The organism is Mesorhizobium sp. KR1-2, assembly GCF_040045035.1.
In the GTDB taxonomy this organism is placed as follows: domain Bacteria; phylum Pseudomonadota; class Alphaproteobacteria; order Rhizobiales; family Rhizobiaceae; genus Pseudaminobacter.
The window spans coordinates 1-111,365 of sequence record NZ_JBDZDS010000003.1; the positions used below are offsets into that span (position 1 = coordinate 1).

Here is a 111,365-nt window from a genome sequence, read left to right on the forward strand (position 1 = left end):
GACGCCCTCGCCGACCTGCGTCGTCGAGGCCGAGATCAGCCCCTTGATCTCGCGCGCGGCCTCGGCCGAGCGCTGCGCCAGCGCCCGCACCTCCGAGGCGACCACGGCAAAGCCGCGGCCGGCGTCGCCGGCGCGCGCCGCCTCGACGCCGGCGTTGAGCGCCAGCAAATTGGTCTGGAAGGCGATCTCGTCGATCACCCCGATGATGCGGCCGATCTGTTCCGACGACTTCTCGATCGTGCCCATCGCCGCGATCGCCTGGCGCACCACCGTGCCCGAGGTCTCGGCGTCGCCCTTGGCCGCCGACACCACCGCGCGGGCGTGCACCGCCCCGTCCGCCGTCTTCTTCACCGTCGCCGTGATCTCGTCGAGCGCCGCCGCCGTCTCCTCCAGGCTCGCCGCCTGCTGCTCGGTGCGCCGCGACAAATCGTCGGCCGCGCTCGAGATCTCGCCGGTGCCGGCATGGATCGCCCGCACGCTGGTCGAGATCGACGCCAGCGTCTGCTGCAGCTTCTCCACCGCGTCGTTGAAGTCGGCGCGCAGCTTGCTCAGCTTGTCCGGGAACGGCGCGTCGATGCGGTGCAGCAGGTCGCCATGCGCCAGCTTGTCGAGGCCCTCGCCGAGCGCCGCGATCGCGACCTGGTCCTGACGGTCTTCCTCGGCCTTGGCCGCGGCCACCGCCGCCCGCTCGGCTTCGGCCGCCGCCCGGCTCGCCTCGGCTTCCGCCTCCAGCCTCAGCTTGGCGATCGCCGCCTCCTTGAACGTCGCCACCGCCGCCGCCATCTGCCCGACCTCGTCGCGCCGCCCCACAGCCGGGATCGCCACCGTATGGTCGCCAGAAGCCAGCGCCCGCATCGCCCCCGTCATCCGGCTCACCGGACGCGCAATCTGATGCGAAAGCCACCAGCCAATCAGAACCAAGATCAAAAGCGTCGCCGCCGCACCGCCAAGCTGGAGACGTTCTGCGGTATATACCGCGTCGTCCTTCATCTCGCCAATGTCGTTCAGCCAGTCGGTGATCTCGTTACGCACATCTCCGACCGTCGTGCGAACCGCCGCCTGGGTCTCGGTAGCGCGCGTGGATGAGGCCATCTCCCGTGCCCGCAGCAACATCTCGGGCCTGCTCGCCAGCTCGACCATGGAATCGCCGACCTCCTGGCGCCACGTCCCGGCAGCGACATGGAACTTCTCGATCGCCTCGATAATGTCGCTGTTGCCTTCCGCCTTGCTCTTGGCCTCGCCAATCTGCTCCTCGAACTGCCGCGTTGTGTCGCGATAGCGAGCCTCCACCTCGTCCCGCTGCGACAGCACGTAGAGGCGGGCGAGATTGAGCCGGTCAAGATGTAGCGCCTCGGCCTGGCCGACACTGATGAGCAGGCGGCTCGCCGCCTCGTAGTCCTTGCTCGCGACCTCGACGGTGGTGAGCGCGCGCATCACCAAGGCCGCTATGACGACGCTGACGAAGACGATCGCCGAGAAGCTCAGCATCAGCTTGCGCGTCATGGTGAAGCTTGAAGACCGTGGGCGCGAATCCTCGGGTGGCGTTGCGTCGAGCACGGTGGAGCTCATGGGTCGTTTCCTTGCCGTAGGGATGGGATTGGGTTGCTGCCTGCAGGCCGTAACAGCTGACGGTGTCCAGTCGCGAGACGGGAAGCCTTCAGCTTCGCGCCATGCGATGCAGGGTGGAAATTCGACGTCGCCGCCCGCAAATCCGGGCAGGCCGTGTCAATCGAAGGATTTTAGGGGAGCCTGGTTCGATTACGAGAGATTTTGACGCTACTCACGCAAGGCTTGTAATTGATGCTTGTCATATCTCTTGATCCGCGAGGCAACCCTCGTCGCAGAACCATTCCGAACCCATTTCCGATCAAACGATCGCCACCTTGGACCGTAGCCCTTAGGTATTACGCAATTGTAAACTTCGGAGGCGTTGCCCGCAGGGCGGGTTTTGCGGCGCGGTCATTCGGTTCCGCGCCAATCGAGCCTAAAACCCGGACACGGCCAACGCATTGCCTGCGAGGCACCCGCATGCCGGCGGAACTTGCGGGCACCGTCCGGCCGCGCCTCCTCGATCGCCACCGCCCGGCCTCCACCCGAGGTCCGATTGACTCAGGACGCGCTTCCCGTTAAGCAAAGTTGTACACCTAACCATACAATCAAATGGGAACGTTACCGATGGCTTCAGAGGCGGCTTCAAGCCCGCAGCGCGTCGAGGTGGAGGCCCTCCGGCAGCGCAGCTACAAGATCGTCCGGCTGCGGCACCCGGGCCGGTGGGCAGCGGGCGTTGTGGTCCTCGTGCTGCTGGGGCTTCTGGTCCGGGCCTTCGCCAACGGCCAGATCCGCTGGGGAATGGTCGGCCAGTTCCTGACTGCCGACGTGATCGTTCGCGGCTTCGGCACCACCTTGCTGATCTCGGCGCTGGCCATGCTGATCGGCCTGACGCTCGGCACGATCTTCGCGGTGATGCGCCTGTCGGCCAATCCGGTCACCCGCTTCGTGGCCTGGCTGTATGTCTGGGTCTTTCGCGGCACGCCGGTGCTGCTGCAGCTTCTCATCTGGTTCAACATCGCGCTGGTCTTTCCCCGGCTCGTCATCCCCGGGATCTACACAGGCAGGGTGGTCGACGTGGTCACCCCGTTCGTCGCCGCGCTTCTGGGCCTAGGCATCAATGAGGGCGCCTATATGACGGAGGTCGTGCGCGGCGGCATCAACTCCGTCGACCAAGGCCAGACCGAGGCCGCCAACACGCTCGGCATGTCGCGTTTCCAGACGCTGCGGCGCATCATCCTGCCCCAGGCCATGCGCCTGATCGTACCCGTCCTGGGCAACTCGGCGATCGGCATGCTGAAATTCTCGTCGCTTGCCGCCGCGATCTCCTGCACCGAAATGCTCAACGCCGCGCAGCAGGTCTATTTCGTCAACGGCGCGGTGATCGAGCTCCTGTTCGTGTGTGCCATCTGGTACCTGGGGGGAACCACCGTCCTCAGCGTCGTCCAGTACTTCATCGAAAAGCGCTACGGCAAAGGCGCGTCCCAGACCCGCTCCCGGTCGTTGTTCAAGCTACCTTTCGGCCTTGGCTCCGCCAACACGCCCGCACTGGAGAAGGCGCAATGACGAACACCATCGTCAAGGCAATCAACATCCATAAGAAGTTCGCCGGCAGCGAGGTTCTGCGAGGGGTCGACCTGGAGGTCCGCAACGGCGAGGTGCTGTGCATCCTCGGCCCTTCCGGCAGCGGCAAGAGCACCCTGCTGCGCTGCCTCAATCATCTGGAGACGGTCGACGACGGCGTGGTCTGGATCGACGGCCAGATCATCGGCTACGAGATGCGCAACGGCATCCTGAAGGAGCTGCCGCCCCGGAAGGTGCGGCGGCAGCAGCGCGAGATCGGGATGGTGTTCCAGCACTTCAACCTGTTCCCGCACATGACAGCTCTGGAAAACGTGATCGAAGGCCCGGTCATCGTGCGCAAGGAGCCGCGAGCCTCGGCTATCGCCCGGGCCGAGAAGCTGCTCGCCTCGGTCGGGCTCGGCGACCGCGGCAATGCCTATCCCGCGCAGCTCTCCGGTGGCCAGAAGCAACGTGTCGCCATTGCGCGCGCGCTGGCCATGAACCCGAAGGTGATGCTGTTCGACGAGCCGACCTCCGCGCTCGACCCGGAGCTGGTGGGCGAAGTGCTCGACGTGATGCGCGAGCTGGCCGCCTCCGGCACCACCATGATCGTCGTCACCCATGAGATCGGCTTTGCCCGCGAGGTCGCGGACCGGGTCGCGATCATGGTCGACGGCGAAATCCGCGAGATGGGGCCGCCGGCCGAAGTGCTGGCCAACCCGACCGACCCGCGCGTGCGCAGCTTCCTGGCCCGCGTGCTGGCCTAGCACCCCGATGAATTTCAACCCGCTCTCAATGTGCATGAAAGAGGAGCATGTAATGAAGTCCAACCAAACCAACCGCCGTTCGGGCCATCTCGGTTCGATCACCCGTCTGGCGGTGGCCACCGCGCTAGCGCTCGGCGTTCCCGGCAGCATCGTCGCCGCCTCCGCCGACACCGCGCCAAGTGAAGAACTGCGGCAGATGCTGCCCGAGAGCGTGCGCGACGCCGGTACGCTGAACGTCGCCATCAGCCTGGCCTACCCGCCGATGGAATATTCGGACGCCGGTTCGACCGACCTCAAGGGCGCGGACATCGACCTCGCCAAGGAAGTGGCAGCGCGCCTCGGCCTCAAGATCAATTTCCAGAACGTCGATTTCTCGCAGCTGATCACCTCGGTGACCACCGGCCGCTCGGACATGATCTGGACCGCCTTCTCGGATCTGACCACGCGCCAGGAACAGCTCGACTTCATCGACTACTTCAAGACCGGCAACAAGATCTTCGCACCCGTGGCGTACCAGGACAGCATCAAGACCGTCCAGGATCTGTGCGGCAAGACCGTCTCGGTCGCCACCGGCACCAGCTGGGTGGGCTTCATGGAGAGCCTGAGCAAGGAGACCTGCGACGCCTCCGCCCAGATGAACCTGCTGCAGATCGGCACGCTGGGCGAGCAGCTCATGCAGCTCAAGCAGGATCGTGCCCAGGCGGTGATGATGGGCTTCGAGGGCGTGCTCGACCTGCAGAAGCAGCAGCCCGACCAGTTCTACACCATCGGCGACCTGTACGATCCGGGCAACTACGGCATTGCATTCGCCAAGGAATCCACTCAGTTGCGTGAAGCGGTCAAGGCGACCCTGGATGCCATGAAGGCCGACGGCGCCTACACGGACATCCTGGATCGCTACGGCCTCAAGGGCGCAGCTGTGGAATCCTTCACTGTGAACGCAGGGAAGTGATCCCGAAGGGGGAACTTCGGTCCGATGACTGGTGAATTTGCTCTCAACCCGCACGATCCGACGCCGCTCTACGCGCAGCTCTACCGGATCTTGCGGTCGCGCATCCTCGACGGCGAATATGCCGAAGGGGATGCCATCCCGTCGGAAACGGTATTGAAGGACCAGCATCGCATCACGCGAAGCACCGTCCGCAATGCCGTGGCCCTGCTGGTCAAGGAAGGCCTTGTCCAGCAGATCCGGGGAAAGGGCACGCTGGTCACGTACACCCCCATCAATCACAGCATCTGGAACTTCGGTGGCTTCACCGACTTCTCCCGCGCGCGCGGCCAGCGACCGATCACCACGGTGCTGGCCCGTACCATCGAAGACGGCCCGAACGGGCCGATCCTGAAGCTGGTACGCGCGCGCGGGGTGGCCACCGAGGAAACCCAGACCTTCCTCAATCTGGACACGTCCTGGCTCGATCTGAAGCGGTTTCCCGGCCTGGAGAAATTCGACTTCGAGCAGCTGTCCCTCTACCAGGTCATGCGCGAGCATTACAGCGTGGTGCCGACGCGCTCCGAGCTCACTTTGTCGATCGCCCCGCAGTCGGATCTCACCAGGCAGGTGTTCGGCCCCTCCCCCGACGTGCCCGGCTTCATCTGCGCGAGCGGCGATGTCTACGACAGCAACGACGAGCTCGTGGAACGAACCTCGGTGATCTATTCGCCAACACTCGAAATGAAGGTCGGAACATCGTGGAACGGCGTCAACCCGCGCGCCACGCCACGGCCGCCCTCGGTCTAGCCCTTTTTCGCCGGCCCTCCCACCGGCATGATTTCAGCAGATAGGACAATCACTTGAATAACCGGTTCAGCGAGATCTTCGTCACTCCCAAGCCCATCCTGGGCATGTTGCACCTGACGGGCGCATCCGCTGAGGAGCGCCTCGACATCGCCCGCAAGGAGACCGAGACGCTGATCGCCAACGGCGTCGACGGCGTCATCGTGGAAAACTATTTCGGCGACAAGGACGACGTCCGCAACGTGCTGGAATGGCTGGAGACGCGCAATCCCGACGTGCTCGTGGGGCTGAACGTGCTGCGCGACCACCATCTGGCCTTCGAACTGGCGAAGCAGTTCAGGGTCGACTTCATCCAGATGGATTCGGTTGCCGGCCACCTGCCGCCCGAGGAGGACAAGGACTTCGCCGCCGAGCTGGCCGAGCTGCGCGGCCAGGTCTCGTCCGTCCTGTTCGGCGGCGTGCGGTTCAAGTACCAGCCGGTGAAATCCGGCCGCTCGGAACCGGAGGACCTGGTGATCGGCAAGTCGCGCTGCGACGCCATCGTAGTGACCAGTGACGCCACCGGCCAGGTGACCGACCTCGACAAGGTGCGCCGTTTCCGCGCCACGACCGGCAGCGACTTTCCGCTTTTGATCGGCGCCGGCCTGACCGCCGGAAACGCCCGCGAGCAGCTTCTCGAGGCAGACGGGGCGATTGTCGGCAGCTATTTCAAGGATACCTACACCGACACCGGCATCGTCGAGGGATCGCATGTCGCGGAACTGATCAAGGCGGTCGAGAGCCTGCGCGCCGAAAACGCAGCTGTCGCGCTGCGGATGGGAGCTTGAGCCATGCAGATCCAGGCAGCCAACGTGCTCGAAAGCGATTTCTCGCCCTTCGGCCGCGTCTACGACATGAAGTCGTCTCAAGCCTCGGCTGACCCGGCCACGCGCACCATCCATTCCGAGGGGCCGGGCTGGTCCGACACCTACACCGCCAACCCGCTCATCAGCTCGAACGGCAGCCTCGGCTTCACGTTGGGCAGCGCCTGCCCGTTCAGCACGGCAAAGATGGAGCGCCATCTTCTCACCGAAGAGGCGCTGTTCTGTGCCGCCGACCCGATTGTTCTGGCGGTAGCCGCACCGACCGAGGAAGACTATCCGAGCGCCGAGAACATTCGCGCCTTCGTCATCGAGCCGGGCACGGCCGTCGTCCTCAACAAGGGTACCTGGCACGACGCCTGCCATGGCGTGGACAGGGAAGCCCGCTATTATTGGATGGCGACCTGCGGCCTTGGCGCTTCCCCCTGGGTCGAGGTCAAGAACGGTCCCGTGCTCGTGACCGCACCGGAGGCGGCGAATGGCTGACGCGGAACGGAGCCTGACGGCGTTCTTCATCGGCGACGTTGCGCTCGATGACTATTACACGGCCGAGCGCTGGCCCGGCCTCGCCGACAAGGCCTATATCCGCGAGAACAAGAGCTATGTCGGCGGCATGATCGCCAACGCAGCGAGCGTGCATGCAGGCCTGGGCGGGCCGACCGAGTTCATCTCGCTGCTCAACCACAGCCCGCTGTCGCGCCGGCTCTGCGACGAGCTCAACCGGGTCGGCGTGGCCACCACCCACATGCTGCACGACGCCGACGTACCCAACTCGCACAACATGATCTTCCTCGTCGGCGGCGAGCATGTCGTGCTGATCGGCGATACCGGCGAGCCGCCGATGGTACTGCCCGCGCCGGCACTCGAGGCGCTGCGCAAGCCCGGCTATCTCTACATCACCACCGCTCGCGCCAAGCGCCTGCGCGGCGACGGCCTTGCCGGCGCGGAGCTGCTCGCCGACCTGCGCGCCCATGGCCGGAAGCTGGTGTTCGACCTCGATGTCCACGGCTTCCAGCCTGTCGACCTCGAATATCTGGAGGGCGCGGACATCCTCATCATGAACGAGATCGGCTTCGGCCTCTCCTTCGGTACGCCGGATCTTGCCGCGATCAATGCCTGGATGCGCGAGCACGGGGTCCGCATCGTCATCCGCACCCTCGCCGCCTCCGGGGCCGAGGCCTATGACGGCACCGGCATGATCAAGGTGCCCGGCTACGAGGTGCCGGTGGTGGACGTGACCGGCGCCGGCGATACGTTCGGCGGCGCCCTCGTCTACGCGATCGGCCGCAGCCAGGACCTCCAATCGGCGATGGAATTCGCGATCGCCGCAGCCTCGCGGGCCGTCACCATCGAAGGCCCGCAGGGCGGCGTCGCCACTGCCGAGGTCGTCGAGCAGTTCCGCAAAGACCACGCCGCATCCCGGCGCGGCTAGAGTTTTTCGGCAGCAGGACCGTTCGCGGAACGGTTCGGCTGCCTGCTTCTGCAGTCCGAAACAGCCCGGATTGCGATCTAGCCCCGATGCTGGCAAGCTTGCTGCACACGTTGCCGACACCGCACCTTCATGGGGCTGGGCGATCATGTCCGGGACAGTGCAGGACCATCACGTGGTGATCGTGGGCGCCGGATTCGGCGGCCTCGAGACCGTTCGGGGGTTGAAGGGTGCGCCGGTGCGCATCACCCTGATCGACCGCCGCAACCACCACCTCTTCCAGCCCCTGCTCTACCAGGTCGCGACGGCCTCGCTCGCCACGTCGGAAATCGCCTGGCCGATCCGGCATCTGGTCAGCGACCGCCCCGAGGTCACGACGCTTCTGGCCGAGGTGGTCGCGGTCGACACCGCCCGGCGCCGCGTGCTGCTCGGCGACGGCAGCGAGGTCGACTACGACACGCTCGTGCTGGCAACCGGCGCGCGCCACGCCTATTTCGGCCACGACGAGTGGGAGCCCTTCGCGCCCGGGCTGAAATCGCTGGAGGACGCCACGCGGCTGCGCCGGCACATCCTGCTGGCCTTCGAGCGGGCCGAACGCGAGCCGGATCCGCTCCGCCGCGCCGCGCTGCTGACATTCGTCATCATCGGCGGTGGCCCGACCGGCGTGGAGTTGGCCGGCACCATCGCCGAACTGGCGCGTGTGACGCTCTGGCGCGACTACCGCAACATCGACACCCGCATGGCCCGGACCATCCTGATCGAGGCGGGCCCGCGCATCCTGCCCAGCTTTCCGCCGGATCTATCGGCCTATGCGGATCAGGCGCTGCAGTCGCTCGGGGTCGAGGTGCATCTCGGGCATGCGGTGAGCGCCTGCAACGGGAAAGGCGTCGTCTACGGCGACCGTTATCTGCCGGCCGCCACCGTGATCTGGGCGGCCGGGGTCGCCGCCTCGCCGGCCGCGGAATGGCTCGGCGCGCCCGCCGACCGCGCCGGCCGCGTTGAGGTTGAGCCTGACCTCACAGTGCCGAACCATCCGGAAATCTTCGTCATCGGCGACACCGCCGCGGTTACCGCTCCCGACGGCCTGCCGGTCCCGGGCATCGCGCCGGCGGCAAAGCAGCAGGGCCGTTACGTCGCGGAGGTCATCAAGGCCCGGCTCAAGGGCGAACCGGCCCCCCGGCCCTTCCGCTACAGCCACGCCGGCAGCCTGGCTACGATCGGCAAGCGGCTCGCCGTCATCGATTTCGGCTGGATCAAGCTGCGCGGCGCGCTTGCCTGGTGGATCTGGGGCATCGCCCACATCTTCTTCCTGATCGGCGTCAGGAACCGCCTCAGCGTGGCGCTTAGCTGGCTGTGGATCCACACCACCGGGCAGCGCAGCGCGCTGCTGATCACGCAAGGCCGCCAGCCGGGCTCATCCGAGGCTGAAGCGCGCGACCGCCCTGACCGCGCTGCGTGAGCGGCCGAAAGCGGTCAGAGCATCGGCAGGCTTCCCGGCCAGCGCCGGCGCGGAAACGCGCTGTCGATGCGGGCAATCTCGTCGTCGCTCAGGCGCAAATCCCCGGCGGCGGCGTTCTCGACCGCATGATCGACGCTCGAAGCCTTCGGAATGACGAATATCCATGGCTCCCGTGCCAGGAAGGCGAGCACCACCTGCTTGGACGTGGCGCCATGCGCGGCGCCGATTTCGGCAAGCAGTCGGCCCCCGGCCGATGCTTCATGGGGAAACGCCCCCTGGCCGAAGGGGCTGTAGGCGACAACGGCCACGCCATGCGTTTGGCACCATTGCAGCACGCCGTGCTCGATGGCGCGTTCCTGGAGGTAGTAGAACACCTGGTTGCAGGCGATCTTGCCGGGCCCGGCCACGCTCAACGCCTCCTCCAGATCCTCCACGTCGAAATTGCTCACCCCCCAGGAGAGGATCTTTCCCGCCTGCCGCAGGTCCTCGAAGGCTCCGAACGTCTCGTCGAGCGGATAGATGCCGCGCCAGTGCAGCAGATAGCAGTCGAGCCGGTCCGTCCCGAGACGCTTCAGCGACTTCTCGCAGGCCGCGATGGTGCCCGCGCGCGATGCATTGCTTGGCAGCACCTTGGAAACGATGAAGGCCTCGTCGCGCCGTCCCGCGACCGCCTCGGCGACGACAAGCTCGGCATCGCCGTACAATTCGGCAGTGTCGATATGCGTCATGCCCAGCTCCAGCCCCCGGCGCAACGTATTCACCGCCGAGGCCCGATTCGCCTCGTCGAGGCGCCATGTTCCCTGCCCGATCCTGGAAACCTCGCGGCCGGTCGGCCCGAACTGATGTCGTTGCATGGCGCTGCTCCGGTCCCTTGCCTGCGCGGCGGCACATGGAAAGTCCGCGCCCGGCCCTTTGTTTCACCGATCGCGCTTCCATGTACAAGCCGGGACCTTCCGCAAGGTGACAATCATATTCCTGCGCTGGCCCATTCCCAACGCCGCAATGCGCGTAGAAAAGACACGGCCCGCCTCCGGCAGCCGTCGAAACGACCGAAAATTTCGCAAAAGAGCCGCGTGGAGTGCAAAAATGCTTCGCGAGAGGCGCTTTGTACCTTCTGCGGCTTGGCTTTGGGCAGTCACCTATGGCAAATGCAGGGCGCGCGCTCTGCGCGCCCGAACCTTTGGATCTCAAAAGAAGGAACTATGATGTCCGCAGACAGTCTTCTCGATAACGCACTGGTCCGTCTCGACGAGGCCGCCGCACACCTGAACATCGACGCCGATGTCATCGAGAAACTGAAATTCCCGCGAGAGACTACCAAAGTTCGCCTGATGATCCGCATGGACGACGGATCTCGAAAATCGTTCCTGGCATGGCGATGCCGATATGACGACACTCGCGGGCCGACCAAGGGCGGCATCCGCTTCCATCCGGACTCTACGGCCGACGAGGTCGAAACCCTCGCATTCTGGATGACCTTCAAATGCGCCGTGATGAACCTGCCCTATGGCGGCGGCAAGGGCGCCGTGCAGGTCGATCCGCGCAAGCTCTCCAAGGCCGAGCTGGAGCGCCTGTCGCGCGCCTACATCCAGGCCTTCTCCCGCATCATCGGCCCCGACCGCGACATCCCCGCGCCGGACGTCTACACCAACTCCATGATCATGGGCTGGATGGCCGACGAGTATTCGCAGATCGTCGGCTCGGCCGAACCGGCCGTCATCACCGGCAAGCCGATCGCGCTCGGCGGCTCGCTGGGTCGCGGCGACGCCACGGCCCGCGGCGGCTACTATCTGGTGCGCCACCTGGCCAAGGACCTCGGCCTGGCCGCCAGCTTGCGCGTCGCCGTCCAGGGCTTCGGCAATGCCGGCCAGCACATCGCCCGCCTGCTCGCCTCCGACGGCCACAAGATCGTTGCCGTGTCGGACTCCGAGGGCGCGGTCTTCGCGGCTGACGGTCTGAACCTCGACGCGCTGTTCGCGGCCAAGAACGAAGGTCGCTCCGTCGTCTCGACGGCCGGCAAGAACGGCCACCAGGCGATCTCGGCGGAAGATCTCGTGGGCGTCGACTGTGAATTGATGGTTCCGGCCGCGCTGGAAAACATGATCCACGAAGGCAATGCCGCCAACGTCAAGGCCAAGCTCGTGCTGGAGCTCGCCAACGGCCCGGTGACGCCGGAAGCCGACGAGGTCCTGGCCAAGAACGGCGTGATCGTGCTGCCCGACATCCTGGCCAATGCCGGCGGCGTCACCGTGTCCTACTTCGAGTGGGTGCAGAACCGTCAGGGCTACTACTGGACGGTCGAGGAAATCCACGTCCGCCTGCGCACCATCATGGAGCGCGAAGGCCAGGCGATCTGGGACATTTCCCGCTCGAAGGACGTCACCATGCGCACGGCGGCCTATGTGCATGCGCTGAGCCGTCTGGCCGAGGCCATCGAGGCCCATGGCACGCAAAACTTCTTCATCAGCTGATCTGTACTTACAACAAGTCCCTCCCCGTCTCGCGACGGGGAGGGACGCTGCGTTCAAGCCCGCGCCGCTTCGCCGCTTTCCTTCATCAGCCTGTCCAGGTGCATGCGGATATGCGCCGCCTCCGCCGGCGTATTCGCCAACGCGATCGCGTGGTCGAAGGCGCAGCGTGCATCGGCCGAGCGCCCAAGCTGCATGAGCAGATAGCCCTTCAGCCCGAAGAAATAGAAATAGCCCGACAGGCGTTCCTCCAGCGGCTCGACCATGGCGAGCGCCGCCTCGGGTCCGCGCACCTTGGCGACCGCGACCGCGCGGTTCAGCGTCACCACCGGCGACGGCTCCTGCCGCTCCAGCATGGCATAGAGCAGCTCTATCTCGGCCCAGTCCGTGTCTTCCGGCTTGCCCACACGCGCATGGAGAGCCGCGATCGCCGCCTGAATGAGATACGGCCCCGGCTGGCGATGGCGCATGGCCTTGTCGATCAGCGCCAGCCCCTCGGCGATCATGGCGCCGTTCCACAGGCCGCGGTCCTGGTCCTCCAGCAGGATGATCGAACCGTCGGCGGCAAAGCGCGCGGCGGTGCGTGAATGCTGCAGCAGAAGCAGCGCCGTCAGTCCCATGATCTCCGGCTCGGTCGGGAAAAGCCTGAGCAGCAGACGCGCGAGCCGGATCGCCTCGTCGCAAAGCGGCGCGCGGCGGTCCGCCTCCTCCACACCGGCCGAGTAGCCCTCGTTGAAGATCAGGTAGATCATGGCCGCGACGGCCGCCAGCCGCTCGGAGCGCTCCACCGCACCCGGCGCCTCGTAAGGCACGTCGGCGCGCGCGATGCGCGCCTTGGCCCGCGTGATGCGCTGCTCCATCGCCGCCTCGCTGACGAGGAAAGCGCGCGCGATCTGCTTGACGCTCAGTCCCGAGACGATGCGCAGCGCCAGCGCCACCTGCTGCGTGGCCGGCAGATCCGGGTGGCAGCAGATGAACATCAGCCGCAAGATATCGTCGCGATAGTGGGCCCCGTCGAGCCGCTCCACCATCGGCGTCTCGACATCGTCGAGGTCGGACACCGTCTCTTCGGGCGGCATCGGCGTCTGCTTGGCCCGCCGCCGCACCGCGTCGATGCCGCTGTTGCGGCCGACGAAGATCAGCCAGGCGGCCGGATTTCGCGGCGGGCCGTTCACCGGCCAGTTCTTCAGCGCCCGCAGGCACGCCTCCTGGAACGCTTCCTCCGCCGCGTCGAGATCGCGGAAATAGCGGAGAAGCGCGCCGACCACTTGCGGCCGGGCGGCCGTCAGTGCGTCGTCTATCCAGGAGGGATCGGCAGTCATGTGGTCAATGCTCCGGGTCTGAATATGCTGACGGGCCGGATTTCATAGGCGCCCGGGCCGCGATTGGCGGCCTGCAATTCCTTGGCGATGTCCAGCGCCTCGTCGAGCGTTTCGCAGTCGACGACGTAGAAGCCCAGGAACTGCTCCTTGGTTTCGGCGAAGGGTCCGTCGATCACCAGCGGCCCGTCGCGGCCCTTGCGCAGCGTGGTGGCGGCGGTGGTGGGCAGAAGGCGTACCACCGGGCCGAGCTTGCCGGCCTCGGCGATCTTTTCCTGCACCGCGCCCAGCCGTGCCATCACCTCGTCGTCCTCCTGCTTGGTCCAGGAACCGACCACGTCTTCGGAATTGTAGCAAAGGATTGCGTAGAGCACCGTGTCCTCCGTCTCATGTGAATGACGAATGAGTAACGCAATTGCCGACAGGGTGCAGGACAAATCTTGGCGCCGGGGTCGACAGGCCCGAGGCGTGGCAGGCAAAGAAAAACGCCGGCGGGATCCCTCCCACCGGCGTCGATCTTTTGTCCCTTGGAGTAGAGCCGACTATTTGCGCTTCATGGCCTCCAAGAGCGCAGCGCCGAAAGCGCCCTGCGACGTCCCGCCGCCCTTCTGCTGCGGGGCCGACTTGAACGTCTTGCCGCCACCGCCGCGGCTCTGCGAGCGGTCGTCACGCGAGCCGCCGCCCGGGCGCGCGCCCGCGCCATCATCGTGCTTGCGCATGGTCAGGCTGATGCGCTTGCGCTTGATGTCGACCTCGACCACGCGCACCTTCACCACGTCGCCTGCCTTCACCACCTCATGCGCGTCCTTCACGAAGCGGTCGGCCAGTTGCGACAGGTGCACGAGCCCGTCCTGATGCACGCCGATGTCGACGAAGGCGCCGAAGGCGGCAACGTTGGTCACCGTGCCCTCCAGCATCATGCCGGGTTTCAGGTCCTTGATGTCGTCGATGCCGTCGGCGAAGGTCGCGGTCTTGAATTCCGGGCGCGGGTCGCGGCCGGGCTTTTCCAGCTCCGCGATGATGTCGCGCACCGTGGGCAGGCCGAAGCGCTCGTCCACGAAAGCGCGCGGGTCGACCGCCTTGAGCACTGCGCTGTCCCCCATCAGCGCGCGCAGGTCGCGGCCGCAGGCGGCAACGATTTTCTTGGCCACGCCATAGGCTTCCGGGTGCACGGCCGAAGCGTCCAGCGGCTCGGCGCCGTTCGGAATGCGCAGGAAGCCCGCGCATTGCTCGAAAGTGCGCTGGCCAAGCCGGCTAACCTTCAATAGGTCCTTGCGGCTGGCAAACGGACCATTGGCGTCGCGATGCGCGACGACGGCTTCCGCAAGCGAGGTGCCAAGGCCGGACACACGCGCCAAAAGTGCTGCGGACGCCGTGTTGAGATCCACACCCACCGCGTTCACCGCATCTTCGACCACAGCATCCAGCGAACGCGCCAGACGATACTGATCGACATCGTGCTGGTACTGGCCGACGCCGATCGACTTCGGCTCGATCTTGACCAGCTCGGCCAGCGGGTCCTGCAGGCGCCGCCCGATCGACACCGCACCACGCAGCGACACGTCGAGATTGGGGAACTCGGCCGCCGCCGTCTCCGACGCCGAATAGACCGAAGCACCCGCCTCGCTGACGATGACCTTCAGCGGCTTGGGTGCAGGCATGGCGGCCAGCATGTCGGCCACGAGCTTTTCGGTTTCGCGGCTGCCGGTGCCGTTGCCGATGGCGACCAGCTCGACCTTGTGCTTGCGGATGAGGCTCGCCAGCTCCGCTTGCGTGCCGCGCACGTCGTTCTTCGGCGGGAAGGGATAGACGGTGGTCGTGTCGAGCAGCTTGCCGGTCTGGTCGACCACGGCCACCTTGACGCCGGTGCGGATGCCCGGATCGAGGCCCATGGTGGCGCGCGAGCCGGCGGGTGCTGCCAGCAATAGGTCTTTCAGGTTGCGGGCGAAGACGCGGATCGCCTCTTCCTCGGACTTTTCGCGCAGTTCGCGCATCAGGTCGAGCGACAGAGACAGCGAGAGCTTTACGCGCCAGGTCCAGCCGGCGACCTCGGCCAGCCACTGGTCGCCCGCGCCCTGCCGTCCGATGGCGTAGGCCTCGGCAATCATGCGCTCCACTGGCTTCACCGGCGAGGTGTCGTCGGCATCCACCTCGATGTCGAGCGACAGCACCTCCTCGTTGCGGCCGCGCAGCATGGCCAGCGCGCGGTGGCTCGGCACATTGGCCCAGCGTTCGGTGTGGTCGAAATAGTCCGAGAACTTTGCGCCGGCCTCCTGCTTGCCGTCCACCACCTTGGCCCGCAGGAAGGCGCGCTCCTTCATGTGGTTGCGCAGGCGGCCGACCAGATCGGCGTTTTCGGCGAACTGTTCGGAGATGATGTCGCGCGCGCCGTCCAGCGCGGTCTTCACGTCCGGCACATCGTCGGTGAGGTAGGCTTGAGCGAGTTCCGCCGGCACAGCCGCGCGGTCGGCCAGGATCGCCTCGGCCAGCGGCCCCAGCCCGCGCTCGCGGGCGATCTCGGCGCGGGTGCGGCGCTTGGGCTTGTAGGGCAGATAAAGGTCTTCCAACTCGGCCTTGGTGGTGACAGCGACAATCGCCGTTTCCAATTCCTCGGTCAGCTTGCCCTGGCTGCGGATCGATTCGAGGATCGTCGCCCGGCGCGCATCCATCTCGCGCACATAGATCAGCCGCTCAGCCAGATTGCGCAGCTGCGTGTCGTCGAGGCCGCCGGTGACTTCCTTGCGGTAGCGGGCGATGAAGGGAACGGTCGCGCCCTTATCCAAAAGCCCGATGGCCGCGGCGGCCTGGTCGGGTCTGGCGTTGATGTCGACCGCTATGAGCGCGGCAATGCGTTGAATGTCTGCGGCCATGTCGTTTCCAGTGTCGATAGGGCAGCGACCATAGGTCCGATCGCGCCACCATGCCAATCGCCGAAGATGGCGGCGAAAACTGGGTCCACAGGAAAGCCATCCACAGCTTACGGCCGGTTGCGCCGGGCCGAGCCGGCGCCGGGGAACTGCAACGCGGCGCTCCTCAGGTGTACGTCCGCAGACCTCGGCCGAATTGTCGCTGGCAGATGCGATTCAATCTGGCCGCGAAAGGTTCTATAGTTTGCAGCAACCAGTCGAGGAACAATCGAGGAGGCCGCCATGCATAGCGACCGTTTTCTTCTAGGCGCAGGCGGGCTCGCCGGCGCGGCCGGCGTGGTCGTGGCGGCCATGGCCGCGCATGCAGGCGGCGCACATATGCAAACCGCTTCGTCCTTCCTGCTGATGCACGCGCCCGCCCTTCTGGCCATCGGCCTGATGGCGGCCACCAGGCTGCTGCGCTTTTCCGGCTTCGTGCTGCTGGCCGGCCTGATCCTGTTCGTCGGCGACCTTCTGGCCCGCGACTATCTGGGCGACCGGCTGTTTCCCTATGCCGCGCCGATCGGCGGAACACTACTGATCATCGGCTGGCTGCTGGTCTTCATCTCGGCCTTTGTCCGGCCGGCACAGAACTAGGCAAAGACTCTGCCTCACGCCACGCGGCGGGCCATGCCCACCATACCTGCCGGCCGCAAGCCTATTGTCAGCCTGACGGAGCCCCGACTATCATTCCTTCCGCAATGAACTGTCGTCCTGAGCAGCGCCAGGCTCAGGAGACGTGGGGGGACAAGAAATGATCGCAAGGCTGCTTGCCCTGGACGGCGGGAGCAGGCCGGGGTGTCCGCCTTGGATCGGATAGGTGCGGTCGACGACGAACTGGTCGAACTCATCTACGCCTCGCTTCTGGGCGAAGTTTCGTGGCAGCAATTTCTGGACAGGCTGAGCGACACGCTGCCGAACGGCGCCTCGACGCTGTTCTTCCATGACGCCCACCGGAATGTCGGCGGCATATCGCTGAGCACGGGTTTCAGCGAGCAGGCTCTCGCCGACTATGGCAGCCACTATGCCAGCGTCAATCCGATGATGAAGGGGGCAACCACCCGGCCGCTAGGGCTCGGCGTGCTGGCCGAGCAGATGTATGCCCGCGACAATCTCGTGAAGTCCGAATACTACAGCGACTTCATGCGCGCCAACGGCCTGGAGAGCGCGGTGGGCGTGACCATCTACCGCGAAAGCGGCTGCTCCTTCGTGCTCAGCACGCTGACGAGCAGCGCCAACCTCGAGTTCAATCGCCTAGCGGCAGACCGGCTGACGCGGCTTGCGCCGCATCTTCAGCGCGCCTTCCGGCATTATCGCGCCGGGCCGTTCCAGAGGGCGGTGACCGAGATCGGCGGCTCGCTGTTCGATGCCGTCGATGTCGGGCTGGTCATCGTCGGCGACGGAATGCAGGTCAAGACCGTGTCCGCCACCGGCGAACGGATGCTGGCCGAAGGCAGCACCATCGGCACATCTCCGCTCTGCAAGCTGACGCTGCGCTCGTCCGAGGCCACGTCGCTGCTGCGCACCATGCTGGAGCAAGGCTTTGCGGGCCAGACCGTGCAGAGCCTCTTCATCGACTCGTTCAAGCTGACCTTCATCCTCGTCCAGAAGGACCGCATATCGACCTTCTTCGAAGGGCCGACCGTCATCGTTCTGGCGGAGCCGCCGCATGCCGGCAGCCGGGCTGTCGATTTCGAGCATCTGGCCCGCGCGTTCAACCTGACGGCAGCGGAAACGCGCGCAATGACCGGCATCGTCATTGGACGGACGATCGAGGAAATCGCCGCCGCCGCGGGTCTGGCGCGCGAGACGATCCGCTCCCAGCTCAAGAGCGTCTACGGCAAGACCGGCGCATCCGGGCAGGCCGACCTGGTGCGTCTCGCCATGCGTGCGGGCAACGTTTCGCCCATGCGGCAGTGAGGCATCACTGGCCGCTCAGAGCGTTTCGAGGCTCGATCGGATCTACAGCGTCGCGATCGTCTTCAGCGCGCCGTCGAGCATGGTGCCCTTCTCGTCCTTCAACGCGGCTTCGCGCAGGCGGCGCAGCCAGTCGGCGGCGTCCGGGCGCCCCTCGAGCAGCGGCAGGCCGGAAAGCACGCGGTCGAATTTCGACTGCGCCCGCACATGTGTGTCGCTGTAGCCCTTGATCAGGCGGCGGCAGTTGAGGATCTCCACCGCCAGCGCATAGTCGCTCGCCACGCAGTCCAGCGCCTGCTTGTACCAGCGCTCCAGATGCTCGGCCTCGACCTTGTGGCGCAACAACTTGCGCCGCCAGCGCCTCAATCCGCCGATGAACCAGAGCGCCGCAAAGCCGGCAAAGCTGTCAGTGCGGACGCGCCTTCCATGGTTGATGCGGCGGTCGAGCCAGCCGGCAAGCTTCGGCCGGCTCTCGATATAGGTGCCCAGCGCCGCCGGCATGGTGCCGCAGAATTCCTCGATGCGCGGGTGGAAATACTCCGTCACCTGCAGGATGTTGCCGTCCTTGACGCCGACCTCCTTGCGCACGCGCCGGTCGCGGCTGGAGCGGGTCTTGAGGTCGGCCACGCGGATCATGTCGTCGTAGCACATGGCGTTGGCGACATGTTTTGCCGCAGCGATCGACAGCGCATAGTCATGGCCTGCATCGTCCAGCTTCAGCGCCTGGTCGACGCGGTCGAGATATTCGGCGCCATAGGTCAGGTCCTGATAATCGACCACTTTTTGCAACCCGCGCCCGGCCATGTCGCGCACAGCCTCGGGATAGGCATCGACACGCGTTCGCAGCGCCTGCCAGCCCATTATCAATCTATCGGGACCCGTCACGCCGTGCGAAGAAATCTTCACCGACTGGGCGGGAGCGGCGTCGGGCTCGATGCCCTCCTCGACAAGGCGCCGCGTGCGCTCATAGGCGCCGGCAAAGGCGGCAAGGCTCGCCTTCACGCCTCGGCCGGAAGCGCGGATCGTCTCCTCATAGCTTTCGCGCGGGAATGGCAGAGCGCCGGAGCCCGCCAGCGCACCGAACAGGCTCGACGAGATCACCGAGCCGGCATCGACCGCCACCTTTTCCATGTCGAATGCGACAAGACGTTTTGCAGCCTGTTCGGCCGCCGCGCGTACCTTTTCCGACGAGGCGCGCCCGTCGCCCGGCTCGATCTTTTCCGACACCGCGGCAATGCGGTGCGAGGAGGCGATCAGCGTCGTGCGATCCGGCGTCACGAAACCGCGCATGACCGCGCGGCCGGCTTCCATCAGCTCGGCTGCGATCAGGATATCGACGTCGCCCTGTGCCGGCGAAAGCGCGAAGATCGGCCGGCGGCCGGTGTCCCGGCACATCTCGACGTAATAGATCGTAGCACCCGTGCGCTGGGCCACGCCCGCAACCGAGGTCGACTGCGCCAGATAGCCGTTGCGCTCGGCAACGTCGGTGATCCAGTCGGTCAGCACGCCGCCGCCCTGCCCGCCCACGGCGAGCGCGGCCAGCTTGATGATGCCGCCATCGGCGGCGAGCTTCGGGGTCTTCGGAGCCAGAACTGTCATGTCACGCATCCGCGAAAGTCAGGCGGCGGCTTTCGCGACGCCGCTGCATGAAACCGATGAACTTGCGGCGCATCTTTTCCAAAAACTGGTCCCACTTGCCGGGATTGTGCACCACATCGGCGCGGTAGAAGGAGGGGCACAGCACCGCCGCATCAGCCACTTCGCCGCAATTGCCGCAGCCCACGCAGGTCTGGTCGATATGCGCGACGGGATCGTCGCGCAGCGGATCGTCCAGCGACTTCACCGACAGCGACGGACAGCCGGACAGCCGCATGCAGGCGTGGTCGCCGGTGCAGATATCCTCGTCCACGCCGAATTTCGGCTTCACCACGCGCTCGCCGCCCTTGATGGCATTGGCCACCAGCGGCTTTTCGCGGCGCTGGCGGTTGAGCATGCATTCGGACGAAGCGACGATGACTTTTGGTCCGCTCTCCTCGGTCGTCAGCGCCTCGCGCAGCGTGTCGCGCATCTTGCCCACGTCATAGGTACGCTCGAGGTGGCGCACCCATTTCACGCCCATGCCCTTCACCGCCTCGGTGATGGGATGCTTCGTGGACTTGGTCTTGTTGCTGGCGCGCGAGGATAAGATATCCTGCCCGCCGGTGGCTGCGGAGTAAAAATTGTCGACGATGACGATAACGCCGTCGTTCTTGTTGAACACGGCATTGCCGATCGAAGACGTCAGGCCGTTGTGCCAGAAGCCGCCGTCGCCGACGAAGGAGATCGAGCGGCGCTTTGCGTCCGGCGAGTTGAAGGCCGAGGCCGAAGCCGGCCCGAGGCCATAGCCCATCGTCGTCGCGCCCAGTTCGAAGGGCGGCATGATCGAGAACAGATGGCAGCCTATGTCGGAGGCGATGTGGTGCTGCCCCAGTTCCTGCTCCACCAGTTTGGTGGCGGCAAAGATCGGGCGCTCCGGGCAGCCCGTGCAGAAACCGGGCGGACGGCCCGGCACGATGGCCGCGAGGTTGGAAAGCTCGTTGCCGTCGTCCTGCTTGTTGGGCGCGCGGACCTGCACCGGCAGCATGTGCGGGGCGGTCTCGCGCAGGAAGGCAGTGAGGCCGTCCAGCATCACCTGTCCGGTATATTCGCCGGCAACCGGCAGGTATTCCTTGCCGACCACGCGCGTGTCGCGGCCGGCCTTGTGCAGCATGTTGCCAAAAGCCTGCTCGATATAGTTGGGCTGGCCTTCCTCGACGACGAGCACGGCATCCTTGCCCTCGCAGAAGCCCAAAAACTCGTCGTCGATCAGCGGGTAGACGGCATTGAGCACATAGATCGGCACTTCCGTCTCGCCATAGATGTCGGCGAGGCCGATACGCTCCAGCGCGCGCATCACCGAATTGTACATGCCGCCCTGGCAGACGATGCCGACCCGAGCCATGTCCGGGCCGAAGAACTCGTTGATCTTGCGCGAGCGGATGAAGTCGACCGCCGCCGGCCAGCGCTTGGCAACCTTCTCTTTCTCGTGGATGAAGGAGGCGGGCGGCAGCACGATACGGCCGGTGTCGCGGCGCGGGTTTTCGAGCGCGTCGGCCACCGTCATGGCCGGACGCTTGTTGTCCCTGGCGGTGAAGCTGCCATGCACGTGGCAGCAGCGAATGCGCACCTGCAGCATGACCGGCGTGTTCGACGCCTCCGACAGCTCGAAGCCGTCTTCGACCGCCTTGACGATGGAGGGCAGGTTCGGGCGCGGGTCGAGCAGCCACACCTGGCTCTTCATCGCAAAAGCATGGCTGCGCTCCTGCATGATCGAGGAGCCTTCGCCATAGTCCTCGCCGACGATGATCAGCGCACCGCCGGTGACGCCGCCGGAAGCGAGGTTGGCCAGCGCGTCGGAGGCGACGTTGGTGCCGACGGTGGACTTGAAGGTGGCGGCACCGCGGATCGGATAATGCACCGAAGCGGCCAGCATGGCGGTGGCGGTGGCTTCCGAGGCGCTCGCCTCGAAATGCACGCCGAGCTCACCCAGTATGTCCTGCGCATCGGCCAGCACGTCCATCAGATGGCTGATCGGCGCGCCCTGATAGCCGCCGACATAGCCGACGCCGCATTCCAGCAGCGCCTTGGTGATGGCCAAAATGCCTTCGCCGGAAAATTCCTCGCCTTCGCCCAGGCGCAGCTTTTCGACTTCCTTCACAAAGGACCGTTCAGCCATTGGAAGCCTCCTTCACATCGGATGCGGCGCCTCTGGCGCACGCATGGGTAATTTCGGTTCAGATGTCGTGCTTGCGTATGTTGCGCAGCATCTTCTGCAGGGTCGCAACGAAGGCGGCGTATTCGCCATCGTCGATATCCGCGAACATCGCCTCGAACGCATCGTGCATGGCCGGCCAGGCGCGGTTGAACTCGGCCCTGCCCTCGTCGGTCAGGAAGATCTTGCGCACCCGGCTGTCGTCGTCGCAGGCCTCGCGCCGCACCAGCCCCTGCGCCTCCAGCGCGTCGAGCGTGCGGCTCATGGTGGACTGCTCGATGACGCTGTAGACCGACAGGTCGTTGATGGTGACACCATCGGCCACCGACAGCACGGCAAGCGCCCGCACCTGCGGTACGGTCAGCCCCTGCTTGCGCAGGTCTTCGCGCAGCGTGACGTTGTAGCGCCCCATGATGCGGTTCATCAGGTAGGGCGCGAACTGCTGCAGGCCGATCTCGCCAAGGGTCGAGATGCGCTGCTGCTTTTCCGAGCCGGTCTGGTCCATCACATTCTCCCTGCGGGCGCATGGCCAGAGGCCACCGCCCTGCCCGGACGGGAACGGCGCGCACCGACGCGCGCCAAGCCCTGTCAGGAAGAGTGCGGCCTGCCGCACCCTTCGTCCCGAGCCACTAGGCCGTCGGAACCAGCGCCATCGCGCGGATCGGGCTGCCCGTGCCGCTCTTGATCTTGAGCGGCGCGGCAATCAGGATAGCACCCTTCGCCGGCAGGCGGTCGAGATTGCAGAGGCTCGCGAGGCCATAGCGGTTGGCCTTGTGCATCAGGTTGTGTGCCGGGAACGGCGGGTTCATGCCGCCGGCCTGGCCGGCATCGGTGCCGATCGCTTCCGTGCCCCAGCCGATAGCGCCGGTCGAGATGATGTATTCGATCGCTTCGGCCGTCGGTCCAGGCGTGTGCGGGCCGGTCTCGTCGGCATTGAGGAAGTCGGCTTCCGAGCCATTGCGCTTGTACCAGTCGGTGCGCATCACCACCCACTCGCCGGCCTTGATGGCGCCGTGCTTGGCTTCCCAGGCCTTGATGTGGTCGACGGTGAGCAGGAAGTCGTGGTTCTCGGCCGCTTCCTTCGAGCAGTCGATGACATTGACCGGCGCGACGAAATTCTTGACCGAGATGGTGTCGGTCGCACCGTCGGCATAGTCCTTGCCGGTGATCCAGTGCTTGGGCGCATCGAAATGCGTGCCCGAGTGCTCGCCGACCTTCAGCCAGTTCCAGGCCCAGAACGGGCCGTTCTTGTCATAGGCGGAGATTTCGTGGATCTCGATCTTGGGCGTATCGACTGCCAGTTCCGGCGGCAGCTTCAAAAGCGGCGTATCCGGGCCGAGCACGCCGGACAGGTCCACAACCTCGACGCCCCCCGACAGGAGCAGTTCGGCCAGCTGGCCGAGCACTTCATTCGTCTTCATGAAAAGTTTCCTCTTCCCTTGTCCGCAAAACAGATCGCGGCCTCCGCCGATATCATTAGGGGCAAATCTATGCATTTGCAAATATCCCCCCTCAACAAATCTGGTGGACGACACCTGCTGGAATGCCCCTCCATGCCCTTTGTGCACTGCACAAGCAAAACGGGCGCAGCCCAGGATGTGGCCGCGCTCCTCTCATAGAATATGCAAATGGATATGAATTCTAGGCGGTGCTCAATAGGCCGCCGACGATGGCCAGGTTGCGGCCGCCGTTCTTGGCCTCATAGAGGCGGCGGTCGGCGGCGCGCATGAGCTCGGAAACAGTGGCACCGAGTGCGCAGACCGTGCCGCCGATGCTCACGGTCAGCGGAATCTGCTCCGCGTCGGCCGGCTGGAAGCACACCTGTTCGACCTCGCGCCGGATGCGCTCGGCGACGGCCGCTGCCTCCGTCTCGGTCGCGCCGATCAGGAAGGCGCCGAACTCCTCACCGCCAATGCGGCCCAGCACATCGCCGCTGCGCACGCCGCGTGAAATCGCAGCGGCGATCTCCAGAAGCGCGTCGTCGCCGGTCAGGTGACCGAAATTGTCGTTGATCTTCTTGAAGTGGTCGGCATCAATGATGAGCAGCGCGCCGCGGTCGCTGCGCCGGCGCGAACCGTCGAGCGCGGCAAAGAAGCTTTCCCGGTTCAGCATGCCGGTCATGTCGTCGCGAGAGGCCTTTTCGGCGAGCGCGCGGTGGGTGGCGGCAAGTTGTGCGTGCGCGCGGGCCAGTTCACGATGGGCCTGCTTCAGCCGGTCGCTCTGCCAGAAGGTGTAGGCGCTCGCCGGAAAGGCCGTGAGCAGCGGACACAGGATCAGCATCAGCCACGCATTGCCGTCCACCGTGCCGCCCAGCAAGGGCACGACCGTCACCGCGACCAGCAGGGAGCCCACGGTGGCAAGGACGGCAACGATCGTCGCTCTCAGGATTATGCTTTTCATCGGGCCCCCAACTCCAAGCCGCCTGCATGGCAGACGACGCTGAACGTCCCGTTTCACGCATCAGTAAATTTTGAACGAATATCCGGCCGCCGCCGGCGTCGAATTTTTTACAACCCTGTGGATACAAGCGTTACGAACCGTGCCATAAGGACGGCATGACTGAATTGCCTGACTCTGCCCGCTTCGCCCGCGTTACCGACTGGGTGTTCGACCTCGACAACACGCTCTATCCGCACCACACCAATCTGTTTTCGCAGATCGATGTGCGGATGACGGCTTATGTGTCCGAGCTGCTGCAGCTGCCGCGCGAGGACGCGCGCAAGTTGCAGAAGGAGCTGTACCAGCAATACGGCACCACGCTGGCAGGCCTGATGGCGCGCCACAACATCGATCCGGACGACTTCCTCAACAAGGTCCACGACATCGACTATTCCTGGCTGGCGCCCGACCCGGCGCTGGGCGAGGCGATCAAGGCGCTTCCCGGCCGCAAGTTCATCTTCACCAATGGCAATCGCGACCATGCCGAGCGCGCGGCGCGCCAGCTCGGCATCCTCGACCATTTCGATGACATCTTCGACATCGTCGCCGCCGAACTGATGCCGAAGCCGGCGCAGCAGACCTACGACAAGTTCCTGGCGCTACACCGCATCGCCGGCCCCAACGCCGCCATGTTCGAGGACCTTGCGCGCAACCTCATCGTGCCCAAGGCGCTCGGCATGCAGACGGTGCTGATCGTGCCGCACAATTTCGAGCCGACCTTCTCGGAGATCTGGGAACGCGACCCGGCCTATGACGACGCCGTCGACTTCGTCACCGACGATCTCGCCGGCTTCCTGCGCACCATCGCGCCGGCGCAGTCCTGAGCCGAAGGCCGGAGCGCCGGCCGCCTTATCAGTTGGTTTACCATACTACGCTACGTCACACGCGTGGGCCGGCGAAAACGCATATGTGCTTCTGACATTGCACTCCAGGCGTAGCCGCCGCCGGGCCACGCCTCTTCGGAAAAAATGGTTTTCGATCGTGAAGTTCGTGGCCCCGGTACTCATGTTGCTGTTTTCGCTGAGCTTCCTCGGCGCATGGCTGCTGGAGCGGACGCGAAGCCACCTGTTGCTCTTCGCGTTCTCCTATCTCTGCGTCGGTCTTGCGGCGCTCGGGCAGGTCACCTTCTGGCCACACGACATCGGGCTCAACACCGTCGCTTCGATCACCCTGTATTGTCTCGGCGTGCTGCTCCTCGGCGAGGGCGTTCTGCGCCGCTCGGGGCGCAAGCTGGCGCGGGCGCTGCCGGTGCTCATCGCGGCGCTGGTTCTCGTCGGCATCGTCTATTTCTTCTACGTCGACCGCAGCCTGGTCGCGCGAGCCTACATCCTCAATTTCGGCCTCGGCACGATTCTCCTGATCATCGCCTGGCAGGCCAGGTTCCTCCGGTTCGGCGAGGGCACCGACCGTGCGATGTTCTGGCTGGTCGTGGCGGTGGGGCTGCACTTCTTCCCGCGCACGATGCTGACGATCAGCGCCTTTTCGGGCGGGAATCTCGATGCTTTCGGCGCCTCGACCTTCTGGACCTGGGTACAGATCACGCTGTCGCTGCTTGGCGCCGGCACCGCACTCGGCCTGCTTGGCGTCACAAGCGTGGACGTCGTCACCGCGCTACGCGGCGAGCGCGACAACGACCCGCTGACCGGGCTGCTCAACCGGCGCGGTCTGGAATGGCGCAGTCGCAGCCTGCATGGCGAAAGCGCCAGGAAGACGTCCTCCCTGGTCGTTTGTGACATCGACAACTTCAAGGCGGTAAACGACACATACGGCCACGCTGCCGGCGACGCGGTTCTGGTCGGCTTCGCCGGCGTTATCCGCAAGGTCGCACGCAGCGAGGACATAATCGCTCGCATCGGCGGCGAGGAGTTCGTGGTCGTGCTGAAGGGAAAGCCGCTGGCGAGCGCCTACCGGTTCGCCGAAAGGCTGCGCCTCGAAATCCAGCAAACCCGCTTGGACGGCCTGCCGGCCGAAACGTCGATCACCTGCAGCATCGGCGTGGTGGAACTCCGCCAGGGAGCCGACCTGTGGGCGGCGGTAGAGCGCGCGGACGAATACCTCTATGCCGCCAAGAAGGCGGGACGCAACCGCACCTTCATGGAAGGCCAGGCACTGCCGGCACCAGCCTGAGACGCGTTGCGCCCCTGCGCGCGACCTCGCATCGCACGTCAGTGGCTGGAATGGTCCTGGCCGCCCGCCGCGGACTTCACCGGCAGCGACAGCTCGACTTTGCCGGCATGCTCAAACTCCAGCGTGACCGGCACAGTGGTGCCTTCCTTGAAGGCCTCCTTCACGCCCATGAACATCACGTGGTAGCCGCCCGGCTTCAGCTCGACAGTCTCGCCGGCCGGGATCTCCAGCCCGCCCTGGACCGGTCGCATGACCATGACGTGGTCATCCATCTTCATCATGTGGATCTCCGCCTTGCCGGCCACAGGCGATGACACCCCAAGCAGCTTGTCCGCCGCCTTGCCCTTGTTGGTTATGGTCAGATAGGCGCCGCCGGTCGGCTGGGCGGGCAGCATGGCGCGCGCCCAGGCATCGCTGATCTCCAGATCGCCGGCGGCGACAGCCGCGTCGTGCCCGGCCTGTTCGTGGCCGCCGCCATTCTCGGCAACGATGGTCAGGGCCGGCGGGCCACCGCTCTTCTGGACGGACCCGACCTCTTCACGGGAAGCATGGGCGGTCACGATCGATATGCCCGTCAGCACGCAGGCCGCGGTGAGCGGCAATAGAACTCGGCGCATGGTCTTCTCCTCTTGCATCCAGGGCAGCAACCGCGAGAGCGGGACGGTCGACGCACCGAAGCGCGGCAACCATCACGACCGTCCGCGTAATCTTACCACGCCGGAGGTCAGGCCGGCCCGTGCTCCGGTGCCGGCTCCTGCCATTTTGACAGGCCCCGCCCCAGCGCGGCCGGCACTACCCCCGTGCGTGCACCCGAAGCTTGTAGAAGCGGCTGATGATGTCCCACGCCTCGTCGGCGGTCTCGACGAAGTCGATGATGTCCTGGTCGCCCGGCGTGATCGTGCCCTGCTCGGCCAGATAGTTGAGGTCGATCGCCCGCTCCCAGAACTCCTTGCCGAAGAGAATCACCGGCACCCTCTCCATGCGCCCGGTCTGGATCAGCGTCAGCGTCTCGAACAGCTCGTCCATGGTGCCGAAGCCGCCCGGAAACACCGCCACGGCCTTGGCGCGCATGACGAAATGCATCTTGCGCACGGCAAAATAGTGGAAGTTGAAGCACAGCTCGGGGGTGATGTAGGCGTTGGGAGCCTGCTCGTGCGGCAGCACGATGTTGAGCCCGATCGAGGGCGCGCCGACATCGGCCGCGCCGCGGTTTCCTGCCTCCATCACGCCGGGGCCGCCACCGGTCACCACCACGAACTCGCGGTAGTAGGAGGCGGCGGAATGAAGCGAGCAGATCTGCGCGAACTTGCGCGCCTCCTCATAATATTTGCTGTTCTTCTCGAGGTTGCGCTTCTGGGTCTCGTCCTTGGCCGCCCAGGCCTCGCCGCCGGGCTCGGGGATGCGCGCGCCGCCGAACAGGATCACCGTCGAGCGGATGCCGCGCTCGGCCAGGATCATCTCCGGCTTGAGGAGTTCGAGCTGCAGCCGAACGGCGCGCAACTCACGACGCGTCATGAAGTCCTCGTCGTCCCAGGCCAGCCGATAGGTGTCGGCGCGCGTCTGCGGCGTGTCCGGTACGGCCTTGGCCCTTGCCAGGTCCTCGGTCGAGTGCGGCAGCGGCGTCCAGCCCGCCTTTTCCATCGGATTCATTTGCTTGTCCTGTCCAAATTTTCTGCTGTAGCGCCGTCCCACGGCGCTCCTGTGATTGACCCCTCGTAAGCCCTGACATAGGGTCCCCGCGATTTAAAAAACAGCCTAAGGCTCGGGCCTTAACAGCACGTGTAATGGAGCAACTTCATGACGAAAGCCGATCTCGCCAGCCTCGAAGCCACAATCGAAAAGGCGTTCGACGAACGCGAGGCGATCACCACCGCGACGCGCGGCGAGGTGCGCGAGGCGATCGAGACCGCGCTTGACCTGCTCGACCGTGGCGTCGCCCGCGTCGCCCAGCGCCAGGAGGACGGCGCCTGGAAGGTCAACCAGTGGCTGAAGAAGGCCGTGCTGCTGTCGTTCCGCATCAACCCGATGGAGATCGTCAAGGGCGGCCCCGGCGACTCGACCTGGTGGGACAAGGTGCCGTCGAAATTCGCCGGCTGGAGCGCGGTCGACTTCGACAAGGCCGGCTTCCGTGCCGTGCCGTCCTGCGTCGTGCGCCGCTCGGCCTATGTCGCGCCCGGCGCGATCCTGATGCCGTCCTTCGTCAATCTCGGCGCCTATGTCGATTCCGGCACCATGGTGGACACCTGGGCCTCGGTCGGCTCCTGCGCCCAGATCGGCAAGAACGTGCATCTGTCCGGCGGCGTCGGCATCGGCGGCGTGCTGGAGCCGATGCAGGCCGGCCCCACCATCATCGAGGACAACTGCTTCATCGGCGCCCGTTCCGAGGTCGTCGAGGGCTGCATCGTGCGTGAAGGCTCGGTGCTGGGCATGGGCGTGTTCATCGGAAAGTCGACCAAGATCGTCGACCGGGCAACCGGCGAGATCACCTATGGCGAGGTGCCGGCCAACTCCGTCGTCGTCGCCGGCTCGCTACCGGGCAAGCCGCTGCCGAACGGCGAGCCGGGCCCCAGCCTCTACTGCGCCGTGATCGTCAAGCGCGTCGACGCCCAGACCCGCTCCAAGACCTCCATCAACGAACTGCTGAGAGATTGATCTTTCACGGAATTCGAAGCACCTTCCGCAGGCGCGCCGGTGGCGCGCCTCAACAAGGGAGGGGAAAATGAACTGGAAATATCTGTTCACGAGTTGGGAAGGCCGCATCAACCGCGCCAAGTTCTGGGCGGGCATAGGTGTGCTGGTCGTCGTTGCGATCGTTGCGCGCATACTCGATTCCATCTTCGGAACCGGCATCGGCGAAGAATCCGTCGGCGTGATCGGCCTTATCGTGTTCATTATCTCGATCTATTTGGGGCTGGCGCTCTATGCCAAGCGCTGGCATGACCGGGGCAAGTCGGGCTGGTGGAGCCTGATCGGACTTGTGCCGTTCATCGGCGCGGTGTGGATTCTGGTCGAACTCGGCATTCTCGAAGGGGCCAGAAGCCCCAACCAATACGGACCGGACCCTCTTGCCTGACAAAAACGAGCTTATCTGGTTGTTCTTCCGCTTCACCGGCCGGCTCGGCCGGGCGGCCTTCGTGCTGGCATTCCTGTTCATGCTGGTGGTGGTTTCGTTTCCGCTCTACCAGTTCATGCGGGTGCCAGCCGAAAGCACGGCCGCCCAGGCCTGGTCGGCCGTGTTCGGCATGACCTTCATCGTCTTCCTCTGGTCCCATGTCGCGGCGGCGGTGAAACGCCTGCACGACATGGGCAAGCCCGGCATCATGGCGGTGGCGCTGTTCATCCCGGTGGTGTCGCTCGTCGCCTTCGTGGCGCTGTGCCTGTTTCCGGGCGACCCCGGGCGCAACCGGTACGGAAGAGACACAAACTCGGCACAGTAGGGCCGCAACCCGCCGATCACAATTCCTGGACCAGGCCGAACATGGCTTGCGCGCGTCGGCTGATCAGCCTTCGCGGCCCAGCCGCTCGATCAGGGCGGAAAGCTCGCCCAAATGCTCAAGCCGCCGGAAGCGCGGCGCCGCCGTCGGCTCGTCGGCGTGCTCCAGCACCCAGGTCAGGTCGTGCGGGACATAGACGCCCCAGCCCCCGGCTTGAATCGCCGGCACAACGTCTGACTTGAGCGAATTGCCCACCATCATGCTGCGGCCCGGCCCGTCGCCGTGGCAGGTGAAGATGCGCTGATAGGTGGCCGCGGTCTTGTCGCTGACGATTTCCACCGCGTCGAACAGTTCGCCCAGCCCTGATTGCGCCAGCTTGCGCTCCTGGTCGAACAGGTCGCCCTTGGTGATGAGAACCAGACGATAGGCGCCGGCCAATTCCTCCAGCGTCTCGCGCACATGCGGCAGCGTCTCGACCGGATGGCTGAGCATTTCGCGGCCGACATCGAGGATCTCGCGAATCACGTTGGGCGGCACCTTGCCGCCGCTGAGCTCCAGCGCCGTCTCGATCATCGAAAGGGTAAAGCCCTTGATGCCGAAGCCATAGTGAGCAAGGTTGCGCCTTTCGGCTTCCAGCAGGCGGGCCTCAATGTCGTGGCCCCCGGCATGTTCGGCCAGCAGCGTGGCGAAATGCTTCTCCGTCTGGCGGAAGAACTGCTCGTTCTGCCACAGCGTGTCGTCGGCGTCGAAGCCGATGGTGGTGATGGTCGAAATCATATCTGCCTTCTCGTCGAATCAGCTCCGCTGCAGGGCCAGATGCGCGCCCAGCCCCACCAGCACTGCATAGGCGCTGCGCGCGGCTGGAACGCCGCAGCCGCCCAATCACCAGCCCCGCCAGCGCCGGAACGGGCACCGACTATAGACGAACTACCGGCAGGGTCGCGACGGAAAAGCCGCGTTAGGGAAAAATCCGTCTTGCGCTTTGGGGCATTGGGCGGCAAGGGCTCGCACCGAAGTTCGCGCCGGGGCTGTCCGCCCGACAAGGCTTCGATGGACCAATCCCCCGGTGCGTCATCTCCCGTGACAGCCGCCCTGCTTTCGACTATCCCTCTGGCCATGATGCTTCCCAAAGACCCCGCCGAAAACCTCGCCGCCCTGATCCGCTGCCCCTCCGTGACGCCCGCCGAGGGCGGCGCACTGACCGCGCTCGAAGCCATGCTGAGGCCGCTCGGCTTCACGGTCGAGCGGCCGGTCTTTTCCGAGGACGGCACGCCCGACATCGAAAACCTCTATGCGCGGCTCTCCGGAAACGGCCCGCACCTGATGTTTGCCGGGCACACCGACGTTGTGCCGGTGGGCGACGAGGCCGCCTGGAAGCACCCGCCGTTCTCGGCGACCGTCGACAATGGCGAGATGTACGGACGTGGCGCCGTCGACATGAAGGGCGGCATCGCCTGCTTCGTGGCAGCGCTTGCCCGCTACGTCGAGAAGCACGGCAACCCGAAGGGCTCGGTCTCGCTGCTGATCACCGGCGACGAGGAAGGCCCCGCCATCAACGGCACCACCAAGCTGCTCGACTGGGCCGCCGGCAAGGGCGAGAATTGGGACGCCTCCATCGTCGGCGAGCCGACCAATCCCGATACGCTCGGCGACATGATCAAGATCGGCCGCCGCGGCTCGCTGTCCGGCACCATCACGGTCAATGGCCGCCAGGGTCACGCCGCCTATCCGCATCTGGCCGACAATCCGGTGCGCGGCCTGATGACCCTGGTCGACGCGCTGCTGGTGCCCGACTTCGACGAGGGCACGAAGGATTTCCAGCCGACCAATCTCGAAGTGACCTCGATCGACGTCGGCAACCCGGCTACCAACGTCATTCCGGCCAAGGCGACGGCCAGCTTCAACATCCGCTTCAACGACAGCTGGACGGCCGAGACCATCCAGGCCGAGATCCACAACCGGCTCGACGTCGCAGCCAAGCGCAAGAAATACCGCAAGGCCCGCAAGGAGCCGATCGACTTCGAACTCGTCTGGCGCGACGGGCCGAGCCACGTCTTCCTCACCCGCGACGAGAAGCTGATCGAGACGCTGAGCGGCTCGGTCGAGGCCATCACCGGCCGCAAGCCGGCGCTGTCGACCTCCGGCGGCACGTCGGACGCCCGCTTCATCAAGGACCACTGCCCGGTGGTCGAGTTCGGTCTGGTCGGCAAGACGATGCACATGGTCGACGAGCGTGTGGCGGTTGCCGACCTCGAGACACTGACCGATATCTACGAACGTTTCATCCGGGACTGGTTCGAACGAGGCTGACACATGCCGCCCGCCGACGACATCCAGCGATATCTGGTCGGCGCCTGGCGGCTGATGACGGGCCGGCGCGACGGGCTGGCGCTGCTCGATGTTTCGGCTGACGGCTTCTGGAACTCGTTCTTCGCCATCGTCCTCGCGTTGCCGCCGCTATTCGTCGACTGGGCCGGATGGGCCAAGGAGCTCGGCGCCGACCCGCTGGCGCCGACCAGCCAGTTCTCCTATTTCCTGCGTCTGGGTGTGGCCGATCTGGGCGCCTGGGTCCTGCCCCTGATCGGGCTCGCCTTCGTCGCGCCGCTGGCCGGCATCCGCGACCGCTTCGTGCAATATGTCGTCGCCGTCAACTGGGCGTCGGCGATCCTGTCCTGGCTGGTGCTGCCGGCCGCGCTGCTCCGACTGGTCGTGTCGTCCGACTCCTCGCTTTTCCTGCTGGTCTCGTTCGGCCTGTTCGGCCTGTCGATGGTGCTGACCTGGCGCCTGACCACGATTGTCATCGCCCGCGGCCCCGCCATCGGCAGCGCCGTGTTCGGCGGAATGTTCGCCGCCTCGATCTTCGTGCTGTTTACGCTTCAGTCGGCGCTAGGCATCAACGTTTCGGGATAGTCGACCTTGGTCAGGTAAAGCCCATAGGGCGGCGCCACCGAGCCGCAAGCGGCCCTGTCCTTGGCCTCCAGCGCATCCCTCACGTCCTGCGGCGTCCAGGCTCCCTCGCCCACCCGCTTGATGGTGCCCACCATGGAGCGCACCTGGTTGTGCAGGAAGGAGCGGGCAGCGGCATGGATTTCGATGAGGTCGCCATTGCGCGCCACGTCGAAGCGGTCGAGCGTGCGTATCGGGCTCGCCGCCTGGCACTGCTGGGAGCGGAAAGTGGTGAAGTCGTGCCGGCCGACCAGCACCTGCGCTGCCTCGTGCATGGCCTCGACGTCCAGCCGCTTCTGCACCAGCCAGACCCGCTTCGCCTCGAGTGCGGCCGGCGCGCGGCGGTTGAGGATGCGGTAGAGATATTGCCGCCCGGTGGCAGAGAAGCGGGCGTCGAAATCCTCCGGCACCGCGCACGCGGCCAGGATCGACACCGCCTCGCCCGCCATCTGCAGATGCGCGTTCACCGCATCGCGCACCGTGTCGTCGCGCCAGGGCTTCTCCAGATCGACATGGCCGACCTGGCCGCTGGCATGCACGCCTGCGTCGGTGCGGCCGGCGCCGCGCAGCGTCACTTCCTGGCCCGAAAAGCCCTTGATGGCCAGCTCGATGGCGCCCTGCACGGTGGCCGGGCCGTCCTGGCGCTGCCAGCCGGCATAGGCGGTTCCGTCATATTCGATGTCGAGGCGATAGCGCGGCACTGATCGTCACCAACCGGCAAAGGCGCGGGGATGGGCCAGCTGGCCGCTGGACGGGGCCTCGCCCCAATAAAGTGCCTGCATGGCGTCGCCCTGATAGTCGCTCTTGAATTTTTCCGCGCCCGCGCGGGCATAGCCGAAGCGGCCGTAATAGGCCGGATCGCCCACCACGATGGAGAGCTTCTCGCCGCGCTCCTGCAAGATCTCGTGCCCGCGCCGCACCAGCGCGCTGCCCACGCCCTGCCCCTGATAATCCGGGTCCACGGCCAGCGGCGCCAGCGAAACCGCGGCGAAAGGCTTGCCGTCGGGATCGACCAGCAGCCGCGAAAACAGGACATGCCCGACGATGCGGCCGTCCTTCTCGGCAACGAGTTCCAGCAGCTGCTCGCCGTCGGCCACCACGCGCTCGACCAGGTCGGCCTCGTGCTTGCGGCCGAAGGCGCGCTCCTCGACGCCAAAGATCGCCTTGCGGTCCTCCGGCAGAGCCTGTCTGACGCTCACGCCACTCATGACAGTGTTCCTCCCTTGTCGAGCTTGGCCCCGCGCAAAAACTCCTCCCCTGAAATGACTTTACCGCCGGCGCGCTGCACTTCCAGCAGGCGCACGGCACCCTCGCCGCAGGCAACCGCGAGATGCTCGTCCAGAATCTCGCCAGGCGCGCCGGTGCCCTCGCCCAGCGTCGTGCGCAGCACCTTCAGCCGCTCGGCCTTGCCGCCGATCGTCACCTCGCACCAGGCGCCGGGGAAAGGCGACAGGCCGCGAATGTGGTTGTGCACTTCCGGCGCCGGCCGTGCCCACTCGATGCGGGTCTCGGCCTTGTCGATCTTCTTGGCGTAGACCACGCCGTCCTCGGGCTGGGCGGTCAGGGGCAGGTCGCCCCGCTCCAGCTTCGCCAGCGCCTCGACCATCAGCGCGGCGCCGGTTTCCATGAGCCGGTCGTGCAACTCGCCGGCCGTCATGTCGGGGCCGATCTCCACCTTCGCCGTCAGCGCCACCGGGCCGGTGTCGAGCCCGACATCCATTTTCATGACCATCATGCCGGTCTCGCGGTCGCCGGCCATGATGGCGCGCTGGATGGGGGCTGCGCCGCGCCAGCGCGGCAGAAGCGAGGCGTGGCCGTTGTAGCAGCCGAGCCTCGTGCCTTCGAGGATGGGCTTCGGCAGAAGCAGCCCGTAGGCCACCACCACGGCTACATCCGCGCCAAGCGCGCGAAACGCCTCCTGCTCGGCCTCGCCCTTCAGCGACAGCGGCGTGCGCACCTCGATGCCCAGCCTCTCGGCTTCGCGCTGCACCGGCGATGGCGTCAGTTCCAGCCCGCGCCGGCCGGCCGGGCGCGGCGGCTGGGTGTAGACGCAAGCCACCTCATGCCCGGCCGCCGCGATGGCGGCCAGCACCGGCACGGAAAAATCCGGCGTACCCATGAAGATGACGCGAAGCGGCATTCTTGTCCCAATCCGGCTGTTGTCAGTCGGCGCGCATCGCCGCGCGCCGGTCACTCACCCGCTTCAAACGGGTTTACGAGCTTCAGGTCAAGTCCATCGAAGTCGCGGACATTGCGTGTGGCGAGCGTGGCGTCGTTTACGAGGCAGATGGCGGCGATCATGGCGTCCATGATCCCGATTGGTCGACCCGCTGCTTCACGCGCCGCGTATACCTCGCCGTATTTTGACGCGGCAATCACATCCATCGGCAAGATCCGATTGCGAAAGCGCTCCTGAACGAGCCGTTCGAACGCAATCAGGTGCTTTCGATTACCGTTTCGCAGCATGAAGCGTTCCGCACCAAAGGACAGTTCGGCAACGACCGGGATGCAAAGACAAAGCTCGGCTTCATCCTGCGCCCTGAGCCACGCCACAACTGCAGGGTCAGACCGCTCGTGCGAAACCTCGGACACGATATTCGTGTCGAGGACGATCATTCGAATTCTGGAACGGGCCGGCCCGTATCCCTCCGGCCGTCCTCGATTGCACGCATGAACTCGGCGTGCTCCTCATCGCTCATCAGCGCGTCCGCTTCGATGAAGATGCTTCTGATCGCATCATAGGCATTTTGCCTGGGTCGGGTCTCGGCATTGGCGTCTTCGAGGAGACTCTTCCGCAGGCGCGCTTTCGCTTCCTCAGAGAGACTACGGCCGTTCTGCTCGGCCTTCTTTGCCAGATCGGCTTTCAAGGCGTCCGGCATGTTTCTGATCAACAGATCACTCACATGCGCCTCCATAGCTTGATATCGACGATATCAGCTATGCTGCCAGCGCGCAATCTACAACCGAAACAGGCTCAAAGCCCGGGGTTCACCCCACCATGCGGCTCGGCGGGCGGTCCTTGGCAAGCTTCTTGAACTTGCGCATCACCATGTCGCGCTTGAGCTTGGAGATATGGTCGATGAACAGCACCCCGTTGAGGTGGTCGATCTCGTGCTGCAGGCAGGTGGCCAGCAGCCCCTCGGCGGTGATCTCCTGCTGCTTGCCGTCGCGGTCGAGGAATTTCGCGCGCACACTGGCCGGGCGCTCGACCTCGGCATAGTAATCCGGGATCGACAGGCAGCCTTCCTCGTAGACCGAGCGCTCGTCCGCGCTGTGCACGATCTCGGGGTTTACCACCACCATCGGCGCCTTCTCCTCGCCTTCCTTGGATAGGTCGATTACCAGCATGCGCAACGGAATACCGATCTGGATCGCCGCCAGGCCGATGCCAGGCGCGTCGTACATCGTTTCCAGCATGTCGTCGGCCAGCTTGCGCAGCTCGTCGTCCACCCGCTCCACAGGCTTGGAGAGCTGGCGCAGGACAGGATCGGGAAGGATGATCAGCGGCTTTATCGTCATGCGCTTCACCTAAGACGTCGCACGAAAAGCGTCAACTGTTCGCGCTACAATGTTCTTGCTTTGATCTTTTCTCTGCTGCCGAATCGCGTATCTTGCGCGAATGAGCGATCTGCCAGCCCTCCTTTCGCAACCGGCCCTGCGGCTCGGCGCCAGCGCCGTCTCGCTGGGCCAGATGATGATGCTCGCGGGGCTTTTGCTGATCATCCTGCTCGGCCTGTTCTCGGTCGCGCTTATCCGCTCTTCCCGCTCGCGGGCGGTTGCCGCGATCGAGGCCGAGATGCGCATGGGCGCGATCCTGCAGGCGCAGGCCGAGATGCAGGGCCGCATGGGTGCCATGGCCGAGCTGTTCGGCGCCCGGCAGGCCGAGCTCACCCAGTCGCTAAGCCAGAGGCTCGACGCCATGACCGGCCGCCTGGGCCAGACCATGAGCGAGCAGACGAAATCGACCCACGAAAGCCTGGCCAAGCTGCAGGAGCGGCTTGCCGTCATCGATACGGCGCAGAACAACATCCAGTCGCTGGCCGGCCAGGTGGTGCAGCTGCAGGCGATCCTCTCCAACAAGCAGACGCGCGGCGCCTTCGGCCAGTCGCGCATGGAGGCGATCGTCGCCGACGGCCTGCCGCATGGCGCCTATGAGTTCCAGGCGACATTGTCGAACGGCAACCGGCCGGACTGCCTGGTGCGGATGCCCAATGGCGCGCCGTCGCTGGTCATCGACGCCAAGTTTCCGCTCGAAGCCTGGAACGCCATCCGCGCCGCCGAAGGTCCGGACGCGCAGAAGCTTGCCGCCCAGGCCTTCCGCCGCGATGTCGAGATCCACATCCGCGACATCTCGGAAAAATACCTGATCAGCGGCGAGACACAGGACACGGCCTTCATGTTCGTGCCCTCCGAATCGGTGTTCAGCGAGATCCACGAGAATTTCGAGGCGCTGGTGCACCGGGCGCACAAGGCGCGCGTGGTTATCGTATCGCCCTCGCTGCTGATGCTGTCGATCCAGGTCATCCAGGCAATCCTGAAGGACGCGCGCATGCGCGAGCAGGCACACCTGATCCAGGGCGAGGTCATCCGTCTGATGGAGGACGTGTCACGGCTCGACGAGCGCGTGCGCAAGCTGCAGGGCCATTTCGGCCAGACCGCGAAGGACATCGACGATATCCTCGTCTCCACTGGCAAGATCACCCGGCGCGGCGCGAAGATCGAGACGCTGGAGCTTGGCGACGAAACCGCCACCAGCGGAGAGCAGGCCAATCCGCCCTCTCGCAAGGAGGCTGCCACGCAGCGCATGGCCGATTCGAAGACCGGGCAGCTGCGGCTGATGGTGATGGACGACGACGCAGGCTAGTGAGATCCCGGATTTTTCCCGCCGCGGCCGCTCAGCCCGCGTCTTGCCGGATAGTCGCCCTTGCCCTCGAGGCAATCCGTTGCTTCACTACGCTCCCGTTTCGGAGGAGCGTGCCATGGCCAAGGGTCAACTACGCAGCAACAAGGAACCCCGGAAACCGAAGAAGGACGCCAAGAAGCGGGCAGTCGCGGTCGCGCCAGCGTCGCTACAGCCCGTGCATGCGCTCAGACTGAAGGACAAGAAATAGCGCGCCCGCGCAGAACCTCGCGGCGGAAGCCGGAAGGTTCGATGCGCAGGATATGAGAACCCGGCGAGCTTGCGTCGTGCGTTACGGCCGCGGCGGCGGCGGCATGCGTCCGCTGCGTGCCTTGCGGGCGGCATAGCGCGCGTCGCGCTTTGCCTTGCGCTCGGCTTCGTCCGCAAGCACTCGAGCAATGCGCTCGTTCTCCTCGCTTTCGCGGGCCTTGGCCTCTGCAGCAGCAGCCTCTTCGGCTATCCTGCGCGCTTCGGCTTCGGCGGCCTCGCGTGCGGCCTTCTCGGCGGCTTCGCGGGCAAGCTTTTCCTGCTTGATGCGGGCCTTCTCTGCTTCGCGGATTGCCCGCGCCTCAAGGATGGCCTGGCGTTCCGCCTTGCGAGCCAAAACCTCCGGATCGTCTTCCGCCGGCCTTGCCTTGAACCTGTCGAGGAGAGCCTTCTTTGCCTCGTTTGCGGCGTTGCGCCGCTCGTGGAAGTCCTTTTCCCTATAGATTGCCAATTTTCGCCTTCAATTTTCCTATAATTCCGAGCCGTTTAAATACGCAGCAGCGCCAAGAGTTCAAGCGCCAATTCAGCATTCCGGCCATGCAAGCCGCAGTTGTTGCCCTGAGGGAACGGTTTGTCGCAGCAAATGCGACGATGATTGTTCCTTTCCGGGCATCTGGCGCCAAGGCCGGCGCATAGCTACCTCTAGTCAAAACGGTCTCGAGGACAGCCATGGAAATCGGTCTCTACACTTTCGCGGATGTCAGCCCGGTGCCGGGCCCGGGCGCCGTCGCTCCTTATCAGCGCCTGCGCGACCTGATGGAGGAGATCGAGCTTGCCGACCAGGTCGGGCTCGATGTGTTCGGCCTGGGCGAGCATCACCGCCCCGACTATGCGGCCTCCGCCCCCGCTGTCGCGCTGGCGGCCGCCGCCGAACACACCAAGCGCATAAAGCTCACCAGCGCGGTCACGGTGCTGTCGTCGGACGATCCGGTGCGCGTCTTCCAGCAATTCGCCACGCTCGACCTCATCTCGGGCGGCCGCGCCGAGATCATGGCCGGGCGCGGCTCCTTCATCGAGTCCTTCCCGCTGTTCGGCTACAGGCTCGAGGACTACGACCAGCTCTTCGAGGAAAAGCTCGATCTGCTCCTGAAGCTGCGCGAGAGCGAGCGCATCACCTGGTCGGGCGAGCTGCGCCCCGCCATCCACGACCGCGGCGTCTATCCGCGCCCCTATCAGGACAAGCTGCCGATCTGGATCGCGGTGGGCGGCACGCCAACCTCGGTTGCCCGGGCCGGCACGCTCGGCCTGCCGCTGGCGCTTGCCATCATCGGCGGCGAACCGGCCCGCTTCGCGCCGCTGTTCGATCTCTACCGGCAGGCCGCCAGCCGCGCCGGCCACGATCCGTCGAGCCTCGCCACAAGCCTCAATGTGCACGGCTTCGTCGCCGAAACCACCGAGCAGGCCGCCGACGATTTCTACGCCCCGCAGGCCGAGGTCATGGACCGCATCGGCCGCGAGCGCGGCTGGGGCCCCACCAGCCGGGCGCATTTCAATCAGGCGCGCGGCCCGCGCGGCGCGCTGTTCGTCGGCAATCCCGAGCAGGTGGCCGAGAAGATGATCGCCACCCACAAGCTGTTCAGGAACGACCGTTTCCTGCTGCAGATGGCAATCGGCACGCTGCCCCATGCCAAGGTCATGAAGGCGATCGAGCTGTTCGGCACCAGGGTCGCTCCGCTCGTGCGCCGCGAGGCGGCTTCCAGGGAGCACACGCTGGCGGCCGGCTGAAAACGGAACCTTCTCCGCCCCGCTGCATTTTGCGGCCATAGCTCGCGCGGCGCTGAGGCCGCGCGGCATTTTGTGGCGGAGTGCACCATGGCCGGCAGTCAGGCCGACACCGAGGTGCCGGACGCGACGCAAACCGCATCCGACATCAGGCTCATACGCTCGCTGCTTATCGGCATCTTCACATTGTTGGCGACCTATGCGCTCTATTTCGGGCGCGATTTCTTCATGCCGGTCATCCTGGCCTGCCTGCTGGCGATGATCCTCACTCCCATCGTTCGCTTCCTGCGCAAACGCGGCATTCCCGAACCGGTGTCGGCAACCATCCTGGTCATCATAGCGATGATCATCGTCGGCACCGCCGGCTACCTGCTCAGCGGCCCGGTCATCAAGCTCATCGACGACGCCCCCGCTATCGGCAACCAGCTCACCGAACGGCTGGCCAAACTGCGCCAGCCCTTCGAGAAAATGATCAACATCTCGCTGCAGGTCGAGCACGTCGCCGAAAGCGGGCAGGAGCCCGGCGTGCAAAGGGTGGTGATTGCCCAACCGGGCATCATCTCGCAGGCTGCCAGCAACATCCTCTCGGTAGGCACCGCGCCGGCGATCACCTTCGTGCTATCGCTGTTCCTGCTCGCCTCGGGCACGCTGTTCTACCAGAAGATCGTGCAGTCCTTCACCCGGCTCAGCGAGAAGAAGCGTGCACTGCGCATCGTCTACGACATCGAGCGGGAAATCTCGCACTACCTGCTGACGGTGACGATCATCAACATCGGGCTGGGCACCGTCGTCGGGTTCGGCATGTGGGTCATCGGCATGCCAACGCCCTTCGTCTGGGGCGTTACGGTGGCGCTGCTCAACTACCTGCCCTATATCGGCGCGGCCATGAACATCGCGCTGGTGACGGTGATCGCCATCGTCTCGTTCGACAGCCTGTCCTACGCGATGCTCGCGCCGCTGGTGGCGATCGGCTGCTACATCGTCGAGGGCCAGTTCGTCACCCCGACGATCGTCGGGCGGCGGCTGGAAATCAACGCGGTCTCGATCTTCGTGGCCGTCGCCTTCTGGTCGTGGTTGTGGGGCTTCGTCGGCGCGCTGATTGCGGTGCCGCTTCTGGTGGTCATCAAGGTGTTCTGCGACCACTTCGAAAGCCTGCGCCATGTCGGCAACTTCCTTGCCGCCGAGCAGGCCATCGAAAATGACGAGGAAGACGAGAAAGAGCGCGTGCCCGCGAAATAGGGCACGACCGCCGAACGGTCGGACCAGCCGCCAGCGCTACCTTTGCGAAGCGCACAGCCATTCCTATATCCGGGCATCGTGCCTGTCCCGGGGAACCCGCCATGATACCGCTTTCCGTTCTCGACCTGTCGCCGATCACCGAAGGCGGCACCGCCTCGCAGTCGCTGGCCAACACGCTCGACCTCGCCCGCCACGCCGAGCGCCTCGGCTATAAGCGCTACTGGCTGGCCGAGCACCACAACATGGCCGGCATTGCCAGCGCCGCCACTTCCGTCGTCATCGCCCATGTCGCGGCGGGCACCAGAACCATCCGCGTCGGCGCCGGCGGCATCATGCTGCCCAACCACGCACCGCTGGTGATCGCCGAGCAGTTCGGCACGCTGGCCGCCCTCCACCCCGGCCGCATCGACCTGGGCCTCGGCCGCGCGCCCGGCACCGACATGCTGACCGCCCGTGCGCTCCGCCGCAACCTCGAGGCGGGCGCCGACAGCTTCCCGCAGGACGTGGTCGAGCTCATGAACTACTTCGCCCCCGCCGAGCCGGGCCAGCGCCTGCGCGCAGTGCCGGGCGAAGGCCAGGACGTGAGGGTGTGGATTTTGGGCTCCAGCCTCTACGGCGCACAGCTTGCAGCCATACTCGGCCTGCCCTACGCCTTCGCCTCGCATTTCGCGCCGGCCGAGCTGGAAAACGCGATCGCCGTCTATCGCTCGCGCTTCCAGCCCTCCGAGCGCCTCGACAAGCCCCATGTGATGCTGGGCCTGAACGTATTCGCGGCCGAGACCGATGCCGAGGCAAGGCTCCTGTTCAGCTCGCTGCAGCAGGCCTTCGTCAACCTGCGCACCGGCCATCCCGGCCCGCTGCCGCCGCCTGTCGAGGGCTACGACAGGGAGCTTGAGCCGACGGCACGCGCGATGCTGGCGCAGGCGCTGTCCTGCGCCATCGTCGGCTCGCCCGAGACGGTGAAGCGCGGACTGGAGGCCTTCATCGCCCGCACCGGCGCCGACGAGTTGATGGTCACGGCGCAGATCTTCGACCACGCCGCGCGCGTGCGCTCGTTCGAGATCCTCGCCGACGTGCACAGTCAATTGTCGAAGGCGGCTTGAGGCCGCGTACCCCGCCTCTACGGGCAGGGACATCACATATGCCCCGCTTGCTACGCCCCGCGTCTCCTCTCCCCGAGGGAGTAAAATGGCTACCGCATCGCCTCGACCAGCCCCTTGTCCGGGAAGCAGGTGGCGGCGCGGCCGTTCTTGGCCTGCCAGTCGCCGATCGAGCGGCGCGTCTTGAAGCCCGGCAGGCCGTCGGCACTGCCGACGTCGTAGCCTGCCTTCTCCAGCCCGCGCTGCATGGCGGCGATGTCGGAGCGGTAGAGCTCGTCCACCTTGCCCCACTCGCCGACGAACGGCTTGTCGCCATTGGCGATGCGGTCGGCGCCATGGGCGATGAACAGCGCGTAGAGGTCGCTCTGATTATACTCCTTGAGCACGTAAAAGTTAGGCGTGACGATGAAGGCCGGACCGTTGCGGCCGGCCGGCATCAGCAGAAAGCCTTGCTCGCGCATCTCGCTCGCCGGGAACGGCTTGCCGCCCACGCGCTTGATGCCCATCGCCGCCCAGTCAGCGATCTTCTTGCCCTTGTCCGGCCCTTCGAGCGCGCAGGAAACGCTTGCCGGCACGGTGACCTCAAAACCCCAGTCGCGACCCTTCACCCAGCCGTAGTGGACGAGATAGTTGGCGATGGAAGCCAGCGTATCCGGCGTCGAGTTCCAGATGTCGGGATGGCCGTTGCCGTCGAAATCGACCGCGTGCTGCAGATATTTGGACGGCATGAACTGCGGCTGGCCGAGCGCGCCGGCCCAGGACGACTTCATCGACTTAATGTCCGCCTGCCCCCGCTGGACGATCTCGAGGGCGGCCAGCACCTCGGTGCGGAACATCTCCTTGCGGGTGGACATGAAGGCCTTGGTGCCCAGCACCTCGAAGGCATTGTAGGGGATTTTTACCGTGCCGAAGCCCGATTCCCGACCCCAGATCGCCAGCAGCACCGGGCTCGGCACGCCAAAGCGCTTTTCGATCGCCGCGAGCGTCTTGGCGTTTTCCGCAGCGCGCGCACGCGCACCGGCGGTGACAGTGGCGAGCGGCGCGAAATAATTGCCCGGCGAGCCGAATTCGGCCTGATGCTGCTTCTGCGGCGTCGTCGGCTTGGTGCCCGGCATGACAAGGTCCGGCAGCTTCAGATTGGGTTTTATTCCGGCAAAGGCAGCGTCGAAGGTTTTTTGGGAGATGCCGCGCGCCTTCGCCTCCGGCCAGAGGTCATTCTGAAGCCAGGCGCGGAACTGGTCGTCGATCTGCGCGGCGGCGGCCGGGCGGGTCGCGAACTGGGCCGCTGCGAGCACGAGGCACAGGATCAGCGGCAGGCCGAGCAGCATGCGCACCAGGCCGAAAGAGGCAGGAGAAAGAACCGCGGTTTCAGGCTTCATCTTCCCCCCTTGCCGGCAAATTGCGTCAGAAAGCGGTCCGCGATCTCAGCGCCGCGGCAAGCGTCCCCTCGTCGAGATAGTCGAGCTCGCCGCCCACCGGAACGCCATGCGCCAGCCGCGTCACCTTCACCTCCAAGCCGGCAAGCTGGTCGGTCAGGTAATGCGCCGTGGTCTGCCCCTCGACGGTGGCGTTGACGGCAATGATGACTTCCTTGATCGCGCCTTCCGAGACGCGCTGCACCAGCTGCTTGATGTTGAGCTGATCGGGGCCGACGCCGTCGAGCGGCGAGAGCGTGCCGCCGAGCACGTGGTAGAGCGCATTCATGGCTCCGGCGCGTTCCAGCGCCCAGAGATCCGCCACCTCCTCGACCACGATCACGGTCGCCGGGTCGCGGCGCGGATCGGTGCAGACCGTGCAGGGATCGACGGTGTCGACATTGCCGCAGGTGGAGCAGACGCGCACCTTCTCCGCTGCCTCGCCCATGGCCGAGGCCAGCGGCTCCATCAGCTGCTCCTTCTTCTTGATCAGGTGCAGTGCGGCGCGGCGCGCCGAGCGCGGCCCCAGCCCCGGCACCTTGGCGAGGAGTTGGATCAGGCGTTCGATTTCGGGGCCGGCGATTCTCTTGGACATGCCTTTTATTTAGCGCAGACAGCGACAAAGCCGCACGAAAATTCGTGCGGCTTTGTCAGCAGAGGTTGGATTTGAGACAGGCTACCTAGCCTGAAACCATATCAGCGAATTTGCGGATCGCCTCAGAAAGGCAGCTTCATGCCGGGCGGGATCGGCAGACCGGCGGTCAGCGCCTTGGTCTTTTCCTGCATCACGGCCTCGACCTTCGCCTTGGCGTCGTTGTGGGCGGCGATGATCAGGTCCTCGAGGATCTCGACCTCGTCTTCCTTGAACAGCGACGGATCGATCTTCAGCGACTTCATCTCGAACTTGCCCGAGAGCGTCACCTGCACCAGCCCGCCGCCGGCCTGGCCGGTTGCCTCCAGCGTGGCGACCTCTTCCTGCATGGCCTGGAACTTGGCCTGCATTTCCTTCGCCTTGCCCATCAGGCCAAGAAGATCCTTCATGATCGGTAGTCCTTCGTGTTGGTCAGTTCTCGTCGTCGTCTTCGACCGGCAGCTCGGCCGGCATGTCGGCATCGGCTTCCTCGACCTCCGGCGCATCGGGGATGCGCACGTCGATGATCTTGGCGCCCGGAAACTTGGCGAGGATCGCCGCCACCGTCGGGTCGGCCTTTGCATCGAGGAAAGCGTTCTCGCGCCGCTCGTTTTCCTTCTCGGCGATCGTCTGGCCGCCCTCCTCGCGCGACAGCGCCACCATCCAGTGACGGCCGGTCCAGGCCTTGAGCTTCACGGTCAGATCGTTCAGCAGCGTCTTGGGCGCCTCTGCGGTCAGGTTCACGTCGAGCCGGCCCGGCTCGACCTTGACCAGCCGCACGCAGCGCTTGACCAGCACCTTCAGCGCCATGTCGCGATGGGCGTCGGCAAGGGCGGTGATGTCGGCCAGCGATTTGATCGGCACGGCTGCCGGTTCCTCGACCACCGGCGGCGCATAGACGATCGGCGTCGGCTCGTTCGCCACCAGGCGCATGGTCTGGCCACCGCCATTGGTGGTCTGTATCACGGTCTGCGAGACGGCGCTGGCGCCATTGCCCGATCCACCCGAAGACATGGGCGAGCCCGACGGGCGCGGGCCGCCGCCATTGGACACCGGCGCGCCGTCGCCCAGCGACTTCAGCGCCTCGTCCAGCGTCGGCAGGTCGGCGGCATGCGCGAGGCGGATCAGCACCATCTCGGCAGCGCTGATCGGCCGGTTGGACGACTGCACCTCCGGAATGCCCTTGAGCAGCATCTGCCAGGCGCGCGACAGCACGCGGATCGACAGGTTCTGCGAAAATTCCAGCCCGCGCACGCGCTCGTCCTCGCTCAGCGAGGCGTCCTCGGCGGCCGAGGGCACGAAGCGCATGCGGGTGACCAGATGATTGAATTCAGCAAGGTCGGTCAGCACGGCGACCGGGTCGGCGCCGACGTCATAGAGCGCGCGCAGGCCCATGAGCGCGGATGCGGCGTCGCCCTTCATGACATGTTCGAACAGGTCGACGATGCGGGCGCGGTCGGCGAGACCCAGCATGGCGCGCACGGCTTCGGCGGTGACATTGCCGGCGCTGTGCGCAATCGCCTGGTCGAAGATCGATTGCGCGTCGCGCATGGAGCCTTCGGCCGCACGCGCAATCATCGAAAGCGCGGCATCTTCCGCCTCGATCCCTTCAAGGCCCGCGATTCGCTTGAGGTCCGCCTTGACCACCGCCGCATCGATTCGGCGGAGATCAAAACGCTGGCAGCGCGACAAGACCGTAATCGGAACTTTCCGAATCTCGGTGGTGGCGAAGATGAACTTCACATGCGGCGGCGGCTCTTCCAGCGTCTTCAGCAGGCCGTTGAAGGCCTGCGTGGAGAGCATGTGCACTTCGTCGATGATGTAGACCTTGTAGCGCGCCGAAACGGGCGCGTAGCGCACCTGTTCGATGATGTCGCGGATGTCGTCGATGCCGGTGTGCGAGGCGGCGTCCATCTCGATCACGTCGGGATGGCGGCCTTCCATGATCGCCTGGCAGTGCTCGCCGGGAATGGTGAGGTCGACGGACGGCTGGTTGATCTCCGCCGTCTTGTAATTCAGCGCACGCGCCAGGATGCGGGCGGTGGTAGTCTTGCCCACGCCGCGAACGCCGGTCAGCATCCAGGCCTGCGCGATGCGGCCGGAGGAAAACGCGTTGGTCAGCGTACGCACCATCGGCTCCTGGCCGATCAGCGCGTTGAAATCGGTGGGACGGTATTTGCGCGCGAGCACGCGGTAGGCGCCGGCGGCCTTCGTCTGCTGGTCGTTTCCGGCTTCGCTCATCCGCTCTTCAGGTGCTCCATGGGCCGCTTCGGGAGATCGGCCGATCCTGCAGTGTTCCCGCACAGCCAAAGGCCGTCAATCTGCGACGAACCGGGCGGACAATCGGCGAAGAGGTGGGAGGCTGGAACAGTGACCCGTTCCGGGGCTCGTTAGGGCTGCTTCCTTCCGGACCTGACCCGGTTGGCGAGTGGATCGTCCACCACCAACCTCCCGCTCCCCATATCGGCAATTGCGCGATTAATTGCAAGAGCGATGGATTAAGTGCCCGCAACAAACATTCCTGCGCATGAAACGCTTGCAGGCCGCCGGGCATCACTCTAGCTTCAATGGAAAACAAGGGAAAACGCCGATGATGCCTGGCCAAAGGGCCGGATTCGAACTGGACGCCAGGCTCGAGGCCGACAGCGAGCCTCTGATGTGGCTCGGTCTTTGCGAATTGCGGATCATGAACGACCGTCGCTGGCCGTGGCTGATGCTGGTGCCCCAGCGCCCGGGCGTTGAAGAAATCCACGACATGACGCCGCTCGACCAGGCGATGCTCACCTTCGAATGCAACACGGTGGCGCATGCGCTGAAGCGCGCCACCGGCTGTGCCAAGATCAATACCGGCGCGCTCGGCAACATCGTGCGCCAGTTGCACATCCATGTCATCGCCCGCAATGAGGGCGATCCCGGCTGGCCGGGGCCGGTGTGGGGACACGGCATGCGCGAGCCCTACACGCGGGCCGACCTGCACGGGCTCTGCGAAAAAGTCCGCGCGGCGCTGCAATAGTTCAATGTTCGGCTCAGCGGACCCTTCGACAATGTTTCGCCTCTTCGACGCGCCGGAACGCGAAGCCAGCCACTTTGTCGGCTTCGCGGGTAACCGGATCGACCGCCAGGCCGAAAGCCGTCAGGACCATCCGATCGGCGCCGTCCTGGCCGATCCGTCGGCGCGGCTGCTCATCCTGCGCGACGGCCGCGCGCATCTGAAGCTCGCCGACGACGCGTTCGATCCCTATTTCGATCTCGCCGAGGCCGAGACGCTGCGCGCACGTGTGGATCAGGTCGTGCTGCTTGGCTTCTCCGAGTCCGGCCCGGTGCTTGCCGCCCCCGGCGGGCTGCCGGCCGAACGGCTGCCCGAATCGATCAAGGCGATCGACTACCGCTCCATCTACACCCATGGGCTCATCGACCCTGCCGCTCTGGGCGCGCTGGCGCAGGGCGCATCGCTGCTTGCCTGGCATGCCACCCACCGCTTCTGCGGCCGCTGCGGCCACAACACCGAAAGCAGCGACGGCGGCTACAAGCGCGTCTGCCTCAACTGCAACGCCGAGCATTTTCCGCGCACGGACCCGGTGGCGATCATGCTCACGGTGACGCCCTACAAATGCCTGCTCGGCCGCGGGCGGCATTTTGCGCCCGGCATGTATTCCGCGCTGGCGGGCTTCATCGAGCCCGGCGAGACCATCGAGGCGGCAGTGCGGCGCGAAACTTTTGAGGAGGCCGGCATCCGGCTCGGCCGCGTTATCTATCACGCCAGCCAGCCCTGGCCCTTCCCGCACACGCTAATGATCGGCTGCTTCGGCGAGGCGCTGACCGAAGAGATTCACGCCGATTTCAACGAGCTGGAAGACTGCCGCTGGTTCTTGCCCGACGAGGTGCGCGCCATGCTGGCCGGCACTCACCCCGACGGACTTGGCGTGCCGCCCCCCGGTGCCATCGCCCATCATCTGATCCGGGAATGGGCCGACACGGCGTGATTATCTGACCAAAGTCAGACATCCCTTGCCAATCGCATAATACCTGACTAGAGTCAGGCAATGGACAACTCGCGCATCACCCAGATCCGCAGTTTCAACCGCGCCGTCACCCGCAGGATCGGCGCGCTGGAGGAAAGCTATCTCAGCCGCGGTCGCCCGCTCGGCGAGGCGAGGCTGCTGTTCGAAATCGGGCCGGAAGGCGCGGCACTCGGCGCGCTCCGATCAAAACTCGGGCTCGATTCGGGTTATCTCAGCCGCATGCTACGCTCGCTCGAAGCACAGGGACTCGTCTCGGTCGCCAAGCTCGACGGCGACGCCCGCAGCCGCTACGCGACGCTGACCGAAAAGGGCCGTGCGGAACACGCCGCCTACGACGCCCTGTCGGACGAACTGGCGAATTCCATTCTCGAACCGCTTTCGGAAACCGGGCGCGACCGGCTCATCGCCGCGATGGCGGATGTCGGGCGCCTGCTGGCCGCGGCTTCGATCACGCTCGATGAGGAACCAGCGGACAGCGCCGAAGCGCGGCAATGCCTGGCGCGGTATTTCGGCGAACTCGCTCAGCGCTTCGAGGAAGGTTTCGACCAGGGCAAGGGGAACACGACCACCGAGGACGAGTTCACCCCTCCCCATGGCAGTTTCGTGATCGCCCGGCTCGACGGAAGCCCCGTAGGCTGCGCGGCCCTGCGCATGATGAATGCCACGACCGCGGAGATAAAGCGCATGTGGGTCGCGCCGTCCGCGCGCGGGCTCGGCGTCGCCAGCCGCATGCTGCGCAAGCTCGAAGCGATCGCACGCGATTTCAGCGCCGAAACGGTATGCCTCGACACCAACCGCGCGCTCAGGGAGGCTCAGTCCCTCTACCGGCGCGAGGGGTATCAAGCGATTGAGCGGTTCAACGACAATCCCTACGCCGACCACTGGTTCTCGAAGCGCCTGTAGGCGCTTCGATCAGGTCGACGAGAGGCCCGGCAGGGCCATCTGCTCTCAGGCGTCGGCGTCCTGCGTGGCGCGGAACTCGTTGGCCGGATAGACGCCGAGAATGCGCACTTCGCGCGAGAAGAAGCGCAGCTCCTCCAGCGCGTTCTTGACGCTTTGGTCGTCCGGATGCCCCTCGACATCAGCGTAAAACTGCGTCGCGGTGAAGGCGCCGAGCTGGTAGCTCTCGAGCTTGGTCATGTTCACGCCGTTGGTGGCGAAGCCGCCCATGGCCTTGTAGAGCGCGGCCGGCACGTTGCGCACGCGGAAGACGAAGGTGGTGACCATCGGCACGCCGTCCTGGCGCTCGGCCCACTGCTTGGTCTTGGACAACACCACGAAGCGGGTGATGTTGTTTTCGGTGTCCTCGACATTCTCTTCCAGTATGTCGAGCCCGTAGAGATCGGAAGCGAGCCGCGGCGCAAGGGCGGCCATCGACCGGTTCTGCGTCTCGGCCACCAGCTTGGCGGCGCCCGCCGTGTCGCCCGCCACCACCGGCTTCCAGCCGTTCTTGCGGATATATTTGCGGCACTGGCCCAGCGCGTGGATGTGGCTGTGCACCGTCTTGATCTCCGAGCGCTGCACGCCCGGCAGCACCATCAGCTGGAAATGGATCGGCAAAAAATATTCGCCGACGATGTGCAGCTTCGATTCGGGCAGCAGGTGGTGGATGTCGGCCACGCGGCCGGCGATGGTGTTCTCGATCGGAATCATGGCAAGGTCGGCCTTGCCGGTCTCCACCGCATTGAACGCATCCTCGAAGGTCGGGCACGGCAACGGCTCCATCGTCGGATAGACGTTGCGGCAGGCGGTGTCGGAGTTCGCGCCCGGCTCGCCCTGGAAGGAAATGCGGTTGGTCTTTTCAGCCATGATCAGGCCCTGTCCTGCTTTGAAAGAATCTCGCGGGCGCGATCGAGGTCGTCCGGCGTGTCGACGCCCAGCGGCACGGTCGTCACGATTTCGGCGTCGATGCGCATGCCGGCCTCCAGCGCCCGCAGCTGCTCCAGCCGCTCGCGCTTTTCGAGCGGCGACGGCTTCAGCGTCACGAAGTGTTCCAGGGCCGCGCGCCGGTACGCGTAGAGCCCGATATGGTGGTAGAGCCGCCCCTCGCCCCAGGGCGCCGTCGCGCGAGTGAAATAGAGTGCGCGCAGCCGGGTCTCCGAAAGCGGGGTGCCGACGATCTTCACCACGTTCGGGTTGGTCTTTTCCTCTTCGCGTTCGATCTCCACGCCCAGCGTGGCGATGTCGACGGCCGGATCGCTGAACGGCCGCAGTGCCGCCCGAATCGTCTCCGGGTCGATGGTCGGCAAGTCGCCCTGCACATTGATCACCGTCTCGACGTTTCTGCCGGGGTCGAGCACGGTCAGCGCCTCGAAGATGCGGTCCGAGCCCGATTCGTGGTTGGCCCGCGTCATCACCGCCTCATGGCCGTAAGCACGCACGGCCTCGGCGATCTCCGGCGCATCGGTGGCCACCACCACGCGGCCAAGCCCGCTTTTCCGCGCGCGGTCGGCGACGTGCACGATCATGGGGCGGCCGCAAATGTCGGCCAGCGGCTTGCCGGGCAGGCGCGTGGCACGCAGGCGCGCGGGAATCAGGATGAGCTGCGACATAGGCTTTCGGACGGTCCGGACAAAGGCAACGGTGGAAAGTGGCAAAACGTCTCACTGGAGCCGCCCTTATAGGTGTTGCAACCGGCAAGCAAAAGACCTAGTTTCCGCCGAATTCTGCCGGCCCGGTCGGCAAGGGGATAATACTGTCGGCGGAACGGGACTGTCTGGGTGTCCTGCCGGCCAAGGAGCCAGGGGCGAATGGACTCATTCGAATTCAACAAGATCATCGGCGGCCTTCTGGGCACCGTCTTCGTGGTATTTTCCATTTCGCTCGCGTCGGACGAGATTTTCGCTTCGTCCGCTCCCGAGAAGCCGGGATTCACGATCGAGGCAGCCGAAGCCGAGGCGCCTGCCGCCGCCGGCGCTGCTGCTGCGGAAGCCAAGCCGATTGCCGAGCTGCTTGCGCATGCCGATGCGAAGGCCGGCGAAGCCGTCTTCAAGAAGTGCCAGGCCTGCCACTCCGGCGAGAAGGGCGGCCCCAACAAGGTCGGTCCGGATCTCTGGGACATCGTCGACCGTCCGGTTGCCGGGCATGAGGGCTTCTCCTACTCGGCCGGCATGAAGGACTTCGCGCAGAACGGTGGCACCCACTGGACCTACGACAACCTGAACCACTTCCTCACCTCGCCGAAGGGGTTCGTGAAGGGCACGGCGATGGGCTTTGCCGGCATCAAGAACGACGAGGAACGCGCCAACCTGATCGCCTACCTGCGCACGCTGTCGGACAGCCCGAAGCCGCTGCCTGAGGCAGGCGCTGCCCCGGCCGCTCCCGCTGGCGAAGCGCCGAAGGAAGGCGCTGCCCCGGCCGAAGGCGGCGCGGCTCCTGCCGCTCCGGAGGCTCCTGCTGCTCCTGCCGAGGGCGGCGCAGCCCAGCCGGCGCCGGCGCAGTAACGAAATAATCATCGCAAGATCATGAAAAAGCCGGGTTCCGCCCGGCTTTTTTATTAGGCTTTCCGGCGGCCCTGGCGGATATTGCTTGAATGGCTTACCCAGCGGCAGCCGCAGCGGAACCAGCGACGGAGAATGAGGTTGGCGATGAAGGCAGGCCTGGCGCGGACCATCGGCAAGCTCGGCCTCGTGCCGGCCCTTCTAGCGGCAAGCCTTCTCACGGCAACGGCGGCCGACGAATGGCGGACTTCGTCCTCCCTCAGCGCCCCATCCAAATACGGCGACAGCTTCAAGCAATACGACTACGTCAACCCCAATGCACCCAAGGGCGGCACATATAACCTGACCGCCACCGGTACCTATGACAGCTTCAACCCCTACATCGTGCAGGGTGCGCCGGCGGCCGGCTTCGCGGAGTTCGGCGGCGGCCTGCTCTACGAGACGCTGATGGAGCAGTCGCTCGACGAGCCCAGCGTCAGCCATCCGATGATCGCGGACGCGTTCAAATATCCCGACGATTTCTCCTCAGCCACCTACCGGCTCGACCCGCGTGCGAAATGGCATGACGGCACGCCGATCACCGTCGACGACGTCATCTGGTCGTTCAACACGTTGAAGGCCAACAGCCCGCGCTACAACCGCTACTACGCCGACGTCACCGAGGCAGTGGCGGTGGGGGACCATGAGGTGGAGTTCCGCTTCGACCAGAAGGGCAACCGCGAACTGCCCAAGATCATGGGCGATCTGGTCGTTCTGCCCAAGCACTGGTGGGAAGGCACAGACAAGAGTGGCAAGAAGCGCGACATCGCCAGGCCCACGCTGGAGCCCCCGCTCGGCTCCGGCGCCTACAGAATAGAGGGCTTCAAGCCGGGCTCGGAAATCATCTGGGCGCGCGTACCCGACCATTGGTCGGCCGATCTGGGCGTCAATGTCGGCCGCAACAATTTCGACCGGCGCCGCTATACCTATTTCCAGGACGACAACGCCGCCTGGCAGGCCTTCACCAAGGGCGGCTACCAGGACGTGCGCGCGGAAAACAGCTCGCGGCGCTGGATGACCGAGTACAACTTCCCGGCCGTCCAGGCGGGAGACGTCATCAAGAAGGAGTTCCCGAGCACCGCCAGCACTTTCATGCAGGGCTTTGCGCTCAATCTGCGCCGGCCGCAGTTCCAGGACCGCCGGGTACGCGAGGCGCTGACGCTGGCCTTCGACTTCGAATCGATGAACCGCACCCTGTTCTACAACCAGAACACCCGCACCAGCAGCTTCTTCGTGGGAAGCGATCTCGCCTCCGGCGGCCTGCCCACCGGCAAGGAGCTGGAAATCCTCGAACCCTACAGGAACCAGTTGCCGCCGGAGCTGTTCACGCAGGAATTCAAGCTGCCGGTCTACGACACGTCGCAGTCCGAGCGGCAATATCTGCGCCAGGCGGTGGCCCTGTTCGCCGAAGCCGGCTGGAAGATCAATAACGGCAAGATGCTGAACGACAAGGGCGAGCAGTTCAAGATCGAGTTCCTCGGCAGCGGCCCAACCGACGAGGTGATCGCCAACTCTTTCGTCAACACGCTGCGCAAGATCGGCATCGACGCCTCGCTTCGCATCGTCGACACGAGCCAGTACATCAACCGGACCAACAATTTCGATTTCGACGCGGTTACCTCGATCCTCAACCAGTCCACCTCGCCGGGCAACGAGCAACGCGATTTCTGGAGCTCCAAGGCCGCCGACACGCCCGGCTCGCGTAACCTGATGGGCATCAAGAACCCGGTAGTCGACGCCTTGGTGGAGCGCGTCATCTACGCCACCGACCGCCAGGACCTGCTAGCCGCCACCCATGCGCTCGACCGCGTGCTCCTGTGGAACTACTACGTGATCCCGCAGTGGCATCGGACCAAGCAGTGGATCGCCTACTGGAACAAGTTCGGCATGCCCGAGAAGCAGCCGGAATACACCGGCGCCGACATCGATTCGTGGTGGATCGATCCCGAGAAGGAAAAGGCCCTGGCCGCGAAGTACAAAGGCACCGAATGATGGGGGCTGCCCTGCTCTCCCGCCGCGACTTCCTGGCCCTCGGCTCGGCCGCGGCGCTGCTGCCGGGCGTCGCCTTCGCGGCCGCGCCGACGGGCACGAAGCTGCACGGCCTTTCGGCCTTCGGCGACCTGAAATACCCGCCGGATTTCAAGCAGTTCGACTATGTCAACGCGGATGCACCCAAGGGCGGCGCCTTCATCTTCTCGCCGCCCAGCTGGATCTTCAACCAGAACCCGCTCACCTTCAACACGCTCAACACCTTCGTGGCCAAGGGCGATGCGCCGCCGCGCATGGAGATGTGCTTCGATTCGCTGATGGCCAGCGCACTCGACGAGCCGGACGCCCTCTACGGGCTGGTCGCCGAGGGCGTCACCATCTCCGCCGACCGCAACACCTTCGAGTTCTCGCTGCGGCCTGAGGCCCGCTTCCACGACGGCTCTCCGCTGACGGCCGAGGACGTCGCCTATTCCTTCACCCAGTTCAAAAAGGACGGCCATCCCGACCTGCTCCTGCCGCTCACCCAGATGACCGAGGCCGTCGCCGTCGATGCGCGCACTTTCCGGCTGACCTTCTCGGGCAAGCAGTCGGCGCGCACCATCCTCGGCGTTGCCGGCTTCCCGATCGCGTCGAAGGCCTATTTCGAGCCCAACGGCTTCACCAGCGCCAGCATGAAGCCGCCGCTGGGCTCCGGCCCCTACAAGGTCGGCCGCGTCGTTGCCGGCCAGACCATCGAATATGAGCGCGTGGAGGATTACTGGGCGCGCGAGCTGCCCGTCAGCCGCGGCCTGTACAATTTCGACCGCATCCGCATCGAGTTCTACCGCGACCGCCAGGCCGGCTTCGAGGCCTTCAAGAAGGGCGACGTGCTGTTCCGGCAGGAGTTCACCGCCCGCGTCTGGGTGACCGGCTACGACTTCCCCGCCCTCAAGGAAGGCAAGGTCGTCAAGCGCGAGTTCCCGGCCGAGAAGCGGCCGATCATGCAGGCCACCGCGATCAACCAGCGCCGCGAGCGCTTCCGCGATCCGCGCGTGCGCCGCGCCATCGCCATGTGCTTCGATTTCGAATGGGCCCGGCGCAACCTGTTCTATGATTCCTACGAGCGTTCGCAGTCCTGCTTCGAGCGCTCGGCCTACCGCGCAGAGGGCCTCCCCTCGCCCGAGGAACTGGCCCTGCTCGAGCCGCTGCGCGGCAAGATTCCCGACGCGGCTTTCGGCGAGGCGGTCATGCAGCCGGTGTCCGACGGTTCGGGGCGCGACCGCAAGCTGCTCGGCTCGGCCGCGAAGCTCCTCGCCGAGGCAGGCTGGACGCGCAGCGGCCAATTCGTCCAGAACGACAGGGGCGAGCCGCTGGCTTTGGAGCTCCTGGTCGACGACGAGGACTGGATCCGCATCCATTCGCCCTGGGTCGAGAACATGAGGGCCATCGGCATCGACGCGTCCATCCGCGTGGTCGATTCGGCGCAATACACCAACCGCCAGCTCGAATTCGACTTCGACGCGATCAGCATGGCGCTGTCCTTTGCGGCCACGCCCTCGCGTGACGAGATCGAGGGGCTGTTCCATTCGCGCTCGGCCACGCTGCCGGGCTCCAAGAACCTTCCCGGTATAGCCGACCCGGCGGTGGACGCGCTGGTGGAAGCCGCCGGCAGTGCCGACAGTCGCGAGAGCCTGACCACTGCGCTGCGCGCGCTGGACCGGGTCTTGCGTGCGCGCCAGGACTGGATTCCAAATTGGTATCTGGCGAATCACCGGGCAGCGTTCTGGGATATGTTCGGCTTCAAGGAACCCAAACCCGATTTCGGCTTTCCAGTCGAAGCGCTATGGTGGTTCGACAAGGACAAGGCTGCGGCTATTGGCAAAGCTTGAATTTCCACCCCGTGCCCCTGCGCGGATCGATCCTTCCCGCGGGGAGACGGACAAACTGACGGAAGCCGCGTAATGGGCGCCTATATCCTGCGCCGCATTCTATTGATGATCCCAACCCTGTTCGGGGTCATGGCCATCTCCTTTGCCGTCGTCCAGTTCGCGCCGGGCGGCCCTGTCGAGCAGGTCGTCGCCAAGCTGACCGGACAGGGCGGCGGCGCAACCGAACGCATTTCAGGCGGCGGCGCCGAAGCCGGCGCGACCAATTTCGAACCCGGGGGCATCGCCTCCTCGCGCTATCGCGGCGCCCAGGGGCTGGATCCCGAGTTCATCGCCAAGCTTGAAAAGCAGTTCGGCTTCGACAAGCCGCCGCTCGAGCGATTCTTCATGATGCTGTGGAACTATGCCCGCTTCGACTTCGGACAGAGCTATTTCCGCGACATCAGCGTGCTCGACCTGATCCTGGAAAAGATGCCGGTGTCGATCTCGATCGGGCTGTGGGTGACGCTGCTGTCTTACCTGATCTCGATCCCGCTCGGCATCCGCAAGGCCGTCAAGGACGGCTCCTCCTTCGACACCTGGACCAGCGCCGTCGTCATCATCGGCTATGCCATCCCCGGCTTCCTGTTTGCCATCCTGCTGATGGTGCTGTTTGCCGGCGGCTCCTTCTTCGACTGGTTCCCGCTGCGCGGGCTCACCTCCGACAATTGGGAGCAATTGTCGTGGCCGGCGCGCATCCTCGACTATTTCTGGCACATCACCCTGCCGCTGACGGCGCTGGTGCTGTCGGCCTTCGCCACCACCACGCTTCTGACGAAGAACTCCTTCCTCGACGAGATCCGCAAGCAATATGTCGTCACCGCCCGCGCCAAGGGCCTGACGGAGCGGCAGGTGCTCTACGGCCACGTCTTCCGCAACGCCATGCTGATCGTCATCGCCGGCTTCCCCGGCGCCTTCATCTCGGCCTTCTTCACCGGCTCGCTGCTGATCGAGAACATCTTCTCGCTCGATGGGCTGGGCCTGCTCGGCTACAAGTCGATCCTCGACCGCGACTATCCGGTGGTGTTCGCCAATCTCTACATCTTCTCGCTGATCGGCCTGTTCGTCAGCCTGATCTCCGACCTGATGTACACGTGGATCGATCCGCGCATCGACTTCGAGCGGAGGGACGTGTGATGACGATCATCGCGGAAGTCCCTGCCCGCCAGGCGCCGCGGCCTCGGCTGTCGCCGCTCAACCAGCGACGCTGGGCCAGTTTCAAGGCCAACCGGCGCGGCTACTGGTCGCTCTGGATTTTCCTGGTCCTGTTCGTTTTGTCGCTGGGTTCCGAGTTCATCGCCAACGACAGGCCGCTGATCGCTTCCTATAAGGGCGAGATTCTGTTCCCCGTCCTGATCGACTATCCAGAAGAAAAATTCGGCGGCTTCTATGCCGTCACCGACTATCGCGACCCGGTGATAAGCGACGAGATCAGGGCGCATGGCTGGCTGGTTTGGCCGCCGATCCGCTACAGCTACCGCACCGTCAACAACGAGATTCCGGAGGCCGCGCCCGCAAAGCCTTCCTGGCTCTATTCCAAGGAGGTGCGCTGCCAGCGCTATCCGCAAGGCGTCAACGACGAGAACTGCACGCTCGGTAACTGGAACTGGCTCGGCACCGACGACCAGGCGCGCGACGTGCTGGCGCGGGTCATCTACGGCTTCCGCATCTCGGTGTTGTTCGGCCTGATCCTCACCGCCTTCTCGGCTGTCCTCGGCGTCAGCGCCGGCGCCGTCCAGGGCTATTTCGGCGGGTGGACCGACCTCCTGTTCCAGCGCTTCATCGAGATCTGGTCGGCCATCCCCGTGCTCTATCTGCTGCTGATCATCTCGGCCATCCTGCCGCCGGGCTTCTTCATCCTGCTCGGCATCATGCTCCTGTTCTCCTGGGTGGCCTTCGTCGGCGTGGTCCGCGCCGAGTTCTTGCGGGCACGCAACTTCGAATACGTGAACGCTGCGCGCGCACTCGGCGTGTCCAACCGCACCATCATGATCCGGCACCTGTTGCCCAACGCCATGGTGGCGACGCTGACCTTCCTGCCCTTCATCCTCAACGGCTCGATCTCGACGCTGACCTCGCTCGACTTCCTTGGCTTCGGCCTGCCGCCCGGGTCGCCCTCGCTCGGCGAACTCCTGAAGCAGGGCCAGCGCAACCTCAACGCCCCCTGGCTCGGCTTCTCCGGCTTCCTGGTCATCTCGATCATGCTGTCGCTGCTGATCTTCATCGGCGAGGCCACCCGCGACGCCTTCGACCCGAGGAAGACGTTCCGATGAGCGGCTTGAGATGGTATAATTCTGTCGGATTTCTACCATGGAGACCGGCATGGGCATGAACATCAAGAACGAGCGGGTGGAGAGGCTGGCGCGGGACCTCGCCCGGGAAACCGGTGAGACCCTGACCACGGCCATTGAGCGCGCGCTGGAAGACAGGCTGGAGAGGCTTGCACGTCACAAAGAACGAGAGTGGCGATATCAGCGTATCAGAGAGATCGTCTCGAGCCTTCCACCGACACCGCCCGGCATAACGAGCGATCATTCCGATCTCTATGACGACGATGGGCTTCCGGCATGATTGTCGACGCGTCCGCCCTGCTGGCCATTGTCCTCGGAGAAGAGGACGGCGACTCCTATAGCCGCGCGATCGCCGATGAGCGCGACGACATCTTCATCTCGCCGATCAATTTCGTGGAGGCCGCGATAAAGGCGGACAAGAAAGGCCCCGAGACCGGGGAGGCGCTTGACGAAATCATGAGCGTAGGAGCGATAAAACTCGCGCAGATTACACGGACCCAGGCGCAAATTGCCCGCGAAGCCTATCGTAGATTCGGCAAGGGCAACCATGAAGCGCGGCTCAATCTAGGCGACTGCTTTGCCTATGCGCTTGCCAAGGCGCGAAGTGAAAAGCTCCTCTTCAAGGGCGACGACTTCCGCAAGACCGACATAGAGGCCGCCCTTTGAGCACGTTGCTTTCCGTCCGCGATCTCTCGGTTGCCTTCTCGAACAGCGGCAAGACGCAGAGCTCCGTCGATCGCATCTCCTTCGACATCGGCAAGGGCGAGACGGTGGCGCTGGTGGGCGAATCGGGCTCGGGCAAATCGGTCTCGGCGCTGTCGGTGCTGAAGCTGCTGCCCTACCCGGCTGCCAGCCACCCCACGGGCGAGATCCTGTTCCACGACAGGAACCTCTTGGCGCTGAACGAAAGGGAACTGCGCAAGGTGCGCGGCGGCAAGATCTCCATGATCTTCCAGGAACCGATGACCTCGCTCAACCCGCTGCACACCATCTCGCAGCAGATCATAGAGGTGCTGCGGCTGCACCAGCCGGTGAGCCTGAAGCGGGCGCAGGAACGCACGCTCGAGCTTCTCACCGAGGTCGGTATCCGCGAGCCGCAAAAGCGGCTCGACGCCTATCCGCACCAACTTTCCGGCGGCCAGCGCCAGCGCGTCATGATCGCCATGGCGCTCGCCAACGAGCCCGAGCTCCTGATCGCCGACGAGCCGACGACCGCGCTGGACGTCACGGTGCAGGCGCAGATCCTCGAGCTGCTCGACAAGCTGAAGCGCCACACCGGCATGTCGATGCTGTTCATCACCCACGATCTCGGCATCGTGCGCCGCATTGCCGACCGCGTCTGCGTCATGACCAAGGGCAAGATCGTGGAGGCCGGCCCGACCGAGTCGATTTTCACCAATCCGCAGCACGAATACACCCGCCACCTGCTCGCCGCCGAGCCCAAGGGCAAGCCGCCGGCAGCCAACGAGAACGCCAAGCCCGTGATGTCCGGCAAGGAGGTCAAGGTCTGGTTCCCCATCAAGCAGGGTTTCTTCCGCAAGACGGTCGACCATGTGAAGGCCGTGGACGGCATCGATCTCACCGTGCGCGCCGGCCAGACGCTGGGCGTGGTCGGCGAATCCGGCTCGGGCAAGACGACGCTGGGGCTGGCGCTCGCCCGAATGATCTCCTCCACCGGCCAGATCCAGTTCGAGGGCCGCGACATCAACAAGCTGTCCTTCAACGAGATGCGGCCGCTGCGCAGCGACCTGCAGATCGTGTTCCAGGACCCGTTCGGCTCGCTGAGCCCCCGCATGTCGGTTGCCGAGATCATCGAGGAAGGGCTGAAGATCCACGCGCCGAAACTCTCGGAAGCCGAGCGCGACGCCGAGGTCGTGGCCGTGCTCAACGAGGTCGGACTCGATCCGTCGACCCGCTTCCGCTATCCGCACGAATTCTCCGGCGGCCAGCGCCAGCGCATCGCGATCGCCCGAGCCATGGTGCTGAAGCCCCGCTTCGTCATGCTCGACGAGCCGACCTCGGCGCTCGACATGAGCGTCCAGGCGCAGGTGGTCGACCTGCTGCGCGGCCTGCAGGCCAAGCACGACCTCGCCTATCTGTTCATCAGCCACGACCTCAAGGTCGTGCGGGCCCTAGCCAACGACGTCATCGTCATGCGCAACGGACAGATCGTCGAGGCCGGCCCGTCACGACAGATCTTCGAGAATCCGCAGACGGATTACACGCGCGCGCTGATATCGGCCGCGTTCCGCATCGAAACGGCACCCGCGGGCGTCGTCAGCGAGTAAAGCAAGCAAACACAAAGGGGAGGTGCGGCATGGACAAGGGCCGTATTTTGCTGTCTGTCACCGGGTTCAACCCGCAGCGCTGGCAGGAACTTCTGTCGGCGGACCGGGAGGTGGTTCTGAAGCCCGACAGCGCGACCGACCCGTCGATCACCTATGCCGTTGTCTGGAAGCAGCCGCCGAACATCCTCGCCAGGCTGCCCAACCTGCGCGCCATCTTCTCCATCGGCGCCGGCGTCGACCACCTCTTCAACGATCCCGGCCTGCCCGACGTGCCGATCGTGCGCGTGGTGGCCGACAACCTCACCCGCCACATGACCGAATATGTCGTCTGGCGCGTGCTCGATCATCACCGCCAGGGCGCGCTCTACCGCGCCCAGCAGCAGAACAGGCTCTGGCAGGAGCCGCCGCAGCGGCCGGCCGAGGACATTTCGGTCGGCATCATGGGGCTTGGCGAGCTCGGCCGCGCGGCGGCAACGGCGCTTCTGTCGCTCGGCTTCAAGGTCAATGGCTGGGGCCGCACCGACCGGCCGATGGAAGGCGTGTCGACCTTCCACGGCGAGCAAGGCCTCGTCCCGTTCCTAAACGCCACCGACATTCTGGTGGTGCTGCTGCCGCACACGCCCGCGACCGAAGGCATCGTCAATTACGACCTTCTGTGCCACCTGCGCCGCCGCAACGGGCTTGACGGCGCGGTGCTGATCAATGCCGGCCGTGGCAAGCTGCAGAAGGATGCCGACATCCTGCGCGCGCTCGACGACGGCACGTTGAAGGAAGCCAGCCTCGACGTGTTCGAGGTCGAGCCGCTGCCGGGCAGCAGTCCGATGTGGTCACACCCGAAAGTGTTCCTCACGCCGCATGCGGCCGCCAGCTCCGACCCCGAGCACCTCGCTCCGCCGATGCTCCAGCAGATGGACGCCTTCGAGCGTGGCGAGAAACTGCAATATGTGGTGAACCGCGCGGCGGGGTATTAGCGGCCGGCATCACCGAACGTCGGTTCCTCGCTCCCGTTTTTGCGGGTGGCGAGGGACCGTGAAACGTCGCCAGACCCAATTGTTACCCAATACCTTTTCAATGCCCGCTCTCGCTTCCCCTCCACTTGCCTATTCGGCAGATTCTCTCGTTCGCATGGAGCTGTTCACGGAAGGTGTCGCGTCTGCGGCACAGGAGCTTCTGGACACGCATCTCGCCTTGCCGCAGGAGGTTCACTATGTTGCGGACCTGCAACGATGGATCCTCAGTCAGGTGACGATCGCCCTGCATTTCGAGTATCAGCTCGATCCGGCTTCCGCACCTCTCTCACCCAGCAACTTGCTCCGCGCAATCAAGGACACGGGAGTCGCAAGCCGCAATACAGTCCATTCCTTCCTGATGGAAATGAAGCGCTATCGGTTCATCGCGCCCCTGCCGAGAGAAGACCGACGGCTACAAGCCGCTCAAGCGACAGAGATGAGCGAGCGGCTCATCCGACGCTATTTCGATATTCACCTGCGGGCTCTCGACACGATCGACGACGGCGAGCGCTATGCGTTGTCCTGCCGGCATCCGGACATTCTGCAATGGGCACAGCCCCGCTTCGCACGTCTTCTTCTGGCGGCGCAGGACTGGCATCGACCGCAGCAAAGCATTGCCAAATTCGTTCGCTCGGACTCCGGCAGCAGCATCCTGCACGACCTGGTCATCGGCGTTCCCCCGTTGTCCACGGAGATGACGTCGCCAATATGGATCGGAAAGGTATCGCCGAACGCGTTCTCGCAGAAATACCGCATATCCAGAACGCATGCCGCTCGCCTGTTCGGAATGGCGCGGGATGCCGGCCTCATCGGCTGGGCCAACCGCAGCAACCGGGGCGAATGCTGGATCTCGCCTCAACTCGTCCGAGACTATCGTTACTGGCAGGCGGTCAAGCTCGCGGCGGTTTCACAGGCCTTCCACGCGGCTTGCATCGCGATGAACGATGCCGGAATCGGCACGCCGAAGCAGGCCGAGCCAGAGATTGCGGCGGGGAGCTCTTGAGCAGCCCCCCGCTCTCGATTATTCGTGGATCGTATAGGACCCCAGTTCGCACAAATCCTGCGTATCGGTCGTGGTATCCAGATCAGAGCCTTCCTCGAACTCGAACTTCATGTCATAGGAGCAGACAGTCCGGCCATCGGCGATGGTGACTTCGACGCTCTCGCCGGGATTAAGCACGTCCCGGCCGAACACGTCCTCTTCCCATTCGTTGACGCCGACGGGAGAAGTGTAGAATCGGGTGAGCACGGATTGGGTTCCGTTCTTGAGCGTAAACACCAAGTCCTCAGCCTTCGCTGGCGCGGATGCAGCCAGAACGATCGCCGACGCCGCAAGGGCGAAGCGGAATTTCTTCATGATTTCATCCTGTTAGAAACTGATGAGAGCGCTCTCCGGGAGACTACCTACACGAGCGCCACATTCATTTGAAGATCGCCGCCGTTCCATATTTGGGATGAATTGCGCTCGACGCGAAGGCAGACCCCATCTTCGTCATCCTCGGGCCGGAGCACTGAGCGAAGCGAAGTGCGGAGGTTCCGGGGATCCCGCGAAGCGGCAATTGGTACCGGCCGCCCCACTTCGTCATCCTCGCCCCCCCCAAGGGGGGGGGAGAGCGCCCCCTCACAGCCGCCGGAACACCGAGGGGGCGCCGTATTGCGGGCGGATGCGCTCGATTGCGTCCTTCAGCGGCTCGCGGGTGACCATCATGGTGTTGCCGCTGGCGTGAATGATGTTTTCCGCATCGACCATGATCGCGACATGGCCCGACCAGAAGACAAGGTCGCCGCGCTGCAGGCCGGAATAATCCGCGCCCGTCGCCACCGGCTCGCCAATGGTCGCTGCCTGCATGTCGGAATCGCGCAGCACCTTGCGCCCGGCCATCAGCAGGGAAAGCTGCGCAAGGCCCGAGCAGTCGATGCCGAAGCCGGAAACGCCGCCCCACAGATAGGGCGTGTTGATAAGTTTCTCGGCCACCGCGACGAAATCGGCGGCGGCATGATCAAGCGGCGCAAGATGCGAGTCGATCACGGCCTCGCCGGAAGGCAGCAGCGCATAGCGCGTGCCGCGCGTTTCGGCATGGCCGACGACGGTGACGAGCGAGCCCATGGACAGCTCACCCGCGCGGGCAAAGCGCAGGTCGGCGCCCGGGTAGACAAAACTGCGCGGCGCGATCACTCGGTGCGTCGGCGCGTGTTCACGCGGGCCAATGTCGGTTTCCGCGACATAGCCGACATAGCCGTCGCGCTCGCATTGCATCCACACCCAGCCCGGCGTCTCGTCGAAGACCAGCACGTCGTCGCCATAAATCAGTTGCGTGTCGATGCCGGAATCGGCGCGCGGCTCCTTCTTGACGTCGGCCACCGAGGCGGTGATCCGCGCCGGGCGGCCCGTGACAAAACGTTCGGCGGAAACTTGGCCCTTCAGGCGGGCATCGGCGAGGTCTGCACGGAAGGCATGCAGGCGGCGGTCGTGGGCAGTCAAATCGGCAACTCCATTGCTTTGGCGATGATAGCATCGCCGAAACGTTCGACATAGAGCGCGCCTTCCACGGTGCGCTTGATGAGCACGTTGCGCTTGTCGAGTTCGTCGCGGTGGCGGGACACGAGCTTGAGCGCGCCCATCGTGTCGAGCGCGCGCGTGATCACCGGCTTGGTGACGTTGAGCCGCGCGGCGAGCCCGCGCACCGTGTGCGGCGGCGGGTCGAGATAGATGGTGAGCAAGATTGCCATCTGCCTCACCGTCAGGTCGGGCGCGTCGTCGCGCACTTCGGACAGGTTGACCTGTTGCCAAAGTCGCAAGGCCTGACTCGGACGCAAATGGACTGCCATGCGCCCGAGAATGCACCGAAAACGTTTCGGTTCCGTTTCAGTCCTTGCAAGGCAACCATCAGCCGAAGCGGGTCGCGATCACCCTCTCCAGCGCGCGGATGGCCTGCGCCTCGCCGCCGACCGGGCCGTAGGGCCGCTCGGTCGGGTTCCAGGCGAAGATGTCGAAATGCGCCCAGCTCTTCGCCTTCTCGACGAAGCGCTGCAGGAACAGCGCCGCCGTGATCGAGCCGGCAAACGCGTCGGTGGTGACGTTGTTGATGTCGGCCACCTTCGACGAGAGCTTGGCGTCGTAGGGCTTCCAGAGCGGCATGCGCCAGATCGGGTCCTCGACCTCGACCGCCGCCGTCGCGAGTTCGGCGGCGAGCGCGTTGTCCCCGGTGTAGAAGGGCGGCAGGTCGGGACCCAGCGCCACACGGGCGGCACCGGTCAGGGTCGCCATGTCGATCAGCAGTTCCGGCGCTTCCTCGTCGGCCAGCGCCAGCGCATCGGCAAGGATCAGCCGGCCTTCGGCGTCGGTGTTGCCGATCTCGACAGTCAGCCCCTTGCGGCTCTGCAGCACGTCGCCGGGGCGGAAGGCGTTGGCGGAGATGGAATTTTCCACGGCCGGGATCAGCACGCGCAGGCGCACCGGCAGGTCGGAAGCCATGATCATCGAGGCAAGGCCGAGCACATTCGCCGCGCCGCCCATGTCCTTCTTCATGAGCAGCATGCCGCTGGCCGGCTTGATGTCGAGACCGCCCGTGTCGAAGCACACGCCCTTGCCCACCAGCGTCACCTTGGGCGCATCCTTCTTCCCCCAGACCATGTCGATGAGTCGCGGCGCGGTGGCGGAGGCGCGGCCTACGGCGTGGATCATGGGGAAGTTGCGCTTCAGGAGGTCGTCGCCCTCGGTCACCTCGACCTTGGCCTTGTGATGCTTGGCGAGCTTGCGCACTGCAGCCTCGAGCGCATCGGGGCCCATGTCGCTGGTCGGCGTGTTGACCAGATCGCGGGCCAGGAAGACTGCGTCGGCGACGCGCGCTACCTCGGCGCGGTCGACGCCGGCGGGCAGCGAGAAGCGCAGGTCCTTGCCGGGCTTCTTGCCGTAGCGGGTGAAGACATAGCCGCCCAGCACAATGCCGAGCGCGGCGAGGGCCGGCTTGGCCGGCGTCTCGGCAAAGTGCCAGTCGCCCTCGGGAAGGCTGCGGGCCAGGGCGCCGAGCGCCAGCGCGCCATTCCCCTCCCCGCCATTGCCGAGGCCGAACAGCGCGCCGGCAACCGAGCCGTCGGCGCCGGGCAGCGCCAGCGTGCGGCCGGCCTCGCCGGCAAAGCCGTTCTGCTTCGCCCAGGCGACGGCGGCGGCATCGAGCCCGGCGCCTTCGAGGCCGTCCTTGGCGATGAGATGAACCGGGCGGGACTGTTTCGGCTTCTTGTCAGTGAGGGCGAGCGGCATCAGGGGTTCCTTGACTTGATCGGGACAGCAGGCCGTTTCGGACCGGCTCATTGCGGCGCAAGCCGCCGGTGCATTTCTATCGCCAAGCCGCGCGCCTGCAAAGCGCCGCGCGGCTCGCAGGCGAGCGAAGGAACTATGCCGCCCGCGCTGCCGCGATCGCCTTGACCAGGTCCCGCTCCTGCATCATGCCGGGGTGGATCGCGCTACCGACGATGAAGGAAGGGGTGCCGCGGAAGTGGAATGCACGTGCTTGCGCATAGTTGCGAGCCAGCACGTCTTGGATACGCCTGCCATCTTTGTGCAGCGACTCCTTCAACAGGGCCGGGTCGAGGCCAGCCCTGGCCAGGATCTTTTCGGCCCCATACCACTGAAGCTGCTGCCTGTTGGCCATCAGCGCCCGCATGGCCTTGGCATATTGGCCGGTCTCACCCGCAGCCAGCACCAGGCCCGCAGCTTGGACGGAAGCCTCGCCGAAGATCGGCCAGTCCTTCATCACCAGCCGCACCTTGCCGTCACGCTCGACCACGTTCATGAGGTCCGGAAAACCCCATTTGCAATAAGAGCACTGGTAGTCGAAGAATTCCACGATGGTGACATCACCATCAGGATTGCCGAGCACGGGAATATCGGGGTCGAACAGAACCTCCTTTGCCATCGCGCGCGGCTGCGCAAGCGCGAGCCCTTCCGGAAGCATCAGCGATGCGGCACCAACAACGGTACCGGCAAGCATCTGGCGTCTGCTGATCATGTGAGATCTTTTTCCTTGCTATGACTGCCCGACGTCAAGCGCGACTTTCAGGGCGCCCTTGGCACACGGATATGCAGGGGAATTATGTTCTGTTTGAGGGGGAAAACCCGGTTGGGGGTCGCCCCCGAGAGCTGCCCCGGTCCGGACGAAAGGCGTACCGAGAGCGCCACGGCAACCCTCGTTAACCGTGCGTTAGGGTTAACAGAATATTTCTCCAAAAGCGGAGTGGCCGGGAACGGCCCGCAGGGGCGGATGGAGAACCGACGTCGATGTCGAGCGAGCGCAGGTGGAACGCAACCGGAAAACGGATGATGACGGCGACCCTGCTGCTGGCGCTGGCGGCCGGCGTCGCCGGGTGCGCCACGACGGACAAGATGTCGACGGGGTCGATCGCGCGCGCATCGGGCAAGCCGGTGGAGAGCATGTCGTCGAGCGAACTGGGAAGCGCTGCCGCCTCGCTCGGCAAGGCCTATGCCCAGACCCCCAACGACAAGGCCACTGCCCTGCGCTACGCCAGCGTGCTCGGGATGAACGGTCAGGCCGACCAGGCCCTCGCCGTCATGCGCAAGCTGGCCATCGCCCTGCCCAAGGACCGCGAAGTGCTGGCAGCCTACGGCAAGGCCCTTGCGGCCGTCGGCGAGTTCGAGCCGGCGTTGGACGCCGTCCGGCGCGCCCAGACGCCCGAATATCCTGACTGGAAGCTGGCCTCGGCCGAAGGCGCGATCCTCGACCAGATCGGCCGGGCCGAGCAGGCACGCCAGCTCTATCGCAAGGCGCTGGACATCAAGCCAAACGAACCGTCGGTGCTGTCCAACCTCGGCATGTCCTACCTGCTGGAGGGCGACCTCAAGACCGCGGAGACCTATATGCGCTCGGCCGCCGCCGCGCCCGACTCCGACAGCCGCGTGCGGCAGAACCTGGCATTGGTGGTGGGGCTGCAGGGTCGCTTCGACGAAGCCGAGCAGATTGCCCGCCGCGAGCTTTCGCCCGAGCAGGCCCAGGCAAATGTCGCCTATCTGCGCGGCATGCTCTCGCAGCAGAACGCCTGGAACCAGATCAAGAACCAGGACAAGAAGACGCCCGCCACGGCCACGAACTGAACGGCCGATACGAAGGCGCATCGCCAAAAGCACAAGCCGCGCGGCATCAACCGCGCGGCTTGTGCTTTTCATGGCGTTGTCGCTTGCCCCTGCCCTCAGAAGAGGCCGCGCTCGCTGACCTGGATCCCGGCAGGGCCAAGGATGACGGCGAACAGGACGGGCAGGAAAAACAGGATCATCGGCACCGTGAGTTTCGGCGGCAATGCTGCGGCCTTCTTCTCCGCCGCGTTCATGCGCATCTCGCGGCTTTCATTGGCCAGCACCCTGAGCGCATTCGCCACTGGTGTGCCGTAGCGCTCGGCCTGGATCAGTGCCTGCGCCACCGACTTGACCGATTCCAGTCCGGTACGGATTGACAGGTTCTCATAGGCCTGCTTCCGCTCCTGCAGGTAGGACAGCTCGGCGTTGGTCAGGATCAACTCCTCGGCGAGTTCCACCGACTGCGAGCCGATCTCGTCGGCAACCCTGCGCAGCGCCGCTTCGATCGACATGCCCGATTCCACGCAGATCAGCATCAGGTCGAGCGCGTCCGGCCAGGCCATCTGGATGGACTGTTTACGCTTGGAGGCGCGGTTGCTGACATAGATGATGGGTGCGTAGAAGCCTGCGTAGGCGAAGACGATGCAGACGAACAGCTTCACAAGGCCGGGCTGCTCGGGCAAGCCGCCCAGGAACAGCACGTAGACGCCGGCAAGCGCAAAGCCCGCAAAAGGCAGAACGAGGCGGAAGAACAGGAACTTCGTCAGCGGGTTCTGGCCGCGAAAGCCGGCCACCTTGAGCTTGTTCAGCGTGCTTTCGTCGACCAGCGCGCGTTTCAGGTCCAGACGCTCGACTATGTGGCGCATGCCGATCGACTGTTCCTCGCGCAACCCCTTGCGACGGCGATCGGCCTCGGCGGCAAGCCGTGCACGCTGCTTGGCGCGCAGTTCCTCGCGCTCGAGCGCCACCACCTTCATTCGCGACTTGAGCGGGTTGCCACCGAGTGCGGGCAATACCGTGAAGACGGTCGCGAAGACGGCAATGCTGACGAGCAGCGCGATCAGGAACGATGGGTCGGTAATGGCCTTGACGACGTGATCGGTCATGTCCCCTAGACCTCGAAGTTCATCATCTTGCGCATCACGAAAATGCCGATCGACATCCAGATGCCGGAGATGCCGAGAATGAGATGCCCGGTGCTCGTCGTGAAAAGCGGCATGATATAGTTGGGGTTGGACAGATAGACGAGGAAGGCGACGATGAACGGCAGCGCGCCGATGATCACCGCCGACGCCTTGGCTTCCATGGACAGCGCCTGGACCTTGGCTTTCATCTTCTTGCGGTCGCGCAGCACCCGGGAAAGATTGCCGAGCGCCTCGGACAGGTTGCCGCCGGCTTGGCTCTGAATCTGGATGACGATGCCGAAGAAGCCTGCCTCTGCGCAAGGCATGGTCTCGCCCATCCGCAAGGCCGCGTCGGGAATCGACAGGCCAACCTGCTGGGCCTCGACGATGCGGCGGAACTCGGTCTTGACCGGTTCGGGCGCTTCGCTGGCGATCAGGCGGATGCCGTCATTCAGTGGCAGGCCCGACTTTACCGCGCGCACGATGATGTCGAGGGCGTTGGGAAACTCGTTGAGGAACGCCTTGACGCGGCGCGCCCGTTTGAAGGACACGAACCAGCGCGGCATGCCGAGCGAACCGGCGAGAAGGACGCCCGGCAACACGATCAAGGGTGCGCCCAGAATAAAGAGCAGCAGGGTCAGGCCCACGCCGCAGACGGCCGAATAGATGTAGAAGCGCTCGAGCGAAACCTGCATTCCCGCTTGGCGCAGCTGGATGCGCAACGGCGGCTTCTTGACGTTCTGGTCCTTGACCTTCTGCTTCTGTTCCAGATCCTTCAGCGAATCCTGCACCGACTTGCGGCGCTTGGCGGCCTCCGCCACACGGTCGCGCGCCGCCTTGACCACCGAACGATCCGTCTCGGCGTATTTGACCGTCTGCAGCCGCCTCTCGGCCTTCTTCTCGTTTTCCAGGGACCTGAACAGGAAGGCATAGGCCACGGCACCAGCGCTAAGGCTGGCCAGCACGATGAAGCCCAATACCGTCAGGTCCAGTCCGAACATCTCGTCCCGCTTCTCAATCTGCTCGTTTTTCCATGGCTTCCAGTGCGTTGGCGAGCCGCTGCTCCTCGCCGTAATAGCGTGCCCGGTCCCAGAAGTTCGGCCTTCCGACCCCGGTGGAGACATGCTCGCCGATCAGCCTGCCCGAACCATCCTCGCCCTTGATGTTATAGAGGACGAGATCCTGGGTGATGATGACGTCGCCTTCCATGCCGATCACCTCGGTGACGTGGGTGATGCGGCGCGAGCCGTCGCGCAAGCGCGCCGCCTGGATGATGACATCGACGGAACCGACGATGATCTCGCGCACGGTCTTCTGCGGCAGCGAATAACCGCCCATGGCAATCATGGATTCCATGCGGTTCAGGCATTCACGCGGGCTGTTGGAGTGGATGGTGCCCATCGAGCCGTCATGGCCGGTGTTCATCGCCTGCAGGAGGTCGAAAACCTCCGGTCCGCGCACCTCGCCGACGATGATGCGTTCGGGACGCATGCGCAGGCAGTTCTTGACCAGGTCGCGCATGGTCACCTCGCCCTCGCCTTCCAGGTTCGGAGGGCGCGTTTCGAGGCGCACGACATGCGGCTGCTGCAGCTGCAGTTCGGCGGAGTCTTCGCAGGTGATGACGCGCTCGTCGCGGTCGACATAGTTGGTCAGGCAGTTGAGCAGCGTCGTCTTGCCCGAGCCGGTACCGCCCGAGATGATGACGTTGCAGCGCACCCGGCCGATGATCTTCAGAACCTCCGCGCCTTCGGGCGAGATGGCGCCGAAGCGCACGAGCTGGTCGAGGGTCAGCTTGTCCTTCTTGAACTTGCGGATGGTGAGCGCGGTGCCGTCGATCGCCAGCGGCGGGGCGATGACGTTGACGCGGCTGCCGTCCGGAAGGCGCGCGTCGCAGATCGGGCTCGATTCGTCCACGCGGCGGCCGACCTGACTGACGATGCGCTGGCAAATGTTGAGCAGCTGCTGATTGTCGCGGAATCGGATACCGGTCTGCTCGACCTTGCCGTTGACTTCGATGAATACCTGCTTGGCGCCATTGACCATGATGTCGGCGATGTCGTCGCGAGCCAGCAGCGGCTCGAGCGGACCGTAGCCAAGCACGTCGTTGCAGATGTCCTCGAGCAGTTCCTCCTGCTCGGAGATCGACATCGCGAAGTTCTTGATCGCGATGATGTCGTTGACGATGTCGCGGATTTCCTCGCGCGCGCTCTCGGGATCGAGTTTGGCGAGCTGCGACAGGTCGATCGTGTCGATCAGCGCGGAAAAGACCTGGGATTTGGTGTCGTAATAGGTCTCGCTGCGCTCGCGCGGCGCGCGGCGCGGATCGGGCGCCAGCGACGGCGCCTCGACGGGGCGGCGCGGGGCCGGCGCCGCGGCGATCTTGGTCTCGATGACAGGCGCCGCCGCCGCCGCCACCGGAGCGGGCGCGCGGAATTCGGGCTTTGCCCGGCTTCCGTCATCACTGCCTCTTCTGCCAAACATGTTCGCCTACGCGCCCCCGACGCCTATTTCTTCAGCTTCAACCGGCCGAGAAGGCTGCCGAAGCCCGCTTTCTTCCGCGCCTTGATCTCGCTACGGCCGGTCAGCACGTGGGAAATCTCGTTGATCGTCTGGACGATCGGGTTCTTGGCATCCATCTCGCCCAGCATGCGGCCGTTGTTAGACGCATTGCCGAACAGCTGCGGCTCGAAGGGAATGATGGCTATCGGCTTGACGCCGAGCGGTTCGGCGAAATCGGAGGCCGAGATCTCCGGCCGCTTCGGAACACCCACCTGGTTGAGGATCAGCTTGGGCGCAGCATCGTTCGGGCGCAGCTTCGCCAGCATGTCGATAAGGTTCTTGGTGTTGCGCAGGTTGGCCAGTTCCGGCGTGGCGGTGATGACGATTTCGTCCGCCTTCATCAGCGTGTTCTTGGACCACCCGCTCCAGACGTGCGGAACGTCGAGCACCAGAAGCGGCGCGCTACGCTGCGCGGTGTCGATGAGCTGGGTGAAGGCTTCCGAATCGAAGTCGTAGACGCGATCGAGCGTCGACGGCGCGGCCAGCAGGGACAGCCGCTCCGCGCATTGCGCGAGCAGGCGGTCGAGATAGACCTCGTCCACGCGCTCCGGCGCGAAGACGGCCTCGGCGATGCCCTGCGCAGGATCCTGGTCGAAATTGATGTTGGCGGTGCCGAAGGCCAGATCGAGATCGGCCACCATCACCTCGGAGCTGAACAGGGTCGACATGCTCCAGGCGACATTGTGGGCGATCGTCGAGGAGCCGACGCCGCCCTTGGCGCCGATGAAGGCGATCGACCGGCCGATCGGCTCCGCGTCGGGATCGACGAAGATCGAGGAAATGACGCTGACGACATCGACCATGGAGATCGGGGCGACGACATATTCGGAGATGCCCGAACGGATCAGCTCGCGGTAAAGCCCGACATCGTTGTAGTGGCCGATGATGACCACCTTGGTGGTCGGATCGCAGACTTCCGACAGTTCGCGCAGCGTTTCCAGCAGCACCTTCGGCTCGCTGCGCGATTCCAGGATGATGAGATTCGGGGTCGGTGCCGACTGGTAGAACTCGATCGCCGTCGCCACGCCGCCCATATGCACCTTGAGATGCGCGCGGGCCATGCGCCGGTCCTCGCCAGCCCGCTCGATGGGCCCGGCTACGCCATCCGTTTCGCAAAAGGCCTGGACGGAAATGCGCGGCACCGGGCGCAGCGCGCTCAGGGCTGCCACTTCCTGCTGCGCAGAGGCGCCTTCCAGGTCGGGGTCGTAAGCCAGGTTGTCCATCGTCACATGCTCCGAGCGGAGATTGATCAATATTCGACTTCGCGACGCGGCGCCGGCGTGAAGAAGGGCGCCCTGCGATAGCCGTCGATGACGGTTTCACGCCGCTGGGCATCGATCTCGGTCGGCTGGCGTGGCCCCAGAAGATCAGCCGGATTGGCGACCTGCGCGGCAAGGTTGTTCTGGTAGGCGCAGCCGAAATTGGCGTAGTGCTTGTTGGCCGTGGTGTCGGCCAGATCCTCCGGCCATTGTCCGCAGGGGGTGGTGTAGGCCCGCATCTGCAGATAACTGACGCGGATCGGAGCTGCTATGTTCACCACCGGCGGCTGGTAGGACGAGACGACGATGCGCCCCGCCGGCACGCCGCGTGCGCTCGCAAAGCGAACGAAGTCCCTGCCCACCTCCGTCGCCGCTAAGGAGTTCGGGGTCCCTACGGGCACAAAGATGTTCACCAGAGGCGCAGCCGTGCGGTCATAGTCGGCCAGGAAGCCCTTAAGTGCCACACGCTGTATTTGGGTCATGCCGCGATCGCCGATGCCGACGGGTATGTCGACCACCTGCTCCTTCTCGCCGATCACGATCGGATGATTGGTCCGATAGTCGTCCGGGATGGCGCCCACGACGATACTGTCGCGCTGCGCGCAACCGCCCAGCAGGACGCCGGCCAGGACCGCCAGAGCCGGCACGGTGACCTTTTTGCCAAACCTTGCCTGAGACATGTCCGCTCCCCCGATCACTTGTAGATGTAGCCGACGACGCCGTGATATCGGCCGATCGGTAAGTTGGTCTGCATGGTGCCGTAGACGCGGTTGACCCTGCCGAGGAACATCCCGGCGCCGTCGCTGGCGGGGTTGAAGTTGTCGTCCGGCCTGGCCAGCTCGTTGCGGGCAACCGGCTTGGCCAGATAGGGCGTGATGATGACGACCAGCTCGGTTTCGTTGCGCACGAAGTCGCGGCTGCGGAACAGCGTGCCGAGCACCGGAATCTTGGCGAGGCCGGGCAGGCCGTTCACCGCCTGCCTGACATCGTCGCGGACAAGGCCGGCGATCATCATCGAGCCGCCCGACGGCAACTCTACCGTGGTGTCGGCCAGGCGCTTGCGGATGGACAAGGCGGTCATGCCGGGCGTGTTGAGCCCCCTTCTCGGGATGAAGCCCTCCAGCGGGACCGACCCTTCCGTCGTCGGCTCGGAAACCGAGGTCCGCACCTTCAGGCTTATCCGACCGGGCGAAAGCACGACGGGCTGAAACTCAAGCCCGATGCCGTATTCAAGCTTTTCAATGCTGTATTGTGTTTCGCCTGACTTGTTGTCGTCCGAAACGGCGCTCGAACGTCCGGTAACCAGATTGAATTCGCCGCCGACCTTGAAGGTCGCCTTTTCGCCGGATACCGCTGTGAGGGTCGGTTCCGCCAAGGTCTTCATTACGCCGGACTGCTCCATGGCGTTGATATACGCATCGAGCCTCGACCCTCGGATTGCCAGCTGCGAGCCTGACAGAGGCTTGCCAAGCCCCATGACGTTGTCACTGAGCGCACTCCAGGAGATGCCGTCGATATTGCCCCCAGCGATCATGTTGACGCCGAGCTGCTTCATGACATTGCGGCTGACCTCGGCAACGGTGACCTTCAGCGTCACCTGATCCTCGCCGACGATCTGGAGGAGATTGACGATCTTGCTGACACGCCGCTCAAAGTCGGGATTGTTGATGTCCACGCCGCCGTTGATCGAACCGCCGACCGCGGTCTGCGAATACTGGCCCGTGGTCGCCTCACCGCCGCTGACGAAGACGTTCGCCAGGTCGACGGCACGCTTGGCGTCGAGCGGCGTTTCTACCGTTCCGGTCAGCACGACGTTGTCGTTGATCAACTCGACCTTGACGCTGGAACTGGGGATGAAGCGCTTGATATAGTCCTCAAGGCCGGTCACATCGCGCTCGACGGCCAGATCGAGGCTGACGATCTGCTCGCCATTGGGACCGAAGACGAAGATGTTCGTCTCGCCCACCGACTTGCCGAACAGGTAAATGCGGCGTGCCGTGCGGGTCACCGCATCGGCGACCGCCGGATTGGCCACGAGAATGTCATAGGCGTCGGCCGGCAGGTCGATGACAATCGACTTGTTGAGTCCAAGCTTGATTCGCTGGCTGTCGCGCGCCGACATCGAGCTTACGTGGGCGTTGGCTGCGGTGGCCCGGCTGGCGACGGGTGAGTTCAGATCGGTGCCGGCGAACAGCGTCGCGATCCCGAGGGCGAAGGACGCTGCGGCCCTGGTGCCTCGACGGCCAGCGTTGATGCCCGAGACCGGTGCTTGCTTGTTCGGCCTCATTTGCGCGCCCCCACTTCCGTCACTTCGCCCGACTTGATCAGACGCACGGTGCCGCCCCGTCCGTTGCCTGCGACGAGATAGTCCGCCTCGTTGTCCACCTTTTCCTGCGCGTCGGCGACCGAGCGCAGGGAAAGGGTCAGCCGTTCGGCCATCTGCTGGGCGACAGTGATGATCTCGGCCTGCTGCGGTGTGAGCTCCAGCGTCGCTGTCTCACCAACCTTTACGCGGCGCCCCTCCTCGTCCTCCTGGATCGCCTGGTCGATCGCCAGGACCTTGATGTTCTTCAGGATGGTTTCGGTGAGATAGTTGCTGTTGCTTTTTTCGGTATCGGTGCGGCGCGTCATGATCACGTCGACGAAATCGTTAGGCAGTATGAAACCGCCAGCCGAAGTGTCCGCCGCAATGCGAGTGGCGATGGCGCGCCTGCCGGCGGGCAGGATCGACGACATGAAACTCTGGCCCTCGCCCACCAGCTTGGAAAGACGCAGCGGCTCGCCGGAATACATCGCCACACGCGCGATCGATCCGTTAAGCTTGTCCAGCGCATCCGGCTCGGTGCTGCGGGTGATGAAATTCGAGTTGACGCCGTCGGAAGGCCAGGACTGCCAGGACAGATGCCCTCCGACCGACGCTCCCATCGGAACATCGCTGGCAAGGACGAGAACGTCGGACAGCGCAATGGCAGGCTGCTGCGGACCGGCGCTGACAGGTGTCTCCGGCGGCGCTGCGGTCATATTCTTGGCGACATAGCCCGCGCCACCGGCCGCGGCCACTGCCACGCTCAGAATAATCAGTCGGGATGCAACCATATTTGTCCGACCCCCGCATTCGCAACCCTTGTAGTCAGGGCAGACAATGCAGAGGCAATCGTCAAATTATGGTTAACGCCCCCCTTACGATCATGATTAATTTAGTCTTTACGAAAGACTTCCGGCCACCCGTCATAGTACAGACGGGCGGCAGTTGCGTCGGGCGGGAAGGGTATCAGGCTGAGGTAGCGCCTATTTTGCGGCCAGTTGACCGAGCGCCCAGACCATCAGAGGCGTCTCCGGATAGACCAAAAGTCCACCCAGCCCGAGCGCGATCCCATAGGGGATACCCACGGTCTTGTCGGCAAAATTGCGCAGAAACGGGTTTCTTCCGGTGAAGATGGCGATGGCGGAACCGCGATAGGCCAGGATGGCCATGGTCAGCAATCCGCCAAGAAAGGCCGAGTAGACCAGATATTCGAGCAGATGGATGTCGAAGCCCATCCAGACGGCCGTCGCTGCCAGCAACTTCGCGTCACCGCCACCCATGCCGCCTATGGCAAACAGCGCAAAGGTCACGGCAAGGACCAGCCCGCCGGCGAGAAAGTGCGAGCCGAAGTCCGACCAGGCCATGCCAGTCAACGGCGCCACCAGCGCGAAGGTCGCCAGGAGAATGAGCGGTACCCGGTTGGCGATCGTCATCGACAGCATGTCGGAGATCGCGGCGAAGAGCATGCAGAAGGGAAAGACAACGAAGATCAGCGCTACTAACATCGGCGTCACGCATATGTACAACTACGGCGACGATCAGTGTGGACGCTTTGAATTAAGGATTGATGAGTCGCGACTGTTCTTGCCAGCATGCCGAAGCGAAAAGGGCCGCCGACATGGCGACCCTTTCCGAATTTGGGATCCAGCCCGAGATCGGGCCGCGATCGAGGCTTTCGCCTTATTACTTGGTGGTGCTGTTCAAGTCGGTTGCAATGCTCTTGAACTTGGCGTCGAGCGCGTTGCCGAGCTGGCCGGCGCCGACCATGATGGCGAGGGCGATGAGAGCGGCGATCAGACCGTATTCGATGGCGGTTGCGCCGGACTCGTCCTTAACGAAGCGTGCGAAGATATTGGCCATTTGAGAGCTCCTACTCCACGTTGTTACAGCACTTCCGTCAATATTTCTGGTGCATTGATCGGATGCTCGGAATGTAGCGAGGAGCTCTTTCGATCGGCTTAACAAACAGCCTTACCGAAATCTTTCTGGCCCTGCCCCAATAGAGTGGTTAACTGCGCGCTAAGGGCCGGAGCGCAATTTTATTCGCTGGGAGTAGCGCCTGCGCGCCCGCTTCATCACCCCAATGAATGTACTGCAGACCTCCTTCTTTTTCAGCACTTCCGCCGGCCGGCCAGCGGGCGAAAGCGCACTTAACCCTTGGTTCACCAATGACGTTCATATTCCGTTGAAGACTTTTTCGGGCGGAGCGCCGCATGTCCAGGTTACAGTCATCCACTCGCCTTACCGCAATGGCAGCCGGACTTCTTGCGGCGCCACTCTTTGCCTCATACGCGCATGCCGAGTCCGGAATCGAAGTGGTGATGAACCAGGCCAAGATCATCAGGCTGGCACGCCCCGCCGACACCATCGTCGTCGGCAATTCGTCGATCGCGGATGCGGCGGTGCAAGATGCAACGACCATCGTGCTGACCGGAAAAGGTTTCGGGGTCACCAATCTCGTTGCCCTCGACCGGGATGGCGCTCCCATCGTGGACGAGCAGGTGACCGTGGCACGCGACGCCACGTCGTCGGTGCGCATCTATAGGCGGGCCTCAGTCCAGACCTTGTCCTGCACGCCCTATTGCGAGAGCTCATACAAGGGTGACGCCGAACGCACCTCCGAGGCCGAGATCGGCCGATAGGCAGGCGTGGTTACCCATCGGCAAACGGATGCCCCGCAAATTTAGCAATCATCCAAACCTGGCCTCAATGGATTTGGGCTAGCTTCGGTCCGAACCAGATCGGGATCGGCAGACCGCCCATGAACGACGCTCGGAACAAGACGCATCCCGCCGCCAGGCGACAGCGCGGCCTGTTCGGCCGATTCATGTCGGATCGAAACGGGGCCACCGCGATCGAATTCGCGATGCTGGCCATTCCCTTCGCGCTGCTCGTCTTCGCGATCCTCGAAAGCTGCATATCCTTTACAGCGCAGCAGGTCGTGTCCAACGCCGCCGACGAGGTGGCGCGCCAGTTCCGGACGGGTCAGATGCGGCCCGATCCCAACAACAAGGCAGCGCTGGCCATCAAGGTGCAGAACATGATTTGCTCCCGGCTCGAGGTCATGGTCGCAAAGGGCTGCCCAGGCCTGGCCATCGACATGAAGCAATATGCCAGCTTTGCCGACGCGGCCAAGGTCAAGATCAAGCTGACACCCGACGGCGATCTCGACACCACCGGCTTCAGCATCGATCCAGGCCAGGCCAAGAGCAAGAACATGCTTCGGGTCTTCTACAAATGGCCCGTGATCACCGATTTCATGCGAGCCTCCATGTCCAACATCAAGGGCGGCAAGACTTTGAAATTCAGCATCGCAGTCTGGCAGAACGAGCCTTTCACAGATTGACCGAGATGGCGATCCAAGGGGAGCGGAACGAACGGATGTCTGTTCGTGCGGGGGCACAGATGACACGGATGAACAGAACGAAGCTTTGGCAGGAGGCGGTGCGTCTGCTTGCCGACCGGCGCGGCATCGCTGCGGTGGAGTTCGCCTTCATCGCACCGCTGCTCTTGGCGCTGTATTTCGTCACCATGGAGATTTCGCTGGGCGTCGAGGCCAGCAAGAAAGTGGGCCGCATCGGCAGCATGGTCGCCGACCTGGTCGCCCAGCAGTCGTCGACAACCAAGACCGACCTCGAAAGCATGATGCAGCTCGGCCAGGCGCTCATCCAGCCTTACAGCCGATCGGCGCCGAAAATCGTCATCACGGAAATCGGGATCTCGAACGACCCCACGCCGAAGGTGCAGGTCATGTGGTCGCGACAGATGGTCAATGGGGCTTTCAGCGTGCCCTACACCAAAAATGCCTCCACGACGGTGCCCGACCAGCTGAAGATCAAGGGCAGCTACCTGATCCGCGTCGAAAGCTATCTCGATTACAAGCCGCTCATCACCTGGTCGGCAGCAAAGAAACCAGCGCTCGGCCTGACGTCGATTTTCGACACGATTTCCATGGGCCAGACCTACTACCTGCGTCCGCGCGTGAGCGCGACTGTCGATTGCGGCGACTGCTGATCCGGCCGAGCGCTCGCGGCCATACCTCGGCCCGACTCGCGTTTGCGAATTGCCAACGCACGCCGCGCCGCCTATCTGTGAGGCACTGTCCGGCAACGATGAGCCCAAATTCCAGATGGCGCGCGCATTCCTCTTTGTTCTCGACTCCTTCGGCATAGGCGGCGCCGGCGACGCGGCGCGCTTCGGCGATGCCGGCTCGAACACCTTCGCCCATATTGCGGAGGCCTGTGCCAGGGGCCAGGCGGATCGCGACGGGCTGCGGCAGGGTCCATTGCGCCTTCCCAACATGCGCGCGCTTGGCCTCGATCGGGCGGCCACGACGGCACGTGGCATTTCGTCCAGCGCGGGCGATGACGAGTTGCTGCCCTCAGCCTTCCACGGCGCGGCCGAGGAGGTCTCCAGCGGCAAGGATACGCCCTCCGGCCACTGGGAGATTGCCGCGGTGCCAGTGCCCTTCGACTGGGGCTACTTTCCGCAGTCCGTGCCGACTTTTCCGCCGGACCTGATCGCCGCGCTCGTCGAGCGTGCCGCGCTTCCCGGCATCCTCGGCGATTGCCATGCCTCCGGAACCGAGATCATCGAGAAGCATGGCGAGGAGCATATCCGCACCGGCAAGCCGATCTGTTACACTTCGGCGGATTCGGTGCTTCAGATCGCCGCCCATGAAACCCATTTCGGGCTCGAGCGGCTCTATGAACTGTGCACGATCGCACGTGAATTGCTCGATCCTCTGAACATCGGCCGGGTCATCGCGCGCCCCTTCGTGGGCGAAACGCCCGCCGACTTCCAGCGCACCGCCAACCGCCGTGACTTCGCCGTTCCCCCACCGGAACCGACCCTGCTCGACCGGTTGACGGCTCGCGGCAGCCGGGTCATCGGCATGGGCAAGATTGGCGACATATTCGCTCATCAGGGCATCAGCGAAGTGCGTAAGGCGGCCGGCAACATGGCGCTATTCGACGCCACGCTGACGGCAATGGACGACGCCCGCGACGGCGAGTTGGTATTCGCCAACTTCGTCGACTTCGACACGCTCTATGGCCACCGCCGCGACATTGCCGGCTACGCGGTCGCGCTGGAGGCCTTTGATGCCCGCCTGCCCGAGGCATTGTCTCGCCTGAAGCCGGGCGACCTTCTGCTGCTCACCGCCGACCACGGCTGCGACCCGTCCTGGCGCGGGAGCGACCACACGCGCGAACGCGTGCCGATCATGGGCATTGCGCCCGGTCAGCGCGGCGGCAATGTCGGCCTGCGCAAGACCTTCGCCGATATCGGCGAGACGGTAGCCGAACATCTCGGTCTGACGCCCGGGCGCCATGGCGCATCGTTCCATCGGGCGATCGCGAACCATGCCTGAACTGCCCGAGGTCGAAACCGTTCGACGAGGACTCCAGCCAGTCATGGAGGGCTCGCGCATCGTCGGCGTCGAGACCCGCCGGCCGGACCTGCGTTTCCCGTTCCCCGAGCGCTTCGCCGAGCGATTGGAGGGACACAGGATCATCTCGCTCGGGCGCCGGGCCAAGTATCTGATCGTGCACATCGAAGATGCGCCGGTGCTGATCTGCCACCTGGGCATGTCGGGCTCGTTCCGCGTCGAGACCGACGAGTCCGGCCATGCGCCGGGCAGCTTCCACCACGAGCGCTCGAAGGCCGCGGCGCACGACCATGCCGTCTTTCACCTTGCGCCGCCGACGGGCGGTCCCGTGCGTGTCGTGTACAACGATCCGAGACGCTTCGGCTTCATGCTGTTTGCCGAGAATGGCACCGACCAGCACCCGATGCTGGCTGGCCTCGGCGTAGAGCCGACCGGCAACGCGCTAAGCGGCGAGTTGCTTGGCGAGCGCTTTCGCGGCCGCAAGACCCCACTGAAGGCTGCCCTCCTCGACCAGCGGCTGATCGCAGGCCTGGGAAACATCTACGTGTCGGAAGCGCTCTGGCGCGCCGGCCTGTCGCCGCTGAGAGCTTCCGGAACCATCTCCCAGCGCGGGAAGAAGGCGGCCGACGCCCGCGAAAGGCTTGCCTTTGCCATACGCTCGGTGATCGCCGACGCGATCGAGGCAGGCGGCTCGTCGCTGCGCGACTACGTCCAAACCGACGGCTCGCTCGGATATTTCCAGCACTCCTTCTCGGTCTACGACCGCGAGGGCGAAGCTTGCCGCACGCCCGGCTGCGGCGGCCACATCAAGCGCATCGTGCAAAGCGGCAGGTCCACCTTCTATTGCCCGACCTGCCAGCGCTAGAGATAATCGAAGCGCGGCCACCGGTTGGCCCGAAAGCAGGAGATCGTCCGATGGCCTATGAAACGATCCTCGTCGAAACCCGCGGCAAGGTGGGGCTGATCACGCTCAACCGCCCGAAGGCGCTGAACGCCCTGAACTCGGATGTCCTGAGGGAGCTGCTGGCGGCCTGCGAGGCTTTCGATGCCGACCCAAAGATCGGCGCCATCGTTCTGACCGGCTCCGAAAAGGCCTTCGCCGCCGGTGCCGACATCAAGGAGATGCAGGCCAAGGCCTATGTCGACATGTATCTCGAGGACTTCTTCTCCGGCTGGGAGGCGTTCACGCGCATCCGCAAGCCGGTGATCGCCGCCGTCGCGGGCTACGCGCTTGGAGGCGGCTGCGAGCTCGCCATGATGTGCGACTTCATCATCGCCGCCGACACCGCGAAATTCGGCCAGCCCGAGATCACGCTGGGCGTCATGCCCGGCATGGGCGGCTCGCAGCGGCTGGCACGCTTTGTCGGAAAATCCAAGGCCATGGATATGTGCCTGACCGGCAGGATGATGGATGCGGCGGAAGCCGAGCGCAGCGGCCTGGCCTCGCGCGTCGTGCCGGCAGGCGAGCTTCTGGAAGAGGCACTGAAGGCCGCGGCAAAGATCGCAGATTTCTCCCTACCCGCCGTCATGATGGTCAAGGAGGCCGTCAACCGCTCCTATGAAACCACGCTCGCGGAGGGCCTTCGTTTCGAGCGGCGCGTGTTTCATTCCATGTTCGCCCTGGAAGACCAGAAGGAAGGCATGGCCGCGTTTTCCGAAAAGCGACCGGCGAACTTCAGGAACCGCTGAGCCGGCTGCCGTCTGTGATATGGCAATTGCGGCCGAAACGGCGTTGACGCGCGCCGAAAGCTGAACTATAAGCCGCATCGACTGAGGCGGCCTGTGGCTGCCCATTTATTTTTGCGTCCTGAAGCATATTCTACTGGACGCCATCATTGAACAGAGAGAGGCATCATGGCCAATACACCCTCGGCCAAAAAGGCAACGCGTAAGATCGCCCGCCGCGCCGCGATCAACAAGAACCGTCGGTCGCGCGTTCGTACTTATGTCCGCAAGGTCGAAGAGGCTCTGGCAACCGGCGACAAGTCGGCTGCCGAGGCCGCCTTCCTGGCGGCCCAGCCCGAGCTGATGCGTGCCGCCACCAAGGGCGTGCTGCACAAGAACACCGCTTCGCGCAAGGTTTCGCGCCTTGCCCAGCGCGTTAAGGCGCTGTCTGCCTGATCTGGCATTAATTGATATTCGACTTCCGAAACCCGGCCTAACCAGCCGGGTTTTTTATTTGTCCAAGAATATTCCGAGAACAGATAAGCGTAGCCGCAGCAATGGGCTTTAGGCCCAGTATTTCTTTGCCGGCATATGCGAGTCTTCTGATATTGAAAGCCGCCGCCGACCGCTTAAGCCGCTCATGCAGGCCAGCAGGAAAAGCGCTTGATTATCAATAACTTACAGATGGTTATCCACAGCTTGTTCATTATCGCCGCCAATAGGGTCGAGCAAGCAGCTGTCAAGAAGATTCTTTAAAATAATTTCCTCGCGCCCATTCGCTTTCGTATCGAGCGGGAAAGGGATTGAATCGAAACGCTTTTGTCGATTCTCGCGCGGCCGCAAAAGCCAGAGTCAAGCCTTCGCCCTACGAGATTCATTAAAAAAGGGTTAGATGCGACCTTGCCCTGTCCACAGCGTTTTTTGTAGTGTCTTCCTACTGAAGGGGCGGGCCCACGGCCTGAATACCTAGCCTGAAATCTAAGGGGTTTGGAACGCGAGCTCGGCTCGCGTTGGCGCTAGGTTTTGCCGTTTCGGTGTGAATTGCGAGTGGGGTAGAACGAAAATCGTAAGGAGAAGTGCGATCTAGCGGTTTCGCTGGATGGATGGGCTTTTGCCTTGTCTATCAAGTGGTCCCGCGATGGATTGTTTGCGGATTGGAATATTAGCGGTGCAAGTTTGCCGACATCAGGCGGCGACAACGTTTCAGAGTAGAAGGGCTGCCGACAAAAAGGAGGATGCAGGATTACGCATCCGCGGCGGCCCGGTGCAAGTACGGAAGACGAGGATTGCGACAATGCATGGTGGCATCGAAAAGGAAGCCAAATCCGACTTTCTTTTTCCAGCGGAAATGATCGGGGGGAACGACATGACGGCGTCCAGCGACGCGGAGAAGGCATTCGACCGGGTCAAGGCGCAGTTGAAGGCCCGCCTCGGCAGTGAGGTTTACTCGAGCTGGTTTGGCCGCATGAAGCTTGCCGAAACCTCCAAGGGTCTCGTGCGCATCTCGGTTCCCACGGCGTTTCTGCGTTCGTGGATCAACAGCCACTATCTCGACCTCATTTCGGGGCTCTGGAAGCAGGAAGACCCCGAGATCCTGAAGATCGACATCGTGGTGCGCACTGCAACGCGGCTTGCGCCGATAGCCTCCGACGAGGCCGAGAAGGCGCAACAGCAGCGACGCAAGGCGACCCGCCAGACGCATGCCGCGCTTTCGACCGGCACTGCACCAGGCGCCGGCATCGAGCGCGCGTCGGCGCCGCTCCAGTCCGCCGGCAATGGCGACTTCCGGCAGAGCGTGCTCGGCTCACCGCTTGATGCCCGCTACACCTTCCAGTCCTTCGTCGAGGGACCATCGAACCGCGTCGCCTTTGCGGCCGCGCGCGCCGTGGCGGAATCGGCCCAGAGCGCCGTGCGCTTCAACCCGCTTTTCATCCATGCCACGGTCGGCCTCGGCAAGACTCACCTTCTCCAGGCTATCGCCGCCGAGTCGCTCAAGCAGAACCCGCAGTCGCGCGTCGTCTACCTGACCGCCGAATATTTCATGTGGCGCTTCGCGACCGCCATCCGCGACAACAACGCGCTGACGCTGAAGGAGCAGCTGCGCGACATCGACCTCCTGATCATCGACGACATGCAGTTCCTGCAGGGCAAGTCGATCCAGCACGAGTTCTGCCACCTCATCAACATGCTGCTGGACAGCGCCAAGCAGGTGGTGGTCGCCGCCGACCGGCCGCCGTCCGAGCTGGAATCGCTCGAGCCGCGCGTGCGCTCGCGCCTGCATGGCGGTGTGGCGCTGGAGATGCAAACGCCCGACTACAGCATGCGGCTGAACATGCTGAAGACACGCCTGGACAACGCCAGGGCCGAAGACCCCGGCCTGCACATCGAGGAGGACATCCTCTCCCATGTCGCACGCACGGTGACCGGCAGCGGCCGCGAGCTGGAAGGTGCATTCAACCAGCTGCTGTTCCGCCAGTCCTTCGAGCCGCAGCTCAACATCGAGCGCATCGACGAGATCCTCGGGCACATCTACCGTTCCGGTGAGCCGAAGCGGGTCCGCATCGAGGACATCCAGCGCATCGTGGCGCGGCATTACAACGTGTCGAAGACCGAGCTCCTGTCCAACCGGCGTACCCGCACCATCGTCAAGCCGCGCCAGATCGCCATGTATCTGGCCAAGGTGATGACGCCGCGCTCGCTGCCGGAGATTGGCCGGCGTTTCGGTGGGCGCGACCACACCACGGTGCTCCACGCAGTTCGCAAGATCGAGGATCTTTCAGGCGGCGACAACACATTGGCGCAGGAGCTCGAGCTGCTGCGCCGGCTGATCACGGACCAAGCCTGACCTGACGGAAAGCCGGGGCGCGCCAGCGACTGGCGATAACGGCTGGGTTATCCCCAAAAAGCCCGCGGAACTGTGTCTGAGCAGTACCGCGGGCTTGCCTTTTACCGCCTTTTCCTGTCAGTTTGGGCTCATTCTGACCCAGTTTGGGCCTTGCGCGGGAGTCCGAGCCCGGAACCCCGCTTCTTCATTCAAGCGAGCTTGTTTCGTCATGCGTGTTATCCTGGAACGCTCAAATCTCCTGAAGTCCCTGAACCACGTTCACCGCGTGGTGGAGCGGCGCAACACGATCCCGATCCTGTCCAACGTGCTCCTGCACGCGGACGGCGCAAGCCTTGAAATGAAGGCGACCGACCTCGACCTGGAGGTAACGGAAGCGACCGCGGCGACGGTCGAACAGGCTGGCGCGACGACAGTGCCGGCTCACCTGCTCTACGACATCGTGCGCAAGCTGCCCGATGGCGCCGAGGTGATGCTGAAGACCGACGAGGACGGCAATGCCATGTCGGTCATCTCGGGTCGTTCGAGCTTCCGCCTGCAGTGCCTGCCGCAGTCGGACTTCCCAGAGCTCTCGGCCGGCCAGTTCACGCATAGCTTCCGGCTCGAATCCGCCGCGGTGAAGGCGCTGATCGAGAAGACCCAGTTCGCCATCTCCACCGAGGAGACGCGCTACTATCTCAACGGCATCTTCCTGCACACGCTGGAAGTCGGCGGCAAGCTGAAGCTGCGTTCGGTGGCGACCGACGGCCATCGCCTCGCCCGCGCCGAAATGGATGCGCCGGCAGGCTCCGAAGGCATGCCCGGCATCATCATTCCGCGCAAGACCGTGAGCGAGCTGCAGAAGCTCGTCGACGATCCGGACGTTCCCGTCACCACCGAACTGTCGGACACCAAGATCCGCTTCACCATCGGCAGCGTGGTGCTCACCTCCAAGCTGATCGACGGCACCTTCCCCGACTATCAGCGCGTGATTCCAACCGGCAACGACAAGCAGCTCATCATCGACCGCGAAAGTTTCGCGCGCGCAGTCGACCGCGTCTCGACCATCTCGTCCGAGCGTGGCCGGGCGGTGAAGCTGACCATCTCCGACGGACTGGTGACGCTTGCCGTCAACAACCCGGATTCGGGCAGCGCCACCGAAGAGATCGCGGCCGACTACTCGTCCGACCCGATCGAGATCGGCTTCAACGCGAAATACCTGCTCGATGTGGCCGCGCAGCTTACTGGCAGCGAAGCGAAGTTCATGCTGGCCGATGCCGGCTCGCCGACGCTGATCCGCGACACGGCCGATGAGCACGCGCTCTACGTGCTCATGCCGATGCGCGTCTAGGCTTGCCGCGACGGCGGAAATTCGAACAGGTCGATGAACGGTAGGCGGACGTGACGTCGACGCACATCAGTAGGCTGACGCTTACCAACTTCCGCAACTATCCGGCGCTGTCGCTGGACCTGCAACCCGGCGCCGTCGTCTTCACCGGCGACAACGGCGCCGGCAAGACCAACCTGCTGGAAGCCATATCCTTCCTGACCCCGGGGCGCGGCCTGCGGCGCGCGCCCTATGGCGATGTCGCGCGCGAGGGCAGCAGCGGCGGCTTCACGGTGCATGCCCGAATCGAGGGCGAGTTCGGCGACGTCGAGATCGGCACTGGCACCTCAGGCAGCGACTCAGCCGGTGAGGCGGGACGGCGCGTGCGCATCAACGGCGCTAACGCAAAGTCCGCCGACGAGATGCTCGACTGGCTGCGCGTGGTATGGCTGACGCCGGCGATGGATACGCTGTTCACCGGGTCGGCGGGCGACCGCCGCCGTTTCCTCGACCGCCTCGTCCTTGCGATCGACCCCAGCCATGGCCAGCGCGCGCTCGACTATGAAAAGGCGATGCGCGGCCGCAACCGGCTGCTGGCCGAGGAATCGCGCGACCGCCATTGGTTCGAGGCGATCGAGACGCAGATGGCTGAGACCGGGGTGGCGATTGCCGCCGCGCGCGCCGAGATGGTGCGCCTGCTGGCCGCGATGATCGAGAAGCTCCCCGCCACCGGCCCCTTCCCGCAAGCCGACCTCTCGCTTTCCGGCACGCTGGAGAGCCAGATCGGCCGGCTTCCGGCCGTCGAGATCGAGGAATCGTTCCGCCGAGCCCTGGCCGAGGGCCGCGACCGCGACCGCGCCGCAGGCCGCACTCTGGAAGGGCCGCATCGCAGCGACCTCATCGTCACCCACCGGTCGAAGGCCATGCCTGCCGAGCTCTGCTCGACCGGCGAGCAGAAGGCGCTGCTGGTCGGCATCGTGGTGTCGCATGCGCGGCTCTGCGGAGAGATGTCGGGCACCGTGCCGATCCTGCTGCTCGACGAGATCGCCGCCCATCTCGATGCCAGGCGGCGGGCTGCCCTGTTCGCGATCCTGGAAGAGCTTGGCTGCCAGACCTTCATGACCGGCACCGAGCCAGCGCTGTTTTCGAGCCTGCACGGCAAGGCGCAGTTCCTCACCGTCGATCATGGGGCGGTGCATCCGACGGAAGACGCCTGACAAGCCAAGGCGGCCTCGGTATGATCGCGGCATGAACGCCCACGACCCCGCCGCCCCCCTCACCCCCGACGAACTCGAGCGCTATGCGCGCCACATCGTGCTGCCCGAGATCGGCGGCGCCGGCCAGCAGAAGCTGAAGCGCGCGCGCGCGCTGGTCATCGGCGCCGGCGGGCTCGGCGCGCCGGTGCTGCAATATCTGGCGGCGGCCGGTGTCGGCACACTCGGCATCATCGACGACGACACGGTTTCGCTGTCCAACCTGCAGCGGCAAGTGATCCACGACACCGACGCGGTCGGCCAGTCCAAGCTGCAGAGCGCAAAAGCCGCCCTGTCGAGAATCAATCCAAACACCAGGGTCGAGCTGCACGACTTCCGGCTGACCGCCGAGAACGCAGAGGCACTGGTGGCGCAATACGATCTCGTGGTCGACGGCTCCGACAATTTTGCCACGCGCTACGCCGTCGCCGATGCCTGCGCGGCAGCCGAGCGGCCGCTGGTGCATGCCGCCGTCGGGCGCTTCGACGGCTCGGTGACGGTGCTAAAGCCGTTCGAGACCGGCGCCGACGGAACCCCGAACCCGAGCTATCGCGATCTCTTTCCGGAGCCGCCCCCCGCCGGCCTTGTGCCCTCCTGCGCCGAGGCAGGCATCGTCGGTGCGCTGACGGGCGTGATGGGCACGCTGCAGGCGATGGAGGCGATCAAGCTGATTACCGGCATCGGCGAGCCGCTGGTAGGCCGGCTTCTGCTCTACGATGCGCTGGCCGCCCGCTTCGACACCGTGCGCTACAGGAGACGCGCGTGACGATCTCGCCGGATGCGATCGCCATCGCACGAATGCCGCCGGACTTCAGCCGCTGGGACGAGCTGCTGGCGCTGATTCTCGATGCTTTCGCCTATATGAACGGGGTGATCGATCCGCCCTCCTCCGCGCTGAAACTCACGCCGGCGAATCTCGCCGCCAAGACGAGGGAGGAAGCGGTGTTTCTGGCGACAAGCGGCGAACATCTGCTCGGTTGCGTCTTCGCCGCCTCGCAGCCTGATCATTTCTACGTCGGCAAGCTGGCGGTGGCGCGGGGCGCGCAAGGCGCTGGCGTTGGCCGACGCTTGCTCGAGGCGGTGGAACGCTATGCGCGCGAAAGCGGCAAGCCGGTCCTGGAACTGCAGGCACGCATCGAGCTGACCGGCAACCAGCATGCTTTTCGCAAGCTGGGCTTCGCCGAGACCGCGCGCACGGCCCACGCGGGCTATGACCGCCCCACCTCCATCACCATGCGAAAGGTGCTCGCTTAAGTCTGGAACCGTGCAACCAGGAGCATGCGATCGCACAGCTTCAGGCGCGCCCTCAGAAGCGCAGCGGCAGCACCCGGTCCGGCGGGCGGTGCCCATCGATGAAGGTGCGGATGTTGATGATGACCTTCTCGCCCATGTCGATGCGGCCCTCGATGGTGGCCGAACCCATATGCGGCAGGATCACCACCTTGCCCTTGGCGGCAAGCTTGACCAGCTTGGGATTGACGGCCGGCTCGTTCTCGAACACGTCGAGCCCCGCGCCGGCGATCTTGCCCTCCTGCAGCAGCTTGACCAGTGCATCCTCGTCGATGATGTCGCCGCGCGCGGTGTTGACCAGATAGGCCGAGGGCTGCATCAGCGCCAGTCGGCGCGCAGACAGCAGGTGGAAGGTTGCGGGCGTCGACGGGCAGTTGACCGAGATGATGTCCATGCGGGCCAGCATCTGGTCCAGGCTTTCCCAATAGGTCGCCTCCAGCTCGTCCTCGACGCTGCGCAGCACGCGATTGCGGTTGTGGTAGTGGATGGAGAGGCCGAAGGCCTTGGCGCGCCGCGCCACGGCGGTGCCGATGCGGCCCATGCCCACGATGCCCAGCCGCTTGCCCCAGATGCGCCGGCCGAGCATCCATGTCGGCGACCAGCCGGACCATTTGCCGCCCCGCTCCAGCACGGCCGCGCCCTCGGCCAGGCGCCGGGGCACCGCCAGCATCAGCGCCATGGTCATGTCGGCGGTGTCTTCGGTCAGCACGTTGGGGGTGTTGGTAACAGTGATTCCCCGCTGGGCGGCGGCGGCAACGTCGATCTTGTCGACACCGTTGCCAAAATTGGCGATCAGCTTGAGATTCTCGCCGGCCTGCTCGATCAGCGCGGCGTCGATGCGGTCGGTCACGGTGGGCACCAGCACGTCCGCTTCCTTCACCGCGGCGACCAGTTCGGGCTGGCTCATCGGCCGGTCTTCGATGTTCAGCCGCGCGTCGAACAGCTCGCGCATCCGGGTCTCGACCTGATCCGGAAGCTTGCGCGTTATCACTACGAGGGGCTTCTTCTTGCCGGCCATTGTTTCCTCGAATCCGGATCCCGTTGAGACCTCTTTAACCAAGACAGGCGAAACTGAAAACCAGCCTTTGCGTCACTGCCTCTGTAACAAGCGGTGCCGCCGAAGACAAAGAAAAAGGGCTCGCGCCACGGCAGCCCCGCTGGCGCAGCTGAAAAAGGAATAGACGTGTCTGGATTCGTGTCGCTTCGCATGATGGTCGGTGCCGCTTTGGCCGGCCTCGTATTCTTGTCGGCAAGCGCCTCGATCACGACCAGCGAGGCGGCGCCATCCCAAGAGGCCACCCAGGGCCCCAGCGGCCTGCCCCTGCCGCGATTCGTCAGCCTGAAGTCCGGACGGGTCAACTCCCGCATCGGGCCCGGCGTGAACTACGGCGTGGACTGGCTCTACATGAAAGCCGGCCTGCCGATGGAGATCATCCAGGAATACGACAACTGGCGGCGCGTGCGCGATGCCGACGGCTCGGAAGGCTGGGTCAACCAGTCTCTGCTTTCCGGCAAGCGCACGGCGATGACCGCCCCCTGGCAGCGCGGCAAGGACGTGAAGATCAATCTTCTGGCCAAGCCGGAGCCCGAAGCGCGCACGGTCGCCATCATCGACCCCGGCGTCGTCGGCAAGATCAAGGCCTGCAACGGCGACTGGTGCGAGATGAATTTCGGCGGCGTGATCGGCTGGCTCAAGCAAAACCAGGTCTGGGGCGCCTATCCGGGTGAACTCGTCAAGGATTGAGGCCGGCTTGCGCCGCTGATGGCGGCCGCAGCCGTGCAAGCCAGACCAGCGCCAGGAAACGCCGCGGCAACCACGGCACAGCCCTCAACCTGTGGAAATGAGTCGTGTACGGCCGCGCGTCCCGAGACGCTCAGTCCTTCCGCTTCGGGCGCAGCCTGACGACGATATCGACGTTGGCGATTTCCATGCCCTCCGGCGGTTCCGGCAGGTTGAGCACCTCGACCGGACCGGAGACGATGTCGAACACCTTGTTCTCGCCTTCGATGAAGAAGTGATGGTGGTCGGAGGTGTTGGTGTCGAAATAGGTTTTCGACCCTTCGACGGCGAGGATGCGCAGCAGCCCCGCCTCGGTGAACTGATGCAGCGAGTTGTAGACCGTTGCCAGCGACACCGGTACACCGGCCGCCAAGGCTTCCTCGTGCAGTTCTTCAGCCGACAAATGGCGGTCGCCCTTGGCAAAAAGCAGATTCGCCAGCGCGACGCGTTGACGCGTCGGGCGCAAGCCCGCCTCGCGCACGCGTTTCTCTGTTGCCATCTCGTGAGGGACGGTCAAATCCATTAATCTGCCAAGTCCGTTTCAGGTTTACCCGCACAGAATCCCATATGCGGGTGAAACCATATCGTTCTTGACATATATTCTGTCAGGGGGACGCGATCAATAGGCGCACATTGACCCAGGCAGGCCATCGGGTTAATCGCAAACGGCGGTTTCCGAGCGGAAACGGTCTATGCTAGTGAACAGGGCAAGGGTGCGGCAGCGTCCGGGAGCCAGACGGGGAAGAATTTGATGGCGGGTTCGAAATCCAGCTATGAGTATGAGGAACTGCTTGCCTGCGCGCGCGGCGAGTTGTTCGGCCCTGGGAACGCCCAGCTTCCCTATCCTCCGATGCTGATGTTCAATCGCATCACCGAGATCAGCGAGACCGGCGGCGAGTTCGACAAGGGCTTCGTGCGCGCCGAGCTCGACATCAGCCGCGACCTCTGGTTCTTCCCGTGCCATTTCATCAATGACCCGGTCATGCCCGGTTGCCTCGGCCTCGATGCGCTGTGGCAGCTGAGCGGCTTCTTCCTGGGTTGGCTTGGCGAACCCGGCAAGGGCCGCGCGCTTTCCACCGGCGAGGTGAAGTTCACCGGCATGGTCACCCCTGCCAACAAGAAGGTCGAGTATGGCGTCGACTTCAAGCGCGTCATGCGCGGGCGCCTGGTGCTCGGCATCGGCGACGGTTGGCTGAAGGCTGACGGTGAAACCATCTACAAGGCCACCGATCTGCGGGTTGGCCTGTTCAAGGAAGCTGCGGCCTGACCGAGCGTCGCGCCGGCCACTGAAGGAGCACTCATGAGACGCGTCGTTGTCACGGGCCTGGGTATCGTATCGTCCATCGGAAACAATGCCGAAGAGGTCCAGGCCTCTCTGCGTGACGCCAAATCGGGCATCAGCTTTTCCGATTCCTTCGCCGAGCACGGCTTCAAATGCCAGGTCTGGGGCGCGCCGACGCTGGACCCGACCGAGCTGGTCGACCGCCGCGCCATGCGCTTCCTGTCCAAGGGCGGCGCCTGGAACCATGTCGCCATGGAGCAGGCGATCGCCGATGCCGGCCTCGAACAGGGCGACATCACCAACGAACGCACCGGCATCGTGATGGGCTCCGGCGGCCCTTCGACCAGGACTATCGTCGAGGCCGCCGAGACCACGCTGAAGAACAGCAGCCCCAAGCGCATCGGGCCGTTCGCCGTGCCGAAGGCCATGTCCTCGACCGCCTCGGCCACACTGGCCACCTGGTTCAAGATCCACGGCGTGAACTACTCGATCTCTTCGGCCTGCTCGACCTCGGCGCACTGCATCGGCAATGCCTATGAGCTGATCCAGTGGGGCAAGCAGGACATGGTCTTCGCCGGCGGCCACGAGGATCTCGACTGGACGATGTCGGATCTGTTCGACGCCATGGGCGCCATGTCGTCCAAGTTCAACGACCGCGCTTCAGTCGCCTCGCGCGCCTATGACGTCAACCGCGACGGCTTTGTCATCGCTGGCGGTGCGGGCGTGCTGGTGCTCGAGGAACTGGAGCATGCCAAGGCCCGCGGCGCCAAGATCTACGCCGAGATCGTGGGCTATGGTGCCACCTCCGACGGCCACGACATGGTCGCGCCCTCCGGCGAAGGCGCTGTGCGCTGCATGAAGCAGGCGCTCTCCACCGTTTCCGGTTCCGTCGACTACATCAACACGCACGGCACCTCGACGCCGGTGGGCGATTCGAAGGAGATGGGTGCAATCCGCGAGGTGTTCGGTGACAAACTGCCGTACATCACCTCGACCAAGTCATTGACCGGCCATTCGCTGGGCGCGGCGGGCGTACAGGAATCGATCTATTCGATCCTGATGATGCAGGGCGGTTTCATCGGCGAGAGCGCCCATATCGAGGAACTCGATCCGGAATTCGAAGGCATGCCGATCGTGCGCAAGCGCATCGACAACGCCAAGATCGACACGGTTCTGTCGAACTCCTTCGGTTTCGGCGGCACCAACGCAACGCTCGTTTTCCAGCGTTACAACGGCTGAGGATATTCTTCCTATGGAAGGTTTGATGAAAGGCAAGCGCGGCCTCGTCATGGGGGTCGCCAACGACCACTCGATTGCCTGGGGCATCGCAAGGCAGCTTGCGGCGCACGGCGCCGAGATGGCATTCACCTATCAGGGCGAGGCCTTCGGCCGCCGCGTAAAACCGCTCGCCGAGCAGGTGAACGCGACGCTGGTCCTGCCCTGCGACGTAGAGGACAGCGCTTCCGTCTCGTCGGTATTCGAGACCCTGGGCGACAAATGGGGCGATCTGGACTTCGTCGTCCATGCGATCGGGTTCTCCGACAAGAACGAGCTCAAGGGCCTCTACGCCAACACCAGCCGCGAGAATTTCATCCGTACGATGGTGATCTCCTGCTATTCCTTCACCGAGGTGGCGCGCAACGCGGCCGCACTGATGAAGGATGGCGGCTCGATGCTGACGCTGACCTATGCCGGCTCCACGCGCGTCATGCCGAACTACAACGTGATGGGCGTCGCCAAGGCCGGCCTGGAGGCCAGCGTGCGCTATCTGGCCGACGACTACGGCCCGCGCGGCATCCGCGTGAACGCCATCTCGGCCGGGCCGGTCCGCACGCTGGCGGGCGCCGGCATCGCCGATGCGCGCCACATGTTCTCCTATCAGCAGCGCAATTCCCCGCTGCGCCGCACCGTGACCCTCGATGAAGTCGGCGGCTCGGCGCTCTATCTGCTTTCCGACCTGTCCTCGGGCGTGACCGGCGAAATCCACTACGTGGATTCGGGCTATCACATCGTCTCGATGCCGACGCTGGAAGAGCTGAAGCAGAGCGACAGCGGCGAGTAAGCGCAGCGAACATTATCGAGATGCAGAAACGGCCGGCTCGACCGGCCGTTTTCTTTTGGCGCTCGTAAGAAGGCCCGTCTCAGCGCCGCGCGCTCAGCACCTTGAACAGATTGTTGCGCGCGAGTTCCTGCTGGGCGGAAAAAGCCTGCGACAGCGTCTTCTCGTAGGGAAGCTGGCGGTTGGCGACCATGATCAGCCGGCCGCCGGGCTTGAGCGCAGCGGCGGCCGCCTTGATCATGCCCTGGCCAATGTCGGGCTCGGCAGCCCGGCGCTGATGGAATGGCGGGTTCATGAAGATGAAATCGTAGCGGCGGGAAACCGGTTCGCCCAGCAGGTCCTGCCAGAAGAAGTTCTTCTGCATCGGGCCGGCCGCTGCGAGATTGCGCTTTGCCGCTTCGAGCGAAGAAAAATCCGCCTCGTAGAGGTCGAGCGTGAAAATCTTCGGAAAGCGCTCGGCAAGCTCGGCCGCGATAAAACCCCAGCCGGCGCAGAAATCGGCGACCGCGCCGAACACCTTGTCCGGCAGGTTTTCGACCAGCAGCTTCGAGCCCGCATCGATCTCGTCTGCCGAGAACATGCCGGGCGCGGTGACGAAGCGCTCGTCGAGCAGCCGCTCGCCATTGCCGGCGCGCAATCGCTCCGCACTGCCTGCCACCTCCGCAGGCCGCCGCAACCAGAAGGCGATGCCGTGATGCTTGGGCAATTGGTCCTCGATCGGGATAAGTTCGCCCACACGCTTGCGCAGGCTGGCTATGCCTTCGTCCTTGCTGCCCGCTATCAATATCAGACCGCCCTCGCCTACCCGCTTGAACGCCTCGGCGATCATCAACTCATTGGCGCCCCTGTGGCGGCCACAGAGCACGAGGGCAGCATCATAGCCCTCTCCTTCCGGCGAAGGCGTCACGCGGCCCCCAGAGGCCTCCAGCGGCCTGAACCAGGGGCGAAATCCCTGGACGAGCGACAGCTCGGCCTCGAATCCTTCCGGCAGGCGAAAGCCGGGCTCGGCGCCGAGAAACAGCACGCGCGCTCCCTTGCCGGGCGGCGGCAGTGCCTCGGCCTCGAATGGATGGAACAGGGTCTTCAGTGCATCGCGGGTCATGTGCTGCTGATAGAACAATTCCGGGAGGATGCCAGCCCCTTCCCGCGTCTTCCGCGGCGCCTGTTAAGGGCACACCCTTGCACTGTTTGACGGCAACGCTTAGTTATGCCGACCAATACACCCCCAACAGGAGCAATGCATCGAATGTGATTTCAGCCTGACCGCAACGCCAACCCGCTTTGCCATCAGGGAAATCATCACGCATGCCTGCTTCAATAGCCCTATCCAATCTCAGCCTCTCCACGCCTGACGGTCGCGCCCTCCTCTCCGGCATAGACCTCGCTTTCGGCCCCGCACGGACAGGGGTCATCGGCCGCAATGGAGTCGGCAAGAGCACGCTCGTCGCTCTGATTGCTGGAACACTGCCGCCCACATCCGGCTCGGTCGCCGTCAGCGGCCGGCTCGGCATTTTCAAGCAATCGGTGCAAGTTGACCCGAAAGAGACCGTCACGGATCTTTTCGGCGCCGGCGATGCGCTTGCCCTGTTGCAGCGGGCCTATGAAGGCAACGCGACGATGGAGGAGCTGGCAGACGTCGACTGGCAACTCGAAGCCCGCATGGAAGCGGCGCTGGCAAAGATTGGGCTCGATGTCGCTCCCCAAACGCCGCTGCACAAGCTGTCCGGTGGCCAGCGCACGCGCGCGGGGCTCGCGGCGCTGCACTTTTCGGAAGCCGATTTCCTCCTGATGGACGAGCCCACCAACAACCTCGACCGTGACGGCCGCCTTGCGCTCTACGACATGCTGGCGAACTGGCGCCGAGGTGCTCTCGTCGTCAGCCATGACCGCGAGCTTCTCGAACTCATGGACGAGATTGTCGAACTCACCTCGCTTGGCGCCGCCCGCTACGGCGGCAACTGGAGCGTTTATCGCGAGCGCAAGGCGCTGGAGTTGGCCTCGGCGCAGCACGAGCTCGATGAAGCCGAGAAGCAGGCCTCGGAGATCGCCCGCGCGGCGCAGACCGCGCAGGAACGCAAGGCGCGCAGGGACGGCAATGGCCGCAGACAAGCCCTGAAGGGCGGCGCACCGCGCATCGTTCTTGGCGGACTGAAGTCGCGAAGCGAGAACAGCGGCGGCGCGCAGGTCCGTCTCGCCAGCGACCGGCACTCGCAAGCCCTCGAAGCGGTCGCCACAGCAAGGGACCGCATCGAGGTCCTGCAGCCCATGGCCGTGGCATTGCCCCCAACCAGGCTTTCGCCGGGCAAGACGGTGCTGAGGCTGGATGGTGTCAGCGCCGGCTACGCGCCGGACCGTCCCGTGCTCGCGAACCTGTCGCTCAGCGTGACCGGTCCGGAACGCATTGCCGTCGCCGGGCCTAATGGCTCTGGCAAGACGACGCTGCTCGAGCTCATCGCCGGCCGCCTGCTTCCCTCCTCCGGAAGCGTCCAGGTCACGACCGAATTTGCGATGCTCGATCAGCGTGTAAGCATGCTCGATCCCCGGGCGTCGATCCGGGACAACTTCCGCCGGATCAATCCGCAGGACGACGAGAATGCCTGCCGCGCAGCGCTTGCGCGTTTCAAATTCAGAGCCGATGCGGCCCTGCAAATGGTCTCGGAACTGAGCGGCGGCGAACTGCTGCGGGCAGGGATCGCCTGCGCCCTGGGCGGCAGCACGCCCCCGCCTCTGCTGGTCCTCGACGAGCCGGCCAATCACCTCGACCTGGAAGCGATCGAGGCAATCGAGGCGGGATTGCGCGCCTATGACGGGGCGCTCATCGTCGTCAGCCACGACGAGGCATTTTTGGCCGCGCTCGACATTTCGCGCAGGATCGAGCTGCCGTCGGGAGAGGTTCGCGTCTCCCGGTAGCGCAGGCAGCGGAGCCAAAACGAAAACGGGCGCCCCTTTCGGGACGCCCGTTCTGTTTCTAAAGCCAATCAGGCTTAGGCAGCGGTTTCCTCGTCCTCGGCCTTCTTCTCGCGGACGATTTCCTTGCCGGTCTCCTGGTCGACGACCTTCATCGACAGGCGGACCTTGCCGCGTTCGTCAAAGCCCATGAGCTTGACGAAGACCTTCTGGCCTTCCTTGACGACGTCGGTGGTCTTGGCGACGCGCTCGTTGGAGAGCTGCGAGATGTGGACCAGACCGTCGCGCGGGCCGAAGAAGTTCACGAAGGCGCCGAAGTCCGCGGTCTTGACGACCGTACCTTCGTAGATCTCGCCCACTTCCGGCTCGGCCACGATGGTGTGGATCCACTTCTTGGCCGCCTCGATTTCCTTGGCGTTCGACGAAGCGATCTTGACCGTGCCGTCGTCCTCGATGTTGATCTTGGCGCCGGTCTTTTCGACGATCTCGCGGATGACCTTGCCGCCCGAGCCGATCACCTCACGGATCTTGTCGGTCGGGATGTGCATGACCTCGATGCGCGGCGCGAACTCGCCGAGTTCCTTGCGGCCCTCGGAAAGCGCCTTGGCCATCTCGCCCAGGATGTGCAGGCGGCCGTCCTTGGCCTGGCCAAGCGCGACATCCATGATCTCTTCGGTAATACCGTTGATCTTGATGTCCATCTGCAGCGCGGTGATGCCGTTGGTCGTGCCGGCCACCTTGAAGTCCATGTCGCCAAGGTGATCCTCGTCGCCGAGGATGTCGGAGAGCACGGCGAAGCGATCGCCTTCCTTGATCAGGCCCATGGCAATGCCGGCCACCGGCTTCTGCAGCGGAACGCCGGCATCCATCAGAGCCAGCGAGGTGCCGCAGACGGTTGCCATCGACGACGAGCCATTCGACTCGGTGATCTCGGAGACAACGCGCAGCGTGTAGGGGAACTGCTCGGCGGCGGGCAGCATCGGGTGAACGGCGCGCCAGGCAAGCTTGCCGTGACCGATCTCGCGACGGCCGGGCGAACCCATGCGGCCGGTTTCGCCAACCGAATAGGGCGGGAAGTTGTAGTGCAGGAGGAAGGTCTCCTTGTACATGCCCGTCAGCGCGTCGACATACTGCTCGTCCTCGCCGGTGCCGAGCGTGGCAACGACCAAGGCCTGCGTTTCACCGCGGGTGAACAGCGACGAACCGTGCGTGCGCGGCAGAACCCCGACTTCGGACACGATGTTGCGGACCGTCTTGAGGTCACGACCGTCGATGCGCGAACCGGTGTCGAGGATGTTCCAGCGCACGATCTTGGCCTGGAGTTCCTTGAATACGCTCGCGACCTGCTCGGCCGACCACTTCGGAGCCTCTTCGCCTTCGGCAGCGAAAGCTTCCTTGACCTTGGCCTTGGCAGCGTCGACGGCGGCATAACGGGCCTGCTTGTCGACGATCTTGTAGGCCTCGCGCAGATCGCCCTCAACAATGGCGAGCATCTCGGTCTCGAGCTCGGAATAGCTCGGCGAGGTGAAGTCGCGCGGGTCCTTTGCCGCCACTTCGGCCAGCTTGATGATGGCATCGATGACCGGCTGGAAGCCCTTGTGGCCGAACATGACGGCGCCGAGCATGACGTCTTCGGGCAGTTCCTGGGCTTCCGACTCGACCATCAGAACGGCATCGCCCGTACCGGCAACGACGAGATCGAGCTTGGATTCCGGCATCACGTCGATGTGCGGGTTGAGCACGTATTCGCCGTTGATGTAGCCGACGCGGGCGCCGCCGATCGGGCCCATGAACGGCACGCCCGACAGCGTCAGGGCCGCCGAGGTGGCAACGATCGACACGATGTCCGGATCGTTTTCCAGATCATGCTGGATGACCGTGACGACGACCTGCGTGTCATTCTTGTAGCCATCGGCGAAGAGCGGGCGGATCGGGCGGTCGATCAGGCGGGAGACCAGCGTCTCCTTCTCGCTCGGACGGCCTTCACGCTTGAAATAGCCGCCGGGGATCTTGCCGGCGGCATAGGTCTTTTCCTGGTAGTTGACGGTCAGCGGGAAGAAGTCGAAGCCCGGCTTCGGTTCCTTGGCCGAAACGACGGTGGCCAGCACGACGGTCTCGCCGTAGGTAGCAAGCACGGCGCCGTCGGCCTGACGGGCGATCTTGCCGGTTTCGAGGATCAGCGGGCGTCCCGCCCACTCGATTTCCACTTTGTGTTGATTGAACATGACATGTCCTTCAGATGCGGGAGGAGCGGCACGCGACCGTGCGCATCCTTCCCTGGCTTGGTTCGGACGAGCCACGGGCAAGACAACGGGGTGTCTGGACATTGAGCGCTGCGGGCAACGCGCCAGGCATCCTGCAATCCTGCCCCATGACCTGTCCCATGGGCGGTTCACCAGAGCCCTCTGCTCCATCTGAACCGGTTCGGCGTCTGATGTGCCGGGAAACTCATCCGGCATCCTGACGCCTGCGGACCCGGCACTGCGGCCGACCCCGAATGGCAGATCGGCGGACCTTTTGCTCAGGTCCGCCGATCAGAGCTGTTAGCGACGCAGGCCGAGCTTCTCGATCAGCGTCTGGTAGCGGGCCTCATCCTTGCGCTTGAGGTAGTCAAGCAGGCTGCGGCGCTGCGAAACCAGAGCCAGAAGACCACGGCGGGAATGGTTGTCCTTCTTGTGGTCCTTGAAGTGCTCGGTCAGGTTCTTGATCCGCTCCGACAGAACCGCGACCTGGACCTCGGGAGAACCCGTGTCGCCCTTGGCGGTGGCGAATTCGGCAAGCAATTCCTTCTTGCGTTCAGCAGTGATCGACATCGTGTTTTTCCTTTCGATCTGGAGGAAACGGGACGCCCACAGCCGGGATGTCGTCCAGCAGGGGCCGATGCACGCATCGCGCCGCTGGCACAATGCTGCGGCGCATATAGTCCAAAACGCGCTCCAACGCCAGAGCGAATCCGAATCAGCACCCTCAGGCGGTGAAAACGCGCCTTGGCTTGAACATGCCCGCCTCGATGGCGCCGATAGCCACAAGCTTGCCGCGCGCGGTCACGCAGGCGTCCTCGGCTTCCACCGGGGCGTCGCGGCCACGGATGATGACCGGGTTGCCGAGCCTGATGCGCGTGGCGGCATCGTCGTTGACGGCCACCTGCGGCAGGCAGTCGAGTGCCGCGCCGGTATCGAGCAGATAATCGTCAAGCGCGCCGAAATCGAGTTCCTCGCCGGAATTCCTGGCCTCGGCGGACGGTGCCGCAGCCTCCAGTTCCGCCAGCGTGACGAAATCCTCTTCCGTGAAGGGATCGACCTCCACGCGCCGCAGCGCCGCGATATGGCCGTAGCAGCCGAGGTCGCGGCCCATGTCGCGCGCCAGCGAGCGCACATAAGTGCCCTTGCCGCATTCGATCTCGAAAACCGCATGCCCTTCGGCCGTGGTCTCGACCAGGTCGAGGCGGCCGATCTCGATCTCGCGCGCCGGTATATCCACCGTCTCGCCTTCGCGGGCCAGGTCATAGGCGCGTTCGCCGGCGATCTTGATCGCGGAGAACTGCGGCGGCGTCTGCATGATCACGCCGGTGTATTTCGGCAGCAGCGCGCGGATTTCCGCCTCGGTCGGGCGCTTGTCGGAGGTCTTGGTGACCGGGCCTTCGAGGTCGTCGGTCGAGCGCTCCTCGCCCCAGGCGACGGTGAACTGATAGACCTTGGCGCCGTCCATCACATAGGGCACGGTCTTGGTCGCCTCGCCCAGCGCGATCGGCAGCATGCCGGAAGCAAGCGGGTCCAGCGTGCCGGCATGGCCGGCCTTTTCGGCCTGGAACAGCCACTTGATCTTGGAGACGGCTTCGGTCGAGCCCATGCCGACCGGTTTGTCTAGAACGACCCAGCCCGAAACCGGCCGGCCTTTTTTCTTGCCTCGGCGACCCATTCTTATTCTTCTTGCTCCTTGTCGTCGTCGGCACCCAAATCCCGCGCCACTTCCGGGGATTTGAGCAGTTCGTTGATCTTGGTGAAGTTGTCGAAGCTCGTATCGAGCCGGAAACGGAACTCGGGCATGTACTTCATCTGCCTGAGAGCGCCCGAGACGCGGCCGCGGATGAAGCGCGCATGACGGTTCAGCGCTTCCACGACCGCCTTGTCGTCACGCGCGCCGAGCGGCGAGACGAAGGCAGTCGCTATTTTCAAATCCGGCGACATGCGCACTTCGGAGATCGAGATCACCGTAGTCTCTACGAGGTCGTCGCGGACTTCGCCGCGTTGGAGCATCTCCGACAAAGCGTGACGCACCTGCTCACCGACGCGAAGCTGACGCTGCGAGGGTCCGGAAGAGGGAGAACGTGACATATTGGGTGCAATCCTGATTGGAGCGCGGGGTCAAACCGCAAGCACAAAAACCAACCGTACGGCAGCGCAATGCGCCACCGTACGGCATGTCTAACCAGCTAAGCTCGGACGGCTATCAGAGCCTCCGGGTCACCATCTCGACGCGGAAGCACTCGATGATGTCGCCCTGGCGGATGTCTTCGTAGTTCTGGAAGGCCATGCCGCATTCCTGGCCGACCGGCACTTCCGACACTTCGTCCTTGAAGCGCTTCAGGGTCTTCAGCGTACCTTCGTGGATGACGACGTTGTCGCGGATCAGGCGTACGCCCGCACCGCGCTCCACCTTGCCTTCGGTCACGCGGCAACCAGCAACCTTGCCGATCTTGGTGATGTTGAACACCTCGAGGATCTCGGCATTGCCGATGAAGGTCTCGCGACGCTCCGGCGACAGCAGGCCCGACATCGCATCCTTGATGTCATCCACAAGGCTGTAGATGATGCTGTAGTAGCGGATGTCGATGCCAGCCGCCTCGGCGGCCTGACGCGCTTGCGGGTTGGCACGCACGTTGAAGCCGATGATGACGGCACCCGAGGTCTCGGCCAGCGAAATGTCGCTTTCGGTGATGCCACCGGCACCGGCATGCACGATGCGGGCGCGAACCTCGTCGGTGCCGAGCTTGTCGAGCGCGGCCACGATGGCTTCCACGGAGCCCTGCACGTCGGCCTTGATGACCAGCGGGAATTCCTTCAGGCCGCTGGACTGCAGCTGCGACATCATATGCTCGAGCGAGCCACGCTGGCCGGCATGCTTGGCAGCCGCCTTGTCGCGCGCCTTGCGCTGGCGATACTCGGTGATCTCGCGAGCCCTGGCCTCGTTGTTGACCACGGCGAAGCGGTCGCCCGCCTGCGGCGTGCCCTGCAGACCGAGGACTTCCACCGGCGTCGAGGGCAGCGCTTCCTTGATGTGGTCGCCGCGGTCGGTCACCAGCGCACGCACACGGCCCCATTCGCTGCCGGCAACGACGATGTCGCCGACCAGCAGCGTGCCGGTCTGAACCAGCACGGTCGCAACCGGACCGCGGCCCTTGTCGAGCTTGGCTTCGATGATCGCGCCTTCGGCGGTGCGGTTCGGGTTGGCCTTGAGATCGAGAACTTCGGACTGCAGAAGGATTGTTTCGAGCAGCTTGTCGATGTTCGTGCCCTTGGTGGCCGAAACCTCGACTTCGAGCACGTCACCGCCCATCGATTCGACGAAGACCTCATGCTGCAGCAGCTGCGTGCGCACCTTCTGCGGGTCTGCGGATGGCTTATCGATCTTGTTGATCGCAACGATGATCGGTACGCCCGCAGCCTTGGCGTGGCTGATGGACTCGATCGTCTGCGGCATCACGGAGTCGTCGGCCGCCACCACGAGGATGGCGATGTCGGTCACCTGGGCACCGCGGGCGCGCATGGCCGTGAAGGCAGCGTGGCCCGGAGTGTCGATGAAGGTGATCTTCTGGCCGTTCTTTTCGACCTGATAGGCACCGATGTGCTGGGTGATGCCACCGGCCTCGCCCGAAACCACATTGGCGTTGCGGATCGCGTCCAGCAGCGAGGTCTTGCCATGGTCGACGTGCCCCATGATGGTGACCACCGGAGGACGCGACAGCATGTCCTCCGGACGATCCGGAATGTCGAACAGGCCTTCCTCGATGTCGGAATCTGCAACACGGCGAACCGTGTGGCCGAATTCGGCGGCCACCAGCTCGGCCGTGTCGGCGTCGATCACGTCGCCCGGCTTCAGGATCTGGCCCTGCTTCATGAAGAACTTCACGACGTCCACGGCGCGCTCGGCCATACGGGCAGCGAGGTCCTGGACGGTGATGGTCTCGGGCAGGATGACCTCGCGCGCAATCTTCTCGCGCGGCTCCTGATGCATGGCGCGCTTGAACTTCTCCTGGCGGCGACGCATCGCCGACAGCGAGCGCGCACGCGCATCGCCATCCTCGGACAGCGCGGTGTTCAGCGTCAGCTTGCCACGACGGCGATCGTCCTCGCCCTTGGCCTTGGCCGGACGCGCGACCTCGGGCGTGACCACCCGCTTGACCGGGGTGCTGGCGCGGGGCGACGGGGCGCTCTTGCTCTTGACCTCGGGCTCGTCGTCGACGACTTCGGCTTGCGGCGCGCGGCGGCGCGCCTCTTCCTCGGCGCGGCGGCGGGCTTCAGACTCGGCCTGCAGGCGGGCCTCCTCTTCGGCCTGGCGGCGGGCCGATTCCTCGCGCTCGCGGCGGCGGCGCTCGTCCTCTTCCTGGCGGCGCTTGGCTTCCTCGGCGGCGCGGGCGCGGTCGTCTGCCTCGCGGGCGACGGCGTCTTCAAGTGCGCGGCGACGCGCTTCCATCTCGCTGGACGACAGCTCGTTCAGCACCATGCCGGAGCGTTCGGCCACGGGCACCGGCCTGGGCCGCGGCGTCTCCACCACGGGCGCAGCCTGCACCTGAGGCTTCGGTGCGGGTTTCGGCGTGAACGTAGGCGCCGGCTCCGGCTTTTCGCCGGGCAGAGTGAACTTGCGCTTCTTGGTCTCGACGACGACCGACTTGGTGCGTCCGTGCGAGAAGTTCTGACGTACCGTGCCCTGCTCGACGCCAGGGCGCTTCAACGTCAAGGTCTTCTTCGTGTTGACGCTCAAAGTGTTGTCGTCACCCGATTTCGTATCGCTCATTCCACATCCTCTGCGGCATCATCTTCGTCAGCAATCGCCGCAAACATTGCCCGCTCATCCGGGGATCCGCCCCGGTATCGGTCAAGCGCAACCATGCGCTTCTGCGCCGCTCTTCCCGCGTCGTCCGCGAGAACGGCAGCATGTATCACATTTGTGCCACCCAATGCCAAACTCAAATCGGCTTCCGAAAAAAGTTTGTAGGCATAGACTTCCGGTCCGCCGGCATAAGCAGTGGCCCGGCGTGCCTGGGTGATCTTGCGCAGGCCGTCTTCCGAAGCTTCTTGTGCATGAAGAACAAGAAGTGCGCGGCCGCTACGGACCGCACTTTCGACCTTTGTCGCACCGAGGGCAACAGCACCGGCCTTGCGGGCCAATCCCAAAGCACCCAGTGCCGTCTTGGCGAGAAGTTTGTCGACCAGCTCGCCGAGCTGCGGCGAAACGACGACATCCTTCTTGAACGCACGGGCGAAGATATTCTTCCCGGCCGCCTTGTCTACATTTAGGCGATCGGCGCTGACCCAGCAACCGCGTCCGGGAAGGTTTCTTTTAAGGTCCGGAACGACGGCACGATCCGGACCCACCACGAAGCGGATCAGTTCATCCGGCTCGGCGGTCTTTCGCGTGACGATGCAGGTACGATCGTTCATCTCGTCCAAGGGCATATCCGGTATGCGCACTCATCTCACGCATCGGTGGATTCAGCCGTGCCCTCTTCGGCAGCGGCCTCTTCCTCGGTGATCCAGCCAGCCTTCAGGCGGGCGGCAAGAACCATCTGCTCGGCATCGGCGCGCGTGACGCCGAAGCTTGCCAGCACGCCGGGGTAGAACTTGGTCTCACCGTCCTTACGCTCCTTCCAGCCGACGAGATCGTCGACGGCATAACCCGCGAAGTCTTCGACCGTCTTCACGCCGTCCTCGCCGAGCGCGACCAGCATGGCGGTGGTGATGCCCGGCAGCTCGCGCAGATCGTCCGAAACGCCCAGCTCCGTGCGCTTGGCGTCATGCTCGGCCTCGATACGGTCGAGATATTCGCGAGCGCGCTGCTGGATCTCCGATGCGGTGTCCTCATCGAAACCGTCGATCGACGAGATCTCGTCGGAGTCGACATAGGCGACTTCCTCGACGCTGGTGAAGCCTTCGGAGGCAAGCACCTGGCCCACCATCTCGTCGACGTTGAGCGCTTCCATGAATAGCGTCGAGCGCTCGAGGAACTCCTTCTGGCGGCGTTCGGACTCTTCCTGCTCGGTCAGGATGTCGATGTCCCAGCCGGTGAGCTGCGAGGCCAGGCGCACGTTCTGGCCGCGACGGCCGATTGCCAGCGACAGCTGGTCGTCCGGCACCACGACTTCGATGCGCTCGGCATCCTCGTCCAGAACCACCTTGGCGACTTCCGCCGGCTGCAAGGCGTTGACGATGAAGGAAGCGGCCGATGGAGACCACGGAATGATGTCGATCTTCTCGCCCTGGAGTTCGGCCACCACGGCCTGGACGCGCGAACCACGCATACCCACGCAGGCGCCGACCGGATCGATCGAGCTGTCACGCGAGATGACGGCGATCTTGGCGCGCGAGCCCGGATCGCGAGCGACCGACTTGATCTCGATGATGCCGTCGTAGATTTCCGGCACTTCCATGGTGAACAGCTTCGCCATGAACTGCGGATGCGTGCGCGACAAGAAGATCTGCGGGCCGCGCTGTTCGCGGCGCACGTCGTAGACATAAGCGCGGACGCGGTCGCCGTACTTGTAGTTCTCGCGGGGGATCAGCTCGTCGCGGCGGATGATCGCCTCGCCACGGCCGAGATCGACGATCACGTTACCGTATTCGACGCGCTTGACCGTGCCGTTGACGATTTCGCCGATGCGGTCCTTGTACTCGTCATACTGGCGGTCGCGCTCGGCCTCGCGCACCTTCTGCACGATGACCTGCTTGGCCGACTGGGCGGCGATGCGGCCGAAATCCATCGGCGGCAGCTGCTCGGCAATGAAGTCGCCGAGTTGCGCATCGGGGTTGCGTTCGCGAGCCGACAGCAGGGAGATCTGCGTCGCATAGTCCTCGACGTTCTCCACGACCTCCATCAGCCGCTGCAGCTTCATCTCGCCCGTCTGCGGGTTGATGTCGGCGCGGATATTGGTTTCCTGGCCGTAGCGCGAGCGCGCTGCCTTCTGGATCGCATCCGCCATGGCGGCGATGACGATCTGCTTGTCGATCGACTTTTCACGCGCGACCGCGTCGGCGATCTGCAGCAGTTCAAGTCTGTTCGCACTGACTACCATCTTGGTCTCCCTGAACGCTGCCGGCAAACCGGCCGTTCAATCACTCTTCTGTTTCGGTTTCGTCTTCCGCGCCATCTTCGTCGGGCTCGCCGCGACGCTTCTTGGCTTCCTTGCGCGCCTTGTTGTCCTTGCTCAGCGCATCCCGGATCAGATCGTCGGTGAGGATCAGCCGGGCATCGGCGATCGTCTCGAACGGAATCCGCACCGTCGGCTCCTCGCCATAGGCAGGCTGGTCACGCTCGATCACCACGCTATCTTCGTCCGACTCGCCGATCCGGCCGCGGAAGCGCTTGCGATCAGCAACCAGGATCGAGGTCTCCAGCTTCACCAGATGACCGGCCCAGGCCTTGAAGTCGGCCTTGCGCACCAGCGGACGGTCGATGCCGGGCGAAGAAACTTCCAGATGATAGGCCTTATCGATCGGATCGTCGACATCGAGGACCGGCGAGACGGCACGGCTTACCTCTTCGCAGTCCTCGACGGTCATCGTGCCGTCCTCGCGCTCGACCATGATCTGCAGCGTCAAGCCATTCTGCCCCGACAGGCGCACGCGCACGAGCCGGAAACCGGTGGCGCGCAGCACAGGAGCGATGATCGCCGCCACACGCGCATCCACACCGCTTTCGCGGATGATTCGGTCGTCACCGTCGATATTGCCAGTCTCTGCCGTCATTCTGCTTCCAAGGCTCACGTCGGTAACAAAAAAGAGCGGGACCGGGTGGACCCACTCTTCGCCATACCGACCAAGAATTTACCCTGATATAGCCGACAGGCCGGCTATTTTCAAGCCCGCCACGCCTCGCGGCGGGCGGAAATCGGGCATCAACCCCAGAAATCGCACAAACCGAAAACCGCGCCGGTCGTGCGAGCGTCCATTGCTGGAGGCCTACACCCTCAAGAAGGTGAGATAGGCAGGCGTGCGCCCTTCGCGAACGGCCTTCGCCTCATAACGGGTGCGTATCCAGCCGTCGTAGGGGCGATGCCAGTCGCCGGCATCCGCGGCCTGCCATTCGAAGGCCGAGTGCGCGCGGCAATGCAGCAGCGTCCAGTTGACGTAGGTGTCAATGTCGGAAGCGAAGCGGAACTTCGCTCCACTCCTCATGACGCGGGCGAAACGGTCGAGATTGGTCGCGCCGACAAAACGGCGCTTCCAGTGCCGCTTCTTCGGCCACGGGTCTGGATAGAGAAGATCGATGCCCGACAGCGAGCTTTCCGGCAGCCAGTCCAGCAACCGGGTGGCATCATCGTCATAGACGCGCAGATTCGGGAGAGGATTTTCGGCGAGCGAGGTCATCAGCCGCGCCATGCCATTGACGAATGGCTCGACACCGATGAAGCCGGTGCCGGGATGCGTCGCAGCCATGTGGTAGAGGTGCTCGCCACCGCCGAAGCCGATCTCCAGGCGCACGTCGGCGACAGGCGCCGAAAACAGCGCGTGCAGATCAGCAGGAGCCGGCCCGGACAGGTCGATCCGGTATCTGGCCAGCCCCGCCTCGAGCGCCGCAGCCTGGTGTGGGCGAATGGTCTTGCCGTGCCGCCGACCGAAGAAAGCTTCGGTCGAGCGGCTGCGCCTGGGTTCAGCATTCATGACGAGCAGTCCAGAATTGGGGGGCCCGAAAATCTCAGGCCGCCATGGCCTGTTCGGCCGCCACCGCGTCCTTGACGGCCTTGATCAGGTCGGTTTTCTCCCATGAGAAGGAACCGTCCTTGCCCGGCTTGCGGCCGAAATGGCCGTAGGCGGTGGTCTTGGCGTAGATCGGCTTGTTGAGGTCGAGATGACGACGGATGCCCGAGGGCGACAGATCCATCACCTCACGCAGCGCCTTTTCAAGCACCGCCTCATCAACCTTTCCGGTGCCGTGCAGATCGACATAGATCGACAACGGCTGCGCAACGCCGATGGCGTAGGACAGCTGGATCGTGCAGCGGTCGGCGAGCCTGGCGGCAACCACGTTCTTGGCAAGGTAGCGCGCGGCATAGGCGGCCGAGCGGTCGACCTTGGTCGTGTCCTTGCCGGAGAAGGCACCGCCACCATGGGGCGCAGCACCGCCATAGGTGTCGACGATGATCTTCCGGCCGGTGAGGCCGGCATCGCCATCAGGACCGCCGATGACGAACTTGCCCGTCGGGTTGATGTACCAGTTGCAGTTGTCGGCGATCTTCAGCTCGCCGAGTGCCTCGCGAATGTAGGGCTCGACGACGCTGCGCACCTTCTGCGAGTCCCAGGTCGGGTCGAGATGCTGGGTCGACAGCACGATCTGGGTCACTTCGAACGGCTTGCCATCGACATAGCGAACGGTGACCTGGCTCTTGGCATCAGGACCGAGCTTGCCAACGTCGCCCTTGCCCTCGCGGCGCGCGGCCGAAAGCAGCTCGAGGATCTTGTGGCTGTAATAGATCGGCGCCGGCATCAGGTCCGGCGTTTCGCGGCAGGCATAGCCGAACATGATACCCTGGTCGCCCGCACCCTCGGCGTTGGCGTCAGCCGCCTTGTCGACGCCCTGGGCGATGTCGGCCGACTGGGCATGCAACAGAACGTCGATCTTGGCGTGCTTCCAGTGGAAGCCTTCCTGCTCGTAGCCAATGGCACGGATCGCGCGGCGGGCGGCGGAGCGGAACTTCGACGGGTTGATGACCGGATGCCCCTTGCCGTCATGGAGGGGCTTGCCATCCTTGTCTGTCTTCAGAAGCGTCGCCGGGACGCGGACCTCTCCAGCGATCACGACACGGTTGGTCGTGGCCAGCGCCTCACAGGCGACGCGCACGTCCCAAGGGTTCATGCCTGCCTTTTTCGCCTCGCGATAGACCAGGTCGACGATCTCATCGGAAATGCGGTCGCACACCTTGTCCGGATGGCCTTCGGAAACGGATTCACTTGTGAAGAGATAGTTCTGCCGCGTCACGGGTGTCCCCTCTAGAAAAACAAGCGGCAGGATGCCGCCTTCGGGCAAGACACCGTTAGCGAACCCGCGCGGAGCCCGTCAAGCTGGGTTTTTGCGTGGATCAAGCCCTTTTGAAAATTGGTGCCACTTATTGTTGACGCTAGGTCAGTCGTCGTCGGCGGCAAGCGTCTTGACGAGTTCGATGATCTTGCGGCGCACCTTCACGTCCGTGATCTTGACGAAGGCGCGATTGAGCTGAAGACCCTCGGGACTGGTGACGAAATCCAGTCCGAAACCGGAGGAAGCATCCTCGGCGAAACCCTTGCCTGCGGTGCCTTCCTGGCCGGGGAAATCCTCGAAAAAGAAGGAGACCGGCACGGCCAGGATGGACGAGATTGCCTGCAGGCGGCTGGCCCCGACCCGGTTGGTGCCCTTTTCGTACTTCTGGATCTGCTGAAAAGTTATTCCAAGCTGTTCGCCAAGATTTTCCTGGCTCATTCCCAGCATGTTTCGGCGTAACCGAATTCTACTTCCAACATAGACGTCGGTCGGGTTCGGCTTCTTCTTGTTTTCCTTTTCTACCATTTCGTCCTCGGCCGGCTTTGCGGCATTTTCTATTTTTGTTTTCATAGGAGCGGTGTAGCCCCTCCTGTCGCCGATCTCGCCCTCCTCAAGGCGGTGTACTATGAATCCCCCACAGACGGACTGTCAATTCGGACGCAGGCGTTGTCCAAGCCCCATTCCGGCAGCGATTGCGCCAAAGAAAAACAAAATTACCAAGCCATTAACGTGCTTGTTCCAAGACGCCATTGTCTCGCGCCGGAAAAGCGGAATTGTGGCATCGACGACGCCGTGAGCATCAATGGACAAGGCATCAACTATGCGACCGCGTTGATCGACCACCCCCGAAATCCCTGTGTTGGCGGCTCGTATCAACGGAACCCCCGTTTCCACGGCACGTATCTGCGCTTGCCGGAAATGCTGGTAGGGGCCTGGCGTGTCACCGAACCACGCGTCGTTCGTAACATTTACAATAATGTCGGTTGACGCAACGTCAACAGCAACCATCTCAGGAAAAATAATTTCATAGCAGATGAAAGGTAGCGCACTGATGCCGCTCGGCAAGGCGATCGGGTGGCGCTCGTTTCCCGGCAACAGGTTCATCGGTCCCGCCACGAACTGCTCCAGCCCGAGGCGCCCGAAGAGGTCGGCAAAGGGGATGTACTCGCCAAAGGGAACCAGGTGCACCTTGTCGACTGCATCCACGATCTCGCCGGATGCATTGATGGCGACGACGGAATTGTAATAGCGCTCCTCGCTTCCGGCCGCGCTGCCCAGTTCCTCGCGCATCGCACCGGCGATCAGCATCTGTCCGTCGCCCAACAGCTCTCCCAAAGCGGCCAACGCGTCCGGCCTCTCGGTGAAGAAGAATGGAACGGAGGTTTCAGGCCAAAGGATGAGCTGCGGCTTGGCCCTGCCCTGCTCCGGCGGCGCTCCGGACAGATCCAGCATCGTGTGGAAGATGCGATCGCGCACGCTGGCGTCCCATTTCTCGCTCAGGTCGATGCTGGGCTGGACGACGCGCACCGAGAGGCTGCGCCCATCCGCTTCGGCCTCCGCGTTGAGCCGGACATAGCCAAAGGCCACATGAGCGGCCACCAGCAGCGCGGCAAGCGCCAGGCCCAAGTGCAGATGCCGCCGCGCCGCCAGCAGGGCAGGCATGGCGAACACGAAGACGGCCAGCGCATTCATGCCGATCATGCCGACCACCGAGACGCTCTGCATCAGCAGCGGCACCGGCATGGCTGAATAGCCGATGGCATTCCACGGGAAGCCGGTAAACAGGAACGTCCGCAGCCACTCCGCGAGACCGAAACCGAAGGCCAGCGCGGCAATTCGGCCGATGCCATCGCTCCAGGCCAGCCTGGCTACCGCGCAGGCGAAACCGTAGAAGAAGGCAAGCAGCAGGGGAATGCCCACCACCGCCAGCGGCAGGGCCCAGGCAAAGCTGTCGGCGTCGACCAGAACCGCTCCGCCGATCCACCACAACCCGGCCAGGAAATAGCCGAAGCCGAACCACCAGCCGATCGCAAATGCCGGCAGGATTCGGCGCAACGGACCGGCCGGCGCGGCGACGGTGGCACCGTCGAGCAGCCACACCAGCACCGGGAAGGAGACGAAGCACACGGCGAAGAAGTCGTAGGGGGCCTGGGATAGGACGGCGAGCGCGCCAGCCAAGAATGCCGTGAGCGAGCGTCGCCAGCCCCACAGCAAAATTATCCGCCCTGCAAGGCGCTCCATAGGCGGCCCCTCATCGCGAGAATCATGCGCAAAGATTTATCAGCAAGAGGCCGCCGCTCCAACAATCCAAGCATCAGGCCTGTTCGGTCCGGGCGGCACGACGCCTCCGCTCGCCCCTTTGACTGTGCACGATGCGGACCCGCTTGACCCGCCTCGGGTCGGCGTCGAGCACATGGAATTCGAAGCCGGGGATTGCCTGGACGACTTCGCCACGGGTCGGCACGCGGCCGAGCGTGTTGAAGATCATACCGCCGATCGTATCGACATATTCGCCGTGCTCGCCGGCGGTGAAATCCTCGCCGATCATCTTGGCGACATCGTCGATCTCGGCTCTGGCGTCGACGACGAAGACGCCGTCGGCCGTCTGCGTGATCAGCGGCTCCTCTTCGTCGTGCTCGTCCTCGATGTCGCCGACCACCATCTCCACGATGTCTTCCAGCGAGACGAGGCCGTCGGTGCCGCCATACTCGTCGATGACGAGCGCCATCTGCGTGCGCGACGCCTGCATGCGCGCCATCAGGTCCGAGGCCAGCATCGACGGCGGCACGAAAAGCACGGTGCGGATCAGGTTGAGGTCGCCGATGGTGCGCGTCAGGTCGACATGGGCGAAGTCCAGCGCCGCGCCGGCAACCGGTTTCTTGGGCTGCCTGCCCTTGCGGGTGCGGGCCAGCCGCGTGATGTGGGCGAGCACGTCGCGGATGTGGACCATGCCGCGCGGATCGTCGAGCGTTTCGGAATAGACCGGCATGCGCGAGTGGCCCGATTTCTCGAAGACCACCATCAGGTCGCCCAGCGTCGTCGTGATATCCACCGCCTCGATA

110 protein-coding genes and 1 other RNA gene (1 of these 111 running past the window's edge) are annotated in these 111,365 nt (G+C 64.5%); 54 read left to right on the plus strand and 57 right to left on the minus strand.

The window, feature by feature from the left end:
• The coding region (locus ABLE85_RS07705) for a methyl-accepting chemotaxis protein (protein WP_348792134.1) at window positions 1-1,569 on the minus strand (1,569 nt) is incomplete at its 3' end.
• A gap of 606 nt (window positions 1,570-2,175) precedes the next feature.
• Here ABLE85_RS07705 and ABLE85_RS07710 point away from each other — a divergent pair.
• The 8 genes from ABLE85_RS07710 to ABLE85_RS07745 all read left to right on the plus strand — a co-directional run bounded on the left by ABLE85_RS07710 (window position 2,176) and on the right by ABLE85_RS07745 (window position 9,361).
• Complete coding sequence (locus ABLE85_RS07710; protein WP_348792135.1) at window positions 2,176-3,114, plus strand: amino acid ABC transporter permease; 939 nt, start codon at window positions 2,176-2,178, stop codon at window positions 3,112-3,114.
• Window positions 3,111-3,878, plus strand: a complete 768-nt coding sequence (locus ABLE85_RS07715) for an amino acid ABC transporter ATP-binding protein (protein ID WP_348792136.1) — start codon at window positions 3,111-3,113, stop codon at window positions 3,876-3,878. Before ABLE85_RS07710 ends, ABLE85_RS07715 begins: the two co-directional genes overlap by 4 nt.
• Window positions 3,879-3,930: 52 nt before the next feature.
• Complete coding sequence (locus ABLE85_RS07720) at window positions 3,931-4,830, plus strand: ABC transporter substrate-binding protein (protein ID WP_348792137.1); 900 nt, start codon at window positions 3,931-3,933, stop codon at window positions 4,828-4,830.
• A 24-nt stretch (window positions 4,831-4,854) separates the two neighbouring features.
• A complete protein-coding gene (locus ABLE85_RS07725; RefSeq protein WP_348792138.1) occupies window positions 4,855-5,616 on the plus strand; it encodes a GntR family transcriptional regulator in 762 nt (253 codons plus the stop codon).
• Window positions 5,617-5,669: 53 nt separating this feature from the next.
• Complete coding sequence (locus ABLE85_RS07730) at window positions 5,670-6,440, plus strand: BtpA/SgcQ family protein (RefSeq protein WP_348792139.1); 771 nt, start codon at window positions 5,670-5,672, stop codon at window positions 6,438-6,440.
• 3 nt (window positions 6,441-6,443) lie between these two features.
• On the plus strand, window positions 6,444-6,959 hold the full coding sequence (locus ABLE85_RS07735; protein ID WP_348792140.1) for an ureidoglycolate lyase: 516 nt from the start codon (window positions 6,444-6,446) through the stop codon (window positions 6,957-6,959).
• The gene (locus ABLE85_RS07740) at window positions 6,952-7,905 is read left to right on the plus strand and encodes a carbohydrate kinase family protein (protein ID WP_348792141.1); all 954 of its coding nucleotides are present in this window, start codon (window positions 6,952-6,954) and stop codon (window positions 7,903-7,905) included. Before ABLE85_RS07735 ends, ABLE85_RS07740 begins: the two co-directional genes overlap by 8 nt.
• 145 nt (window positions 7,906-8,050) lie before the next feature.
• On the plus strand, window positions 8,051-9,361 hold the full coding sequence (locus ABLE85_RS07745) for an NAD(P)/FAD-dependent oxidoreductase (protein ID WP_348792142.1): 1,311 nt from the start codon (window positions 8,051-8,053) through the stop codon (window positions 9,359-9,361).
• Window positions 9,362-9,375: 14 nt separating this feature from the next.
• Here ABLE85_RS07745 and ABLE85_RS07750 read toward each other — a convergent pair whose 3' ends face one another.
• A complete protein-coding gene (locus tag ABLE85_RS07750) occupies window positions 9,376-10,215 on the minus strand; it encodes an aldo/keto reductase (RefSeq protein WP_348792143.1) in 840 nt (279 codons plus the stop codon).
• A gap of 351 nt (window positions 10,216-10,566) precedes the next feature.
• Here ABLE85_RS07750 and ABLE85_RS07755 point away from each other — a divergent pair, with 351 nt between their 5' ends.
• The gene (locus ABLE85_RS07755) at window positions 10,567-11,832 is read left to right on the plus strand and encodes a Glu/Leu/Phe/Val dehydrogenase (protein WP_348792144.1); all 1,266 of its coding nucleotides are present in this window, start codon (window positions 10,567-10,569) and stop codon (window positions 11,830-11,832) included.
• Between the two features lie 53 nt (window positions 11,833-11,885).
• On the opposite strand, the gene ABLE85_RS07760 is transcribed toward ABLE85_RS07755, so the two are convergent.
• The 3 genes from ABLE85_RS07760 to ABLE85_RS07770 form a co-directional block, all read right to left on the minus strand.
• The gene (locus ABLE85_RS07760) at window positions 11,886-13,151 is read right to left on the minus strand and encodes an RNA polymerase sigma factor (protein WP_348792145.1); all 1,266 of its coding nucleotides are present in this window, start codon (window positions 13,149-13,151) and stop codon (window positions 11,886-11,888) included.
• A complete protein-coding gene (locus ABLE85_RS07765) occupies window positions 13,148-13,522 on the minus strand; it encodes a YciI family protein (RefSeq protein WP_348792146.1) in 375 nt (124 codons plus the stop codon). Before ABLE85_RS07765 ends, ABLE85_RS07760 begins: the two co-directional genes overlap by 4 nt.
• Before the next feature lie 168 nt (window positions 13,523-13,690).
• On the minus strand, window positions 13,691-16,018 hold the full coding sequence (locus tag ABLE85_RS07770; protein WP_348792147.1) for a Tex family protein: 2,328 nt from the start codon (window positions 16,016-16,018) through the stop codon (window positions 13,691-13,693).
• 279 nt (window positions 16,019-16,297) lie between these two features.
• Here ABLE85_RS07770 and ABLE85_RS07775 point away from each other — a divergent pair, with 279 nt between their 5' ends.
• Both ABLE85_RS07775 and ABLE85_RS07780 read left to right on the plus strand, forming a co-directional pair.
• Window positions 16,298-16,651, plus strand: coding sequence for a DUF423 domain-containing protein (locus tag ABLE85_RS07775; RefSeq protein WP_348792148.1), 354 nt, complete (start codon window positions 16,298-16,300; stop codon window positions 16,649-16,651).
• 201 nt (window positions 16,652-16,852) lie between these two features.
• Window positions 16,853-17,974 carry a helix-turn-helix transcriptional regulator gene (locus ABLE85_RS07780; RefSeq protein WP_348792149.1) on the plus strand — a complete coding sequence of 374 codons (1,122 nt, stop codon included), beginning with the start codon at window positions 16,853-16,855 and terminating at the stop codon, window positions 17,972-17,974.
• Window positions 17,975-18,016: 42 nt separating this feature from the next.
• On the opposite strand, the gene ABLE85_RS07785 is transcribed toward ABLE85_RS07780, so the two are convergent.
• The 5 genes from ABLE85_RS07785 to ABLE85_RS07805 form a co-directional block, all read right to left on the minus strand.
• Window positions 18,017-19,570, minus strand: a complete 1,554-nt coding sequence (locus tag ABLE85_RS07785; protein ID WP_348792150.1) for an indolepyruvate oxidoreductase subunit beta family protein — start codon at window positions 19,568-19,570, stop codon at window positions 18,017-18,019.
• 1 nt (window position 19,571) lies between these two features.
• Complete coding sequence (locus ABLE85_RS07790; protein WP_348792151.1) at window positions 19,572-21,725, minus strand: indolepyruvate ferredoxin oxidoreductase subunit alpha; 2,154 nt, start codon at window positions 21,723-21,725, stop codon at window positions 19,572-19,574.
• Window positions 21,726-21,783: 58 nt separating this feature from the next.
• Window positions 21,784-22,266: a MarR family transcriptional regulator gene (locus tag ABLE85_RS07795; RefSeq protein ID WP_348792152.1), complete on the minus strand. Its 483-nt coding sequence runs from the start codon at window positions 22,264-22,266 to the stop codon at window positions 21,784-21,786.
• A gap of 124 nt (window positions 22,267-22,390) precedes the next feature.
• Window positions 22,391-23,182, minus strand: a complete 792-nt coding sequence (locus ABLE85_RS07800) for a cyclase family protein (RefSeq protein ID WP_348792153.1) — start codon at window positions 23,180-23,182, stop codon at window positions 22,391-22,393.
• A gap of 220 nt (window positions 23,183-23,402) precedes the next feature.
• A complete protein-coding gene (locus ABLE85_RS07805; RefSeq protein ID WP_348792154.1) occupies window positions 23,403-24,161 on the minus strand; it encodes a GGDEF domain-containing protein in 759 nt (252 codons plus the stop codon).
• Window positions 24,162-24,316: 155 nt separating this feature from the next.
• Between ABLE85_RS07805 and ABLE85_RS07810 the strand changes: the two genes are divergently transcribed.
• Both ABLE85_RS07810 and ABLE85_RS07815 read left to right on the plus strand, forming a co-directional pair.
• A complete protein-coding gene (locus tag ABLE85_RS07810) occupies window positions 24,317-25,024 on the plus strand; it encodes a pyrimidine 5'-nucleotidase (RefSeq protein ID WP_348792155.1) in 708 nt (235 codons plus the stop codon).
• Window positions 25,025-25,181: 157 nt separating this feature from the next.
• Window positions 25,182-26,327 (plus strand): GGDEF domain-containing protein, encoded by a 1,146-nt coding sequence (locus ABLE85_RS07815; RefSeq protein ID WP_348792156.1) that lies wholly within the window; start codon window positions 25,182-25,184, stop codon window positions 26,325-26,327.
• Between the two features lie 38 nt (window positions 26,328-26,365).
• Here ABLE85_RS07815 and ABLE85_RS07820 read toward each other — a convergent pair whose 3' ends face one another.
• On the minus strand, window positions 26,366-26,944 hold the full coding sequence (locus ABLE85_RS07820) for a copper chaperone PCu(A)C (protein ID WP_348792157.1): 579 nt from the start codon (window positions 26,942-26,944) through the stop codon (window positions 26,366-26,368).
• 175 nt (window positions 26,945-27,119) lie between these two features.
• Entirely contained in the window at window positions 27,120-27,977 is an 858-nt protein-coding gene (locus ABLE85_RS07825) for an LOG family protein (protein WP_348792158.1), read from the minus strand.
• A gap of 147 nt (window positions 27,978-28,124) precedes the next feature.
• On the opposite strand from ABLE85_RS07825, the gene dapD reads away from it, so the two are divergent.
• The 3 genes from dapD to ABLE85_RS07840 all read left to right on the plus strand — a co-directional run bounded on the left by dapD (window position 28,125) and on the right by ABLE85_RS07840 (window position 29,764).
• Window positions 28,125-28,979: a 2,3,4,5-tetrahydropyridine-2,6-dicarboxylate N-succinyltransferase gene (gene dapD, locus ABLE85_RS07830; protein WP_348792159.1), complete on the plus strand. Its 855-nt coding sequence runs from the start codon at window positions 28,125-28,127 to the stop codon at window positions 28,977-28,979.
• Between the two features lie 67 nt (window positions 28,980-29,046).
• Window positions 29,047-29,400 carry a DUF805 domain-containing protein gene (locus ABLE85_RS07835; protein WP_348792160.1) on the plus strand — a complete coding sequence of 118 codons (354 nt, stop codon included), beginning with the start codon at window positions 29,047-29,049 and terminating at the stop codon, window positions 29,398-29,400.
• Window positions 29,393-29,764 carry a DUF805 domain-containing protein gene (locus ABLE85_RS07840; RefSeq protein ID WP_348792161.1) on the plus strand — a complete coding sequence of 124 codons (372 nt, stop codon included), beginning with the start codon at window positions 29,393-29,395 and terminating at the stop codon, window positions 29,762-29,764. The genes ABLE85_RS07835 and ABLE85_RS07840 overlap by 8 nt, the downstream gene beginning before the upstream one ends.
• 63 nt (window positions 29,765-29,827) lie before the next feature.
• Here ABLE85_RS07840 and ABLE85_RS07845 read toward each other — a convergent pair whose 3' ends face one another.
• On the minus strand, window positions 29,828-30,535 hold the full coding sequence (locus tag ABLE85_RS07845) for an HAD family hydrolase (protein WP_348792486.1): 708 nt from the start codon (window positions 30,533-30,535) through the stop codon (window positions 29,828-29,830).
• Window positions 30,536-30,877: 342 nt separating this feature from the next.
• Here ABLE85_RS07845 and dapE point away from each other — a divergent pair, with 342 nt between their 5' ends.
• Both dapE and ABLE85_RS07855 read left to right on the plus strand, forming a co-directional pair.
• On the plus strand, window positions 30,878-32,071 hold the full coding sequence (dapE, locus tag ABLE85_RS07850) for a succinyl-diaminopimelate desuccinylase (protein WP_348792162.1): 1,194 nt from the start codon (window positions 30,878-30,880) through the stop codon (window positions 32,069-32,071).
• Window positions 32,072-32,074: 3 nt separating this feature from the next.
• On the plus strand, window positions 32,075-32,671 hold the full coding sequence (locus ABLE85_RS07855; protein ID WP_348792163.1) for a transporter: 597 nt from the start codon (window positions 32,075-32,077) through the stop codon (window positions 32,669-32,671).
• On the opposite strand, the gene truA is transcribed toward ABLE85_RS07855, so the two are convergent.
• The 6 genes from truA to def form a co-directional block, all read right to left on the minus strand.
• Window positions 32,638-33,408: a tRNA pseudouridine(38-40) synthase TruA gene (gene truA, locus ABLE85_RS07860; protein WP_348792164.1), complete on the minus strand. Its 771-nt coding sequence runs from the start codon at window positions 33,406-33,408 to the stop codon at window positions 32,638-32,640. The two genes, ABLE85_RS07855 and truA, sit on opposite strands and share 34 nt — an antisense overlap.
• A 6-nt stretch (window positions 33,409-33,414) precedes the next feature.
• Entirely contained in the window at window positions 33,415-33,915 is a 501-nt protein-coding gene (locus ABLE85_RS07865; protein WP_348792165.1) for an N-acetyltransferase, read from the minus strand.
• Window positions 33,912-34,847 (minus strand): methionyl-tRNA formyltransferase, encoded by a 936-nt coding sequence (gene fmt / locus ABLE85_RS07870; protein ID WP_348792166.1) that lies wholly within the window; start codon window positions 34,845-34,847, stop codon window positions 33,912-33,914. The genes ABLE85_RS07865 and fmt overlap by 4 nt, the downstream gene beginning before the upstream one ends.
• 50 nt (window positions 34,848-34,897) lie before the next feature.
• Window positions 34,898-35,323 (minus strand): type II toxin-antitoxin system VapC family toxin, encoded by a 426-nt coding sequence (locus ABLE85_RS07875; RefSeq protein ID WP_348792167.1) that lies wholly within the window; start codon window positions 35,321-35,323, stop codon window positions 34,898-34,900.
• Window positions 35,320-35,610 carry a TraY domain-containing protein gene (locus ABLE85_RS07880; protein WP_348792168.1) on the minus strand — a complete coding sequence of 97 codons (291 nt, stop codon included), beginning with the start codon at window positions 35,608-35,610 and terminating at the stop codon, window positions 35,320-35,322. The genes ABLE85_RS07875 and ABLE85_RS07880 overlap by 4 nt, the downstream gene beginning before the upstream one ends.
• Window positions 35,611-35,695: 85 nt before the next feature.
• The gene (gene def, locus ABLE85_RS07885) at window positions 35,696-36,226 is read right to left on the minus strand and encodes a peptide deformylase (protein ID WP_348792169.1); all 531 of its coding nucleotides are present in this window, start codon (window positions 36,224-36,226) and stop codon (window positions 35,696-35,698) included.
• Window positions 36,227-36,326: 100 nt separating this feature from the next.
• Between def and ABLE85_RS07890 the strand changes: the two genes are divergently transcribed.
• Window positions 36,327-37,571, plus strand: a complete 1,245-nt coding sequence (locus ABLE85_RS07890) for a DNA recombination protein RmuC (protein WP_348792170.1) — start codon at window positions 36,327-36,329, stop codon at window positions 37,569-37,571.
• Between the two features lie 115 nt (window positions 37,572-37,686).
• A complete protein-coding gene (locus tag ABLE85_RS07895; protein ID WP_348792171.1) occupies window positions 37,687-37,818 on the plus strand; it encodes a hypothetical protein in 132 nt (43 codons plus the stop codon).
• Between the two features lie 81 nt (window positions 37,819-37,899).
• On the opposite strand, the gene ABLE85_RS07900 is transcribed toward ABLE85_RS07895, so the two are convergent.
• On the minus strand, window positions 37,900-38,325 hold the full coding sequence (locus ABLE85_RS07900; protein ID WP_348792172.1) for a DUF6481 family protein: 426 nt from the start codon (window positions 38,323-38,325) through the stop codon (window positions 37,900-37,902).
• 218 nt (window positions 38,326-38,543) lie between these two features.
• On the opposite strand from ABLE85_RS07900, the gene ABLE85_RS07905 reads away from it, so the two are divergent.
• From ABLE85_RS07905 to ABLE85_RS07915, 3 genes are all read left to right on the plus strand, one after another.
• Complete coding sequence (locus tag ABLE85_RS07905; protein ID WP_348792173.1) at window positions 38,544-39,599, plus strand: LLM class flavin-dependent oxidoreductase; 1,056 nt, start codon at window positions 38,544-38,546, stop codon at window positions 39,597-39,599.
• A gap of 87 nt (window positions 39,600-39,686) precedes the next feature.
• Window positions 39,687-40,835, plus strand: coding sequence for an AI-2E family transporter (locus ABLE85_RS07910; protein WP_348792174.1), 1,149 nt, complete (start codon window positions 39,687-39,689; stop codon window positions 40,833-40,835).
• Window positions 40,836-40,936: 101 nt separating this feature from the next.
• Window positions 40,937-41,938, plus strand: coding sequence for an LLM class flavin-dependent oxidoreductase (locus tag ABLE85_RS07915; RefSeq protein WP_348792175.1), 1,002 nt, complete (start codon window positions 40,937-40,939; stop codon window positions 41,936-41,938).
• An 89-nt stretch (window positions 41,939-42,027) separates the two neighbouring features.
• Here ABLE85_RS07915 and ABLE85_RS07920 read toward each other — a convergent pair whose 3' ends face one another.
• From ABLE85_RS07920 to ffs, 5 genes are all read right to left on the minus strand, one after another.
• A complete protein-coding gene (locus ABLE85_RS07920; RefSeq protein ID WP_348792487.1) occupies window positions 42,028-43,263 on the minus strand; it encodes a lytic murein transglycosylase in 1,236 nt (411 codons plus the stop codon).
• Between the two features lie 76 nt (window positions 43,264-43,339).
• Window positions 43,340-43,945: a recombination mediator RecR gene (gene recR / locus ABLE85_RS07925; RefSeq protein WP_348792176.1), complete on the minus strand. Its 606-nt coding sequence runs from the start codon at window positions 43,943-43,945 to the stop codon at window positions 43,340-43,342.
• A gap of 122 nt (window positions 43,946-44,067) precedes the next feature.
• On the minus strand, window positions 44,068-44,391 hold the full coding sequence (locus ABLE85_RS07930; RefSeq protein ID WP_348792177.1) for a YbaB/EbfC family nucleoid-associated protein: 324 nt from the start codon (window positions 44,389-44,391) through the stop codon (window positions 44,068-44,070).
• Window positions 44,392-44,413: 22 nt separating this feature from the next.
• Window positions 44,414-46,222: a DNA polymerase III subunit gamma/tau gene (locus ABLE85_RS07935; RefSeq protein ID WP_348792178.1), complete on the minus strand. Its 1,809-nt coding sequence runs from the start codon at window positions 46,220-46,222 to the stop codon at window positions 44,414-44,416.
• Between the two features lie 113 nt (window positions 46,223-46,335).
• An RNA gene (ffs, locus tag ABLE85_RS07940) (signal recognition particle sRNA small type) lies at window positions 46,336-46,433 on the minus strand.
• A 138-nt stretch (window positions 46,434-46,571) separates the two neighbouring features.
• On the opposite strand from ffs, the gene ABLE85_RS07945 reads away from it, so the two are divergent.
• From ABLE85_RS07945 to ABLE85_RS07955, 3 genes are read left to right on the plus strand one after another with little or no spacing between them, the layout of a single operon-like run.
• Window positions 46,572-46,994 carry an HIT family protein gene (locus ABLE85_RS07945; RefSeq protein WP_348792179.1) on the plus strand — a complete coding sequence of 141 codons (423 nt, stop codon included), beginning with the start codon at window positions 46,572-46,574 and terminating at the stop codon, window positions 46,992-46,994.
• Window positions 46,995-47,025: 31 nt separating this feature from the next.
• Window positions 47,026-47,964: an NAD(+) diphosphatase gene (nudC, locus tag ABLE85_RS07950; RefSeq protein ID WP_348792180.1), complete on the plus strand. Its 939-nt coding sequence runs from the start codon at window positions 47,026-47,028 to the stop codon at window positions 47,962-47,964.
• A gap of 60 nt (window positions 47,965-48,024) precedes the next feature.
• On the plus strand, window positions 48,025-48,906 hold the full coding sequence (locus tag ABLE85_RS07955) for a helix-turn-helix domain-containing GNAT family N-acetyltransferase (protein WP_348792181.1): 882 nt from the start codon (window positions 48,025-48,027) through the stop codon (window positions 48,904-48,906).
• Between the two features lie 45 nt (window positions 48,907-48,951).
• Here ABLE85_RS07955 and ABLE85_RS07960 read toward each other — a convergent pair whose 3' ends face one another.
• Entirely contained in the window at window positions 48,952-49,812 is an 861-nt protein-coding gene (locus ABLE85_RS07960) for a prephenate dehydratase (RefSeq protein ID WP_348792182.1), read from the minus strand.
• Between the two features lie 2 nt (window positions 49,813-49,814).
• Complete coding sequence (locus tag ABLE85_RS07965) at window positions 49,815-50,555, minus strand: 3-deoxy-manno-octulosonate cytidylyltransferase (protein WP_348792183.1); 741 nt, start codon at window positions 50,553-50,555, stop codon at window positions 49,815-49,817.
• Between the two features lie 198 nt (window positions 50,556-50,753).
• Between ABLE85_RS07965 and ABLE85_RS07970 the strand changes: the two genes are divergently transcribed.
• From ABLE85_RS07970 to ABLE85_RS08015, 10 genes are all read left to right on the plus strand, one after another.
• Entirely contained in the window at window positions 50,754-51,446 is a 693-nt protein-coding gene (locus ABLE85_RS07970) for a cytochrome c family protein (protein ID WP_348792184.1), read from the plus strand.
• Between the two features lie 144 nt (window positions 51,447-51,590).
• Complete coding sequence (locus ABLE85_RS07975) at window positions 51,591-53,474, plus strand: extracellular solute-binding protein (protein WP_348792488.1); 1,884 nt, start codon at window positions 51,591-51,593, stop codon at window positions 53,472-53,474.
• A complete protein-coding gene (locus tag ABLE85_RS07980) occupies window positions 53,471-55,339 on the plus strand; it encodes an extracellular solute-binding protein (RefSeq protein ID WP_348792185.1) in 1,869 nt (622 codons plus the stop codon). The genes ABLE85_RS07975 and ABLE85_RS07980 overlap by 4 nt, the downstream gene beginning before the upstream one ends.
• 72 nt (window positions 55,340-55,411) lie before the next feature.
• The gene (locus tag ABLE85_RS07985) at window positions 55,412-56,512 is read left to right on the plus strand and encodes a microcin C ABC transporter permease YejB (RefSeq protein ID WP_348792186.1); all 1,101 of its coding nucleotides are present in this window, start codon (window positions 55,412-55,414) and stop codon (window positions 56,510-56,512) included.
• Window positions 56,512-57,648 (plus strand): ABC transporter permease, encoded by a 1,137-nt coding sequence (locus ABLE85_RS07990; RefSeq protein WP_348792187.1) that lies wholly within the window; start codon window positions 56,512-56,514, stop codon window positions 57,646-57,648. Before ABLE85_RS07985 ends, ABLE85_RS07990 begins: the two co-directional genes overlap by 1 nt.
• A 49-nt stretch (window positions 57,649-57,697) precedes the next feature.
• The gene (locus ABLE85_RS07995; protein ID WP_348792188.1) at window positions 57,698-57,946 is read left to right on the plus strand and encodes a type II toxin-antitoxin system VapB family antitoxin; all 249 of its coding nucleotides are present in this window, start codon (window positions 57,698-57,700) and stop codon (window positions 57,944-57,946) included.
• On the plus strand, window positions 57,943-58,332 hold the full coding sequence (locus tag ABLE85_RS08000) for a type II toxin-antitoxin system VapC family toxin (RefSeq protein WP_348792189.1): 390 nt from the start codon (window positions 57,943-57,945) through the stop codon (window positions 58,330-58,332). Before ABLE85_RS07995 ends, ABLE85_RS08000 begins: the two co-directional genes overlap by 4 nt.
• On the plus strand, window positions 58,329-59,954 hold the full coding sequence (locus ABLE85_RS08005; protein WP_348792190.1) for an ABC transporter ATP-binding protein: 1,626 nt from the start codon (window positions 58,329-58,331) through the stop codon (window positions 59,952-59,954). Before ABLE85_RS08000 ends, ABLE85_RS08005 begins: the two co-directional genes overlap by 4 nt.
• Window positions 59,955-59,983: 29 nt before the next feature.
• Window positions 59,984-60,925, plus strand: a complete 942-nt coding sequence (locus tag ABLE85_RS08010; protein ID WP_348792191.1) for a glyoxylate/hydroxypyruvate reductase A — start codon at window positions 59,984-59,986, stop codon at window positions 60,923-60,925.
• Between the two features lie 154 nt (window positions 60,926-61,079).
• Entirely contained in the window at window positions 61,080-61,967 is an 888-nt protein-coding gene (locus ABLE85_RS08015) for a hypothetical protein (RefSeq protein ID WP_348792192.1), read from the plus strand.
• Between the two features lie 18 nt (window positions 61,968-61,985).
• Here ABLE85_RS08015 and ABLE85_RS08020 read toward each other — a convergent pair whose 3' ends face one another.
• From ABLE85_RS08020 to ABLE85_RS08040, 5 genes are all read right to left on the minus strand, one after another.
• Window positions 61,986-62,321, minus strand: a complete 336-nt coding sequence (locus ABLE85_RS08020; RefSeq protein WP_348792193.1) for a hypothetical protein — start codon at window positions 62,319-62,321, stop codon at window positions 61,986-61,988.
• 264 nt (window positions 62,322-62,585) lie between these two features.
• The gene (locus ABLE85_RS08025) at window positions 62,586-63,446 is read right to left on the minus strand and encodes an NlpC/P60 family protein (protein WP_348792194.1); all 861 of its coding nucleotides are present in this window, start codon (window positions 63,444-63,446) and stop codon (window positions 62,586-62,588) included.
• The gene (locus tag ABLE85_RS08030; RefSeq protein WP_348792195.1) at window positions 63,443-63,793 is read right to left on the minus strand and encodes a MarR family winged helix-turn-helix transcriptional regulator; all 351 of its coding nucleotides are present in this window, start codon (window positions 63,791-63,793) and stop codon (window positions 63,443-63,445) included. Before ABLE85_RS08030 ends, ABLE85_RS08025 begins: the two co-directional genes overlap by 4 nt.
• A 58-nt stretch (window positions 63,794-63,851) precedes the next feature.
• A complete protein-coding gene (locus ABLE85_RS08035; protein ID WP_348792196.1) occupies window positions 63,852-65,225 on the minus strand; it encodes a leucyl aminopeptidase family protein in 1,374 nt (457 codons plus the stop codon).
• A gap of 133 nt (window positions 65,226-65,358) precedes the next feature.
• The gene (locus ABLE85_RS08040; protein ID WP_348792197.1) at window positions 65,359-65,973 is read right to left on the minus strand and encodes a DsbA family protein; all 615 of its coding nucleotides are present in this window, start codon (window positions 65,971-65,973) and stop codon (window positions 65,359-65,361) included.
• Between the two features lie 308 nt (window positions 65,974-66,281).
• Between ABLE85_RS08040 and ABLE85_RS08045 the strand changes: the two genes are divergently transcribed.
• A complete protein-coding gene (locus ABLE85_RS08045; protein WP_348792198.1) occupies window positions 66,282-67,073 on the plus strand; it encodes a tetratricopeptide repeat protein in 792 nt (263 codons plus the stop codon).
• Between the two features lie 95 nt (window positions 67,074-67,168).
• Here the strand turns inward: ABLE85_RS08045 and ABLE85_RS08050 are convergent, their stop codons facing one another.
• From ABLE85_RS08050 to ABLE85_RS08090, 9 genes are all read right to left on the minus strand, one after another.
• Window positions 67,169-68,158, minus strand: a complete 990-nt coding sequence (locus ABLE85_RS08050) for a type II secretion system F family protein (protein ID WP_348792199.1) — start codon at window positions 68,156-68,158, stop codon at window positions 67,169-67,171.
• A 5-nt stretch (window positions 68,159-68,163) separates the two neighbouring features.
• A complete protein-coding gene (locus ABLE85_RS08055) occupies window positions 68,164-69,177 on the minus strand; it encodes a type II secretion system F family protein (RefSeq protein ID WP_348792200.1) in 1,014 nt (337 codons plus the stop codon).
• Window positions 69,178-69,190: 13 nt separating this feature from the next.
• Window positions 69,191-70,657 carry a CpaF family protein gene (locus tag ABLE85_RS08060; protein WP_348792201.1) on the minus strand — a complete coding sequence of 489 codons (1,467 nt, stop codon included), beginning with the start codon at window positions 70,655-70,657 and terminating at the stop codon, window positions 69,191-69,193.
• A gap of 23 nt (window positions 70,658-70,680) precedes the next feature.
• Entirely contained in the window at window positions 70,681-71,958 is a 1,278-nt protein-coding gene (locus tag ABLE85_RS08065) for a CpaE family protein (protein ID WP_348792202.1), read from the minus strand.
• A 26-nt stretch (window positions 71,959-71,984) separates the two neighbouring features.
• Window positions 71,985-72,674, minus strand: coding sequence for a CpaD family pilus assembly protein (locus ABLE85_RS08070; protein WP_348792203.1), 690 nt, complete (start codon window positions 72,672-72,674; stop codon window positions 71,985-71,987).
• A 14-nt stretch (window positions 72,675-72,688) separates the two neighbouring features.
• On the minus strand, window positions 72,689-74,281 hold the full coding sequence (locus tag ABLE85_RS08075) for a type II and III secretion system protein family protein (RefSeq protein WP_348792204.1): 1,593 nt from the start codon (window positions 74,279-74,281) through the stop codon (window positions 72,689-72,691).
• A complete protein-coding gene (cpaB, locus tag ABLE85_RS08080; protein WP_348792205.1) occupies window positions 74,278-75,090 on the minus strand; it encodes a Flp pilus assembly protein CpaB in 813 nt (270 codons plus the stop codon). The genes ABLE85_RS08075 and cpaB overlap by 4 nt, the downstream gene beginning before the upstream one ends.
• Window positions 75,091-75,282: 192 nt before the next feature.
• A complete protein-coding gene (locus ABLE85_RS08085; RefSeq protein ID WP_348792206.1) occupies window positions 75,283-75,804 on the minus strand; it encodes a prepilin peptidase in 522 nt (173 codons plus the stop codon).
• Window positions 75,805-75,982: 178 nt separating this feature from the next.
• Window positions 75,983-76,159, minus strand: a complete 177-nt coding sequence (locus ABLE85_RS08090) for a Flp family type IVb pilin (RefSeq protein WP_348792207.1) — start codon at window positions 76,157-76,159, stop codon at window positions 75,983-75,985.
• Between the two features lie 389 nt (window positions 76,160-76,548).
• Between ABLE85_RS08090 and ABLE85_RS08095 the strand changes: the two genes are divergently transcribed.
• From ABLE85_RS08095 to ABLE85_RS08150, 12 genes are all read left to right on the plus strand, one after another.
• On the plus strand, window positions 76,549-76,941 hold the full coding sequence (locus ABLE85_RS08095; protein ID WP_348792489.1) for a pilus assembly protein N-terminal domain-containing protein: 393 nt from the start codon (window positions 76,549-76,551) through the stop codon (window positions 76,939-76,941).
• Between the two features lie 119 nt (window positions 76,942-77,060).
• On the plus strand, window positions 77,061-77,645 hold the full coding sequence (locus tag ABLE85_RS08100) for a TadE/TadG family type IV pilus assembly protein (RefSeq protein WP_348792208.1): 585 nt from the start codon (window positions 77,061-77,063) through the stop codon (window positions 77,643-77,645).
• Window positions 77,646-77,650: 5 nt separating this feature from the next.
• Window positions 77,651-78,313 (plus strand): TadE/TadG family type IV pilus assembly protein, encoded by a 663-nt coding sequence (locus ABLE85_RS08105; RefSeq protein WP_348792490.1) that lies wholly within the window; start codon window positions 77,651-77,653, stop codon window positions 78,311-78,313.
• 115 nt (window positions 78,314-78,428) lie between these two features.
• Window positions 78,429-79,670 carry a phosphopentomutase gene (locus ABLE85_RS08110; protein ID WP_348792209.1) on the plus strand — a complete coding sequence of 414 codons (1,242 nt, stop codon included), beginning with the start codon at window positions 78,429-78,431 and terminating at the stop codon, window positions 79,668-79,670.
• On the plus strand, window positions 79,663-80,553 hold the full coding sequence (gene mutM, locus ABLE85_RS08115) for a bifunctional DNA-formamidopyrimidine glycosylase/DNA-(apurinic or apyrimidinic site) lyase (RefSeq protein WP_348792210.1): 891 nt from the start codon (window positions 79,663-79,665) through the stop codon (window positions 80,551-80,553). The genes ABLE85_RS08110 and mutM overlap by 8 nt, the downstream gene beginning before the upstream one ends.
• 50 nt (window positions 80,554-80,603) lie before the next feature.
• Entirely contained in the window at window positions 80,604-81,377 is a 774-nt protein-coding gene (locus tag ABLE85_RS08120; RefSeq protein ID WP_348792211.1) for an enoyl-CoA hydratase, read from the plus strand.
• 165 nt (window positions 81,378-81,542) lie between these two features.
• Window positions 81,543-81,809 carry a 30S ribosomal protein S20 gene (gene rpsT / locus ABLE85_RS08125; RefSeq protein WP_348792212.1) on the plus strand — a complete coding sequence of 89 codons (267 nt, stop codon included), beginning with the start codon at window positions 81,543-81,545 and terminating at the stop codon, window positions 81,807-81,809.
• Window positions 81,810-82,647: 838 nt separating this feature from the next.
• Window positions 82,648-84,198: a chromosomal replication initiator protein DnaA gene (dnaA, locus tag ABLE85_RS08130; protein ID WP_348792213.1), complete on the plus strand. Its 1,551-nt coding sequence runs from the start codon at window positions 82,648-82,650 to the stop codon at window positions 84,196-84,198.
• A gap of 208 nt (window positions 84,199-84,406) precedes the next feature.
• Window positions 84,407-85,525 (plus strand): DNA polymerase III subunit beta, encoded by a 1,119-nt coding sequence (gene dnaN / locus ABLE85_RS08135; RefSeq protein WP_348792214.1) that lies wholly within the window; start codon window positions 84,407-84,409, stop codon window positions 85,523-85,525.
• A 50-nt stretch (window positions 85,526-85,575) separates the two neighbouring features.
• On the plus strand, window positions 85,576-86,718 hold the full coding sequence (gene recF, locus ABLE85_RS08140) for a DNA replication/repair protein RecF (RefSeq protein WP_348792215.1): 1,143 nt from the start codon (window positions 85,576-85,578) through the stop codon (window positions 86,716-86,718).
• Window positions 86,719-86,749: 31 nt separating this feature from the next.
• Window positions 86,750-87,520 (plus strand): molybdopterin-synthase adenylyltransferase MoeB, encoded by a 771-nt coding sequence (locus tag ABLE85_RS08145; protein ID WP_348792216.1) that lies wholly within the window; start codon window positions 86,750-86,752, stop codon window positions 87,518-87,520.
• Entirely contained in the window at window positions 87,517-88,008 is a 492-nt protein-coding gene (locus ABLE85_RS08150; RefSeq protein ID WP_348792217.1) for a GNAT family N-acetyltransferase, read from the plus strand. Before ABLE85_RS08145 ends, ABLE85_RS08150 begins: the two co-directional genes overlap by 4 nt.
• 52 nt (window positions 88,009-88,060) lie before the next feature.
• Here the strand turns inward: ABLE85_RS08150 and ABLE85_RS08155 are convergent, their stop codons facing one another.
• On the minus strand, window positions 88,061-89,062 hold the full coding sequence (locus tag ABLE85_RS08155) for a D-glycerate dehydrogenase (RefSeq protein ID WP_348792218.1): 1,002 nt from the start codon (window positions 89,060-89,062) through the stop codon (window positions 88,061-88,063).
• 165 nt (window positions 89,063-89,227) lie between these two features.
• Between ABLE85_RS08155 and ABLE85_RS08160 the strand changes: the two genes are divergently transcribed.
• Complete coding sequence (locus ABLE85_RS08160) at window positions 89,228-89,788, plus strand: SH3 domain-containing protein (protein ID WP_348792219.1); 561 nt, start codon at window positions 89,228-89,230, stop codon at window positions 89,786-89,788.
• 130 nt (window positions 89,789-89,918) lie between these two features.
• On the opposite strand, the gene irrA is transcribed toward ABLE85_RS08160, so the two are convergent.
• Window positions 89,919-90,347: an iron response transcriptional regulator IrrA gene (gene irrA, locus ABLE85_RS08165; RefSeq protein WP_348792220.1), complete on the minus strand. Its 429-nt coding sequence runs from the start codon at window positions 90,345-90,347 to the stop codon at window positions 89,919-89,921.
• Between the two features lie 228 nt (window positions 90,348-90,575).
• Here irrA and fabA point away from each other — a divergent pair, with 228 nt between their 5' ends.
• The 3 genes from fabA to fabI are packed head-to-tail and all read left to right on the plus strand — an operon-like array spanning window position 90,576 to window position 93,168.
• A complete protein-coding gene (gene fabA / locus ABLE85_RS08170) occupies window positions 90,576-91,091 on the plus strand; it encodes a 3-hydroxyacyl-[acyl-carrier-protein] dehydratase FabA (RefSeq protein WP_348792221.1) in 516 nt (171 codons plus the stop codon).
• A 33-nt stretch (window positions 91,092-91,124) separates the two neighbouring features.
• Complete coding sequence (gene fabB, locus ABLE85_RS08175; protein ID WP_348792222.1) at window positions 91,125-92,345, plus strand: beta-ketoacyl-ACP synthase I; 1,221 nt, start codon at window positions 91,125-91,127, stop codon at window positions 92,343-92,345.
• 13 nt (window positions 92,346-92,358) lie between these two features.
• A complete protein-coding gene (fabI, locus tag ABLE85_RS08180) occupies window positions 92,359-93,168 on the plus strand; it encodes an enoyl-ACP reductase FabI (protein ID WP_348792223.1) in 810 nt (269 codons plus the stop codon).
• A 79-nt stretch (window positions 93,169-93,247) separates the two neighbouring features.
• On the opposite strand, the gene ABLE85_RS08185 is transcribed toward fabI, so the two are convergent.
• The gene (locus tag ABLE85_RS08185; RefSeq protein ID WP_348792224.1) at window positions 93,248-94,267 is read right to left on the minus strand and encodes a class I SAM-dependent methyltransferase; all 1,020 of its coding nucleotides are present in this window, start codon (window positions 94,265-94,267) and stop codon (window positions 93,248-93,250) included.
• Window positions 94,268-94,470: 203 nt separating this feature from the next.
• Between ABLE85_RS08185 and ABLE85_RS08190 the strand changes: the two genes are divergently transcribed.
• Window positions 94,471-96,075 carry an ABC-F family ATP-binding cassette domain-containing protein gene (locus ABLE85_RS08190; RefSeq protein WP_348792225.1) on the plus strand — a complete coding sequence of 535 codons (1,605 nt, stop codon included), beginning with the start codon at window positions 94,471-94,473 and terminating at the stop codon, window positions 96,073-96,075.
• A 74-nt stretch (window positions 96,076-96,149) separates the two neighbouring features.
• On the opposite strand, the gene pnp is transcribed toward ABLE85_RS08190, so the two are convergent.
• The 13 genes from pnp to ABLE85_RS08255 all read right to left on the minus strand — a co-directional run.
• Window positions 96,150-98,297, minus strand: coding sequence for a polyribonucleotide nucleotidyltransferase (gene pnp / locus ABLE85_RS08195; protein ID WP_348792226.1), 2,148 nt, complete (start codon window positions 98,295-98,297; stop codon window positions 96,150-96,152).
• A gap of 318 nt (window positions 98,298-98,615) precedes the next feature.
• On the minus strand, window positions 98,616-98,927 hold the full coding sequence (gene rpsO, locus ABLE85_RS08200; protein ID WP_348792491.1) for a 30S ribosomal protein S15: 312 nt from the start codon (window positions 98,925-98,927) through the stop codon (window positions 98,616-98,618).
• A 112-nt stretch (window positions 98,928-99,039) separates the two neighbouring features.
• Window positions 99,040-99,990: a tRNA pseudouridine(55) synthase TruB gene (gene truB / locus ABLE85_RS08205; RefSeq protein WP_348792227.1), complete on the minus strand. Its 951-nt coding sequence runs from the start codon at window positions 99,988-99,990 to the stop codon at window positions 99,040-99,042.
• 2 nt (window positions 99,991-99,992) lie between these two features.
• A complete protein-coding gene (gene rbfA / locus ABLE85_RS08210; protein WP_348792228.1) occupies window positions 99,993-100,406 on the minus strand; it encodes a 30S ribosome-binding factor RbfA in 414 nt (137 codons plus the stop codon).
• A 115-nt stretch (window positions 100,407-100,521) separates the two neighbouring features.
• Complete coding sequence (infB, locus tag ABLE85_RS08215) at window positions 100,522-103,086, minus strand: translation initiation factor IF-2 (protein WP_348792229.1); 2,565 nt, start codon at window positions 103,084-103,086, stop codon at window positions 100,522-100,524.
• Complete coding sequence (locus tag ABLE85_RS08220) at window positions 103,083-103,733, minus strand: RNA-binding protein (protein ID WP_348792492.1); 651 nt, start codon at window positions 103,731-103,733, stop codon at window positions 103,083-103,085. Before ABLE85_RS08220 ends, infB begins: the two co-directional genes overlap by 4 nt.
• Window positions 103,734-103,768: 35 nt before the next feature.
• A complete protein-coding gene (nusA, locus tag ABLE85_RS08225) occupies window positions 103,769-105,361 on the minus strand; it encodes a transcription termination factor NusA (protein WP_348792230.1) in 1,593 nt (530 codons plus the stop codon).
• Window positions 105,362-105,401: 40 nt separating this feature from the next.
• Window positions 105,402-106,034: a ribosome maturation factor RimP gene (rimP, locus tag ABLE85_RS08230; RefSeq protein WP_348792231.1), complete on the minus strand. Its 633-nt coding sequence runs from the start codon at window positions 106,032-106,034 to the stop codon at window positions 105,402-105,404.
• Between the two features lie 213 nt (window positions 106,035-106,247).
• Window positions 106,248-106,949 carry a tRNA (guanine(46)-N(7))-methyltransferase TrmB gene (locus tag ABLE85_RS08235; protein WP_348792232.1) on the minus strand — a complete coding sequence of 234 codons (702 nt, stop codon included), beginning with the start codon at window positions 106,947-106,949 and terminating at the stop codon, window positions 106,248-106,250.
• A gap of 34 nt (window positions 106,950-106,983) precedes the next feature.
• Window positions 106,984-108,264 (minus strand): methionine adenosyltransferase, encoded by a 1,281-nt coding sequence (gene metK / locus ABLE85_RS08240; RefSeq protein WP_348792233.1) that lies wholly within the window; start codon window positions 108,262-108,264, stop codon window positions 106,984-106,986.
• A 144-nt stretch (window positions 108,265-108,408) separates the two neighbouring features.
• Entirely contained in the window at window positions 108,409-108,828 is a 420-nt protein-coding gene (locus tag ABLE85_RS08245) for a helix-turn-helix transcriptional regulator (protein WP_348792234.1), read from the minus strand.
• A 123-nt stretch (window positions 108,829-108,951) separates the two neighbouring features.
• The gene (gene lnt / locus ABLE85_RS08250; RefSeq protein ID WP_348792235.1) at window positions 108,952-110,544 is read right to left on the minus strand and encodes an apolipoprotein N-acyltransferase; all 1,593 of its coding nucleotides are present in this window, start codon (window positions 110,542-110,544) and stop codon (window positions 108,952-108,954) included.
• 73 nt (window positions 110,545-110,617) lie between these two features.
• Window positions 110,618-111,365 carry the 3' portion of a hemolysin family protein gene (locus ABLE85_RS08255; RefSeq protein ID WP_348792493.1) on the minus strand. It continues 329 nt past the right edge of the window, so 748 of the gene's 1,077 nt are visible here — the last part of the coding sequence; the start codon falls outside the window, past its right edge; it ends in the stop codon at window positions 110,618-110,620.

What these genes read in the sequence shown, in the direction of transcription:
- ABLE85_RS07710 (WP_348792135.1), top strand. Translation starts at nt 2,176, where the DNA reads ATGGCTTCAGAGGCGGCTTCAAGCCCGCAGCGCGTCGAGGTGGAGGCC.
- ABLE85_RS07715 (WP_348792136.1), top strand. Translation starts at nt 3,111, where the DNA reads ATGACGAACACCATCGTCAAGGCAATCAACATCCATAAGAAGTTCGCC.
- ABLE85_RS07720 (WP_348792137.1), top strand. Translation starts at nt 3,931, where the DNA reads ATGAAGTCCAACCAAACCAACCGCCGTTCGGGCCATCTCGGTTCGATC.
- ABLE85_RS07725 (WP_348792138.1), top strand. Translation starts at nt 4,855, where the DNA reads ATGACTGGTGAATTTGCTCTCAACCCGCACGATCCGACGCCGCTCTAC.
- ABLE85_RS07735 (WP_348792140.1), top strand. Translation starts at nt 6,444, where the DNA reads ATGCAGATCCAGGCAGCCAACGTGCTCGAAAGCGATTTCTCGCCCTTC.
- ABLE85_RS07740 (WP_348792141.1), top strand. Translation starts at nt 6,952, where the DNA reads ATGGCTGACGCGGAACGGAGCCTGACGGCGTTCTTCATCGGCGACGTT.
- ABLE85_RS07745 (WP_348792142.1), top strand. Translation starts at nt 8,051, where the DNA reads ATGTCCGGGACAGTGCAGGACCATCACGTGGTGATCGTGGGCGCCGGA.
- ABLE85_RS07750 (WP_348792143.1), bottom strand. Translation starts at nt 10,215, where the DNA reads ATGCAACGACATCAGTTCGGGCCGACCGGCCGCGAGGTTTCCAGGATC.
- ABLE85_RS07755 (WP_348792144.1), top strand. Translation starts at nt 10,567, where the DNA reads ATGTCCGCAGACAGTCTTCTCGATAACGCACTGGTCCGTCTCGACGAG.
- ABLE85_RS07760 (WP_348792145.1), bottom strand. Translation starts at nt 13,151, where the DNA reads ATGACTGCCGATCCCTCCTGGATAGACGACGCACTGACGGCCGCCCGG.
- ABLE85_RS07770 (WP_348792147.1), bottom strand. Translation starts at nt 16,018, where the DNA reads ATGGCCGCAGACATTCAACGCATTGCCGCGCTCATAGCGGTCGACATC.
- ABLE85_RS07775 (WP_348792148.1), top strand. Translation starts at nt 16,298, where the DNA reads ATGCATAGCGACCGTTTTCTTCTAGGCGCAGGCGGGCTCGCCGGCGCG.
- ABLE85_RS07785 (WP_348792150.1), bottom strand. Translation starts at nt 19,570, where the DNA reads ATGACAGTTCTGGCTCCGAAGACCCCGAAGCTCGCCGCCGATGGCGGC.
- ABLE85_RS07790 (WP_348792151.1), bottom strand. Translation starts at nt 21,725, where the DNA reads ATGGCTGAACGGTCCTTTGTGAAGGAAGTCGAAAAGCTGCGCCTGGGC.
- ABLE85_RS07795 (WP_348792152.1), bottom strand. Translation starts at nt 22,266, where the DNA reads ATGGACCAGACCGGCTCGGAAAAGCAGCAGCGCATCTCGACCCTTGGC.
- ABLE85_RS07800 (WP_348792153.1), bottom strand. Translation starts at nt 23,182, where the DNA reads ATGAAGACGAATGAAGTGCTCGGCCAGCTGGCCGAACTGCTCCTGTCG.
- ABLE85_RS07805 (WP_348792154.1), bottom strand. Translation starts at nt 24,161, where the DNA reads ATGAAAAGCATAATCCTGAGAGCGACGATCGTTGCCGTCCTTGCCACC.
- ABLE85_RS07810 (WP_348792155.1), top strand. Translation starts at nt 24,317, where the DNA reads ATGACTGAATTGCCTGACTCTGCCCGCTTCGCCCGCGTTACCGACTGG.
- ABLE85_RS07820 (WP_348792157.1), bottom strand. Translation starts at nt 26,944, where the DNA reads ATGCGCCGAGTTCTATTGCCGCTCACCGCGGCCTGCGTGCTGACGGGC.
- ABLE85_RS07825 (WP_348792158.1), bottom strand. Translation starts at nt 27,977, where the DNA reads ATGAATCCGATGGAAAAGGCGGGCTGGACGCCGCTGCCGCACTCGACC.
- dapD (WP_348792159.1), top strand. Translation starts at nt 28,125, where the DNA reads ATGACGAAAGCCGATCTCGCCAGCCTCGAAGCCACAATCGAAAAGGCG.
- ABLE85_RS07835 (WP_348792160.1), top strand. Translation starts at nt 29,047, where the DNA reads ATGAACTGGAAATATCTGTTCACGAGTTGGGAAGGCCGCATCAACCGC.
- dapE (WP_348792162.1), top strand. Translation starts at nt 30,878, where the DNA reads ATGATGCTTCCCAAAGACCCCGCCGAAAACCTCGCCGCCCTGATCCGC.
- ABLE85_RS07855 (WP_348792163.1), top strand. Translation starts at nt 32,075, where the DNA reads ATGCCGCCCGCCGACGACATCCAGCGATATCTGGTCGGCGCCTGGCGG.
- ABLE85_RS07865 (WP_348792165.1), bottom strand. Translation starts at nt 33,915, where the DNA reads ATGAGTGGCGTGAGCGTCAGACAGGCTCTGCCGGAGGACCGCAAGGCG.
- fmt (WP_348792166.1), bottom strand. Translation starts at nt 34,847, where the DNA reads ATGCCGCTTCGCGTCATCTTCATGGGTACGCCGGATTTTTCCGTGCCG.
- ABLE85_RS07875 (WP_348792167.1), bottom strand. Translation starts at nt 35,323, where the DNA reads ATGATCGTCCTCGACACGAATATCGTGTCCGAGGTTTCGCACGAGCGG.
- def (WP_348792169.1), bottom strand. Translation starts at nt 36,226, where the DNA reads ATGACGATAAAGCCGCTGATCATCCTTCCCGATCCTGTCCTGCGCCAG.
- ABLE85_RS07890 (WP_348792170.1), top strand. Translation starts at nt 36,327, where the DNA reads ATGAGCGATCTGCCAGCCCTCCTTTCGCAACCGGCCCTGCGGCTCGGC.
- ABLE85_RS07895 (WP_348792171.1), top strand. Translation starts at nt 37,687, where the DNA reads ATGGCCAAGGGTCAACTACGCAGCAACAAGGAACCCCGGAAACCGAAG.
- ABLE85_RS07905 (WP_348792173.1), top strand. Translation starts at nt 38,544, where the DNA reads ATGGAAATCGGTCTCTACACTTTCGCGGATGTCAGCCCGGTGCCGGGC.
- ABLE85_RS07910 (WP_348792174.1), top strand. Translation starts at nt 39,687, where the DNA reads ATGGCCGGCAGTCAGGCCGACACCGAGGTGCCGGACGCGACGCAAACC.
- ABLE85_RS07915 (WP_348792175.1), top strand. Translation starts at nt 40,937, where the DNA reads ATGATACCGCTTTCCGTTCTCGACCTGTCGCCGATCACCGAAGGCGGC.
- ABLE85_RS07920 (WP_348792487.1), bottom strand. Translation starts at nt 43,263, where the DNA reads ATGCTGCTCGGCCTGCCGCTGATCCTGTGCCTCGTGCTCGCAGCGGCC.
- recR (WP_348792176.1), bottom strand. Translation starts at nt 43,945, where the DNA reads ATGTCCAAGAGAATCGCCGGCCCCGAAATCGAACGCCTGATCCAACTC.
- ABLE85_RS07930 (WP_348792177.1), bottom strand. Translation starts at nt 44,391, where the DNA reads ATGAAGGATCTTCTTGGCCTGATGGGCAAGGCGAAGGAAATGCAGGCC.
- ABLE85_RS07935 (WP_348792178.1), bottom strand. Translation starts at nt 46,222, where the DNA reads ATGAGCGAAGCCGGAAACGACCAGCAGACGAAGGCCGCCGGCGCCTAC.
- ABLE85_RS07945 (WP_348792179.1), top strand. Translation starts at nt 46,572, where the DNA reads ATGATGCCTGGCCAAAGGGCCGGATTCGAACTGGACGCCAGGCTCGAG.
- nudC (WP_348792180.1), top strand. Translation starts at nt 47,026, where the DNA reads ATGTTTCGCCTCTTCGACGCGCCGGAACGCGAAGCCAGCCACTTTGTC.
- ABLE85_RS07955 (WP_348792181.1), top strand. Translation starts at nt 48,025, where the DNA reads ATGGACAACTCGCGCATCACCCAGATCCGCAGTTTCAACCGCGCCGTC.
- ABLE85_RS07960 (WP_348792182.1), bottom strand. Translation starts at nt 49,812, where the DNA reads ATGGCTGAAAAGACCAACCGCATTTCCTTCCAGGGCGAGCCGGGCGCG.
- ABLE85_RS07965 (WP_348792183.1), bottom strand. Translation starts at nt 50,555, where the DNA reads ATGTCGCAGCTCATCCTGATTCCCGCGCGCCTGCGTGCCACGCGCCTG.
- ABLE85_RS07970 (WP_348792184.1), top strand. Translation starts at nt 50,754, where the DNA reads ATGGACTCATTCGAATTCAACAAGATCATCGGCGGCCTTCTGGGCACC.
- ABLE85_RS07975 (WP_348792488.1), top strand. Translation starts at nt 51,591, where the DNA reads ATGAAGGCAGGCCTGGCGCGGACCATCGGCAAGCTCGGCCTCGTGCCG.
- ABLE85_RS07980 (WP_348792185.1), top strand. Translation starts at nt 53,471, where the DNA reads ATGATGGGGGCTGCCCTGCTCTCCCGCCGCGACTTCCTGGCCCTCGGC.
- ABLE85_RS07985 (WP_348792186.1), top strand. Translation starts at nt 55,412, where the DNA reads ATGGGCGCCTATATCCTGCGCCGCATTCTATTGATGATCCCAACCCTG.
- ABLE85_RS07990 (WP_348792187.1), top strand. Translation starts at nt 56,512, where the DNA reads ATGACGATCATCGCGGAAGTCCCTGCCCGCCAGGCGCCGCGGCCTCGG.
- ABLE85_RS07995 (WP_348792188.1), top strand. Translation starts at nt 57,698, where the DNA reads ATGGGCATGAACATCAAGAACGAGCGGGTGGAGAGGCTGGCGCGGGAC.
- ABLE85_RS08000 (WP_348792189.1), top strand. Translation starts at nt 57,943, where the DNA reads ATGATTGTCGACGCGTCCGCCCTGCTGGCCATTGTCCTCGGAGAAGAG.
- ABLE85_RS08010 (WP_348792191.1), top strand. Translation starts at nt 59,984, where the DNA reads ATGGACAAGGGCCGTATTTTGCTGTCTGTCACCGGGTTCAACCCGCAG.
- ABLE85_RS08015 (WP_348792192.1), top strand. Translation starts at nt 61,080, where the DNA reads ATGGAGCTGTTCACGGAAGGTGTCGCGTCTGCGGCACAGGAGCTTCTG.
- ABLE85_RS08020 (WP_348792193.1), bottom strand. Translation starts at nt 62,321, where the DNA reads ATGAAGAAATTCCGCTTCGCCCTTGCGGCGTCGGCGATCGTTCTGGCT.
- ABLE85_RS08030 (WP_348792195.1), bottom strand. Translation starts at nt 63,793, where the DNA reads ATGGCAGTCCATTTGCGTCCGAGTCAGGCCTTGCGACTTTGGCAACAG.
- ABLE85_RS08035 (WP_348792196.1), bottom strand. Translation starts at nt 65,225, where the DNA reads ATGCCGCTCGCCCTCACTGACAAGAAGCCGAAACAGTCCCGCCCGGTT.
- ABLE85_RS08040 (WP_348792197.1), bottom strand. Translation starts at nt 65,973, where the DNA reads ATGATCAGCAGACGCCAGATGCTTGCCGGTACCGTTGTTGGTGCCGCA.
- ABLE85_RS08045 (WP_348792198.1), top strand. Translation starts at nt 66,282, where the DNA reads ATGATGACGGCGACCCTGCTGCTGGCGCTGGCGGCCGGCGTCGCCGGG.
- ABLE85_RS08050 (WP_348792199.1), bottom strand. Translation starts at nt 68,158, where the DNA reads ATGACCGATCACGTCGTCAAGGCCATTACCGACCCATCGTTCCTGATC.
- ABLE85_RS08055 (WP_348792200.1), bottom strand. Translation starts at nt 69,177, where the DNA reads ATGTTCGGACTGGACCTGACGGTATTGGGCTTCATCGTGCTGGCCAGC.
- ABLE85_RS08060 (WP_348792201.1), bottom strand. Translation starts at nt 70,657, where the DNA reads ATGTTTGGCAGAAGAGGCAGTGATGACGGAAGCCGGGCAAAGCCCGAA.
- ABLE85_RS08065 (WP_348792202.1), bottom strand. Translation starts at nt 71,958, where the DNA reads ATGGACAACCTGGCTTACGACCCCGACCTGGAAGGCGCCTCTGCGCAG.
- ABLE85_RS08070 (WP_348792203.1), bottom strand. Translation starts at nt 72,674, where the DNA reads ATGTCTCAGGCAAGGTTTGGCAAAAAGGTCACCGTGCCGGCTCTGGCG.
- ABLE85_RS08075 (WP_348792204.1), bottom strand. Translation starts at nt 74,281, where the DNA reads ATGAGGCCGAACAAGCAAGCACCGGTCTCGGGCATCAACGCTGGCCGT.
- cpaB (WP_348792205.1), bottom strand. Translation starts at nt 75,090, where the DNA reads ATGGTTGCATCCCGACTGATTATTCTGAGCGTGGCAGTGGCCGCGGCC.
- ABLE85_RS08085 (WP_348792206.1), bottom strand. Translation starts at nt 75,804, where the DNA reads ATGTTAGTAGCGCTGATCTTCGTTGTCTTTCCCTTCTGCATGCTCTTC.
- ABLE85_RS08090 (WP_348792207.1), bottom strand. Translation starts at nt 76,159, where the DNA reads ATGGCCAATATCTTCGCACGCTTCGTTAAGGACGAGTCCGGCGCAACC.
- ABLE85_RS08095 (WP_348792489.1), top strand. Translation starts at nt 76,549, where the DNA reads ATGGCAGCCGGACTTCTTGCGGCGCCACTCTTTGCCTCATACGCGCAT.
- ABLE85_RS08100 (WP_348792208.1), top strand. Translation starts at nt 77,061, where the DNA reads ATGAACGACGCTCGGAACAAGACGCATCCCGCCGCCAGGCGACAGCGC.
- ABLE85_RS08105 (WP_348792490.1), top strand. Translation starts at nt 77,651, where the DNA reads ATGGCGATCCAAGGGGAGCGGAACGAACGGATGTCTGTTCGTGCGGGG.
- ABLE85_RS08110 (WP_348792209.1), top strand. Translation starts at nt 78,429, where the DNA reads ATGGCGCGCGCATTCCTCTTTGTTCTCGACTCCTTCGGCATAGGCGGC.
- mutM (WP_348792210.1), top strand. Translation starts at nt 79,663, where the DNA reads ATGCCTGAACTGCCCGAGGTCGAAACCGTTCGACGAGGACTCCAGCCA.
- ABLE85_RS08120 (WP_348792211.1), top strand. Translation starts at nt 80,604, where the DNA reads ATGGCCTATGAAACGATCCTCGTCGAAACCCGCGGCAAGGTGGGGCTG.
- rpsT (WP_348792212.1), top strand. Translation starts at nt 81,543, where the DNA reads ATGGCCAATACACCCTCGGCCAAAAAGGCAACGCGTAAGATCGCCCGC.
- dnaA (WP_348792213.1), top strand. Translation starts at nt 82,648, where the DNA reads ATGCATGGTGGCATCGAAAAGGAAGCCAAATCCGACTTTCTTTTTCCA.
- dnaN (WP_348792214.1), top strand. Translation starts at nt 84,407, where the DNA reads ATGCGTGTTATCCTGGAACGCTCAAATCTCCTGAAGTCCCTGAACCAC.
- ABLE85_RS08145 (WP_348792216.1), top strand. Translation starts at nt 86,750, where the DNA reads ATGAACGCCCACGACCCCGCCGCCCCCCTCACCCCCGACGAACTCGAG.
- ABLE85_RS08155 (WP_348792218.1), bottom strand. Translation starts at nt 89,062, where the DNA reads ATGGCCGGCAAGAAGAAGCCCCTCGTAGTGATAACGCGCAAGCTTCCG.
- irrA (WP_348792220.1), bottom strand. Translation starts at nt 90,347, where the DNA reads ATGGATTTGACCGTCCCTCACGAGATGGCAACAGAGAAACGCGTGCGC.
- fabA (WP_348792221.1), top strand. Translation starts at nt 90,576, where the DNA reads ATGGCGGGTTCGAAATCCAGCTATGAGTATGAGGAACTGCTTGCCTGC.
- fabB (WP_348792222.1), top strand. Translation starts at nt 91,125, where the DNA reads ATGAGACGCGTCGTTGTCACGGGCCTGGGTATCGTATCGTCCATCGGA.
- fabI (WP_348792223.1), top strand. Translation starts at nt 92,359, where the DNA reads ATGGAAGGTTTGATGAAAGGCAAGCGCGGCCTCGTCATGGGGGTCGCC.
- ABLE85_RS08185 (WP_348792224.1), bottom strand. Translation starts at nt 94,267, where the DNA reads ATGACCCGCGATGCACTGAAGACCCTGTTCCATCCATTCGAGGCCGAG.
- ABLE85_RS08190 (WP_348792225.1), top strand. Translation starts at nt 94,471, where the DNA reads ATGCCTGCTTCAATAGCCCTATCCAATCTCAGCCTCTCCACGCCTGAC.
- pnp (WP_348792226.1), bottom strand. Translation starts at nt 98,297, where the DNA reads ATGTTCAATCAACACAAAGTGGAAATCGAGTGGGCGGGACGCCCGCTG.
- truB (WP_348792227.1), bottom strand. Translation starts at nt 99,990, where the DNA reads ATGGGTCGCCGAGGCAAGAAAAAAGGCCGGCCGGTTTCGGGCTGGGTC.
- rbfA (WP_348792228.1), bottom strand. Translation starts at nt 100,406, where the DNA reads ATGTCACGTTCTCCCTCTTCCGGACCCTCGCAGCGTCAGCTTCGCGTC.
- infB (WP_348792229.1), bottom strand. Translation starts at nt 103,086, where the DNA reads ATGAGCGATACGAAATCGGGTGACGACAACACTTTGAGCGTCAACACG.
- ABLE85_RS08220 (WP_348792492.1), bottom strand. Translation starts at nt 103,733, where the DNA reads ATGAACGATCGTACCTGCATCGTCACGCGAAAGACCGCCGAGCCGGAT.
- nusA (WP_348792230.1), bottom strand. Translation starts at nt 105,361, where the DNA reads ATGGTAGTCAGTGCGAACAGACTTGAACTGCTGCAGATCGCCGACGCG.
- rimP (WP_348792231.1), bottom strand. Translation starts at nt 106,034, where the DNA reads ATGACGGCAGAGACTGGCAATATCGACGGTGACGACCGAATCATCCGC.
- ABLE85_RS08235 (WP_348792232.1), bottom strand. Translation starts at nt 106,949, where the DNA reads ATGAATGCTGAACCCAGGCGCAGCCGCTCGACCGAAGCTTTCTTCGGT.
- ABLE85_RS08245 (WP_348792234.1), bottom strand. Translation starts at nt 108,828, where the DNA reads ATGGTAGAAAAGGAAAACAAGAAGAAGCCGAACCCGACCGACGTCTAT.
- lnt (WP_348792235.1), bottom strand. Translation starts at nt 110,544, where the DNA reads ATGGAGCGCCTTGCAGGGCGGATAATTTTGCTGTGGGGCTGGCGACGC.